Genomic DNA, 112,477 nt, shown 5'->3' on the forward strand with positions numbered 1-112,477 from the left:
CCCGACCCGTGATCATCGCCAGCAGCAAGCCTTTTCCGAACAGGCGGTAACCGGCAATCGCCACAAGATGCAGCATCACGAACGCGATAATCCCCTCAGCGGCCACCGCATGAATTTGCTCAGCCTGGCGGACCGCACTGCGACCGAACATCCCTACCCCGTCTATCAGTTCACTGTTCATCAAGCCGGTGACCGATTGCACCAGCAATAAGGCAATCATGGCAACAACCATCAGCCCGCCCAGCGGATTGTGACCGACAAACGGCGTCCCCTGCCCTTTGAGGTAGGCCAGGATCGGACCAATGGGGCGGACAAAATTGGCAAAACGCGATGTCTCGCTCCCGGCCAATCCCCAACCCACACGCCAGATCAGCAGCAGTAAGATCATTAAACCCAATATCTGATGAACCAGTGACGAACCCCCGCCGTTGAGCCCGGTTCCCAGTAATCCGGCCACCAACAGTGCCTGGAGCCAGTGATAGATCCGAGTCGGTAGGTCCCATACTTTTATCATTGCAACACTCCCAAATACAACAATTGCATTTGCAACATTAGCAGTTGCGATTTATATTGTCACCACTTTCATCACCAACAGGACATGAATCATGAAACGGAACCTATGCATCGGATTAATCACCTTAACCCTCAGCAGTCTGGCAATCGCCGACCACCCGGCCGTGGAGCAGCGTCAGGCCCTGTTCGAACAAATCGATGAAGAAACCGAGATGCTGGAAGCATTCGTCGACGAGGAAAACTGGCCAGCCACGGCGGTTTTAGCCCAAAAACTGGAGCAGTACGTCGCGACATTGCAGACCCAATTTCCACCCGCATCAAAAGGTGAAGGCCGAAGCGACGACGACGTGTGGGAACAGTGGGGAGAGTTCTCAGGCAAGCTCACTCAATTAGAAACGAGTTATCAGACCGTTCACCGTGCGGCATCGTCCGGCAACCTGACGCTACTCGCCGAAGCACTCGAAGCAGCCACCTCCTCATGCCGAAGCTGTCACATGTCCTATCGCTCTCTCTGGTAAGGAGATTGACTCATGAAAAAAGCCATTCGTTATCTTCACCGCACAGCGGGAGTTGCTGCTTTCCTGATGATCCTGACTTTTTTCACCAGCACACTGGTGGTGGAACTTTGGGGGGATCAGGCCGGGATCTTGGCCGTAAAAAACGCGATCGCCATGGGGGTTTGGGTATTAGTTCCATTGATGATCGCTGCGGGTGGCACTGGCTTCAAAATGGTCCCCAACGCCCGCAAAGGGCCGTTGGGAAACAAGAAAAAGCGCATGCATTTCATTGCCTTAAACGGCTTGCTTGTCTTGCTGCCGTCGGCGCTGTATCTGGACTATCAGGCCGGGGCCGGCCGCTTTGAGACTCAGTTCTACCTCATCCAGGGCACCGAACTGATTGCAGGATTGATCAACCTCACCCTGATGGGACTCAATATCAGAGACGGGATCCGCCTGACCCGAGCCCATAATGCCTCATCAAACCTTCAGGCGGGCTAGACGCATATTTTCCTGCTGTTGCAACAATGATCCCACCGTGCCACCTCCCTGCGCATCGTGCACTGGCTTTACCAGCTATGTGCCGAGCCGGGGAGCACCCCAACGGGTGAATCACTGTTCTATCAGTACATCAATGCAATATAACCATGCCCTCCCATATACAAGCCGACGGCACTAATTAATACACCAGACAGGTAAGGCGCTCGGCGTGCAAGATCATTGAGACCCCGCCATTTGCTGGTTGCCTGTTGCACCCCGACGGCAGCGACCACCCCGACAGCCACTAAAGTGAGCGCTAAACCAATACTGAACGACACCACCAAGGTTGCGCCCAGGGTCATCGCCTTCAATTGAAGACAAATCAATAACACCGTGACAGCAGCAGGACACGGGATCAGGCCACCGGTTAACCCAAAGAGCAGGATTTGCCCGTTAGTCACATCGCGATTCCCAAAACGTTTTTGGATATCTAAAGCATGCGATCGCTCGTGAGCATCCTGATACTCTGGGTTTACAGCCCGGTCATGGTCATGGTCATGGTCATGAAAGTGAACCGCAAAATCATGAGTATGATCATGATGGCCAATCACCAAGGTCACAGAGAGGTTTTCCGTGTTTTCAATACAGGAAGCAGTCTCCAGATAGCCATCTCGGGCAACAAAATGATACGTGTCCGATGGCTTACCCGAATGTTTTGCGATGGAGAGCTGAACTTCATCGGCTTTCAATGGCTTGCCATTGATCATTTTCAGCTGAAAGCGATGGTGCAAACCCTCTTTAACAATGGAAAGGGACAGGTGTCCATGTCCGGTGTCCACAACTTGCGTTGTCCAGTCATGCGCATGACCGTTAGCTCGATGCCATGCACGTTCACCATGCCACGTTCTCCAGAACATCCAGATCCCTGTCGCCAGGATAATCACCCCAGAGATAAGCTGCATCCAGGGCTCTACCGCTTGGGCGGTAAACTTCTGACTGACATACATGCCGCCCACCGCGATCAACCAAACGATGGCTGTATGGGAAAGTGTCGCCGCTAAACCGAGCATCACCGCCTGCCTGACGGTCCCTTTTACCGCAACAATGAACGCAGCCATCATGGTTTTGGAATGCCCAGGCTCTAAACCGTGCAAAGCCCCTAACAGAATAGCGCTCGGGATGAAAAACCAACCATTTCCCTGCTGTAGTAATGCTACGAAGTCCATTGCCCGCCCTCTTTTTTGTGATTTGTTAAGTGCAAACTATACTCCCCCCCAGTACCTAATACTACCCCCCAGTATCAATACAATGATACATTATCGGCTAGAATCCGTGTTTTCATTACGCAGAGAGATGTCATGTCTCATACCACCCGAGATCAAAAGAAACTCAAGGCTCGTGTCAGCAAAATACAGGGACAGGTGAATGGTCTTAAAAAAATGCTGGAAGTAGAGCATGAGTGCCAGGATGTACTTCAACAAATTGCGGCCATTCGCGGTGCCGTGAATGGGCTCATGCGAGAAGTGATTAAAGGCCATTTGATTGAGCATATTGTGCTCGAAGAAGATCTCGAGAAGCGCGAGGCCGATCTGGACGTGGTGCTCAAAGTTCTGGATTCCTACATCAAATAAATGATCAGCGGCTGCAAGTCCTGAACGCAGCACTGCAACAAGCATGATCCGGGCACAAAGCGATTGCCTGGCCCGGACCGTCCTCAAGCGAGATACGCTACTTCTAACCTACCTGCTACCAGTCACAGCATTGATCCGAATCCCACCTGTGCCAATAAGCCCATAACATGAAAAATTGCTTGTCGCCGACTAAGCTCTCCCTAGGGATCCTCAGGTTATGTGGCTTCGTGTTCTCCCTGAAACGGATCCTACTTTCTACAACATTTCGAAGTAGGCCGATGTGTTATGTGCCACCTGATACTGTTCCTTCCCTTTCTCGCACTGCCGATATTCTGGTGGACGTCATTATCGTTCGCCATCCCGCTTTATGGCTTTATTGTGCTCATTTCTCTGGCCATTTACTGGCTGGCATATCGGGCAATGCACTTACCGGTCCAAACAGGCGCCGAAGCCCTGTATCACCAGGTCGGTAAAGTGATCGGCTGGAAAGACGGCTTTTATCAAATCTCTCTCAACCATGAGTCCTGGAACGCCCTTTCAGATGAAACGCTGCAACCGGGAGAGCGGGTTGAGGTGAGCTCAGTGCACGGGGTTACGCTCAACGTCAAACGTATCTCGGATTGAGTCGCTCATCACCCGTGAGACGGACAGTGTCATCCTTCAGATCAGGAATCGCTGGATATGCCAAGACGATTGACCAAGCAGCAGTTCGGGTGGTTATTGACGACCATCGCTTTAGGTGGCTGTGATGTTTCTTTCAATCACATGTACACCGCGGTCGATAAAAATCGCACCTACCCGACCAATGGCGAGCAAATATATTTCACCGGCAGGAGCCTGTCCGGCAGCCCGATTACTTATCAAGGCGGTCATATGCATGCCCGGATGCATCTCGCCGCTTGTGCGGACTGCCATGGTGTGCAGCAGGAAGGCGGCCAGCGCATGTATCCGATTTTTTGGCTGACGGCGCCCCCGCTTACCCGCGAAGCCTTATTCAGCGCTCACGAGGATGAACACGAGGAGAAAAATGAACATGGTGATCATCAAGCTTATACCCGAGTCAGCCTGAAAAAAGCGATCACTGCGGGGGTCGACCCGTCCGGAGAGCCATTGGATTCAGCGATGCCCCGTTGGCAAATGAGCGAATCGGACCTCGAAGATCTGGTTGATTACCTGGCCGCCGGGACTTTGGATGCAACAGAGCATGCACGGGGGAAATAGCTGTGACTGGTACCGGAAATTCTCATGAACATCCGATAACACAATCATTCATCATCGATGGTGCAAGCTGCGCCAGTTGTGTTCGTACGATTGAACAAGCTTTATTGGCAGTAGATGGTGTAGATGAAGCATCGATGAATTTAGCGCAACGCACCGTGACGGTGACGGGCATAGCTTCACCCGAGGTGTTAATCAAAGCTGTCGAACAAGCGGGATATCACGCCAGTCGGTGCGATGAAACGAGCGATGAGACGGCGCTTGATGAGAAAGAGAAAGCCGATAAGGCTTACTATCAGCGCCTGATGCGTGAAATGACCATCGCCTTATCGCTGGGTATTCCGTTGATGCTTTATAGCATCGCTATCGGGGAGATGAGCGTCACCACCACAGCGGAGCGCATCGTCTGGTTTATTGTTGGCGTACTGACCTTCGCTGTCTTGTATTTCTCGGGCCGGCATTTCTTCGTCGGGGCTTGGCAGTCATTGCTCAATCATAGCGCCAATATGGATACACTCATCGCACTCGGGACCGGGACGGCGTGGCTTTATTCCATGGTGGTGGTGTTTTTCCCGGCTCTCGTTCCGGCCATGGCACGCCATGTCTATTTTGAAGCCTCGGCTATGATCATTGGTCTGATTAATCTGGGCCTGGCCCTGGAAGTCAAAGCACGGGGCCGAACCTCAGAAGCCATTCAGCGATTAATCGGCTTACAGGCCAGAACGGCCCGGGTGATCCGGGACGGTAAAGAAGTCGATATTGCAATTGACCAAGTGCTATCCGGGGATCGCGTCCGGGTTCGGCCCGGTGAAAAAATTCCAGTCGATGGGGAGGTGACGGAAGGCCATACCGCGATTGACGAATCCATGCTGACCGGTGAACCCATGCCGGTTGAAAAGCACCGTGGCGATGAAGTGGTGGCCGGGACGTTGAACAAAAGCGGATCCATCGTTTTTGAAGCCACCCGAGTGGGTAAAGAGACCGCGCTGGCCCGGATTATCAGCATGGTGAAACGGGCGCAAAACTCAAAGCCACCGATTGGCCGCCTCGCTGACGTGATTTCCGCTTACTTTGTCCCCGTGGTGATGATCATTGCGATTCTCAGCGCCCTGATGTGGCTGAACTTTGGCCCCGCCCCGACAGTCGCGTTTGCAATGGTCTCAGCAACGTCGGTATTAATTATTGCCTGCCCTTGTGCGCTGGGGTTAGCAACGCCTATGTCAGTCATGGTGGGTGTCGGTAAGGCTGCCGAAGCCGGGGTCCTGATCCGAAATGGTGAAGCATTGCAGGCATCATCGAAAATTACCACCATGATCCTCGATAAAACCGGCACGATCACCTTGGGGGCCCCGCAAGTGACCCGCATCCACCGGGTGGGAGCCACCGACGATAACGAAGTCTTACAGCTGGCAGCCGGCCTGGAGGCCGGCTCAGAGCATCCACTGGCCCTGGCCATTGTTGAGTCTGCCAAAAAGCAGGCGGTGGTGCTTGAGCAAGCCGACAAGTTTCAGGCGATAGCCGGGCATGGCGTTGAAGGTATCGTGCGTGGACACGCCCTATTGCTGGGGAATGAGAAGTTGATGCGGGATCAATCGATTGAAATCGAACCCCATATCGACATCGCACAGGCGATGGCCGAAGAAGCGCAGACACCGATGTACCTAGCCGTGGATGGTCAGCTGGCTGCGATCATTGCCGTCGCAGATCCTATCAAAGACGATGCCATCAGCGCGATTCAGCGATTACAAAAGCAGGGGATTCGTGTGGTCATGCTCACGGGAGATAACCGTGCGACAGCCAAAGCTGTCGCGGACAAGGTGGGGATCCGGGAATTTTTTGCTGAAGTCCTGCCCGAGGACAAATCAGATAAGGTCGCGGAGCTGCAAAGCAAAGGAGAAATAGTCGGTATGACCGGTGACGGCATCAACGATGCCCCAGCTTTAGCTCTGGCCAATGTCGGCTTTGCGATTGGTACGGGCACCGATGTCGCCATTGAAAGTGCCGATATTACTTTGATGCGAGGCTCCTTACACGGACTGGCGGATGCCATCGCCGTGAGCAAAGCGACGTTACGCAACATCAAGCAAAACCTCTTTGGAGCGTTTATCTACAACCTGGCCGGTGTGCCGTTTGCTGCCGGACTGTTTTATCCGTTGTTCGGGGTCCTGTTAAGCCCCGTGATCGCCGGGGCTGCCATGGCATTTTCATCGCTGACGGTGGTCAGCAATGCCAACCGGTTACGGCTATTCAAAGCGCAAGAGCATTAAAGAGGGGCTTATGATCATCATCAACCTGCTGGGGCTGCTGCTCATCGGCTTCATTGTCTGGTGGTTCTGGTTGTATCAACCACAAGAAGTGACAGCTGACGAAGGCGTGATCACGATCATCGTTGAAAACGGCACCTATCAGCCCTCACGCATTCGCTTACAGGCAGGTGAGCCCGCAACATTACGCTTTCTCCGCAAAGATGCATCGCCCTGCGCTGCCATGGTGGTCTTTGCTGATTTTGACATCAGCGAAGAATTACCAATCAATCAAGCCAAAGATGTCTACATTCCCCCAAAAGAGCCAGGTGAATATCACTTCACCTGCCAGATGCAAATGTATCGCGGGACATTAGTGGTCACGGCCCAGAATCAGCAGTGACTACACAAGCTTACGGCATGGCGGCTGATCTCTGAATCAAGCCGTCAACCCCATATCTCACGCTCCCAAGTCACCCAACCAACGGTGCAGACGTGCCAAACCTGAGTCACATACAAAACGAATTAACCACTATCCTTGTAAGGGATTATCACCCGTTGGCAGATCCGATAAACATCCGGTATCTGCCATAGGGCGCTGAACCGAGCTCAACCTGACACACATCCATTGATTGCTGAAAATAAAAGGAGGCTAAGGATGAGAACGCACATCATGATCGTCCCACTGGTGGCGCTACTGAGTTCAATGGCTACCCATGACGCCGCCGCCCAGCAAGGCATGACCTGGCATGGCAGCGGTGGTTGGGGGCATCACTCTCCTTACGGGATGATGTATGACAACCAGACCCTGGAGGAAATCAGCGGCGAAGTAGTGTCCGTGGATAAGATCCCAATGATGCATCAGATGCATGAAGGCGCTCACCTGGTCGTCAAAACCAATCAGGAAACCATTTCCGTACATCTGGGGCCGGCGTGGTACCTTGAAAGACAGGATGTGAACATCATGCCCGGCGATAAAGTGAGCATTAAAGGGTCCCGGATCACCTTTGACGATGCGCCGGCACTGATTGCCTCCGAAATTCGCAAGGGAAACAAGGTCTTAGTGCTCCGGGATGCCGACGGTTATCCGGTCTGGAGCGGCTGGAGAAAACAGCAGTAAAACATCACCGGGAACGCGGGGGGACGGTTGCCAGAAGAGTCCAGACCCATTTGCACACTGCGAAGCGCACCCCGGTGGGGGCACATCTCGCATGGCACCGACGGCCCATCCCGCGATTTCGGGCTTGAGACAGCAGAATTTGCGCTCAGTCAACCAACCATGATTTAGACTGGCAGTGACATTGAGCGACACTATAATTTGAATATTTATTCTCATCACACGGAAGGGAAAGGGACCATGTTCGCCAAACGCCGCGCCTATATCCTCGCCAACAAAACACATCCGAAAGCACAGGTTACCGTCAATCCCACCGGAACCCTTCACATCGATGTCAAAGATGAGAAGAAAGCACTGGATGGCGATTTTGAAGATTTATCCTTTCAAAAAGATGGCAAAATCACCATCCTGTTTTGCCAGAAACACGGCCAACAGAAACAGCACTGCTGGCGCGTAGAGCTCTCGGGTGAAGATGCGAAAGACCTCGTCCGGCTGATTCATGAAGCCGAGGATGAATTTGAGATCCTGATGCGCGATCTGTGATCCGGTGAAACCGAGGGCAAACATCTACATCATTTGCATAAAAAGACAATCACACATCCAGATGGCTTTGCCGCAACAGCACAGCGAACAGATATCCAACGCAGGAGCGGCGAGTGAAACCATCGACACTCATCAAACCGATATCAACTTGCTTGATAGCGCATCCACCATCGGTTTGTTGTTACGTGACAATGATCTCCGTCTCTCATTGCAACAGCGTTCCTGAGTCAGTCCACCCCACTGAACGACCAGTTCCCCCTATCTTTGTTCAACAAGCAACGATACACGACACGGGTTTATGCTTAAAAACAATCAGGGCGTGATCACCACGTATTCACCGGATTCGGGAGGCACCATCGTGTCCATTATCGCGACATTGCAACCGCTGATACTCCTGTTTGTCAGCTCTTTGATCCTCATGATGGGACATGGGCTGAGTGGTATTTTGCTGCCGGTTCGGCTCGCAACCGACAATATCAGCCTGCCGGTCTCCGGTTTTATCCTGTCCATGTACTCCTTCGGATTCCTGCTCGGAGCCAATATTGCCAAGCGTATCCTAAACCAGATCGGCCAGGTCCGGACGTTTGCCATGTGCGGTAGCCTGACAGCCACTGCGATTCTGCTGATGGGATTGCGTGATGACATCTTCATCTGGGCATCCATGCGTGGCCTGATGGGGTTCTGCATTGCCTGCGCCTGCGTCACCCTCGACTCCTGGTTCGGCAGTGTCTCAAACGAGCAAAACCGGGGACGGATTCTGGGGATCAACCAGTTAGTTATCTTGACAGCGCTCACCCTGGGCCAGTTTGCCCTGCTCATCGCGCCGCCAAGCGGAAGCACCCTGTTTGTCCTGTGCGGCATCCTGTTTAGTTTATCAATTACCCCGTTGGTCTTTGTTTCTCATTACGAGCCGAGTATCGAGCAGACGCCCCTGCTCCCGCTGCGACAACTGTTTGCCCTGTCTCCTCAGGGCGTCGTCACCGGCTTTCTATGCGGCATGCTCTATTCGGCCATGGTCAACTTACTGCCCCTGTATGCGGGCAGTGAACACATCACCGGGCTCAGGCTGTCCTTGTTCATGGGTGCCGCGATGGTGGGCGGCATTGTGCTTCAACTGCCCATCGGCTACTTGTCTGACCGCTTCGAGCGCAAAAAAGTCATTCTGGGCTGCTGTCTGCTCCTGTCCCTGACCACCCTGGCTTTGCCGGCCACCGTCGCGGCAGGGCTTTTTGATGCTGCGTTGCTCTGTAGTGCCATCACCATGGGGATCATCGCCTGCTTGTACCCGCTCAGTATCTCAGAAGCCTTCGACCAGGCCCGGCAAGAGCAGCTGGTTCCGGTACTGGCCGGCTTGCTCAGTGTGTATGCCACCGGCGCGATGATCGCGCCCTATAGCGCGACCGTCGTGATGCAGCACCAGGGAGAAGTGGCGGTATTCGGGTTCATGCTGGCCGTCGAACTACTGCTGATTGCCTTTACCCTGTACCGCATGAAGGTCGCAGCCCCCATCACGGTGGAAGCACAGGAAACCTTTGTGATGCATAACCCCAACACCATCCATGAAGAGCTGGATCCGCGAACGGCATACCGGGAAACATCCGAAGACTTCGAACAAGCCATGAATGAACTCGAGCGACTGGCCGCCGAACATCCGAATAATGCGATTGCCTTTATCCGCGCGATGTCGGCCGCCCGGCCGGACTGGGCGGCTACGCTGACTGAAAAAGCCGCTCAGTTCCCGGAAGTCGATACTGTGCTGCTGTTTCGGGCGCTGACGATGCTCAACTCAGAGCTGGCGGTTGATATTGCCAACCGCCTGGCCCAGGGGACTCCGGAACAGGTTGAAGCGCTGGTCACCTGGTTACTCGACAAGGAGCCGGAAAACGCCTTAACCCTGCTGGCCAACATTGCCTTCGTCGCGCAAGCACAGCAGGCCAGTGTTGTGGACACCCTGGCCCAAACCAACCCGGAACAAATACAGGCGTTTAGCCAGGAATATGTCGACGCCATGGCTGAAAATGTCGCCAGTCTGCGAGCCCCGGACCGGGAGAAAATCAATATTGAACACTGCGTGACCGGGCTGCTGGATTCGGTAACCGCCGCTGCGCCCGAGCAGCTCAAACAGGTCGAAGCAATCGTCGATGAGCATATGAGCGAATTAGAAGAAGAAAAAGAACCGCCGGAGCACCCACCGAACACCGATGAATCCTTGCAAAAGTAATGGTTGGGTATGAAGAACTGGGATCTGGGCGAAGAGGTAAATCACCGCTGGTTGCAGAGCGATACCGCAAGGCGCATGACGATCGTCATGAGGAATACCTGAGTCTAAGAGACGTCGCCGAAGTGACCGGCGACAGCCGAACGCAGGTGTGCCGGATATTGGCGAAGGGGGGGTGAGATGAGGGTTCCCCCTTTCTTCATCGCCGTTCTGCATGTTGACGCTTCAGATATTTCTCAAACTCGACTGCCCAGAGTACCAGCGAAGACAAGGCCAGGCAGATCAGCAGATCAAACAAAGGTAACGGCTGGGTATGGAAGATTGGGTTCAGGGCGGGGAAATAAATCACCGCCAGTTGCAAGGCCAGGCCCAGCAGGACGGCGCCCAACATTGGCTTGTTGCTGGTGATGCCGATGGTGAACAGGGAATCTGTTTCGGCACGTACAGCAAGGGAGTGAAACAGTTGAGAGATGGTCAGTACGGTAAAGACCACGGTCTGCCAGTAATCTCGATGATTGTGGATGGCCCAGGCCTGAGAGGCGAGCGAGAGTGCACCGACAAACAGCCCGACCCAGATGATATGCTGCCACATGCCGTGGGCAAAAATATTCTCATTCGGGGGGCGCGGCGGGCGTAGCATGATGCCACGCTCAGCCGGCTCGGCGGTAAATGCCAGCCCTGGTAAACCATCGGTGACCAGGTTAATCCACAGAATATGGATGGGTAGGAGCGGGATCGGCAGGCCGAAAAAAGGCGCCAGAAACAAGGTCCAGATTTCCCCGGAGTTCGAACTCATGGTGTCTTTCACGAACTTGCGGATATTATCAAAGATACGGCGCCCGGCCCGTACTGCCCGGACAATTGTGGCAAAGTTGTCATCCAGCAGCACAATATCCGCTGCTTCTCGCGCCACATCGGTCCCTTTCTTCCCCATCGCGACCCCAATCCCGGCACGCTTCAGGGCCGGGGCATCGTTGACACCGTCGCCGGTCATCGCCACAAACTCACCATGTGCTTGCAGGGCTTTAACAATGCGTAGCTTTTGCGCCGGACTGACCCGGGCGTAAACCCTGTACTCGGTGATCCGGGCGGCAAAGGTGGGTTCATCCATCGCGGCGAGTATTTCTCCGGTCATAATGCTGCCCTGGTGATCGATAAATCCAAGTCGTCTGGCAATGGCTGCGGCGGTTCCCGGATGATCGCCGGTGATCATGACCGGTGTGATCCCCGCGGTTCGACACTCGGCGACGGCCTGAGCGGCTTCCGGGCGCGGCGGATCAATCAGGGCAACCAGACCGACAAAGGTGAGCTGTTGCTCCAGTTCTGCATTGAGCTCGGGTGGCGGGCGCTGAAACATCCGGCAGGCCAAGGCCAGTACCCGGTATCCCTGCCGGGCAAGATCATCTGCTGCGGTGAGGATTGCCTGGGTATCACAAGGGGTGGTGCCAGAATCTCCCAGCGCATCCCGGCACCGGGGCAGGAGGATCTCCGGCGCGCCTTTGGTAAAGGCGATTGCGCCGTCGTCATGGCTGTGAAGCGTGGTCATTCGCTTGCGATCGCTGTCAAACGGGAGCACGCCGATGCGGGGAAAATCAGCGCTCAGAGACGCCTTGTCAAACCCGGCGGCCTGAGCGGCATCGAACAGGGCCAACTCAGTCGGCTCGCCGATCGGTTGGGTGCCATTGAACTCAACGTCGTTACTCAGGGCCAGACCTTGCCCGAGTGTCCGCCAGGGCTGCATTTCCGCAGACAAGCACTGGCGCTGCTCCCCTGCGGCAACGAAGTGCTCTGCATGCATTCGGTTTTCGGTCAGGGTGCCGGTTTTATCACTGCAGATGTAGGTTACCGATCCCAGGGTTTCGACCGAAGGCAGATTACGGGCCAGTGCATGGTGGCGGATCAGATTACGCGCGCCCAGTGCGAGGGCGATGGTGACCACAGCCGGTAATGCCTCGGGAATGGCGGCGACAGCCAGGCTGACGGCGGTCAGAAACATCAGTAACAGCGGCTGCCCCTGCAACAGACCGGCCGCAAAAACAATGACACAGATAACCAGTACCGCCAGGGCCAGATACCGGCCGAAACGGGTTAAGCGAACTTGTAGCGGCGTCTGGGCGCGAGTCTCACTGCCCAGCAGATCAGCGATCTGGCCGATCTCGGTTGCCAGGCCTGTGGCAATCACCACGCCCTGCCCCTGGCCGCGGGTGATCAGCGCGCCTTTGAAAACACAGTTGCTGCGATCGCCCGGCGAGAGTTCCGCTTCACCAAGGGCCTCGGATTGTTTCTCGACGGGCTGGGACTCACCGGTCAGCGCAGACTCGTCCGCCTGGAGTTGCGTCGTGGTGAGCAGGCGCAGGTCGGCTGGTACCCGGTTGCCGGCTTCCAGCTGAACAATGTCTCCCGGCACCAATGTGGTTGCCGGGAGAAGCTGGCGGCGACCGTCGCGCAGCGCCAGAGCCTCCGGCGCAGACATTTGTTTGAGCGCGGCCAGGGCGCGCTCGGCCCGGAATTCCTGCATGGTGCCAATCACAGCGTTAAACAGCACGATCACCAGAATGGCGAGGGTGTCTCGCGGCTCACCGATCAGACCAGAGACCAGTGCCGCTGCCAACAGGACGCCGATCATGAAGTCGGCAAATTGGGCCAGAAACATCCCCCAGAGTGAGCGCCGGCGCGCTTCCGGCAACGCATTGGGGCCATGGGTTGCCAGTCGTTGCCGGGCTTCGGCCGAACTCAACCCTTGGGATGTCGTCGAGAGTTGCTTCAGGGCCTCGTTGGCGGTCAGGGTATGCCAGCAGGGGTCACCCATCTCCCCCTCCGACAAACCAGAAAATCAACCCGGCGGTCGCCACGGCGAGCAGCAGCGTCTGGATCCCACTGCGCAACCAGGACACGCCGGCAATATGCCCCAGGTAGACTCCGAGCAGAAAAACAAGGAGCAGTGCGATCCCGGCTGCGCTGGTCAGCGGCGGCAGGGGAAGGGGCAAGCCAGCATCTGCCAACCAGAGCGGGAACAGGATCAGCAGGGACATCAGGACGGGAGCGGCACCGTTGACCAGGGCCGTGAACAGGGGCACCCAGCGTGCGGCGCGGCCGTGGGCACTGTCAGACAGATCGGCGATCATGGCTCCCTCAAGTTGTTTGAGCGCACGTTTGCGCTCCGCAGACTCACTCACGTAGGCACTGCTAATCCCACTCATTCCGAGGGCGATGGCCGCGCCCAGACAAACACCGATCACCACTGAGAGCTGGGTGGGCGGGCTGACCATAAACCCGATGAGCAACCCGAGCATCGTCAGGGCGCCATCAAAGCCGTTGACCACAAAATAGCGCCGCAAAATGTCCTGGGAGTGGGTAATACGCAGCAGAAAGACAGGATGGAACCACATCGCTAAGGTGTATCGGCCAGAATTGTGTTAGTGCGCAGCATTACCACCCTCCACTTCAACTTCATCGATACTATGCAGGGCACCGCCCATCCGTGAAATCGCCTCCTCAACCGCGGTAAAATCAATCGCATCTGCGAAGACTTCCAGCCGAATGGTTTGGGTTTCTTCATCCACTTCGTTGACTTTGAGGTTCACGCGATAATCGGCCCCAATGTCCGCAACCGCCTGTGCCAGCTCCAGACTATTCGGGGTGTGCGGTTTCAGGACATCCAGTAGCAAGCGCTTCACACAAGCCATCCACTCCGCCTCCAAGTTGCACCGCCGCTGACGGCAGCAGTTGATATTTCAGGGAAAACTTCCAGAAGTATAGCGTTTGAATCTAAACAAGGGAGATCGTTGTCGATGACTTGAGGAGGCCGACGCCGGTGAAGCCGTGTCCCTCTCTTGCATGGTTGTACTACACTGGAATTTACATTCGCGATATCGTTCAAGGCCTCAGGAGTACCGCGTGCAACAAAAGTACCCAGCCCTGACGGAGGCGCAGCTTTACCATGTCTGCGACCTCGGACTGCTGAATTTTGAGACCACCGATGAACTGGCCCCGTTGGCTGTACCGCTGGGACAGGACCGGGCGATGGAAGCCCTGAATTTCGGGCTCGACATGCCTCATGCCGGATACAATATTTTTGTCACCGGCTCAACCGGTCTGGGCAAGCATACCCTCATCGACCGGCTGCTACTGCGGCGCTCTAGGGATTATCCGCCGACTGATGACTGGTGTTATGTCAATAACTTTGCTCACCCGCAGCAACCGGTCGCGCTACAGCTCCGTGCAGGAGACGGACGACGGCTGCGACAGGGCGTGCAACAACTGGTGGAGTATCTGGTGCAGGCGATCCCGGAAACGCTGCAGAGTGATGAACTTCAGGCCCGAACACAAGCGATCCAGGCGGACTACACCGAACGTTGTCGCCGGGCTTTTGCGACGGCTGAATCCCATGCGCAGGCGCGTCATATTATCCTGAAGAAAACACCGACCGGTTACACCTTGCTGCCTGAACGAGACGAAAAAGTCTTAAGCCAAGAGGCATTTCGTCAGCTGCCTGAGGCACAGCGAGATCAGATTGAATCCGATCTCAGTGCACTGCGCGAGGAGCTAAAGCAGATCAGCCGGGACATGCCACTCTGGCACCACCAAAGCCAACAGGCCATCAAAGAATTACAGCGCGATACCGTCGCCAACACCATCAGCCAACTGTTTCTGGAGCTGGAGCAAAAGTTCGGCGCGTACCAGCCGGTAATTGATTATCTTCAGAGCCTCAAGCAAGACCTAATCGACAATATTGACCGTTTTCAACAAATTCTGAGCAGCCTGGCGGAAGAGCATAACAGTGAGCAAGTGGCGGAGTATTTCACGGAATATCAAGTGAACTTGCTGGTTGATAACAGTGATGTTGAAGGGCTACCGGTGATTTACGAAGATAACCCGACGGTGTCGAACCTGGTCGGTCGGGTGGAACACCTCAGCCATGCCGGCACCCTGTATACCAATTTTATGTTGATTAAACCCGGTGCGCTGCATCGTGCCAATGGTGGCTATCTGGTGCTGGATGCGGCCCGTTTGGTTGACCGTCCCTTGCTGTGGGATTCGCTCAAGCGCGCACTGCGCTCCGGCCAAATCCGGATCCAATCCCTGGAACAAATGCTGAGCCTGGCCACCACCACCACAATCGAGCCGCAGGTGGTTCCGCTGGATTTGAAAGTGGTGCTTTGCGGTAACCGGCTGCTGTACTACCTGCTCAAACATTATGACCCGGAATTCAGCTTACTGTTTAAGGTTCAGGCCGATTTTGCAGAGGAGCTGCCCCGGGATGAAGCTTCGACACATCTTTATGCCCGACTGATTAAGACAGTGCAGTGCCGGGAAAAGTTGCTTCCTTTGTCGCGGGAAGCGGTTGCCCGGGTGATCGAATACAGTAGCCGAATGATGGCCGATCGGGAGAAGCTGTCCCTGCATATGAATTCGCTGATGGATTTGTTGCGGGATACGAATTACTGGTCGAGACAGGGTGAAGAGAAAGTGATCACCGCGGAGGCGGTCGAAGCCGCGGTGGATGCGCAGCGCCGTCGGGTAAGCTATCTCAAAGATCGCCATCAGGAAAGTGTATTACGGGGGATCCGAAAAATTGATACCGAAGGATTCGTGGTGGGCCAGATCAACGCACTATCGGTTGTGGCCGTTGGCGATCACCCCTTTGGGTTGCCCTCACGGATCACCGCGACCATTCGTCTGGGCGACGGGAAGATCCTCGACATTGAGCGGGAAGTCGACCTGGGCGGCTCGATTCATTCCAAAGGGGTAATGATCCTGAGTGGGTTCCTGGGTGAGCGCTATGGACAGAGCCAGCCGTTGTCACTGAATGCCTCGCTGGCCTTTGAGCAATCCTATGGCGGGGTTGAGGGAGACAGCGCTTCCGCCGCCGAGTTATGTACCTTGTTATCGGCCATTGGTCAAATCCCGCTTAAACAATCGTTGGCCATCACCGGAGCTATTAATCAGCATGGTCTGATTGAGGCGGTTGGCGGCGTCAATGAGAAAATCGAAGGCTTTTTCGAGATCTGCCAGGCGCGGGGGCTCAAGGGCGAGCATGGCGTGATCATTCCCTCGGCAAATATTCCTCACCTGATGTTACGGGCAGATGTCCGCAGGGCTGTCCGGGAGCACCAGTTCCATATATGGGCGATCGACCATGTTGATCAGGCGTTGGCGCTACTCACGAATTTACCCATCGGGGAACCGGTCAACGGAAAGTACCCGGCCATGAGCGTCAACGGTATGGTAGATAAGCGGCTGCGTGAGCTGACTCAACTGCGCCAGCAGTTCAACGCTCACAGTACCGGGAACGACGATCGCCACCGATGAGTGCGTGGTGACGAAAACCGTACGGTAACTGAATGAAAGTGCGGTGTAGTACACAGGGGCGGCGTATAAAAAAGGCGGATAATGCAATCCGCCTTGGCATGAACGAGAGGTAACTACCTTACCTCAATCCGGCTCGTTTCAGGTTGTGAAGGCTCCACTTTCGGAACCTCGATCTTCAAAACACCATCGGTGAAAGATGCGCTGATATCCTCTTGCTTGACGTTTTCACCAAGGTAGAAGCTGCGCATAAACTTACCTTCATACCTTTCTTTGCGGATCACTTTGCCTTCTTCTTTTTCTTCTTTGCTTTCCGAACGGCTGGCCTCAATCGAAAGACGGCCGCCAGTGAGCTGCAGTGAGATATCTTCTTTTTTCACCCCAGGCAGATCGGCACTAATTTGATAACCGGTGTCTGTTTCAACGACATCGATTCGCGGAGATAACGATTCCATATCCGTGCGACGAAGTGACGGAAATAAAGTGTTATCAAACATACGACCGAAATCAAACAAAGAATCCCAGTGATCTCGTGGTACTAAACCTTTCATTTTTCCCTCCCGATGACTATAGAGACAGTGCCCAGTAAGTGTAGCTAGTTCCGGACAAAGATTGAGGACAGGGAATAAAAATTCCCTGAAAGTCTCGACACTGATACGCCCAGGAAAATAGTTCAACAATAACAGCATGATAGCGGCCATTTAACCTGACCTTCCTCAACCTTCCCTATCACAACAAAACACACAGAAACGCCCGTCACGGGAGAACAGGAAACAAACCGCAAAAGGCCCGGAAAACCGGGCTTTTTTCATCGAGATGCTATGTGTTCGTCACAGCTTTCAGCCGAGCGGCTGACTCCGCCAGGTGCCTGACCAGTGTCTCTCCGATCACCTCGGATGAACGTCAGTGTTCTGGCTGGGATAACCGCTGATGGATCTGATAGGCTGCCAGCACAGTGGCGGTCTGCACGTCATGCCCGGCAATGAAATCTTCGCCGTAGATCGTTTCATCCGGGTACTCGGTGATAATTTGCAGCGGCACATCGCACTGGGTAACGGCGGAAATCAGGCACGGAAAATCATTGATGATTTGAAACCCGGTTTCTCCGGCGTGTTGCTGATACAGCGCCGTCTGCGCCCGATTCAGCGCCAGCACATCCGACAGATGGCCCAGCGCGAGTGTCAGCTCGTGAATAAAACGTTCGGCATACTCCGCCCATTCCGGGGTGTCCCGGTGGCGGACGATTAAGAAAAAGCCTTTTGGGATGGTCCACATTTCAAAACCGGCCGGGACATACCCGGACAGGGGCCGCGTCCACTCATGCGACGGGTAACCGTGCAGGTTCAGGTGTAACCCGGCACCACTGTGCTCTACGGCCCGATGCCGAATGGTCTTTTCGTACAACGCCTCCCCGGTGCGGTATTCGAGATCATCCCCCAGCGCCGTATAGCGGGCAGCATGGTGCATGTGATGCGGATTATCCTGGATCAGCATCTGATGCAGCGCATAGCCATCGGGATTCTCCAGCGGCGAAATCACGAAATGCGCCTCTGCTTGCTGCGCCAACACTGTCGCCGCGCGCAAAGCGCCCACCACCCCGGTGGTTTCGTTGGCATGCTGACCACCGCTGATCATCACCGCCTTGTCCGCACCCGGATGATACTTCGCCCGTACTGTCCGGCCGGAGTAGGCGCTGACTTCAATGATCTGTCCCGGAATGTCCGCCAGGGCTTGACCAACCAGTGCCACCGGCAGGGGTGCGCCGACCGTATCCAACGCCAGCGTCGGCGCGTCATATTCGGCGTCCCGTATCAGCCCCTCACTATGGTGCCCCAACCGGATTTCAATGGCGTAATCCGGCCCTTCCGCGGCATCGATCAACGGAATAATTTGTCCGGGCTGACTGTTCCGGGCGTTCAGATCTTTGCCTTCGCGAAACTTAAACCACTCCTGGACCGAAAAATACAGATCCTCATGCAGCGCTTCTTTCAGGCTGATCACTTCATGCCCGTAGCCAATCGGCTCATCATAAACCGGCGCGGCCACATGGATCTTCAATTGCTCGAAATACGGGCCCTGCGCCAGCCAGTCATGACGCTGGATCTGCGTCATCACCGAGGCAAACGCCTTTTCATAGTCGGTGGTAAAACGCTCATCGTGGACCCGATTCCCCGCGCGATCATCAACCCGCAACCAGCCCGTCGGCGACAAGTAAGTCGTCTCGCAAGCGGAAACATGAACATGGTTAGGCGCAAACACCGAAAAGCGACGTACCTCGCCCGACACCCAATGCGCGGTCACGGTGTAATGGTCCTGCTCTCCGTCACCCGGGGTAAACGTCAGGTTATCGCAGCGGATCAGCGCCGCCAGCGGGTACGCTTCCAGCAGGAACCGCTTGGGATCGGCGTGCTCGCGAACCGGATAGGTGATCTCGATCGCTTCCAGCGAATCGGCCGATTCACTTGGCACTATCGGCTCAAGCAACCCGTCTTGCGGCACATCTTCGAGGAAAAAATGCAGCAGCGGCTTATAGGCGCTGTGGATCCGGGCCTGAACCCCCATCGCCCGCAGCGACGCTTCTGCCGCCTGACGGGAAGCGCGATCACTGAACACCCAGGCCTCGACCGTGCAGCCGTGATACCGGGTATCCCCCAGTTGCTCGACCAGGGCCACCAGCGAGGAGGCAATCGTCGTGGTAAAAATCTGACTCATCGTGATGTTCTCCCGGTCGGATCCAGGCTATCGCGGAGCCAATCCCCGAGCAGATTCAGCCCCAGCACCGTGAGCAGAATCGCCAGTCCCGGGAACACACTGACCCACCACGCCGTCTGGATATAGGTCCGGCCATCGGCCAGCATCCCGCCCCAGCTCGGAGTCAGCGGATCGACGCCCAGCCCCAGAAACGTCAGGCTACTTTCGAGCAGAATGTTGTTCGCTACATTGAGCGTCATCAGCACAATCACCGGGCCGATCAGGTTCGGCAACAGATGACGGAACAGGATACTGAAATGGCTGACCCCAATCGCTTTGGCGGACTGGATGAACTCCCGATCCCGCAGGGACAGCACCGAGCCGCGCACCAGGCGGGCATATTGCACCCATTGCGAGACAATCAGCAAAATGATCATGTTGGTCAGGCCGCCGCCGACAATGGCAATGAAGGTGATCGCCAGCAGAATAAACGGCATCGCCAGTTGGATGTCCGCGCAGCGCATCACGATGGCATCCCAGATCCCGCGATAGTAACCGGACACTAACCCCATGATGACGCCGAAGATCACCGCCCCCAGCACCGACAAAAAGCCGACCTGAAGCGAGACCGTACCCCCGGCCACAACGCGGGCCAGCACATCCCGGCCCAGCGGATCGGTGCCGAAGAAATGCCCGGCATCGGTGAAGGGCGCAATCAGCCGGGCCGATAAGTTAATCTGGCTCGCGGCATCCTGAAAAATCACATCCGACAGCAGCACCAGTAAAATAATGCCGCCCGTCAGCGTGGCGCCGAGGATAAACTCCAGGTTTTTCAGCCCGGCAAATCGTGTAGAAGAAATTGCAGTAGACATCGGCCTTACTCCGTTCTGATGCGTGGATCAATGAGGCCGTAAGCAATATCGACCAGAAGGTTTACCCCGACGATGAGCATCGACAGCACGGTGATCACCGCCTGCAACACCGGGTAATCCCGCGACCCGACCGCTTCAAAGGCCAGCGTGCCGAGCCCCGGCCAGTTGAAGACTTTTTCAATCACCACAATCCCGCCGAGCAGGCCGCCAAATTGCAGGCCGAAATAGGTGATCAGCGGGATCGCGCAGTTGCGCAGCGCATGCTTGTAGAGCACCGCCGTTTCACTGACGCCCTTGGCGCGGGCCACCATGATGTACTGAGATTGCAGGGTTTCCAGCATCGCGGTTCTGACCAGCCGCACATTGGTGGCGGTGAGAATAATCGCCATGGTCAGCGACGGCATCACAAAGCTGGCGAAGCCGTCCATGCCGCTCGGCGGCAGCCATTGCAGGGTGATGGAAAACACCAGCACCATCATCAGCGCCAGCCAGAAGTTGGGGAATGACAAGCCAATCAGCGAGCAGATCCGGATCAGCTGATCGGCCCATTTGCCGCGCGCCGTCGCGGCTTTGATCCCGAGCGGGATCGAAATCGCAATCGACACCAGCATCACCGAGATCGCCAGCATAAAGGTGGCCGGCAGAGACATTTCGATGAGCTGAGACACCGGAGTCCCCCCCATAAAGCTGTTGCCGAAATCGCCGACAAACAGCCCGGTGATAAACTCACCATACTGGGTCAGAAACGGTTTATTGAGCCCCAGCGCTTCGCGGATCAGTACCAGATCGGCTTCGGTAACACTGCCTGCGCCCTGCGTCAGCATCAGCGCCGGATCGCCCGTCATTCGGATCGCGTAGGCGACCACCAGGGTGATCGCAAACAGCACAAACACCGCCTGCAACAAGCGTTTTAAAATAAAGTTAGTCATGAGAATTCCTTGAAACGGCAATCCGTGCCCTTCACTCCTGAAGGGCACGTAGTCCTGCTTAGTCGACGGTGACGTCCGTAAAGCGCAAGCGGCTGTCCGGCACCGGCGTAAAGTTTTTCACCCGGTTCGACACGCCGTAAATGGCGTTAAGGCTGTATAGCGGCATTTCCAGCGCACGATTGGCGGTATAGCGGGCAATCGACTGCAGAATGGCTTCCCGTTGCTCGGGATCCAGCAGGGTACGCTGCGATTCAAGCTGCTGATCGAGATCAGGATCGCTGTCATACGGATTCCACTTCTCGCCGGTGTGATACATAAAGTACGCCGTGTTGTCGTAATCTAAGGTCCAACCGCCCCAGGACTGCTGGAACATCGCCCCGGTTTTCCCCGCCGGGATAATATCGTTCAGCAGCACATTGGTTTCGTACGGCTTGATGGTGGCATTCAGCCCGATGATTTGCAGGTAGCTGGCCACCGCCTGCGTCACTTCGTTAAAGGTGGCGTCGTTGCCGCGAATATCAATCTGCACCTTGGTGCCGGGTTTCACCCCTGCCTGTTTCAGCAGCTGCATGGCTTTAGACGGATCGTACGGCAGCGGCTGCATCGCCGGATCGTTACCGAACGAGATCGAGCTCTGGAAACTGGCGATCTGCTCGGCCTGACCGCCCAGGATCGAGTCGATAATCGCCTTGCGATCCACGCCGTAAATCATCGCCTTACGCACTCGCTCATCTTGGGTGATCCCGCTTTCTGAGTTAAAGCGCAGCGCGTATACGGTCGGGCTTGGTGTGGCCACGACCGACAGTTTCGGGTTGGCCTCAATGGTCGGGATCATCGCAATCGGAATGGTTGGCGGGATCACCAGATCCACTCGTCCGGCCTGCAACTCAGCGACTGCGGTCGACGGCTCGGAAATAAAGCGGTAGTTCAGCTCCGAGATGTTCGGCGCGCTGCCCCAGTGATTGCCGTAGGCTTTCAGTTCAATGCCGACTTTCGGCTCATAGTTCACAAACTGAAACGGCCCGGTGCCGACAGGATGGGTGTTGAAATACTGCTCGCCTTTCTCGGCAATATATTTCGGTGGCACAATCATCGCGCCGTAGCCCGCCAGCTTGGTCAGCAGCACCGGATCAGGTTTGTTGAGGAAGAAGTCCACCGTGTAGTCATCGACGATGTCCACGCGCTCAATCGCGGTATAGTTCGAGCGTTGCGGGCCTTTTTTCCCTTCCTCGCCCAACAGGCGATCAAAGGTAAACTTTACCGCGTTGGCGTTAAACGCTTCGCCATTATGGAAAGTCACGTTCTGACGCAGCGTAAAGCGGATCCGCCGCCCGTCATCGAGCAGCTCCCAGTTGGTCGCCAGACCCGGCTGGAGTTTCAGATCCGGACCGCGATAGGTCAGACCGTCATAAATATTGGTGGCGACCGAGGCCCAGTTGACCAAAAAAGTGTCCACCGGGTCCCAGCTGCCCGGGTCCTGCGGCGACGCGACGGTCAGCGTTCCGCCCGCCATCGCCAGGGATGAAAAGGTCAGTCCGGCCGTGAGCGACAGGGTCTTAAGCCAGCGTTGAGGGTTGTGCTTCATCATTGAAATATTCTCCGTCAAAGGTAGGTTGGAGTGCCCCTTCCTGTGGGGCTTGCGCGACAAAGTGGCCGGGGGCGACTTCGAGATACGCCAGGGTGCTCGGCTCATCGCCGACTGCCCGAATCGGGCTGGGAATGTCTCCGGTCAAACGAACGCTGGTGCGGACATGGTTCGGGTCCGCCACGGGCACCGCACTCAGCAAGCGTTGGGTATACGGGTGTTGCGGCGTCTCCAGAACTTGTCGGCGCGAGCCGATTTCTGCGATTTGTCCCAGATAGAGCACCGCGACCCGGTGACTCATTTTTTCGACCACCGCCATATCGTGGCTGATAAACAGGTACGCAATGCCGTACTCCGCCTGCAGCGCCATAAACAGGTTAATGATTTGCGCCTGAATGGAGACATCGAGCGCAGACAGTGCTTCATCGGCAATGATTAATTTCGGGTTCGAGGCCAGGGCCCGGGCGATACAGATCCGCTGGCGCTGGCCGCCGGAAAACTCATGGGGATAGCGCGAGGCGTGTTCCGGACTCAGCCCGACCCGTTCCAGCAGCTCGGCCACCCGCCGACGAATGTTCTGCTCGCCCTGGATCAGGCGGTGGGTTTTGATCGGCTCGGCAATGGAGAAGCCGATGGTTTTTCTCGGATCCAGCGAGGCATACGGATCCTGAAAGATATACTGGATTTCCTGTTTCAACCGGCGCTGCTCGGCCTTACTGCGCGCCATTAACGGCTGACCTTCAAAGCTGATGGTGCCGCTGGTTGCCGCCTGCAATCGCTGAATGGTGCGGCCGATGGTGGATTTGCCGGAACCGGACTCCCCGACCAACGCCAGGGTTTCACCAGGGTAGATGTCAAAGTTCACCTGCTCGACCGCATGAATGCGGTGGGTGACCCGGCCCCAGAAGCCTTTGCGGGCATCAAAACGGGTCACCAGATCACGAACACTGAGCAGCGGCGGCTGGTTGTAATCGGCGGTGTCCTGCACCTGCTCTTCGCCCACCAAGGTCGGCATCCCGCCTTCCATCACCGTGACCGGGAAACGCTTGGGCAAAGGCTCGCCCGCCATGCTCCCGAGGCGAGGCACCGACGCCAGCAGCGCCTGGGTATACGGGTGCTGCGGCCGGGCGAAGATGTCCTGCACCGTGCCCTGCTCCACTTTCTTGCCTTGCCACATCACCACCACATCATCGGCAATTTCAGCCACCACGCCCATGTCGTGAGTGATGAAAATCACTGCCATATTCAGCTCTTTTTGCAAATCCGCCATAATCGCCAGGATCTGCGCCTGAATGGTCACATCGAGCGCAGTCGTCGGCTCATCGGCGATCAGGATTTTCGGTTTACATGCCAGCGCCATCGCAATCATCACCCGCTGGCGCATGCCGCCCGAGAGCTGATGCGGATAGCGACCGAGCATCTCCCTGGCATCCGGCAAGCGCACCATTTCAAGTAAGTGCTGACTTTCAGCCATCGCTTCGGATTTGGAGAGATTTTCATGCAGTAGCAAAGCTTCACAAAGCTGATCGCCGATAGTGAACACCGGGTTGAGCGAGGTCATCGGCTCCTGGAAAATCATCGCGATCTCTTTGCCCCGCACCTGCCGCATCTGGGGCTGGGTCAGCGTCAACAAATCGACCGGTTGCGCTGACCCGCGATACTGGATCCGACCGGAAACATACCGGGCGCCGCTCATATCGGCCAGCCGCATGATCGACTGCGACGTCACCGATTTCCCGGAGCCGGATTCACCGACAATCGCCAGGGTCCGGCCGGGCACGACGGAAAAGCTCAGGTTCTCAATCACCTGATTTGGGCCAAAAGCCACCGATAAGTTTTCGACGGAAAGAATTTGAGATGTAGACGGATCGGTCACGTGTTCATCCTTGTGCTGACAGTACATTGGGCTGCAAGTTGGCTCCTTCACACCTCCATGCATGACAGGAAACCACGACTGAAACTCAGGGAACGATGTCTCCTGAGCATTGTGTAACTAAGTCCATCATGTAAACTAAATGTAATACCATCCACTTATATTCAGGCATGGTCGATAAACAAATGTTATGGATGAACATTTGGGATGGATAAGCACTTGTTGTGAATAAACACTTGTTACGGCCAAGCACTTGTTATGGACAACCCATGAAATTTCGACAGATTGAAGCCTTCCGCTACATCATGTTACGCGGGACCACCGCCGCCGCCGCTGTGGAAATGCATGTCACCCAACCCGCGGTCAGCCGACTCATCAGTGATCTGGAACACTCGCTCGGTTTCTTGCTGTTTGAACGGCGCAAGGGACGCCTGCACCCGACCCACGAAGCAGCCGAGTTTTTTCGCTCGGTGGAGGAGAGCTTTTTAGGGCTGGAAAAGCTGCAATCGGTAGCGGCCCATATCCGGACCCGGGCACCCAAAGAGCTCAAAATTGCCAGCACCTCGGCCATTGCCAGTACCCTGCTCCCGCTGGCGCTCAGCGAGCACAAGAAGTATTTTCCAAACGAGCGGATCGTGGTGCACACCGACGGCATGGCGGAAATCGTCATGAAGCTGCAAACCAACTCGGTCGATCTGGCCGTGGGGCTGCAACTGCCGCAGTTAAGCGGCATTGAGCAGGAATTTATCGGCAATGCGCGTTTTGTTTTCGCCGCCCGGCATGACCACCCGCTGACCCGAAAAAGCGTCATCACGGCCGAAGATCTGGTCGGTGAGTCGGTGCTCACTGTCCTCGATTCCAACCCGACCTACTGGAGCAAACTGGGCCAGGCGCTGGAGCCGGTTGAAGCCGAAGTCAGCAAGCAGCTGTTTATCGACACCTCGCACACCGGCTATTCAATGATCGCCGCCGGGCTGGCCGTTGGTGTTCTGGAGCCGTTCGCCGCCCGGGTATGGGCCGCCAACGGTGTGGTCACCCGTCCGTTTGAACCGGCGATTTACTACCCCTACAACCTCGCCTACCCGACCAACACCCGGCATCATAAATCGCTCCACAGCTTTACCGAGTCGATCAAAAACGCCGCCAAATCCATGCCGGAAATTTTTGAAGCGCAGCTTCAGGGCTGAAGTGTTTGCACCGGCTCAACCGTCACATCCCCAGCGTTTGCGCAAAGCCGGCGCTGTGATGGAAACCATGTACCTTGATACGCCGCCATTCGCCCTCAAGCGCCACGATTCTCGCCAAATGTGCCTAAGCCTTGTGCCTTAAGGCATATTTCGATCCAAGAACATCCACGATGATGAAAAGTTAGTCCTTCCCAGCATATTTGTATGCACACTCACCGTTGTTTCATTCAATTGAGCTGATCCAGATTGCAAATCCTTATTTTGTACATTGTGAATAAGCCATCAACGCCTAAAGTGAAATCGGTTTCACTTTTGCAACTGGATGGCGGTTTTATGTTTGATCTCAGTATCATCTCGCAATATTTCGGGTCCTTTACCGACGGGTTTATCATCACCGCAACGGTCAGCTCCCTGGCGATTCTCGGCAGCTTTGGGGTCGGCCTGGCCGTCATGTTTGCCTGTGTCAGCCGCCATCCGTGGCAGAGCCGACTCGGCAACGGATACATCAACTGTTTCCGCAATATTCCGTTTATCGTTCAGGTCTTTTTCATTTTCTACGGCTTGCCTGAACTCGGTATTTTCATCGACCCCTACACCACCGGCGTAATTGCCCTGTCACTCGCCGTCGGGGCCTACTGCGCCGATGTACTGCGGGCCAGTGTGCTGCAGGTAGATAAAGACGTGATTGAAGCCGCCCAGTCGTTTGGCCTCAAGCGCCGGGTGATCTACCAGAAAGTGATCTTACCCATCGCGCTGCGCAACGCCATTCGCCCGCTGGGGTCGATTTTTATCAACCTGATCCTGACGACTTCCATTCTCTCGACGGTCACGCTGAATGAACTCACCGGCACCGCCAAGATCATTGCCGCAGAAACCTTCCGGCCCTTTGAAGTGTATTTCTTGCTACTGCTGTTTTACTGCGTGCTGACCTACATCCTGTCGCTGGCCATTTCACGCCTGCACGCCCGTTTGAACAAACAATTTGTCCTGGAGGATTAACCGTGTCGAATAACGCATTCGTACCTTACGACTTCATCGTCTTGCTCAGCGGCATCGGCGTGTCCCTGCAGGTGTTTCTGATCTCCAGCCTGATCGGCGCAGTGCTGGGAACGCTGCTCGCGCTCACCCGCCATTATCAGGTGCCTGGGCTGGGACATGCCGCGACCTTTACCAGCGAGTTTCTGAAAAACTCCCCGGTGTTGGTGCAGCTGTTCTTGATCTACTTCGGCCTGCCCATTTTGCTGGGGGTCGATATGACCGCGACGGAAGCAGCGGTGATCACCCTGTCCGGCAATACCGCGGCCTTCATCTCCGTCATTGTGGTTTCCGCCCTGGCCTCCATCGACAAGGGGCAAGTGGAAGCGGCGCGCTCATTCGGCCTGAGCGAGTGGAAAGTCCTCACCAAGATCATTACCCCGCAAGCCTTGCTGGTGGCGATTGCACCTTTGGTCGGGCTGGCGGTGAACCAGCTTCAGGTCACCTCGCTCATCTCGGTGATTGGCGTCATGGACATCACCAAAGTCGGGCAGATCCTGAATCAGCGCACCTGGCAGCCGTTTATCGTCTGGCCGGTGATCGGCGCGACCTATTTCATGTTGTCCTGGCTGCTCGCCAAGCTCGGCCGGACGTTAGAAACCCACCTCAAGAAGCATCAGGACTGGGCCAGCCTGTAAGGATTGATCATGATTCAGATAGACAATGTCGAAAAGCGTTTCGGAAACGCCACCATTCTCAACGGGGTTTCGCTCCACATCCGCCGGGGCGATGTGGTTTCGATCCTCGGTGCCAGCGGCTCCGGGAAGTCCACCCTGATTCGCTGTATCAACGGCTTGGAAAAGCTCAATGGCGGCGACATCAGGGTCGGCGGGCTCACCGTCACCAACGCCAATGAACTGGCGGAAATCCGAAAAAACGTCGCAACGGTCTTCCAGCACTTCAACCTGTATCCGCATTTGAAAGTCATCGACAACATTACCCTGGCCCCGGTGGAAGTGCTCGGGATCCCCAAAGCCCAGGCCCGGCAGAAAGCGCAGGAACTGCTGGATTTGGTCGGGCTGGCCGACAAACAGGATGCCTACCCGGACCAGCTCTCCGGCGGCCAGAAACAACGGGTCGGCATTTGCCGGGCGCTGGCGATGGATCCGTCGTGCTTGCTGCTCGACGAAGTCACCAGTGCCCTGGACCCGGAAATGACCTCGGAAGTATTGGATGTGCTGGCCGATCTGGCGAGCAATACCGGCACCACCCTGATTTTCGTCACCCACGAAATCGCCTTCGCGCGCAAGATTTCCAACCGGATCGTCTTTCTGGACGAAGGCCGGGTGCGCGTCGACATGGACAAAGATCAGTTCTTCTCCGAGCAGGGCGGCAAACAGGATCCCCGCATTAAACGATTCTTAGACAAAATGGATAGCAAATAATGATTGTTCTTTCGAATTCAGAAGCTTGGCCGGGCATTGAGGAAACCGCCGACATGCTGGACCACGGCGAGAACGGCCTGGACGCCATTCTCTGCGGTATTGAACGGGTCGAGGCCGAGCCGAAAGTCCGCAGCGTCGGCTACGGCGGCTGGCCGAACCTCCTCGGCGAGATGGAGTTTGACGGGGCGGTGATGGACGGGGACACCCTGCGTACCGGTGCCGTCGGCGCGGTCAAAAACCATTTCCATGTCACCCGCGTCGCCCGCAAAGTGATGGAAGAGCTCAACCACGAGATCTTGGTCGGCGAAGGCGCAACCCGCTTTGCTGACGAAATGGGATTTCAGTGCAGCAACCCGCTGATGGAAAACTCCAAAGAAGTCTGGTTCAAAAAGCTGCAGGAGATCACCGGCGAGTCAAACCCGGACATGTCGAAGCGACCGCTGGCCAAGCTCAATACCTTGATCACTGATCCGGAAAAAGTGCGCGATACCACCGTGTTTCTCACCAAAGATCGCAACCAGAGTATTTATACCGCCACCAGCACCTCCGGCTGGGCCTGGAAGTATCCCGGCCGCCTGGGCGACTCCCCGATTGTCGGGGCGGGGTTCTACGCCGACAGCCGGTTCGGGGCCGCCGCCTGTACCCACACCGGCGAAATGACCATTCGGGCCAACACGTCCCACGCCATCGTCATGGCCATGAAACTCGGCTATTCCCTGCATCAGGCGGTGGATATGGCCATCGAAGATTTGAAATCACTGCGCGGGGGATTTCTCGCCGGCGTGGTGATTCATGCTATCGACAAAGACGACAACTACCGCGTGGTCAATGTCGGTTGTGAGGGAGACATCAAGTACTGGGTTTACACATCAGCCATGGAAAAGCCGCAGCAGTTCATCGCGGAAAAATGTTAACGAGGGAGCAAGGCAATGAAACTAAAAACGTTAATGGCAACATTACTGAGCGGCGTGATTGCGCTGAGCTCAACCGCCGCGCTGGCGGGCAAGATGGAAGAGATCCGCGAGCGCGGGTTTATCAAAATCGGCGTCTCGCTCGGCGGCGAGCCTATCGGATTTCGTGATACCAAGAACCAACCGGCAGGCTACGACGTGGATCTGGCCTACCGCCTGGCCGAAAAACTGGGGGTTGAGCCCCGCTTTACCGATGTTCACGGCGACGCGCGGGTGTCCATGCTATTCTCGGACCAGCTTGATGCCGTGATCGGCAACATGTCGGCCACACTGACCCGGGCAAAATCCGTCAACTTCACGCTCCCGTACGCCCGTGCCGGTCTGCGGGTGGTGTATCAGAAAGATCAGAAGATCCAATCCCTTGCCGATCTGGACGGGAAGAAAGTTGTCGTCGGCCGGGGCTCCACCGGGGAAGCCTTCCTGAAACGGGCAGTACCGGGTGCCAAGCTGGTGTATACCGATAACTTCGCGCCGGACGGGATTTTGCTGCTGCGCCAGGGACGGGTCGATGCAGGGATTGAAGACAGCTCGCTGATTGATTACCTCGCCACCCAAAACCAGCGGCTGGCGACGCTGCCGGGACTACACTCCAATGATCCGATTGCCATCGGGATCCGCAAAGGCGACCCGGAGTTTTTGCGTTGGATGGATATGTTCGTCTCTGATTACATCAACTCCGGCGATTACGAGAAGTCTTACCATAAATGGTGGGGTGATGATGCCAATCCACCAGCGCTGATTGGCGTCTGGTAAACTCGACATCAGCGATTGAAACGGCCCTTTCGTCTCGACAGCGTCTCTGTTCCGACACATGTACGACACTGAGGCGAAAGGGCGCTCATCATCACCCAACAGCAGTGAAAAACAAATGCATCACATAAACGTAGAAGTCTGCGTCGATAACATCGAATCACTTCAAACCGCGATCGCCGCAGGCGCAGATCGAATCGAGCTGTGCAGCGCCCTCTCACTCGGCGGCCTCACGCCCACGCCCGGGCTGACCCGGTATGCGGTTCAGCATGCGCCGATCCCGGTGTATGCCATGATCCGCCCCCGCAGCGGCGACTTCCTGTTTTCGCCCGACGAAGTGGCGATGATAAGCGATGAAATTGCGTATTTCCGGGACGCCGGTGTGGATGGCATCGTCATCGGCGCCCTGACCGCCGACCGGCAAGTCGACCAGCACACCGTCAGGCAATGGGTTGCCCAGGCAGCCGGACTGGGGATCACCTTTCACCGCGCATTTGACCTGGTCGCAGACCCGGCCATCGCCCTGGCGCAGGTGATCGATCTCGGTTGCGAGCGCATTCTGACCTCGGGACTGCAAGCCAGCGCCGAGCAGGGGGCTTTGTGTATTCGGGAGCTGATCAAACAGGCAGGCAACCGGCTCTCCATCATGCCGGGATGTGGGGTCAACCGGGACAATGCAAAGCAAATTATTGATATCACCGGTGCCACTGAGATACATTTATCAGGTAAAAAACAAAGACCTAGCAAAATGAACCGGCCTGCTGACGCCGCCGTCATGGGCAACAATTCGGCGAATGATAACTTTATCGATGTCACGGACGCTCAGATCATTCATCATGTAGTGAAACAGCTCAATGACCAGTAAACCTTCTCTTCCGACCTTGGATGATGTGGCAGCATTGGCCGGTGTCTCGAAAGCCGTCGCGTCCCGGGCGCTGTCCGGAAAGAACCGCCCGATCTCGGCGGATAAAAAACAGCGGGTGCTAGATGCCGCCGAAGCCTTAGGCTATGTCGCGAACCCGTTCGCCCAGAGCCTGAGCAACACGTCGACCGGCCTGATTGCCATTGTCGTCAACCATATTGCCGACATCAGTGACCTGACCCTGTTTGACTCGCTGATCCAGGCCATTCAGGCCCTCGGCAAACAAACCCTGTTTATCCGTCTGCGATCGCAGCAGGATATTGCCGAAATCAAGCGCAATCCCTTTGTCCACCGCGTCGACGCGGCGCTGATTTTCTCCGACCTCATCGAACCCGACGAAGCCCCCAACCTGTTCTATACCAATCAGGTCATCATGCTGAACGGCAGGAAAGACGAGCAAGGCCTGTCGGTGACCATCAACGAATCGCTTGGCATTGAACAGGCCATTGCCGAGGCGCAGCGCAAACAGATCCGCCAGGCCATCTTGCTGTGCGGCCGTGAAACATCTCAGGTCGAGTTGCAGCGGGTGGAAAGTTACCGCCAGGCCATGCACCAGCACGGGATCACGCTCGTCCAGCTCGGCTACTGTGATTACGCCTATGAAACGGCGCTGGACTATTTACAGTCCCACCCGATCGCGCAAACCGACGGACTCGGCGTCTTCTGCACCTCTGATTCCATGGCGATGGCGGCAATGGATTTCTTCCGCGCCACCAGCCCGGCGATGATCGATCGACAAGCAATCTTCGGGTTTGATAACACACCGTTTTCCCAGCTGGGCAGCTACCGGTTCTCCACCATCGGCTATTGTAAAGACGAGTTTGTCAGCGCCATTATCCGGTTGCTGAGCGAGGACAACCTCAACACAGCGCCACAGAAGCACCTGATCGTCGCGACCCGGTTTTACGCCCGTTGACAGACACAGCTCCCCCTCACGACGCACTGACCCAAATGTCGGTCAGTGCGTCTTTTCTACTGGCAGACGGCGAATATCAGGTGCTTTTCATGCCTACTTCTATGTCACATGTCCGCTATCCCATCCGAACCTGATGCCATTTTATGATCACTCGACGCAGTCGCCGGGGCGGCAATGAGAACAATCAGAAGCGCCCCCATTGCTGTTGCCGTGGCTGCGATAAAAAAGATCTGTGAGAGCTCGGCCAACGTCAGGACGAAAGCGCCGATCACTGCACCCAGACCAATCGAGAGATTAAAGATCGCCACGTAAATCGCTGAGGCTGGCAAAGCATCCACACCCGCTTCTTTGAGAATCCAGGTCTGGAAGCTCACCATCACAACGGCGATTGCCCCACCCCACAGGATCAGCATCAGTGTCGTCCCCGAAAGCCCAAGCATATTTGCCGACGAGGACAACAGCCACAGCGCGCCCGAAGCGACAGAAAGCGAGATCATGAGTACCTGTTTGAGCCTGCGATCGATGAGGCCGCCGGTCACAACGTTCGCGGCCAGCCCTGCACCACCAAACGCGAGGAGCAACGGCGCAATGAATGAAGGCTTGATCGCGCTTTGTGCATGTAGGTAAGGCTCGATATAGGTGAACGCCATGAAATGCGCGGTGATCGCCAGCACCGCCGCAGCGAAAATGCGCAAGAAACGTGGGTTCGACAACACCCGGCCCATATCAGAAAAAACGACACTTTGGCTCCCGGGCAGCTTCGGCAGCGTCATGCCGCAGATGAGTGCCACCGCGAAAGACAAAGCGGAGACCGCGGCAAAGGCAGTACGCCACCCTTCGTCAGTACCGATCAGACTCGCCAGCGGCACCCCCAGCACACTGGCAGCCGAAACGCCTCCGAAGATAATCGACGTCGCCAGGCCAACCCGGTGAGGCGGGACTAACTGGGTACTCACAATACCGATAGAGACCCAAAAAGCACCGTGGGAAAGCGCGCCAATCACCCGTGCGCCCATCAACCCAGGAAAAGACTCGGCCATCGCGGCAGCACCACTGGACACCGCCAAGATCAGCATCAGGGCGATCAACAGCGGTCGTCGCGGCACCCGAGACAACACCATCGCCGAGAACAACGCAGCAGCAGCCGCGATCCAGGCATAGAGTGTCACGATCAGCCCGGCTTGTGAGGTGGATATCCCGAGATCATGACCGATGCCGGAAAGCAACCCAATCGGTGCCAGTTCAGAGGTCACAATGGTGAAGCTGCCAATGCCGAGTGCCGTCACGGCAACCCAGTTCCGCCAGGTCGTCTTTTGAGTAGCCATCTCAGATGCCGGTTGCCCCGCATGGCTTGCGGAAAACTCGCCGCTCATGCATTCACCCCCTTCATGCCTTCCGGGGTATAGCGCTCCCCCATCACCGGCAGGCGTTCGGTCGCGGTTTCAAGCTGGCGCTGCTCCGCGGCACTGAGCATCACTTGTGCCGCCGCTGCATTTTCATCGATATAGCGCAGTTTCTTGGTCCCCGGGATCGGCACAATATCGGGCCCCTTGGACAACAGCCAGGCCAGCGACAGCTGCGCCGGGGTGCAGCCCTTCTCTACTGCCATGCCGGCAATCACGTCCGCGATCCGGCGGTTGCTGTCCATGGCCTCTTCGGCAAAGCGCGGCAGATGCGCACGGAAATCCCCTTCCTCGAACGCCGCCGTGTCCTGGAACCGGCCGGTCAGGAATCCGCGGCCGAGCGGAGAATAGGGCACGAATCCCACCCCGAGCTCGCGGCACGTCGGCAAAATGTCCTGCTCCACATCCCGGGTCCAGAGCGAATATTCGGTCTGGAGCGCGGTGATCGGATGAACCGCATGCGCCCTGCGCAAAGTGTCGGCACTGACCTCGCACAAACCGATGTGCGCGATCTTCCCTTCTTTGACCAGAGCCGACAGCCCGTCGATTGTCTCTTCGATCGGCTCTTCGGGATTGATGCGATGCACGTAATACAAATCAATCTGCTCCGCACCAAGCCGTTTCAACGATGCCTCACAGGACCGGCGCGCATATGCCGCACTATTGTTCAGACTGCGCCGATACTCACCGGGGCGGCGCACAATGCCGAACTTAGTCGCGATCCGAACCGGTTGCTGTTGTTGCGCCAGAAAGCGCCCCAGCAGTTCCTCGTTGTGATGCGGTCCGTACATGTCTGCCGTATCAAAAAAGTCGATCCCAAGCTCGACGGCACGCGCGAGAACCCGCAGCGATTCGCGATCTTCCCGCGGGCCGTAAAACTCACTCATGCCCATGCAGCCCAGGCCAATGGCCGAAACCGATAAATTGGTGCCCAGCGTACGCTTTTCCATCTTCGTTCTCCTTGTCGTTCTTCTTACCGTTTTTCTTGAATCGTGAAGTAACATCGTGGCACCATCCGGGAATGAAAAAAATGAACGATTTAGGTAACCCGATTTCCAATTTTGAAAAACAGATGCCGCGAACCTGGGTCTGGGACGACACCCGCGCGTTTCTTGCCGTCGCCCGCCACGGCACGCTGAGCGGCGCGGCCTCCGAGCTCAACCTCGGTATTGCCACCCTGTCCCGACGCATCGAGCGACTGGAAGCGGCGTTCAACCTGCCGCTGTTCGTGCGCCAGCAGTCAGGCTATCAGTTGACGGAGGAAGGCGCGGGGTTGCTTGAGAAAGCGGAAGCATTGGAAGCGGCCGCCGCGGCATTCACCTCCGGGGTCGCCACCTACGCGCAAATGACGGGGAAAGTACGGCTGGCCACTGCCGAGAACCTGGCAACGGAGCTCATCCTCCCGGCCCTGCCTGAGTTCCACCAACAGTATCCCGGCATTACGATTGAACTGGTGACGGATATCGCGACAGTCAGCCTGCATCGACGCGATGCCGATCTGGCGCTGCGGATGGTGAAACCGGAACGGGGCAACGTCACCCTCCGCCGTTTGGGCTCGCTGGGCTACGGGCTGTACGGCCACCCGAGCTATCTGACGCAGCGCAACATCCATCCCGATTCAGGCAACTTTGATCAGGACGCCTTCATTACCTGGAGCGAAATGCAGTCCCACCTGCCTGCCGCACAATGGGTCGAGCGCGTCCTGCAAGGGCGTGAGCCGGTGCTGACCACCACCTCAGTCGCAACGCAGGTCGCCGCAGCCCAAGCCGGGCTCGGACTGGCGGTGTTACCCCACTTCCTTGCCGTGAAGGCCGGGTTGGTGTGTGTGGCATCAGATCTCGGGGTCGATCAGCCGATTTATCTGGCCATCCAGTCGGATCTGGCGCAGTCGCGCCGCACGCGGGCGGTGGCTGACTTTCTGGTCGATCTGGTCAGCCGCAACCGCGTGCAACTCAGCGGTGAATAATAGATAACACCCAGCAGCTCACCGGTGTTTTATTTTCCCCCGAGCACCGGCGAGCGAAACGCATCGGGTTTGAGGGTGAGCACGGAGCAGGTAAGTTTATCAAGCATGGACTCTGCGGTATTACCCATCAAAAAACCGGCGATCCCGGTCCGGGACAGCGAGCCCATAATCACCATGTCGATCGCCTGCTCCGTCACAAAGCGCGGGATCACCACTTTGGCTTCCCCTTCAAGCAGTTGCATTTGCTGTTTTACCGGCGAATGGGTATGCGGTGCCAGTAGCGATTTCATCCGTTCGGCACGGTCGGTGCGCATGTCTCTCGCGATTAAATCGACATCCAGCTCGCGGTAACTCCCCCACTTGCGGAAAAACCCCTCAAGCTCCATGCGCCAGGCATGCACCAGAATCAACTCCGCCCCGGTCAGGGCGCAAACCTCTAAAGCCAATGACAATATTTTCTCATTGAAGGAAGACTGCTCCGGAGAGGACACATCGACCGCCACGGCAATCCGGCGGATCGAGGCATCACGCATGCTACTGGACCAAATCGGCAGCACCGATTTTCGCATTAAATGACGGGTGGTACTCCCCCGCTGGCAGGCTTGCGTTTTATCCTGGCGATGCGTATCAATGACGATCATGCTGGCCTCAAATTCATCAGCCGCCTTGATGATTTCAATGAACGGGATCCCCAACCGGACAAACGCCGAGAACTGGATATTCGGGTATTTGCCTTTCAAAACCTGGACGTTCTTTTCCAGGGCCTGATGCGATGATTTCGTCGCCTCATCCAAAAGGCCTAAAGCCGTGCAGGAGTACTTGGCTATTTCTTTCAGCTCATCAAGCTTTTCAATAACCGTGACCAAAGTGACCTTGGCCGACAGGGTATCGGCAATTTTCAACACTTCCTGGAAGGCATCCCCCAGCGGTTGATCAGGGGCAACAGGAAGCAGCAGGTGACGAAAGCTCATAAAAAACCTCCAAGGGTGTGGCATCAGCCGGGCACGTTGCCGCAGTGACTCAGCGAAACTGATAAAAATGGTCGCTTCAAAAGCATAGACAAGTATGAAAGAGAGGGGGACTACGCATACGCAGGTATCCTATTCTTGAATACGGGACCCGACAAAATCAAAGGGGGGAATGTGACTCAACTGAAGTCGACTACGCAAGCCGTGATCCTCAATTCCGGTGATGTTCACGATACGCTCCGGGAGAGAGGCCGGATCCACGGAGACGGGTGTGAAGGAGCTGGAAAATGGCAATCTATGAGAGCCCGCTGTTAACGGATCTTTACCAGCTGACAATGGTTCAGAGCTATCTCGATCATGGGATGGCTGAGAAGGCGGTCTTCGAATTTTTCGTACGCAAGCTGCCGCCCAAACGCAACTTTTTAGTGGCCGCGGGGTTAGAACAGTTACTGGATTTTCTGACACAGGCGCGCTTTCGCGATGATGAGCTGGAGTATTTAGCCTGCTGTGGTTATTTCCGACGTAATCTGATTGATTACCTCAGTAAATTTCGGTTTACCGGGCAAGTTGATGCCATACCGGAAGGAACCTTGTTTTTTGCCAATGAACCGGTGGTTCGGATCACTGCATCGTTGCCGGAAGCGCAGTTGATCGAGACACGGCTCATTAATCTGTTGCAGTTCCCCATCCTGGTCGCCACCAAAGCTGCCCGTTGTCGGCTTGCCGCGGCCGACAAGCGATTGATCGATTTTGGCCTGCGTCGCGCCCATGGCGCAGAGGCCGGGATGCTGGCTGCGCGGGCCAGCTATCTTGCCGGCTTTGACGGCACGTCAAATGTCCTTGCCGGTCAACAATATGGTATTCCGATTTATGGCACGATGGCGCATGCCTATATTCAGGCCCATGACTCGGAAGCCGAAGCATTTCAAAACTTTGCCGTCAGCCAGCCGGATAATCTGGTGTTACTCATCGACACCTACGATTGTCACCACGGTGCCGAACGGGTGATTGAACTGGCGGAGCAGTTAAAACCCGAAGGGAAATCGATCAAGGCGGTACGGATCGACAGCGGCGTTCTGGGGGAGGAAGCCGTCAAGGTCAGGGCGCTGCTTGACCGCTCACGACATCCGGAAATCGGGATCATTGTCAGCAGCAGTGTCGATGAGTATTTGATCGAACAGTTACGCCGGCAACAGGCCCCGGTTGATGGGTATGGCATTGGGACCAGTCTGACGACCTCAGAAGATGCCCCTTTCCTGAACTGTGCCTATAAGCTCCAGGAATACGCGGGCATCGCACGACGTAAACGCTCCCAAGGCAAAGCGACCTGGCCTGGCTGCAAGCAGGTTTATCGCCATCTGAAAGACAATGGGCAACTGGACTATGATCAGCTTTGCTTAGCCACAGAAATATCGGAGCAAGGACAGCCCTTGCTACAGCCGGTCATACGGAACGGGAAACGGCTTGCCGCACCAGAACCGCTCGAGATTTTACGTCAGCGGGTGAAACAGCAGTTATCTATAATGACGCCGGCATTGGCGGATCTGTCAAAACCGGCCAACTTCGAGCTGAACATTTCGCCTGCCCTGCAACGGCTGACGCGCAACACCGACCAACGGTTTCATGGCTAAGGGGGCGGCTCACATTGAGTCCATTGACAAAGAAACTCGCCCAAAATCGAACGGCAGGATGCGCTTAGCCATGGTTTTGTTGTGACATCAACAACAAGGTGCTCACCTCCTCGTCACTGACCTGATCAAAGTCGCGGTACCAACAACTGATGGCATAAAACGGCTCGGGCGTGGCCAGGCACACCAGCCGATCAGCCTCCTGGCGCAGCAGATCAGCGGTATCGACAGGCGCAACCGGTACTGCAACCAGGATCATTTTGGGTTGCTGCTGCCGGGCAGCGGCGATGGCGACCCGCATGGTCGCGCCGGTGGCCACCCCGTCATCAACCAGGATCAGGCAGCGGTCATGCAGTTCAGGCAGCGGTTTATCCCCCCGGTATGCCCGCAGGCGCCGCGCCAGCTCATGCCTTTCTTGTTGCTCCACCAGGTCTATGGCCGCATCCGGGATCGACAGGCTGTGAATCAGCTCCTGATTCAGCAGTCTGAAACCGCCAATGGCGATAGCGCCCATGGCCAGTTCTGCGTGGCCCGGCACCCCCAGCTTGCGGACCAGCATCAGATCCAGCGGTGCCCGGAGGACTTGGGCAATCTCATAAGCCACAGGCACCCCACCCCTGGGCAGGGCCAGGACCAGCGGGTCACTGCACTCCGGCAAAGATTGCAGGGCTGTGGCCAGGGCCAGGCCAGCTCGCCGTCTGTCTTTCATCGGTAACTGCATCATTCACTCCAGGAAGCACGAAGGCACCGGGCTCACCTCGGCTCAATGACATGGTTCTTTCAATGTAGAAGCAAAACGACGGGAAGAAAAATGGGAAACTTTCTCAGCAGCAGCTTTCCTGTCAGCAGACAGACAGCTTGCAGCCCTGCCCCGCCTCCAACACATTTGGGCGCACCAGGTTGGGCCGATAAACCGTGACGCCCTTCAGTCCCAGCTGAAAAGCCTGCCGGTAGATATCCCGGAACCGGGCAAAGGGCAGATCGGCTCGGACATTGATGGTCTTGGCAATTGCATTGTCCACCAGGGGCTGCAGGCAGGCCTGCATTTCAAGATGGGCCCTCGGCGGCAGGTCACCGGCCGCCACCATCGTCGCGGGCAACGCTTGTCCGGGCTTGAAGTGGCGCCACAAACGCACGCCGTATGGCTCCAGCCAGAGGCTCTCCTTTTGACCGGCGAAACTGATATGGCGCCAGTACCCCGGGCTGAACATGGGCTCAATGCCACTGCAGACATTGTTGGCCAGCAGACTGATGCTGCCGGCAGGTGCTATGGCCAGCAAGTGACTGTTACGGATGCCCTGTCGCCCGATGGCTTGTTGCAGGGCAGCCGGTAACGAGCGGATATAAGCACTCTGTAAATAGGCTTTTTTGTCGAAACCGGGAAAACAGCCCTTTTCACCGGCAAGATCGACAGAAGCAGCGTAGGCAGCGTCGCGTATCCGGGTCATCAGCTCGGTTGCAAACTGCCTGGCCTCAGGGCTGTCGTATGCCATGCCCAACATCTGCAGGCAGTCGGCCAGGCCGGTAATGCCCAACCCGAGCCGTCGGCTCTGCAAGGCACAGCAGCGCTGTTGGCGCAGGGGAAAGTGGGAGATTTCCAGCACATTATCTAGCATGCGGACCGCCGTGGTGCAGATCGGTTCCAACCGTTGCCACTGAAAGGCGCTCGCCTCGCTGAAGGGCCGGGACACCAGCCGGCTCAGGTTGATGGACCCCAGGTCGCAGGCGCCGAAAGGGGGAAGCGGTACTTCACCGCAAGGATTCGTGGTGGTCAGGTGCTCGCAGTAGGCCAGGTTATTGGCCCTGTTGATGCTGTCCACAAACAGGACCCCGGGCTCTCCGCCTTCATAGGCCGACTGCAAGATCAGCTCCCACAGATCCCTGGCCCTGATTATCGGGCCTGTTGCTGTCCCGGACGGAAAACACAACGGCCAGTCCGTATCCTCGGCCACCGCCCGCATGAAGTCGTCGCTTATCTGCACAGAAAGATTGAAGTGGGTCAGCCTTGCCGCCTGGCGCTTGGCCCGGACAAAAGCTTCGATGTCCGGATGATCGCATCGAAGGCTCGCCAGCATCGCGCCGCGCCGGGAGCCCTCCGCCACCAGCGCAGCGCACAGTCCGTCCCAGACCTGCAACAAGGCGACCGGCCCCTGATGGAGCGGGCTGCTGCCGGCCGGTTGCAGACTGGAGAAATCCAGGCCAATGCCGCCCCCCTGTTGCAGGGTAATTGCCGATTGTCGCAGGGAGCGGCTGATCCCCGGCACCGAGTCCCGGATCGCCCCCATGACGAAGCAGTTGAGCAAAGTAATGCGATGATTCTCGACGCCGGCCCCCGCCAGGATCCGCCCGGCCGGCAGAAAGCTCCAATCGGACAGGACTTGCAGGAACTGCCTGCGCCAATGGGCTTGTTGTTTTTCAGGCCCGGCCAGAGCACTGGCCACCCGCTGCCAGCTTTGTTCGATGGTCGTTTCCCTGATCGGGTCGTTGAACAATCGATACTTGGATTCCCAGACCCTGATGGAAATCGGCGATAACTGGTCAGGATCAAACGCGTCTATAGTCATGGCACTGTGGCAGCATCTGGATGAACGGCCGGTTCAACCGGCATAGCAATCTCCACCAATCATTGCCCAAGATCCGCCATGTCGCCAGCAAGGAAGTGGCCGCTATGGCCGGCTACAGCCGACGCAGCTATGCCAGATGTGCGCAAGGGTCAGAATCGGGGAAGCATGGGAATCCCCCCAAAGCCACTGAATATGGGACACCACTGAGAGGCTTGCATCCGAATCGGATTATTTTGCAGACTTGATTATCAGGGCTGTCGTCACACCCCAGACCCAATTAAAAAATATCACAAACATTGGCGTGAAGAGTCCGAGCTCCATACCGGCAATGCCCTTATGCGCCTTAAACGGGAAGACAACAAACAACTGAACGGCAGTGGGAAACAAACTTAAAATTGCCCCCTTCACAAGCAACTTTGATTGCATCAGCGGCAAAACGAATAAAAGTCCCCAAATCCCTCCCCAGACAAGTCTGGGATATAGCCATGCCGGCGTTAACGTCGGTGCGATGGACACACCCAAAGAGGCCGTGATCCCCAATTGGCCGAACAACCAAACGGTCACGCTGTTGACCAATGCCCCCACACAACCTGCTGCGAAAAAAAATAATAGTTTGTTCACCGTCTTTCTCCCCTCACGATTGCCTGGCCAACAGAGCATTTATAGCACTGGATTCATCTCTTGCGCTTCGCATCCTGCCGAATTGCTTTTCATTAAAACGCTCGTTGGTATCTCACCAATATAATTCAAAACGATGACAAAGCTGGTCTGTGACCTGCGGCAAAGAGACGCCGCCGATCACTCTTGCGCGCCTGAATCGACCGCTCGGCAATCAACCGCTCGCGGCAACTTCATCCACAGGAAAAAGACATTCACACCGTATCACAGGCAGATCGCGCTAGCTGGGAGGATAGCGCGGCAACAGGAACTCGCGACACATGAACCCCTTGGTATTAATGTCCTTTCTATGACAGCTGATCATGTATAAACAGCCTGATTAATTTACAATTGAGGATCAAACTATTCGGTGAGAGCATGAGCAAAATAGCAATGAAGCATCGGGCACTCTTTTCACAAGTTCTCTGTTACAGTCATACGGCATGTGTGGTAGCTGTATTGTTATCAATTCTCATTTTTTCTTCGTACCCGCTTGATATACCTTGGCTCTATCGACCCCTTACCGGCGGCGCAGCGACGCATCCGATGACGGCTTTTATTTTCCTGCTTCTGTCGGGCGCATGTGTTCTGCGAAAAAGAGCAACTCAGGCAGCATTCGTCCTGGTCAGTGTTGCTTGTGGCTTCTTGGCGATTCGCCTGCAACAACAAGTGACAGGAATCAACTTCATCGACCCGATTCTGAGTAATTTCAGCTTTTTTGACATCCCACTTCACGGAACATACCCCATCAAAATGGGGCTGAATACGTCGGCGATGCAACTCTGTAGCGCAATCGCAATTTTTGCACTGTTAAAGAAACGTCATTGGTACTTAGTACAGCTTTTTGCCATTATTGCGATTTTCCTGCCATTCGTTTCTGCTGTTGGTTACGCTTACGGTTCAGACTCATTTTACGGTCAGATGTCGCCTGTCACGACGATACTGGGCTGCTTTTTAACCGTTTCAATATTTGGTCTCACGGCGCATCGTGGTGCCCTGAAGGCGCTGTTGTTACCAACGGTGGGTGCCAAAATAGTGCGCATACAGTTAATTTGTGGCTTGCTATTTTGCCTTATCGGCGGCTTTATCACGACCAAGCTCCATGATGATGAAACCAACGGGTTTGCCATTTATGTGGTGGTGGTGTGTTCCTACCTTATTTTCACCATGCTTATCAGTAGTATTACCTATGAGCAGTTTGATAAGCGTCGACGTTTCCTTGAAAAGAAACTCCATCAATCAGCTGTGACAGACAACCTGACAGGGGTGTGCAACCGGACGAAGTTTGACCAAAAAATTTACGAAGTGTTTGAGCGACAAAACCGTCACAGCGAAGCCAATTGTTTATTAATATTAGATATTGATTTCTTTAAAAACTTCAATGATACATACGGGCACTTAACCGGCGATAAGGTGCTCAAGACCGTGGCTCGTGTTTTGAAGAACAACATTCGTTTATCTGACATGGTTTGTCGTTATGGTGGTGAGGAATTTACGATTCTGCTCCCTCAGACCGATATTGAGACTGCTGGTCAAATCGCGGAGAAGTTAAGGCAGTTGGTAAGCCAGCAAGATCTCAGTGATCTTTTAGGCCGTGGCTCCGAACAACAAATCACGATCTCAATCGGGTGCGCCAGTCTCACACAATCTGATACGGTCAAAGGGGTGATTAAGTTAGCGGATACAGCCTTGTATGAAGCCAAACGACTGGGTCGGAATCGAGTCTGTCTCGCTCGAGATAATGACGACATTGAATCATATAGAAACACGGTCGAACGCTCCCGAGAAAACGCAATATAGGCTCGTTGGCGATGTCTTGATGAATCGATGAGCCGTGACCCAATAATGAGTGACAGCACTTTCAGGATGATACCGAGGGACAAACGGCCGTTGCTGTCCCGCCTCAATCAGTGCACCTTTTCCATGAAATTTTCAGTTTCAGCAACTTGTCTTTCCCGCCAAAGCCCATACTCTCCACAATAAACGCGCCTTTTACGTCAATCGGATCACCATCTATTACAGCCGTTTTATGCCAGAACAAAACACAAACCAATAACTCGGAAAATGGGATGAGCAGACTCCGCTTATCATAGGACAGTTTGCACTGATAGCTTTGTCCATGAATGACCATATGGCTTGTAAAAAAGTCCATCTCGCACCCTAACTATCCAGTCATAATCAGCGCCGTAAAGCACACCACTCGAGCATATGACTTTTGATTGATATATCAGTGTTTACCCCTAAAGAATTAGGGGTTATCGGCTGATATACAACTTTTCTCTCGCGTTTTAAATATACCTAAATGCAATAAGATAGATCACATCGCTATGAACAACAGAGCTCCAAGCTCAAGCCACAGCAACGTCCGGACTCACAGTCATCGATGAGAAACCGCGGCTTGCGGACGGACATGATCGCAACCGAGCAGCCGCTACCTGTGCATTTTCCATGCTTAAGTTAAAGCTTATCTGGCGATGGGTGGCAGGCCATCAAGGCAGGCACGTGACAAAGCAACGCGCTATGAACGACGATCAGCCATCGCAAGCGAGTATGACTTGGGGTTGAAGTTTATACAGATCAGCGAAGTCAGGCAGATCAGCACCAGATGCATTATCCAACCATCAGTGTATTCCCCCGTCACTTGTACCCACAGCGAAAACAGAAAGGGAAACAGCGAAGCCAGCATAAAGCCGCCACCTTGCATCAGGGCGGTTAAGGCGTTGGCTTTGTGCACATGACTAAAATGCTCAAGCGCGATAATGATCGAGAGCGCGAAGGCACCGCCTAATCCAACCCCGCAGGCGCCGGCCCAAAGGTGAGGAAACGTCTCCGGCACATAAATGAAGCCGAAAAAGCCAAGCGCCAGCAACGCCAACATCAGCAGCATCCAGGGCCGTCGATCGTGCTGGGGCTTCATGCACATTGGCACAAACAAAGCAGACACGGCCTGGCAGGCAGCTAACGTCACGATCAACTGACTGCTTTTCTCTGTGCTCCACCCCATCAGTTGATAATAGGACGCCAGCCAGGTAACGAGTGATGCATATGCGCCATTCACCATCCCAAATGACGCCATCAGCTCCCAGGTTCTGCGCTTAGCCATCAACGGTAAAAACTGAACCTGTTCAGAGGCGCGGGCCGAACGTTTGGGCAAAAACAGCGCCGTTGCGATCCCCGCGACGAAACAGGGTAATGCCAACCAGGCCAATGCCTGCTGCCAGTCAAAATGTTGTGCTATCAATACCGGGATCGCATGCGCCCCGAGCGCTCCGCCCAACATGAGCGATGCTGAGTAACAGCCGACGACCCGTGCCGTATTGTGTTGAAAGGACTGCTTGATCAAGCCAGGCATGATCGATTGAATCAGTGCAACGGCTAAGCCGCTCACAAATGCCGACAGGAGTAAAATCGTGCCGTTTCCAGCCAACAACCGGAGCAGATTACCCAAAGCCAAGACCATTAATGCAACCAACAAGGCGTGCTGTTTTGCGATCAGCGCGGGACGAGAAGCAACCACAAGCGCACCAATGCCCATCAGGGCCATGGGTACCAGCGTCAACAGCGAGGCGGACTCATAGCTGATCCCGGTCCCGGCCACCACTTGTTCCATCACCGGTCCGACCGCGACTAAAAAAGGACGCAGGTTCAGGCCAATCAAAATGACCAACAGCAACACTTTGGCCTGCTCGCCCTCCAGTTTTGCCGCAATCTTCATGCGCGGTGATCTGCCGGTTTGGCCTGAGCTTGCAGACGGTTTACGGCCTGGGCGATGACTTGATGGTTTCGGACCACCACAGCAGAAAACGGCCGCTCCCCCTGAGCAACGTTTTCTTTCGCTAAAGTGAATGCCATTTTTAGAAAGTGAGTTTGATTTTCCAAGGGATTACACGCCTGATGCATCATGACTTCGGAACAGTACATTCTATGTTCTGGTATCGCCCGAAAAAAATTAAATTTCCCAATACTCATTATTCACAGTTCGAATACTGTTTCTCTTGTAAATAAAATGGCATTACTCTTAAGTTCAGAACTTTTTCCTGGTTACGAGCAAGCGCCGCTGCGGTGATCGATGCTTCTGAGCCGACGGTCCTGCTGGATTTGAAATGATGTTGATGAGAGTTTTATGATGTTTGAACCTCGGCTATTACGCGCATTTGTGATCCTTGCAGAAACCGGCAACTTCACCCTGGCCGCGGAGCAGCTCCACCTGTCGCAATCGACCGTCAGCCAACAAATCAACCGGTTGGAAGAAATGGTCGGCCAAGCCCTTGTTGATCGCACCCAGAGACCGATCCAGCTGACCAACGGCGGCGAAAAGCTGCTGAGCTATGCGCGTAAAATTTTGTCCTTACAACTTGAAGCACAGGCCCAGCTCTCTCACTCCGCCGGACGCTCCTCGCTCAAAATTGGCATCCCGGATGATATCGCCAGTGCCGAGATGATCGCGACCTTTGCGCAATTTGCCAAGCAACACCAGGAGCTCCGTCTCGATGTCACCACCGGGCTGAGCCAGGATCTGAGCCAGCGCTTTCGCCATGGCGAGTTCGACATTGTTGTAGTCAAAGAGCCTCAGCCCGCGAATGATCACTACTTAACCCTTTCCGAGCCGCTTTGTTGGTATCACGCCTCAAAACACGCCGATGACTGGGACGAACCGCTGCCCCTCATCACCTTTCCACCCGGCGGGCTATATCGCGATACCATGTTCGAAAGAGTCAACCAGGAAGGCAAACATTGGTACGTCGCCTTTTCCAGCGGCAGTCTCAATAATGTCTTGGCGGCGACGGAAGCCGGGCTGGGATTAACCCTGTTACCCGTGGGAGCGGTGATCGGCCGAGACGTCAAACCCTACCCCTCATTCGGCAATGAGCGCGCCATGGCGCTCTCCATGTACTGTGCTCAGCAAAGCCCAGTACTGCAAACACTGGCCGACATCATGGGCTCACAATTACGCCGTCGATACGACACCACGCAGCGGGCCTTAGATTTACCGATAGACAGTCGGGAGCATTAGCGATATCCCACCTCCAGTCCATAAGGATTGCTCTTATGAAATTGATCCATCCACAGCTGTTATTAACCTATATCGCAGTGTGTGAAACCGGCAGTTTTACGCGTGCTGCGGAGCGTATTCATAATTCACAATCGACCATTAGCCAGCAGATCAACCGGCTGGAATCGATTCTGGGCAGCACGCTACTCATACGAACATCGCAAAAAGTCGCCCTGACCGAGTACGGGGAGCTGGTACTGCGCTATGCACACCGAATTATCGATCTCAATAATTCCATGGTGGACAGCTTTAACGCCAAAAACGAGCAGGCGATCATCAAAATCGGGGTGCCCGATGATCTTGCTGTGGATGTGACCAAGGCGATCATGAAGTTTCAGCAGAACTACAATATCTTGTTTGAGTTCACTTCCGGGTTGAGCAATGACCTATACCAATCCTACCTGGCGGGGCAATACGACGTGATCCTGGTGAAGCAGCCCATTATGGGGAATGCCTATGCCTATCGCCGCGAGCCGTTACTCTGGCTCGACAGCGCCTCGTCCCCGACATTTCATCAATCCACCATTCCTTTGGTGTTATTTCCAACCGGGGCACTCTACCGGGACCACATCTTAAGTTCGATGGATGAGCTGGGGTACAGCACGAAAATCAACTATTGCAGCAGTAATCTTGCCGCCATTATGACCGCATCTTCCGTGGGTTTTGGGGTGACTCTGCTGCCGGAAAAATGTAAAACCGCAGATCATGTGGTGATAGAGGAGCTACAGTCTCTGGCGCCAGCACACGATTTCTACCTGGCCCTCTACATCAACGATGTTCACAATATGATCTTGAGTAAAATTGCCAATGAACTGGTCGCGTTGTTTCAGTTGCAAAACAACCGAACATTTCACCTGATCTGAACATGAAGGTTATTCAGGTTGCAGAGCCCATACTGGCCTTACTGCGCATACACTCCCCGCTCAGTACTGAGGTGCACTCGGTTTTTACTTCCGCGTGCAATCTGGCCAGCCCATATGGGCTGATTTCCGTACTCGCCCCGACCAAACGGATGAATCCAAGGGGCATTCTGATCGATGATCCGGCGTGGTTCCGCACGCTGCAACCGGGCGCGACGGTATCACTCTCGCTCTCCCCTGAGCCGACCATTGCACAATCAGCCCGCTCTCCGGGCCTGTCCATACACGGACCCGCAACAACGGTGTTTTCCCCCAAGCTGCCGGAGACCACCGCGATCCCCGCGGCGCTCATCTCCGAGCTGCCGCAGTACTTGGCCGAGCACCAGACGGCCATGGGGATCTACACGCTGCTCAACCACTGCGTGCCGCTGCAGCTATGTGCCAGCGACACCCCCTATTACTCGCCGATGATGGCAGATTTCTTTATGCCGAGGCTGCGCGCCTTGGTGCAGGCGCTGCATCAACAGCGCCGTCCGCTCGACCTGAGTGCAATCATCGGCTTCGGGGCCGGGTTAACCCCGTCTGCAGATGATCTGCTGGTGGGGTTGCTTTCCCTGCTCGACTTTATCAACCACCCCTATTTTTCAGTGATCGCCCAGGCGTGTCGGCTCAGTCTGGCGCAAACTACCGATGTCAGCGCGACGATGCTGTCACTGGCCACCGAACATCAGTACAACGAAGAGATAATTGCGTTGTATGCGGTGTTGAGTGAGCCCGATCAGTTGCCCGGAGCTTTGGACAACATGCTTGCGTACGGCCACTCTTCCGGGCATGACACCCTGTGTGGCATTTTTGTGGGGATCCACCTGTTTGCAGCGGCAGATAGTAGCGGCAGGTAAGCGACAGCTTGATTGAGCCTGAAGCCTGCATGATTTCAAAGGTAAAGTCGGGGAGGTGCTTGCAGCCGTGTGGGGGGATCGCCTTCGGCCGTTCAATTGGCGTAATGGCAGGCAGGCTCGTTTTGTTCGGTGTGGTGAAGGCGCCAGGGGAAGCCCCTGGCGCCGCGGCTCGCTCGTGGATCAGACATCGGCCTCGATATGATTCAGCCGCCGGAACTCCGCCCAGATCTCGGCGCAGTCCTCACGACCTTCCTCAATGTGGGTCATGTCCAGCGTCGAAGTGTCGGTGCCGTCGAGATAGTCGCGTAGGTGCTGATCCGAAAATCCGTGCGCTGCCGCATCTACATGGGTTGATGCGTAGTAGCAGGTTTTGATACCGGCCCACATCATCACGGAAACACACATCGGGCAAGGCTCGCACGTGGCATACATCACGCAATCAGAAAGGTCCAGGGTGTTGAGCTTCTGACAGGCTTCGCGCACCGCAACCATCTCAGCGTGGCCAGAGATATCGGTATCCTTGAGCACGGTGTTGCCCACGGCGCAAACGACTTCACCGTTTCGCACCAGTGTCGCGCCGAATGGTCCGCCAGTGCCTTCGCGCATCCCAGCCATCGTGGCATCACAGGCGAGGTGAAAGTAGTTTTCCATATTGTTCTTGTGGTTCATGATCTTCTCCGTTTGTTCAATGAGATTCGTCAGGTGTGATCAAGCTTTTTTACGGGCACCGACCAGAAGGTAGCCAATAAAACCAATCGTCAGGCCGCTGAAGAACGCCCAGCTATTGATGGTTGCCAGTACGGGGACATTTGGAAACACTTTCCCTACCATCGTGATGATGAAGCTGCCCACGAGTACACCCACTGCGCGTCGGTTGACACCACCCGGGTGACCGCCATCCGCGCCAGGCTCCGGGTAGATGGTATCGAGATCGAGTTTTTGACGGCGCTCAAAGTAATAACTCGCAAGCATAATACCGGCGATAGGACCGAACATAGAGCCGATGAAGCTGTAGAACAGGAATAACATGGTTGTGTTTTCAACGAATTTCCAGGGCAGGATCAGCGTGCCAACGACCGCTGCAACCAGACCACCGGTTTTCACATTAAATAATTGAGGAAACTGTGCGGTCAGCTGCAGGCCGGAGGGCAGCATATTCCCAAACACCACGAAAGCCGTCGCGCCGACGTTCATGGCGAGGATTAGCAGGATCACAATGAATGGGTTGTCGATAGCGTTGATTGCGTCGACGAAAATGGTTGGTTTGGTGACATCGACTGCACCGTCTGTGACAGCAGACAGTGACGCCATGAAGCTGATGGTCACAGCCGCAAACAGGACGTACGAGATCAGCATGCCAATAGGAAAACCTTTCGCCGGCGCTGATATCGTTTTTGCGTTGCGTGTGAAGTCACCGGTATTGACGATTGGCCCTGCCCAGTTCGACACCAGCATTGATACACAGGTGATAAAGCCGACGACAGTGACCTCGGTGCCTGGCGCTGGATGGTAACGCATGACTGCACCAATCCCTCCGGCATTGCCCACGGCAATGAACAGGCCGATAACCATCAATATCCAGACCACTGGCGAAGCCCAGGCAGAAAATTTGTCGATCAGTGACTGGCCTGCAATATACAGAATGACGGTGAGCGCGGTCATGACGGCATATGAAATCGCCGTTGGGATCGCAAGGCCAGCGATGGTTGCGCCGCCGCCGATCTCAGCAAAGCCAGGGAATAAACGAAGAAGCACGATATCCAGAGCCTGTGCAGATGCGATAGTGGTCAGGCCAAAGAACACAAAACCAGCGACCAGACCACGGATCATCGCCGGGAAAACGGCCCCCTTCATACCGAAGGTGTCGCGGATCTGCATTGCAAACGGAATGCCGTACTTTGCTGCAGCGCGACCATTATAGACATAGCCAGCAGAAACGATACACGCCGCAACAAGGATCGCAGCAACCACCTGCATCGCGTTAAGCCCCAGAGCGAAGAATCCAACGACGGTAAAGTAACTGAGAATATTGTGGATTGGCCCCATCCACACCGTGATATAGTTTTTAGTCCCCCAAGTACGCTCATCAGGTCCGAGAGGCAGCACCTCTTCTGCGTGGCCGCGGGCCGCAAGGCGCTCCCGGTCGTGGCGCGTAAAAGCGGACATGTTCGATACGTCCTTTTTATTTCCCAGGCTATTACTTATATCCATAGTGATGTCCTATTGCTCTTCAATCATGAAGTTGGGTGAGTGAACGAACTGATGAAAAATTAACAAAATGGCAGTCAAACCCTAAATGATGAAATTGAATAGCAGGTATTGAGATTGGTGATGCAGCAGAGAGATAGAACAACAAGTGAGAAACCTGATCACACCCCGGCAACAATAAAAAAACAAACCGGAAAATATTCGCCATGGTAGCGTGATCATCTTCACTTTTTAATGCTAGACATACCATCTGAATTATTGTGGTTGTTCATGATTATGGTCACAGTCACCGCTGCCATCCCATCGAACACCGGTACAGCGAAGGGAGGATTACGTTTGATGCGGCATTGAGTGAGCCGGGGCGTTTTATGAAGTGCCTGGAACAAGATGCTGGAGCAGGACCACGGCACCGGGCATAACACCCGGCGCGACATTGACGTTAGGGGACGCTGGTGTGTTGCAGCAGGAAAATCGCCCTCCCGAGAAGAAGGAGATCAAAGGGAAACAAGCGTGGTGAGCCGCCCGAAGCCGTCTCCGGGCGATAGGGTCGGCTATTTTTTGGCTGCGAGGTCTTTCACAACCACAGAGCCGGAGCCGACATTGTCGGAAAGCGCCTTTGCCGGATCAAAATAGACCACGGACCCAAGCTGTGAGCCCGCTTCTGCCATTGGGGTTTGTACCACTTGAATCACCAGGCCATCGGCAGGGCTGTGATACTCTTTGGCGATCTCACCAAAGGCGTCATACTGAACAAACATCAGATCACCTTTCTTGACCTGGTCTAAAACGTCCACCTTAGGCACGACAAACCCGCCTCGCTCTGCGGTCACGTCCAGCCAAACGTTCGTATCAACAATATCGGGATAACGCTTTGCCTCGCCGTCAACCACTTTGGCGAACTTCAACAGATTCATTGCGCCATCAAGTGCTTGGTTGATCCACTGCGGTTCGTACACTTCGCGTGAGCCGATCTCAAGCGTGAAGGCAGGAACACCAATGTGATTGTAGGCACCGGCGACGGAGGTACGACTTGAGCTGTTGATCGTCACATCAAGCGGGAAAAGGCGGGTCAGCTCTTTGACGGCCGGAATACTGAGATCGGAATACGCGGCTAACGGAAATGTGGTCGGGTTCGCCGTATGTAAATCCAACGCATAATCAGCATTGTCCTTTAACAAATGATTCCAGAGCGAATAGGAATATCTTTGACTGCTACTTTTCGTTGAAGATAATGCCACCTCCCGGTTTAGGTTGCTGTTCACTTTAACCGGGCCGGACGGGACATATTCCCGAACGTTCGCCACTAAGCCCGGAATATTATATTGGTGAACAATGGTCACCGTGCCTGACATTGTATCGGTGTTCAGCTGTTGCTTGATCAGATTGGCGGTTAAATATGGGTTCATTTCATTGGCATGAACACCGGCAACAAACATGACGTTTTTTCCGTCGTTTTTACCTTTCATCACCGTCACGGGAACGTAATAATATTGTCCCGTATTCATTTCATCACCGGCCCTGAAAAAAAGCTCCGTCACCGTGTTTTTTTTCAAATCAGACACATCAAGCTGAGTGATCACTTTTCGACCTTGAATAACATCACCATTGTAAATCGTTTCAGCCACGGCGTGATGAGAAATCGGGGCCAATAAAGACATTATCATTGCTAGTTTTTTCATAAAAAACCTTAAACGTAAGTTTGAATCACGCAAAAACAAACAGAAAACACTCAGGCACTCTTCCGCCTGTTGACGTTATTCTGTACTCATGAAATGACCGTTGTTTTTGCGATAGGTTATGGGTACAAGGAGATTCACAACGATTGCTAGTTGCGGCTCAGAAATATGAATGTCCCCTTACGATGAATAGAATGTCATCCCTTCACCCTGAGTGATCCGGGTTCCGGATTCACCGGCAATGACCGCTTCCAGCTCATCCAGGGCACCAATCGCCGCGTCACCCAGCCCTTGCGACACGAACTGGCAGACGGCATCGATTTTCGGCCCCATTGAGCCAGCCGGGAAGTGGTAATTGGCCAGCTCGCCAGGCGTCGTGCATTGAATTGCCTGCTGGTTTTCCTGGCCGTAGTTCAGGTAGACGGCCCCGTCGGTCAGAATAATGAACAGATCCGCGCGGATTTGCTCCGCGAGCAGTTCTGCCGTTAAATCCTTGTCGATCACGCACTCCACGCCCACTAAGATGCCGTTGTCACCCTTAAACACCGGAATACCGCCGCCGCCGCAGGCAATCACGGTATTGCCGCTCTCCAGCAGGTGCTCGATTTGCGTTGATTCAATAATATCGGTCGGCCGTGGCGATGACACCACGCGTCGGAAGTAGTCGCCATCTTTTTTGTAAATGGCGGAAGGGTTGTTGAGGCTCTGCTGCTTCACCTCTTCATCGCTGTAGACCGGGCCGACGAATTTCGTCGGGTCATCAAACGCCGGATCGTCAATATCCACGCAGGTTTGGGTCAGCATCGAGGTGATATTTAAGGTGCGATCGGCATTATACAGCTCTTGCTGCAACATATAGCCAATCATGCCGCACGTTTCGGCGCCCAGCACATCCATCGGATACGCGGTGACCGCCGGGTTGTTTTTCTGGTATTCACTATTTTGCTCAATCAGCAATCCGACCTGCGGTCCGTTACCATGAACAATAACGACCTGGTGCTCTTGCGCGATCGTCGCGATGGCTTTGGCTGCTTTTTTAATATTATTGCGTTGGTTCACTGCGGTTAATGGCTGGCCGCGCTCTAACAGCGCATTGCCGCCAAGGGCTAGTACAATTCTCATCTTTACCTCGATAAATTTGCGTTGATAGCGTGAGTGAAGACACTCACGCTCGGTTTAACCATCAATAGAAATGAACGTTTGAATTACTGAATGTTCTTCGCGAACGTCATTAAGGCTTTTTCAAAACACTCAATCGGCGGGTTGGTAATGCCGCAGCCGATCATGCCGACCCCCGGCTCTTTATGTGCAATCGCGGTATTGATGATCGGTAAAATACCGGTTTCCAGCACCTTGCGAATATCAATCCCGGACGAAACGCCTTTGAAGTTGAGCAAAGGGATCGTGACGTTCGGGTTGGTGGCCGTGGTGATCTCATCCATCTGAATGGAGTAATGGATCGCCTCGTCGACGGTTCCGCCGACCAGAGCCACAATGGCCGGGGCCGTGGCCATCGCAAAACCGCCAATACCGTAGGTTTCGGTGATCGCGCTGTCGCCGATATCCAGACCGGAATCTTCTGGCTTGAAACCGGCAAACAAAGGCCCGACAACTTTCTGGGCCGGCCCGGTAAACCAGGTAAAGCCGGGAACACCGCTGACCCGGATCCCGAACTCGACCCCGTTGCGCGCCATGGTGGTAACGACAGTACTGTTTTCCACGCCGTGGGCGGCATCGAGCGCACACTTACACATCGCCATCCAGGTCGGACCGGAGAAGTAATCACTGGAAGCAATGAATTCGAACACCTCTTTTTTCTGCTCGGTGGTGAAATCAGTTTCCAGGATCCGCGGTGTCAGGGCCTGTGCCAGCAACACCGTGCCCGCGTTGTTCCGGTTGTGGCATTCATCGCCCATGTGCAGGGCCTGTGCCAGCATCAGACGCAGATCGATCGGTTCGCCCTGCGCCATCGCCGCTTTGAGCATCGGCCCCAGCACGTCGCGCATCCACACCAGGCGCTCGACGACGCTCTCATCATTGGCACCCATGCGTAGGATCTTCGCCATCTGCTCACTGAGGTTGGTGTAAGCCACATTGCCGAAAGTCTGGTTTTTCACCACGTGCATGTACATGGATGCCGAGGTCACCCCGGCCATCGAACCAACGCAATCATGTTCGTGGCAGGGTGAGAAGGTGATTTCGCCCGAAGCGGCCAGCTTAAAGGCTTCATCGAGGTTGCTTGCCAGACCTTCAAAGATCAGCGCCCCCGTCACCGCACCGCGCATCGGCCCGTTCATGTCTTCCCAGCTGACCGGCGGACCGGCATGCAAAATGGTGGTTTTGGTCATCCCCGGCACAACGTCTATCGCGCGCTCATAACCGACCAGAACCGGGTGCGATTCGATAATCCGTCGTACCGCTTCCTGGTTCGCGGCGTCAATCTTGGCGGCAATCTCCGGCTGGGCCAGTTTATCCAGCGCCTCAATCACCTGCGTATTCCCGCCGGCAATGGGCTGCCAGTTGACCTGAGTCACCGGTGCTTGTTGGCGGCGAATGTCGTCTTTGAAAAATTCCAGACCGACGTTCACGACGTTGAGGCTTGAAAACAGTTGTGCAATCTTAGTCATCTCTTATTCTCCCTTGCTCACAAATCCGCGCGCCAGTAGCCCGGTGTTCTGGCTGCTGCTGGAGATGGTCACTCCGGCTTGCGCCAATTTCTCAACTTGCTCATTCATGTCCGGAGTATCTAAATCCGTCCCCAGGACATACCCTAAAATTTCCAGGTGCTGGCCGCGAGCGGCGGCTTTTTCCTTCGCCTCGATAATGGCGGGCAGGGTCACACCGACCGGATCCTCGTGTGAGCCGTAACCGATGACAAAGTCCATCACGATGACGCCGACTTCGGGATCTTCGGCTTCTTGCAACAAGCGTTCAATGCGCGACGACGGATCGATCATCGGGTGCGGGCGGCCATTGGTGAAATCATCATCACCAAAGTCGATGAAGGTGTGCGCCTGGCTGACATTGATATCGGCCAGGCGATGCTCCGGCTGCTTGGCGATATTGCTGTAGACGTCGGCGTAACACGCCCGCGCGAGCATCATGGCTTCTTCACACAGCGTCCCGCCGCAGAACAGGCCACGAATGTATTTTTGCTCCGGCGTCAGTTTTGCTTTGATTTCTTCAATCAGCGGCAGGTTTAATGCGCGCTTATTGATACTGTCTTCGTTCACCCCGGCCAGGAGCACGGCCTGTAGCGCCGCCTCTTTGGTTGTTTTGGCAAAGTGCGCCCCGGCGTCCCGCACCGGCGCCTCTTCACCGCCCAGCAGGCAAACCACCACGGGCTTGCTCATCCGCTTCACCTGCTCAAGCACTTTTACTTCCACGCTTTTTGCCGCAGGCTTAGAGACGATCAGCACCACTTCCGTGCTTGGATCCGCTTCCAGCGCGCGCAAGCCGTCCAGCATCATAATGCCGCCAACCGCTTCGCTAAGATCACGCCCACCAGTGCCGAGCAACTGCGTAATACCGCCGCCAAAGTCATGGATGCGCGCCGCGACTTCCTGGCTGCCGGTGCCCGAAGCGCCCACAATGCCGATGTTGCCGGCCCTCACCTTATTGGCGAAGCAGAGCCCGACCTGGTTAATGATCGCGGTCCCGCAGTCCGGTCCCATCATCAGCAGACCTTTTTCGTGGGCGAGCGTCTTGAGCGCAACTTCATCTTCAACCGACACATTGTCGCTGAACATCAGGACGTGCAGGTCATTGTTCAGGGCCGTCATGGCTTCGCGCTTAGCGAATTCACCCGGGACCGAGATGATGGCCAGGTTGGCATCCGGCTGTTGTTTCAGCGCACTTTTCAGCGTGGTGTATTTGGGTTCCTGGCTGCCGCCCAGGCCCACGGCAGCTTTGTCGCCACCTTTTAACAGCACTTCAACCTCGGCCAGCGTGTGCTCGCACATCTCATCACTTTCGGCTTTCACCACAATAAACAGATCACCGCTGTTTGCCGATTTCACTTCAGGCAAAAGCAGGCCGACATTATCTAACACCCCTTTATTCATATCGGTCGCCATGGCCACAAATGCCTGCTCCACGCCGGGCATTTCGTTGACTTTTGTCGACAACGCCATTAATGAAACCGAATCAAAATAAGTATTTTTTTTAACTATTAATTTAACGACCATATTAGCCTCTGTTCTATTCCAAATAAATTCAGGTCATCATGAACCGCACTTTGTCATGATGACCGAAAAGTGGAGAAGGTAAAATAAATTAAATAAGGTGAACTTAATTCACTATGACGATGCCTTCTGTAGCATCTCCGTTTTATATTCCGCCAAATCCGAGACCTCATTACAAACTTCAATCGCGTGCTGGAGCACAATTAAAGCCTGTTCATTTCGTCCCATAAGTTCCAGTGATTTTGCTTTATGTAAATAATAAAGCGCGTTGGTGTGATCATGCGTAATTGCATTTTCAATTGAGGAAACCGCCTCCTCATGCCGACCCAGTGAACGCAAGCTGTTCGCTTGGTGGAATGAATAATCGTAGCGATGAGGTTGCATGGTTAATAATTGCGTCATCACTGCCACAGCTTCCTCATGTCGCCCCAGCTCACGCAAATAGTTTGACTTGTGATAACGGACAAACGGCGATTGCGGGTTGGCTTGAATGCCGTGATCAAACTCAGCCAATGCCTGCTCGGTCTGCTTCGCCAGTCGGTAGCTGTTGGCAATATAGAGATAGAATTCCGCCGGATTCTCACTCACCGCCAACCCGCGACGATAAGCATCAATCGCCTCTTCATTACGCTGCAGCTCCATCAGTACATAGCCGCAGTAGTAGAAATACCCGGCTTCATCGGGAAAGTCATGCTGGTTGCGGCTCAGCACGCCCAGGGCTTCTTCATACGCAAAGTCATGAATGTGCTGCTTCACCAAGCGTAACGACTCGGAGTAGGCGTCCTGCACCGTTTGGCGATCATTGAACAGCGCCACGATGCGGTGCTGTTGTTGGGCGCGGGCATGCGCCAGCGCACTGACGCCGTCACGATCCTCAAGGTGATAATCCGCCCCGGCGGCAAGCAGGACTTCAATCACATCGCCGTATAGGTAACCGCCGTCACCCAAAATTACCGCTTCCAGCAACGCCGACCAGCCCAGTTTATTGGCATGGTTGACCGGGATCCCGGCATTGAGGCTCACCTGAACAGTACGCAAAAACCCTTTCTCGCTCGATGGCAGTAGCGGCGTGCCGCCAAAGCGGTTCACACTGGTGACATCCGCACCATGTTTCAGCGTCAGTGCCAGTAATTCATGGAACCCGTTTGCCCCAGCACATAAATAAGGCGTCAGCATATTCACGTCACGGGCATTTACATCTGCGCCATGCGAAAGTAATAGATCAGCCATCTTGACGTTATTATTTTGCACGGCAATCATGAGTGGCGTACTCTTATTTTGATCCAGGCTGTCAACGGCCTGATTTTGATTTAAATAGCACGCGACTTCTTCATATAAATCTGCTTTGACGAGCTCATGCAGTGATAATGATATATTGCTGTTCATAGGGTTTCCTTTACGCGGCTTTTGATTGGGTGTTTATATTGTTTAATTCGCCAGCAACTTCTTTTTCGTTGTAGTAATGTTTGATGCCAAATAATCCGGCCAGCATGAAATAGGCGTAAACGAACGTCATGGATTCCGGCTGTGCAAATCCGACGCTACTGGCGTGAATAAAACCGATCAGTGACAGGCCGGCAGCGACCAGGGCAGCAACAACAGCGCGCAGCGGCGTATTGTTAATGGCGAACACCACCATACAGCCCCACAGTAAGCTTGCCAGCGGTGCGCCGTTCCCGAGACCAACCATGCCTTCGTAATAGATACCTTTTGCGGCCAGGGCGTCGATGCCCACTTCATAAGCATTGGTGCCTGCTGTTGCCAGGGTATTTTTGAACATGGTCAGTGCCCAGTAGCCGACCCACGGGAACAGGCAGACGAATATCGCCGGAACTTCCATCTTCGGCGCTTCACGAACCACCTGATTGGCGGTGACGATACCGATATAGACCAGGATCGGCGCGATGGCAGCACCCGGGATCAGGCTGAGCAGCAGTGCTCCCAAGCCAAACAGAGAAACCAAGAACATGATCACGCCGTTAAACAGGGTATAGCCGATACTTGCGCCCATCTCTTTGTAGGCTGCATGACCCACGTACACGGTGACAGGGAACGGGTTGCCCATGAATGCACCAAGCATGGAGGAGAAGCCATTCACCGTCATAATCTTACGTGTTGGGTAGGCATCACCGGCGGCATCGGCACTTTCAATGTTCTCAAGGTCGAACACGTAGTTCGCCAGGCCCAAAGGTACGGCAGAGGCCAGGTACGGCAACGCGTGTGGAATACCTTCAATGAAATCATCAATATGTACATTCGGCGGGTTAAAGCCGGCATCCGACAGCGAGGCCACAATGGCTTCGGTTGACTGGAGCCCGAAAACCCATGCCAGCACGGTACCAGCAATGATCAGCAGCAGACCGGTCGGAATTTTAGGAAACAGAGGCTTGCTGCCGAACCAGTTGATGAAAATCAGGCCAAGTACGACAAAAGAGACGACTGGTGTTGTGAAAGCTTGCAACATCGGGTTCATCGCCAAGAGCGTCAACCCTAAGCCTGCCAGGCAGGAAAGCAGTACAGTACGCGGCACGATGCGACGAATCGCATCGCCGAAGAATGAGCCAACCAATAGGATCATCGCCTCGACAAAGCACCATACCAATGCGATCTGAATGACAAACTCGGCATTTTGGGTCATCTGATAGACCGGCATAATCACCAAGAAGGTTACCGTGAATATCGATGGTGCACTCGGGCCGGATGGCAGGGCCGTCACATCGTCACGGCCGGTTTCTTTTCTCAGCTTATAGGCAAACCAAGCATAAAAAACACTGGCACACATCACGGCAAGACCGAATGCAGGCGCCACTTGTCCCATGACAAATTCTTTGGGTAGACCAACAACGAAAAGCAGGAGCCCCATCATTGTTAGTAAGTTAGTTAAGTTATTGGTAAACAGGCCAAAAAAAGCGGCCCAATCCCCTTTTCGCCAAATATTACTGATATCCATAGTGGTGTCCTATTACTCTTGAAATAATTAAGTAGGGTGAGCTAACGAACCCATAAGAAATTAACAAAGTGGCTGTTAAACCCTAAATTATTAAATTGAATGGCGAGTATTTAGGTTAGTGATAACGCAGAAGGAACACACAACCAGGAAAACATATTGATACAATTTTATAAAAAGGTAAAAACATCCAAGAAAAGAACTCACACAGCTGCGTGATGAGCTTCACCTTTTCGTCAGCGATATACTGTTTATAGAATTGTGGTTATTCATGATTAGGGTCACAGTCATCAGCACGGCGGGCACTTAACCGGCGAGAAGGGGCTAAAGACTGTGGCGCGTATTTTGAAGAACAACATCCAGTCTTCTGACATGATCTGTCATTATGGTGGGTGGACGTTTGCGATTCTGCTCCCTCAGACAGATATTGAGACTGCCGGTCAGATCGCGGAGACGTTAAGACAATCAGATACGATCAAAGGGGTCATTAAATTTAGTTGACCACAGCAAAGGCAAACACGGCCCCATCCTGTTCAGGCTATTTTGTTGATGTCGTCAATGCTGAAATGGTTGAAACAAGGGGGCGCATCCTGTTGACCGGCTTGTTGCTCAATATTAAATTGAGCGTCGTAAGCCGCCTGAGCACACAACTCGCGACCGAAGTTCTCAAGCCGGATCAGTGCCCCACCCATCGCAAACCAACAACTGGATGACCAATGGAGCGTGATCTGAAGTCATCTCCAGGAGCCACAATAGCCCCACCGCAGTACCTGCTCACGCCAACAAGCCTCAGTCTGACTGAGGCTTGTGATTTTGGACCAGGCTGATGCGATTCGACACTCAACAGCATCTCAGAACCCCCGCACAGCCGGATGTTCCATTACCGGTCCGAGGGATTCCACCTGTCGGCCTTTCCTTTGCGCTGAATTTGTGCCTAAATCCACACCTGAATTTGATAATCATTTTCATTTAAGTGTATGTTCGGGTCATAACACGGAAAAGCAGGTAAGCCGCCCTGATCTGCTTTTTCACCACGAACTGAAGGCTGACACCTTATTGTTCAGGGCGCTTGCCGGGAATCCGATATGAAAAAACTGTCTTTATTACTGGTCACACTCTGCTGTCTTTTTTCCACTGTCCGTTACAGCTACGCCTTCCCTTTAACGGTTGAGCATGCTCAGGGGACCACCGTGATTACCCAGCTGCCCAAGCGGGTTGCGGTGTTTGATCTGGCTTCACTGGACACCATGGATGCCCTGGGGGTTTCTGCTGCGGGTGTACCGAATGCGAATGCGTTCTGGCCGGATTATCTCAAACGCTATTCGAACGAGCGTTATGCGAAGGTCGGGAGCCTGTTTGATCCGGACTTTGATGCGCTGAAAACACTCCAGCCCGATTTGATCATTGTATCCGGGCGCTCCAGAGCCGCCTATCCAGCGCTGAGCCAACTGGCACCGACGATTGATTTAAGCCTCGGCGATCAGCAATTTGTGCCGGGTATGCAGCGCAATATCTCGGTGCTGGGGGAGATTTTTGACAAACAAGACAAAGCGCAGGAACTGAATACAACACTGGACAAGGCCCTGGCATCGCTGAAAGGCCAGGCGCCGGGTACCGGCCTGGTACTGTTCACGATGAAAGAGCACATTATTGCCCATGCGCCCGGCGAACGTTTCGGGATGCTGTATGATCTCACGGGGCTGACACCTATCGTCAACCCGGCACCACCTTCGCCGCGTGCAAAGCCGGGCTCTGAAGCGGCGAAAGCGCAGCAAGAAGCCCGCAAACTACGTCTTACCACAGCTCTGGACAACAATCCTGACTGGTTGGTGGTCCTGGACCGCGGTGCAGCAACCGGCGGAGAGGGGATCGGCGCGCAGACACTGGCAGGGAATGCCCAAATCGCGAACTCAAAAGCCTGGCAGGCGAAGCATGTCTATTACCTCAACCCGCGGGATTGGTACCTGGCAACCGGTGGCTATCAGAGCGTCACCAAGGCGCTCAATGAACTGCAAGCACGCTTTGCCGACTAAATGTCTCGATTCCAGCCCTGACCTTCCGGTCGGGGCTTTTTAGTTCAAGAGCTTTCCTGCCCGACGCTCAACAGCTCAACTCAAAAGTAACTCAGCTCACAAACAACTCAGCTCACAAACAACTCAGCTAACAAACAGCCACACGCCCACGCCCATCATCAAACTCCCGGAAATCCGGTTGATCAGGCGGATGTTCTTGGCATGGCCCAGTATCCGTTTCAGTCCCTTACCGCCCGTGGCGTAAATGGTCATACAGATAAACTCAAACAGCAGGATAATCGCCACCAGCAGAGTGAGTTGCGAAGCCAGCGGCTGACTGCTGTCAATAAAAGGCGGCAGCAGCGACACCATGAATGCCCAGCCTTTGGGGTTTGCAATAGCAGTCACAAAGCCCTGCATCACCAAATCCCAATTCCGCCCTGCCTGAACTTCGGTATTGTCCTCACTGAGTGCCAGCTTGCCTTTCGACTGCCACATCGAAATTCCCAGGTAACACAAGTAGGCTGCCCCGACCGACTTGAGCAGGGTGAACAACCACGGATAATTCAGCATCACCGAGGCAATCCCCAACACCGCAGCAACCGCCACCAGACCGACACCGATCACTTCGCCGAGCATCATCCAGAGGGTGCGTCGATAGCCAATACTCATCCCCAGCGTCAGTGCCAGCGTCATGCACATTCCCGGCGTAATGGAGACAAAAAAGAAGGTAGGAATAAATAGACTTAACAACGCGAAATTCATCGTGACTTCCTTGTAAACGAAAAGAACAACTCCGACTCAATCCATCCGGCGACAATAACCAGGCCTTCGTGGTATTGAGTGAATAAACAGGGGTGAATACAGCATCTTGGCATAAAAAGCGTGTCAGAGGATAACGAAATATCGACGTTGCAGGAGACGAGGATGATTCAGGAAATGCAGCGTGTGGTTGATCGATGATTGATAGGCTGTTTCCCCGGGGGTGTCACAGGCTCATTCGCATCCGCTGAGCCCATGAGCGGTCAAAACAAAAGGATAGGAGTTCCCTATTGAATCGCGATAGAGATCGCGACTTCATCGGCACTGAGGTAGTGTTCAAAGTCTGTGGTATAGGCCCGGGTGTGCGCGCAATCATCAGCACGGAAGTAATCCCAAATAGTTCCCCACAAACTGATGACGGCCTGGGGCATTTCACCCTGGGCGGTAAATGTCAGGTACTTCCCGGACGCAATCTGCGTGCTCACCGCTCCATTCAGCGCATCAGCAGCCAAACCGTCTGAACAGGCCATCACATCATACGCACCCGTGTGGTCTGATTCGTAATGGGTGTAAACACCATATATATTCGAACCCGCCGTTAACTTGGGATAAGCCTGGGCGTAAAAAGTTTCCCAAAGCTGACCGATTTTGGCTGTCGACGGACTCATTTCATCGGCATTGGTTGTTCTGACTGAAAATCCGCTGACCTCAAAGCCATCGATATGCTGAAGTATCATCTTCTCTCCTTGTTGTAAGACCATGTCTTCCCGGACAAATTGCCTGAGCGGGCTTAAAATTCACACCGGAAACGAACTGTATATACATACAGCAATTAAGTCAAATTTCTCGCGGCCGGAAGCGATGCTCTCAAGGCGTGATATGACCCCATCAGTCACAAAAAACACTGTTACGACGTTCCCGTACCGCCACACGCATTGACTGTTCTCCGAACAAACCTTAACATGCATTTAAGATGAAACATTAAAACCACCGTAAGGAGATCCGCATGACATTCTCAGTGAAGAAGATTTTCAAAAAAGAAGACGCCCAACCCGAGCAAGCAACTGCTGAACACACCGCTGCCGATACAGTCCAGACTCAGAGCGCCGATGAGAGCAAGCAGAAGAAAGGAAAACATGGCGAGCCGGGATTCTGCTGCGGCTCGTGCTCCTGAGCCGAGTTTCGGATTAAGCGAATAATAAAAAACCCCGGACTGAGCGTCAGCCGGGGTTTGATGTATGGTGTCAGCGATGCGCCGGGTGGATTAGCTGTGCAGCATTTCCATCGACTGCTTGGCGATCACCCACTCTTCATTGGTCGGGATCACCATGGCAACCGGGGTGTTAGGCTGGGTGATGATGCCTTGGTTACCGAAGCGCGCGGCCGCATTCGCTTCTGCATCTTCGCGGTAGCCGAAGATCTTCAAGTTTTCCAGGATCTTGCTGCGAACCGGCAGGGAGTTTTCACCAATCCCCGCGGTGAAGATAATCGCATCCAGCTCATCCAGTGCCACCATGTAAGAGCCGATGTACTTGGCCACACGGTAACAGAAAATTTCGAACGCCAGGGTCGCGCCTTCGTGACCGTTTTCCATCGCTTCCACGATGCCGCGGCAGTCGCTGGTCAGTCCGGAAACGCCCAACAGGCCCGAATTCTTGTTCAGCTCAGTGAACACATCTTCCTGGCTCCAGCCTTTTTTCAGCAGGAACTCAATGATACTTGGGTCCAGGTCGCCACAGCGGGTGCCCATCATCAGACCGGCCAGCGGGGTGAAGCCCATGCTGGTATCGACACTCTTGCCGTTCTTCACGGCACAGACCGAGGCACCATTGCCCAGGTGAACCGAGATGAAGTTACTCTTCTCAACCGGCTTGTTCATCACCTTGGCCGCTTCACGGCTGACAAAGTAATGGCTGGTGCCGTGGAAACCGTAGCGGCGGATACCGTAGTCGTTGTACAGCTTGCGGGAGATAGCGCCGGTATAGGCTTTGGCTGGCATCGATTGGTGGAAGGCGGTATCGAATACAGCGTACTGAGACAGCGCCGGGAAGGCTTTCATGGTCGCGCGCATACCAATCACGTGGGCCGGGTTATGCAGCGGTGCCAAATCGCTCAGTTTCTCAATCTCTTCCAGAACCGTGTCATCCACCTTCACCGTTTGAGTAAACTTCTCGCCGCCATGGACGACGCGGTGACCAATGGCAACGATATCTTGCTTGATACCCAGCTCATCCAGCAGCGCGACAATGCGATCAACGGCCTGCTGATGGTGGTTGCCCGTCGCTTCCAGCTTCACTTCCTGCTTTTCGCCGTTAATTTTCCAGCTCACGTTTGCTTCAGGCAAACCGAAGCACTCACCCAAGCCACTGAGTGTCGCTTCACCGGTGACAGTGTCAATCAGTGCAAACTTCAGCGAAGAGCTACCAGAGTTGATTACCAGTACAAGAGAGTTGCTCATAGTTATCTCATCAGATTAGGTTGGCTCAGAACACCTCTGATCACAGCGATGTTCCATAACACATAGGTATAATGTCTGAGGCATGTGTGGAGCAGCATGACCTCATGCATTATGTATTTTGATTACATTATTCAATTTTTTTTGAATAACTCAACTTTTGCTTTTAAAAAAGTAAGAAAAATTTAGATTTTAATGCAAGAGATCAAGTTTTGAGCATCGGAAACGTTTACCCTTGGTCAAAATAGCGCCTGATCAGGGATATTTTTTCAATTTATTGATTCATCGATCAACAAATCGCGTATGCATTCCGATGATTACCCAGACAAATCCGAATGCATATTCAATAATTCAGGATAACCAAACCGATGATTATCAACCCCATCATTCAGGGCGTGATTGCCCGCTCCGCGCATCCGTCTGGCTGTGAGGAGGCCATCCGATGTCAAATCGCCTATTGCCGGGGAGCCCAACCGATCGGCCCCGGACCGAAGCGCGCGCTGATCCTCGGCGCCTCGTCCGGTTTTGGCCTGGCCACCCGGATCGCGCTGGCATTTGGCGGCACCGATACTGATACCCTCGGCGTCTCATTCGAACGGGGCCCGTCTGACAAAGGGGTCGGTAGTGCCGGATGGTACAACAACATCTATTTCCGTCAGGCCGCCGAACAGGCCGGGCTCAAGGCCCCAAACCTGGTGGGCGATGCGTTTTCCCCGGCAACACGCCAACAAGTGATCGACCTCATCCGCAGCGACTTTGGCGGCAACGTCGATCTCATCGTCTATAGCCTGGCCAGTGGGGTTCGCCCCAACCCGGACACCGGCGACTTCTGGCGCTCAAGCATCAAGCCGATCGGCAAGCCTTATCAGGGAGCAACCCTGGATCTGGAACACCAGATCTTAACGCAAACCACCCTGCCTGCGGCCTCCGAGCAGGAGATCCATGACACTGTCAAAGTGATGGGCGGGGAAGACTGGGCAAGCTGGATTGACACCCTGGCCCAGGCCGATGTGCTGGCACCCGGTTGTAAAACGCTGGCCTATTCCTATATCGGCCCGTCGCATACCTATCCGATTTATCACCACGGCACGCTGGGGAAGGCTAAGGAAGATCTGCATCAGACCGCCGATCAGCTCCACCAGCAGCTGGCATCCATCGGCGGTGAAGCTTATGTGGCGGTTTGCAAAGCGCTGATCACCAAAGCCAGTGTGTTTATTCCCGGCCTGTCGCCCTATCTGCTGGCACTGTTTCAGGTGATGAAGGCCAAAGGCTTGCATGAAGGCTGTATCGAACAGATGCAACGCCTGCTCAGCCAGCGCCTTTATCCGGCGAACGGAGCAGTCGTGACAGACCAGCAGCGGCTGATCCGGGTCGACGATTGGGAGTTAAGCAATGATGTGCAACAGGAAGTCAGCCGTTTACTGGCGCAAATGACACCGGAAAATTTCCGCGAATACGGGGATGTTGACGGCTATCTGACTGATTTCCTTCACCTGAACGGCTTCGGCTTTGAAAATATCGACTATACCCAGCCGATCAACCCAAATGCGCTGTATCGCCTGAAACCTTAGGGCAGCCAGAAACCACCGTCAGCCCCGCCGGTCACAGCAACTCGCTGTGACTGACGGGAATTTACGAAGACTAACGGGGAAATTGGCAATAGCGTTCAAACAGTCCTTCGACGTTAGCACTGCACATCAAATCCATATGAGCCTGCAGGGTTTTCAGCGGCCAGTCCCACCACTTCATTTCCAGCAGCATCGCAATTTGCTCGTCAGTGAAACGTTTCTTCACGGTTTGCCCCGGATTTCCCACCACCACCGCGTACGGTGCGACATCTTTGGTGACCACGGCCCGGGCGCCAATCACCGCGCCGTCACCAATGGTGACACCCGGCATAATCACACACTCGGTGCCAATCCAGACATCATTGCCGATGATGGTATCCCCGGCGCGTTCGAACCCGGATTTCACTTTATTGCCGAACTTGCTCACATCAAACGGAAACGAAGAGATCCAGTCGTGCCGGTGACCCTGGTTGCCGGCCAGCATAAAAGTCGCCCCCGAAGCGATGGAGCAAAACTTGCCGATCTCCAATTTATCCACTTCCCCGAAGATCCCGGATTCCCACACCGCCCGGCTGGAATGATCCCCCAGCAAATACCGGACGCAGTGATCCTCGAAATGTTTATCGTGATAATACCCGGAGTAATACGTATGCTCGCCGACGGAAATATTCGGATTTTTGAGATGTTCACGCACTTCATAGCCGCCCAGCCATGAAGGGAAGATGGATGATGACATAGGCCACCCCTTTTATTATCTGACTATCCTTAACCACTGCGCACGGCCAGCCCGGTATGGCTGGCCGACGGTTCCCGAGGTTCGCTACTGCGCGGCTGGGTTCCTCCCGCGACGCTTCGCCTGTGGTTCCCTGTTTCTGACAACTTACCCAACAACGCTTGCCGCGGCAAGCCACCGCTGTAATCCGCGCCGCGAAGGCCTTGCGGATCCGACACAGCCTCCTGAACACCACGTATGCCAGACAATTTTTCATTGAATTGTGCAGGCTGAGGGAGAACTCTCAGAAAGCGCAAAAATTCCACCTTAAGTACGATAAAGATAGCAAAACCTTCATACGCCGGTTGTAGAACCTGAATTGAGGTATTAACAATGAGATATCTGTGACAATAGCCTATTCGGACGGCCATGATGAACGAATCCGATGATCGCCAGACAGCACAATCTGACATTCGCTGCATCATTTTTGATTGCGACGGCACCCTGGTCGACAGCGAAACCCTGTGTAACCAGGCGTTAGTCAATGTGTTTAACCGCTTTGGAGCCCAGTTGAGCCTGGAGGAATGCCTGCGCCACTTTCAGGGCGGCAAGCTTACCGACATTCTCACCGAAACCCGGGTCCGGGCCGGGATCCGGGTTTCGGTCGATACACTGGAGCCCCTCTACCGGGCAGAGTGCCGACGCCTGTTTGAGCAAGGGCTATCCCCGATCCCCGGCGTGCCGGAGCTGCTGGCAACCCTGGACGCCCGGGGCTGTGAAATGTGTATTGCCTCCAATGCGCCGGTCAGCAAAATTGAGCACACCCTCAGCCTGACCAGGCTGCTGCCCTACTTTGACGGGAAACTGTTCAGCGGCTTTGAAGCCAGCAGTTGGAAGCCGGAGCCGGACATCCTGCACTTTGCAGCCATGCACATGGGCATGACGCTGGCGGAATGCGTGTTTGTCGATGATACCCCGAAAGGGGTTCAGGCGGGGATCAGTGCCGGGATCCGCACGTTCCATTTCGCTGCCAATCCCTACAGCCGCGCCATCGTTCACCCGCAGGTCACGACCCTGACGGCGATGCCGCAGCTGCTGGATTATTTATCACTCCCCGCAGGCTGATCGGTGACGGCTCAACCTGCCCGAGAAGGATCCACCCGAGTCGGCTGCGGCTGAGTTTCTGTGGTGAATTTATCCCAGGAGGTCGCCCAGCCCTGCTCACGATACTCGTTGGCCGCGGTTACATTGACCTCCGCAGTTTCAGCTTCAGCCACCGCAGCCTCAGCCACCGCAGCCTCAGCCACCTCGGGCTGAACCGGGTTTGGGCTTAGACTCTTGCCCGGGCTCTCAGTGAGCGTCACCTCGCCGTCGCGGCTGGCAATGGCTTCGGCCTGATCCGGGTCCCCGGCCAATTCACCGGCAGACAACGACACCAATACCTGCTCATCCGGCCGGTATCGCTGCCGATCGTAGACTTTATCCAGAACCGAGATCACCGCATGACGCGCCACCGGCTGATCTTTCAATTTTCGATACACCGAGTTGGCGACACTCTGCGCCGATAAAATCGCATCGATCGCGATCGAATGCGCTGCCTGATCCCGCTCCGTCCGCGCTTGCGGGTGGCCGAAAGCATGGGCGATGGAGTACCAGACATAAGCAATGGCCGCATCGGTGGCTTCACCGCCCAGGTGCATCTTGGCAGCCAGGAACTGGCCTTCCGCACTCCCGGTTTCCGCAGCCCTTTCCAGCCAGTAGATGGCCCGCCGTCGATCCTTCGCCACCCCAATCCCGGCCTGATAGCAGTAAGCAACCTTGATACAGCCTTTGACACTCTCGTTCAGAGCTGCCCGGGCACGCCAGCCAAACGCCAGCAACGGCATTTTATCCGGATTGCTCTCGGCGACATACCAGTCGCCCAGAAACAGTTGCGCCTCGACATGCTCCTGCTCGGCAGCTTGCGTCATGTGCTCAATTGCAGCGGTAATATCCTGCTCGGTCCCATAGCCCTGATATTGGTAGGAGCCGAGTAAAAACAGGGCCTCCGGCTCCTGTTGCCTGGCCCGGACCACCTGTTCCCAATAACGGGACTTCGCTTCCCCGTCCGAATCGGACGAGTCCAGCCGGTGCAGGCGCGCCAGGGCATTCTGGGCAATCTCATTTCCCAGCTCAGCCGCCTTGCGGTACCAGAAAATCGCCTTAGCGATACTGACCATTTCATATTCTTTGGCCAACGACAGCTGGCTGGCGATATGACCGGTATTGGCTTTGAAGATCTTTTCTTCACGTTCAGCGATCTTGGCCTTTTCCAGAACCCGTTGGTAATTCTCATCTTTCAGGACTCGCGTCTGCTGCTTGCGACGCTGACGATTCATCACCGCAAAGTAATGCACCACCACCGCAACCAGTGCACCGCCGGCCAGGCTTAAACCGATAACCAGGTTCGACATAACCCCTCATAGAAACAATATTGGTCCTGTTATATAGCGGCAGGATACCGGAAAACTGCAACAAAATCGTAAAAATCGTCGGGATACGACTACATCTTCGGCATTTGTCCCGAAATCAATACGGCTCTGACAGCAAGCTCAGGACTAACTCCGTGATTCAGTGCTACTTTTTATGTATGCCGTTCCGCCTCCCCATGCCGACCGCAAGCGCGTGAATCCCGCCTGCCCGGCCCCGTTCGGAGTGGAACAGACATCTAAAGGAGCCGCCATGTTTCTTGATTACTTCGCGTTAGGGGTCTTAATTTTTGTCGCTGTCGTCTTGTTCTACGGCATTATTGCGCTCCATGACATTCCCTATGAAATTGCCAAGAGCCGCAATCACCCCCATCAGGATGCCATTCATTACGCCGGTTGGGTCAGCTTATTTACCCTGCATGTCCTGTGGCCGTTTCTCTGGATTTGGGCCACGCTGTGGCGCGAAGATCGCGGCTGGGGATTTACCCAGATCCAGAACGAGCAGCATGAGCTGCACCATGAAGTCCTGAAGCTGAGCGAACAGATTGAAAAACTCAGTGAGAAAGTCACCCAACTGGAGCAGTCGCGCACCGGCCAGGCTGCCGGGGTAAATACAAGCGTGAAGACTGACCCCCAGGTAACCAATTCCGCAACAGCCAACCCTGCACCAGCCAATCCCGGCACAACTCCCGGAGGGCAAGACTAATGGATCTCTTGCTGATTCTGACCTACACCGCTTTTTGCGTGGCCGTGTTTAAAATTTTCAAGATCCCCCTGAACAAGTGGACCGTTCCGACGGCGGTACTAGGCGGGATCATTCTCATCGGCAGCCTGATCTTGCTGATGAACTACAACCACCCGCATACCAACTTCGGCGGACAGTTTTTCGTCTCCACCCCGATTGTTCCCGGGGTCAGAGGGAAGGTGATCGAGGTTCCCGTCACCCCCAACCAGCCGCTGAAAAAAGGGGACATCCTGTTTAAGATCGACCCGACCCCGTTTGCCGCCGAGGTCCAACTGCAAGAAGCCGCGCTGGCAGAAGCCAAGCAGGCGGTCCTCGGGCTGGAAGCCGCCTATAAATCATCGCTGGCGACGACTGCCAAAGCTCAAGCCGAACGCGACCGGACCTTGCAACAGTTCCGCCGCTACGAAAAAGGCTTCAAACGCGGGGCGTTTACCCGGGCTGATGTCGACAACCGGCGTCAGTTTTATCTCAGTGCCGAAGCTGCGCTGGAAGCCGCTCAGGCCGAAGAGCGCCGGGCCAAACTGGCCTTTGAATCCGAAGTGATGGGGGAAAATACCATGGTTGCCAAAATCCGGGCCCAGCTGACCCAGGCACAATTCAACCTCAGCCAGACCGTCGTCGAGGCTCCCACGGACGGCTATGTCACTCAGGTAACCCTGCGCCCGGGGATGATGGCAGTGCCGGTCCCGCTGCGCCCGGTGATGACCTTTATTCATCAGGAAGAGCAATTCTATGTCGGGGCATTTCGCCAGAATTCATTGATGCGCCTGCGGCCGGGGTTTAAAGCGGACTTTGTTTTCCGTGCCTTGCCCGGAAAAACCTTTGCCGGTGAGGTGGTCGAGGTGCTGCCGGCGATTGGTGAAGGTCAAGTCCAGGCGGCCGGGGCACTCTACAGCAGTGTCCTGCTGCAAAACCAGGGTCGCCCGCTGGTGAAACTGAAAATCAACGACGACCTGAGCGAATATCATCTGCCACAGGGGACCAGCGTCGAAATCGCCGTGTACTCGGACAGTTTCGAGCATGTCTCGGTGATGCGCAAAGTGTTGATCCGGATGAAGAGCTGGCAGAACTATCTCTACCTTGATCATTGATCCGGTGAAAGCCGAGAGAGCCACCATCAAAAAAGCCAGCCGCGTTGCCGCGGCTGGCTTTTTTATCAATCCCCGTTAAGACGATCAATCAGACTGATTTAATCGAACTCAACCAGGTTTTTCTCGTAGGTGTCGAACTGCGCAACCACTTCACGTGAAGCACCACCGGTCGCCTTGCTGATCGCGATAATCGCAACCGTTGCAAAAATAAAGCCCGGGACGATTTCGTACAGGTCGAACAGACCGCCGCTCAGTTGCTTCCAAACCACCACGGTCAGCGCACCCACCACGATACCCGCCAGGGCACCATTACGGTTCATGTCTTTCCAGTACAGGCTCAGCAGCAGCGCCGGACCAAAGGCAGCACCGAAGCCGGCCCAGGCGTAAGACACCAGACCCAGCACCGTGCTGTCCGGGTTCATCGCCAGCAACAGGGCAACCACCGACAGAACAATGACCGCCACGCGGCCAACCAGAACAATCTCTTCCGTCGACGCTTGCGGACGGAACACTTGCTTGTAGAAGTCTTCAGCCAGGGCAGAAGAAGAAACCAGCAGCTGAGAATCGGCAGTACTCATGATCGCCGCCAGAATCGCTGCCAGCAGGATACCGGCAACCACAGGATGGAACATGGCGTTCACCAGCAGCATGAAGATACGTTCGCCGTCGTCCAGTGAGCCCGCGAGCTGGTTATCCACATACAGGATACCCACCAGGCCGACCAGGATGGCACCCGCCATCGACAGCGCGGTCCATGTCACCGCGATACGACGCGCGGTAACGATATCCCGGTTTGAACGGGTAGCATTGAAACGCGCCAGGATGTGTGGCTGGCCGAAGTAGCCCAGGCCCCAGGCCGCCAGCGAAATGATCGCAATCGCAGAAAGCGGCTCACCCTTCACATCGTGAAACAGGGTCATCAGCTCCGGGTTCTTCGCTGCCAGTGCCGCGCTCAGGTCGCCCACACCGCCTTCCATCGCTGCAATCGGTACGATCATCAGCGCTGCGGCCATCAGCAGGCCCTGAACCAGGTCCGTCCAGGATACCGCCAGGAAGCCACCGAACAGGGTGTAAGACACCACGCAGACCGTCCCCACAATGACCGCGATGGTGTAATCCAGGCCAAAGACGGTTTCAAACAGCTTACCGCCGGCAACCAAACCCGAACTGGTGTAGAAAAGGAAGAACAGCAGAATGAAAAATGCCGAAATGGTCTGAATCAGTTTCGAATTGTCGTGGAAACGACGGGACAGATATTCAGGAAGTGTGATCGAGTTATCTGCGGTGATGGTGTAGGTCCGCAGGCGCTTGGCACAGATCAGCCAGTTCAGCCAGGTGCCCAGCATCAGACCGCCCGCCAGCCACAGCGACTCCATCCCCGCCGCGTAAGCATAACCCGGCAGACCCAGCAGCAGCCAACCACTCATGTCGGAGGCACCGGCAGAAATGGCCGCAGGCCATGGCCCCAGAGAGCGGCCACCCAGGAAATAGTCCGATGAATCAGACGTCCGCTTGTATGCATAGTAGCCAATCGCCATCATCGCGATCAGGTAAACGATGAACGTTCCTGTAATAGCAAAGCTATTTTCTATCATTTTTGAGTTCCCTCACTTTGAGCCCCTGTCCATAGCAGGGGCTTTGTTTATGGCGCTGAATAATTCAGCCATGTTGTAACGGCGCCGATCAGCCGGGTTCCATCCGACAGCTCGCCGCCTTACTACAACGCTCGTTAATGTTCTTCACCGCTCCCCAGCTCCAGCAGCGTGGCGTTCCCGCCGACCGCTGTCACATTGATGGTTCGTGTCCGTTCGGTCACGAAACGCAGTGAGTAAGTCGGGCTGCCAATCACCGGCAGCGACTCGCAATCTGTTTCACAGATCAGCTGAGCCAGCAAGCCGTCACGGGCAGCCAGTTGGCGCGCGAGCGCCTGAGATGTTGACAGTGTCCCGGCATAAGCCACTCCGGCTACAGACGGGTGGCTGACCAAAGCAGTCAGGTCAGCACTCTCAACTGCGGTGATCACACCGCCGACACAGCCACAGTGTTCCAGCTGTGCCACCAACTCACCTGCCGACACCACACTATTCGACGGCAGGCAAACGAAAACCGTATTCCCGGTCACCAGTGCTGCGGCAATCTGACCGACCACAGCCACCAGCGGTGTCTCGGCGTCCGCCGTGACCACAAAGCTACCGCGACCGGCGCAGTACAGCTCGTTGCTTTCCCCGGTCGGCCCCGGCATCAGCAGGGTTTCGGCCACATGCTCGGCCGCATTGCGACACTGAAAGGCCACCATCGCCCGAGCTTCCGGCGCCAGCGTTTCCGTCCAGCGCTCCAGAATTTGTGTCCGTGCTTCATAGCCCAGTCCGTTCCAGCCTTCCCAGGCCGCTGAGCTGTTCTCAATCAGGGTTTGAATCTGTGTCATCATTTATTCCTTCTCAACTCAACAACCATCAAGCGTTAAACACATCTTGGGTGAAACGGTACAGATAGTGGGGACCACCGGCTTTCGGACCGGTCCCGGACAGGCCCTGGCCGCCGAACGGCTGCACGCCGACCACGGCACCGACCTGATCGCGGTTCACATAGCAGTTCCCCACCCGGGCACGGCGCTCAATGTGGCCATAGGTGCGCTCGTTGCGGCTATGAACCCCCATCGTCAGACCGAATCCGGTGTTGTTGATTTGATCGATCACCTGATCAAGCTCGTTGGCCTTGAAGCGAACGATGTGAAGGATCGGACCAAAGTTTTCATTTTTCAGTACATCAATGCCGCTGATTTCAAACGCCGTCGGCGCTACGAAATCACCATGCTGGCAAACCTCACCCAGTTTCGCCTGCGAGATGAGCTTAGCCTGGTTCTTCAGTGACTCGATGTGCGTCAGCAGCTTCTGACGGGCCCCCTTGTCAATCACCGGGCCGACATCCGTACTGTGCAGCTCCGGACGACCGACCGACAGCTCCGCCATCGCCCCTTTGATCAGGTCGATAATGCGATCGGCAATATCCGCCTGAACATACAGCACCCGCAGAGCAGAACAGCGCTGACCCGCCGACGCAAAGGCCGAACGAACCACATCGCGAACCACCTGCTCCGGCAACGCCGTACTGTCGACAATCATTGCATTCTGGCCACCAGTCTCGGCCACCAGAACCGCAGGCTCACAGTCGCGGGCAGCCAACGTGCGGTTGATCCGCTGCGCGGTTTCAGTGGAGCCGGTAAAGGCCACCCCGGCAATGCGCGGATCCGACGTCAGTGGCGTCCCCACCACAGCCCCGGTGCCCGGTACAAACTGAATCGCCCCGGCCGGCAAGCCGGCTTCCAGCATCAGCTCAATCCCGCGATGGGCAATCAGCGAGGTCTGCTCTGCCGGTTTCGCGACCACGGTGTTCCCCGCCGCCAGCGCCGCAGTGACCTGACCCAGGAAGATCGCCAATGGGAAGTTCCATGGGCTGATACAAACGAATACGCCACGGCCCTGATAGCTCAGCAACTTCGAAGTGCCGTCAAAACAGGTCACTTCCTTCGCGTCGGCAAATTCGGTCGCCGCCTGATGGGCGTAGAAACGACAGAAGTCGACCGCTTCACGAATTTCATCAATGCTGTCCTGGATCGTCTTCCCGGCTTCGCGATGGCACAGGGCCACCAGCTCTGGAGTATTGCTTTCCAGCAAGTCCGCCAGGCGCTGCAGATATTCCGCACGCTCTGTGGCCGGACGCGCCGACCAGGCCGGATAGGCATCCGCGGCCGCTGAAATTGCTGCATCAACCTGCTCTGCGTTGGCAAAGCCGACAGTCCCCACCGACTCACGACGATCGTATGGTGCGGTCACCGCCTGCGCATCACCGGCAAGGTGCTCCCCGTTGATGATCGGGCCGGCCGTCCACTGGTGGTCGTTGAAGCCCTTCACCGCGGCGCTAAATGGCTGCCACTGCGATTCAATATCAATGTTGATCCCGGCTGAGTTTTTACGCGTGTCGCCGAAAATGGCCGGCGGCAGCGGGATCAGGTGGTTGTGCAGCGTCGCCCGCGAGCGCAGCTGATCAACCGGATGCTGGATCAGCGTTTCCACCGGACAGTCGGCATCCACCAGACGGTGAACAAACGAGCTGTTGGCCCCGTTTTCCAGCAGGCGGCGAACCAGGTACGGCAGCAGATCTTTGTGGCTGCCGACCGGTGCGTAAATCCGCACGTTCACCTTGTGCATTTCCATCACATGGTTGTACAGGGCATCGCCCATCCCATGCAGACGCTGGAATTCAAAATTACGGCTGTTCCCGGCCATCGTCACAATCGCCGAAACGGTGTGGGCGTTATGGCTGGCAAACTGCGGGTAAATCAGGCCACGCAGGTGCTCTGACAGCAGGAAGCGGGCACAGGCCAGGTATGAACAGTCGGTCCCTTCTTTACGGGTGAAGACCGGGTAACCTTCATAACCGCTTTGCTGACACATTTTCAGCTCACTGTCCCAGTACGCCCCTTTCACCAAACGCAGCGGGATCACATCGCCTTGCTCTTTACTCAGTGCCGCCAACCAGGCCAGGACCGGCAGTGCTCGCTTCGAGTAGGCCTGAACCACCAGTCCGAACCGACCCCAGCCACGCACTTCATCAGAGCGGTACAGCTTTTCAAACAGTTTCAGCGACAGCTCCAGACGATCCGCTTCCTCGGCATCAATGGTGATCCCGACATTCAGTTCACGGGCACGCTTGAGCAGCGCCAGGACGGAGTCGTACATTTCGCCCATCACCCGCGCTTCGTTCGAGACGTCGTAACGCGGATGCAGCGCCGACAGCTTGATCGACACCGTCGGATCCGGTGAACGGGTGTTGCTGCCTTTCTGACTGCCGTAGCTATCACGACCGACCGCTTCGATCGCCATGATGTAATCTTTAAAATACTTCTGGGCATCCTGCGCGGTCAGCGCCGCTTCACCCAGCATATCGAACGAGTAAGTAAAGCCCTGATCGCGCTTTTCCTTCCCGTTTTTCATTGCTTCGCCGATACTGCGGCCCAGCACGAACTGGTGCCCCATGATCTTCATGGCCTGGTTCATCGCCTGGCGGATCACCGGCTCAGACATTTTATTCACCAGACGGTTGATCACATGGCTTGGCGTCCCGTCTTCCTTGGCATCCATGGTGACCACTTTACCGGTCAACATCAGGCCCCAGGTGGAGGCATTCACAAACAGCTTGTCGGAATTTTTCAGGTGCGACTTCCAGTCCGCCACACTGAGCTTATCGCGGATCAGCGCATCAGCCGTGGCCGCATCCGGGATCCGCATCAGGGCTTCTGCCAGGCACATCAGCAAAATCCCTTCTTTGGTATCCAGGCTGTATTCCAGCAGCAACGCATCGATCATCTGGATGGCATTCTGATCGGCACGAACACGCTCAATCAGTGTCGTCGCCTCATCAGCCGTCGCCTGACGCTCTTGCGCCGTTGGCTCTGCCATCGGCAAGAGTTGATTCAGCCACTGAGACTCATCAACAGAATAGAGCGGGGAAATCAGTTGCCAGATTTCATCCAATGGTCGCTCAATAAAAGATGGCTGAAGTACATCTGCCGCATTGAACATAATCATTCCCTCAATTAAGAACCTGATTGAAGACCAGCGTAAGCCATGTCAAAGGGGATCGAGTCACCCATAAATGTTACACCAGTGTTAGGATTGAGGTGGATTGTATTTTTCCGCAGCACTCGCCGTCTTGCTGGATTCTCCGATAGTTTTTAGAAAAACTCCGTTTTTTAACAGAAATTGACACAAAACCACAGCAAAAATTTCAGTTTCATATCGCGGATTGCAATATTTGCATGACACTCACGGGCTATTCTTCCGCCCAAAACCAACCCATGTCGATCTCATTTCCGGAACGCTGATCAAGGGGTGATCCGAACAAACTGACCACACGCCGCGCCACGTTTGTATCGGGATAAATCAATAGAAACTCAGGAAAGATGAATAAAAAAGGCCCGGTACGTTCGTCACCGGGCCTTGATAATTCAATTAGTTAGCGTTTTCAGCCGTGCTCTTTGCGGTAGCGTGCCGGCGGCTTGCCATAAAGGCGGGTAAACGCCTGGGTAAAACTACTCTGGCTGGCAAATCCCGAAGTCTGGGCCACTTGCGCCATGCCCAACGGGGTTTCCTCAATCAGTTGTTTGGCCATCTCCAGCCGTTTTTTCAACACGTACTGGTGGGGGGTCACCCCTGTCTGTTCTTTGAACAAATGGTGAAACTGGCTCTCGCCGAGGAACACCAGTCCGGCCAGTTGTGTTACAGAGATTTTGCGCGTCAGATGCTGAAGTATGTACTGATCGATAATATCCATGTTCAGCCGCTGCAGTGTACGCTCCCCGTGCAGAGGCTTAAAATGACGCTGCAATACGCACATCAGGGTATCGGTACACGCCTTACTCAGCAGCAGATCATCAGGATGCGCAGCCATTTCCGCCGTCAGGGCCTGGATCAACTTCTGCGCCTGGGTATCGAGGTGAAAATAAGACGATTGCTCAAACAACCGGGTCATCCGATCCCCGGCGTAACTCGGATGCAATTGATCGGCCGGAATATTGAGCACCAGAATTTCATTCCGGCCAATGCCGGAAAACGCATGTTCTGAGTCTGCAGTCACCAGACAGCCCTGGCCCGGGCATACCAGATTGCCGTATCCTTCAATATCAAACTCGGTTTGCCCGGACAGCCCAATCACCACCTGGTTGTAACCATGGTTATGGTGTTCCATCTGCTCCGGCAATTTGATCAATTCTGAAGGCTTAAACACGCTCGGATCATGCTTGTCATTCATCGCGCATCGCACTCAATGAGATTAATGTTTCCATCATTAACGAAGCATACCATAACTCGGTCGTTCGCCACCTACGGGTTGTAATGCGTGTGATTATCATTGCTGACAAACACACCACTCTGGACAGATTTTCTCCCACAGGGACACGCTGTCACCATAGATCAGCGCTATCATTGCAGATCGACTCCCCACACCAAAGCGCTTAAATCCCCAAGGGCAGATCAATGATCAGGCGAAACTGGAACAATGATCAAGCTGGCTTTCATTACGGTGAGTGTCATTTCAACTCCTTCCCGGTGCGATTCAGTACAGAATTCCCCTCACTTTCCGGGGTTTAGTCTGCCCACTGCCACAGGATAACGCCGAAGGCTGTCACCACACAGTTGGATCAACATATTCAATATCAATAACTTATAAAAATGATCACTTGATCATCGTTCCGTAAATCAAGACTGAGGGACAGCGGTCTTGTTGATCACCGGATGGAAAAACACGACAAGCCACCTTGATCATTTTTCCGAAAATCAGATCCAAACCCGATCATTCTTGATCATCGTTCCAATTGAAATGACATTCACCGTTATTTGGCCGCACTTGATCATCGTTCCGTCGAAAGATACCGTATTTCAATGATTTGTGATACAAATTGATAAAATGCTAAGGAAACAGATCATGGATGAATTTCTGACCCAGCTTGACTACTCGTTCTCGGTGACCGGGCCGATCTTTATTATGCTTGGGCTTGGGGTGTTCTTACGCCGACAAGGACTGATTGAGGAAAAGTTTGTCGAGTCAGGCTCCCGGCTGGTATTTACCGTCACCTTGCCGGCCCTGCTGTTTCTCAGCGTGGTGGGCGCCGATCTGCAACAAATCGGCAATGCCGGCCTACTCGGCTTCGCCATTGTCGCCAACATTCTGGTTTACCTGCTGTTCGAACTAATCGCCCCCTGGCTGATCAAAGATAAACAGGAAATCGGCGTGGTGGTCCAGGGGGCTTTCCGGGCCAACACCGGGATCATCGGACTGGCCTACGTCAGCAATGCTTTCGGTGAAACCGGGCTGGTGGTCGGCTCTTTATATGTCGCGGTGGTCACCGTGCTCTATAACATCCTGGCCGTGATCACTTTAACCCGGGCCAACGGCCAGCAAGGGCTCAGCCTGAGTGGCCTGTGTCGCTCGATCCTCAAGAACCCGCTGATCCTCAGTATCTGCGCAGCCCTGCCATTCTCCCTGCTTCAGATTGAACTGCCGGCGGTTCTGGTGCAATCGGGCCGTTACTTTGCGGATATGACCCTGCCGCTGGCGCTGCTGTGCACCGGTGCCAGTCTGGATCTGAACCAACTGCGCCAGGACTCGGCCCACGCCAACTATGCCACCTGCGGCCGCTTGATCATCGCTCCGGTGTTGATCACCTTAGCCGGCGGTCTGATCGGGTTTCGCGGCATGGAACTGGGGATCATTTTTCTGATGAGCGCCGCCCCCACCGCGGCAGCCAGCTATGTTATGGCCCGGTCGATGGGAGCCAATGCCCGGCTGGCAGCCAATGTGATTGCCTTGACCACGCTGGGCTCTCTGCTGACCTGTAGCCTGGGGATCACCGCCCTGAGCAGCGCCGGAATGTTGCACTGAGTCAAGTTCTCCCGAAAAACACTTAAAAGCACTTGATAATCATTCTCATTGGCATCTAAGATGAAGAATACCAAAGATTATCTGTCTTCTGCTTTCGGGAGCCCCTATGGCATCGCATCAAAAAGTCTTTCACCAGCAGTGGCAATCGCACCGGTGGCGATTGGCGAACAAACGACTCATTCTGCCGGTTTGCCTGCTTGCCTTACTGCTGACTCCCAGTACCACCGAACTGACCGTCGGCGTTCTCGCCGATGCGTTCTGGCAAGTGGCCAGCTATGTCGCAGCAACTCTGGCGCTATATCATGTGATCAGCCATCGATTGGCCCGAAAAAGCAAACTGACCCATCTGCTTGAAGGCCAGTCCCACTACCAGGTGCTGTTTGCATCTTTTATGGGGGCCTTGCCCGGATGCGGGGGCGCAATTGTGGTGATCACCCAGTTTGTCAGCGGCAAGCTCAGCTTCGGCGCCGTGGTTGCAGTGCTGACGGCGACCATGGGCGATGCCGCATTTCTGCTCCTTGCCGCGCAGCCCGGAACCGGCCTGGCCATTGTCGGCGTCGGTTTTGTCGTCGGTCTGATTTCCGGCCTCGTGGTCGATCGGATCCACGGCGCTGATTTTATGCGCCCGGCACAGCCCCAAGGCACAACATCTGGAGCCTGCCGGCCTACCGAACTGTCGCCGGGCTCCGCGCTCAAACTGCAAGGGCTGTTCTGGAAATGGGCGCTGCTCCCGGCTTCGATCATCGCCGTCATGGGATCCCTCCAGCTCGATATCGATCAGATTTTCCACCTTGGCAGTGGCACCATCAGCACCATCAGCATCATCGGTGCCGGTGCCGCCTTCGTTGCCATGCTCCTGTGGGCGACCAGTCGGGAAGTCACGGACTACCAGTCCGCCGTATCCGAAGATCCCAAGCCCACCGCCAACAGCCTGTTTCAACGGGTCGCCCAGGACACTAACTTCGTCACCAGCTGGGTGATTGGTGCTTTCCTGCTATTTGAGCTGACGCTTCATTGGACCGGCCTGGATCCGACGGTCTTGTTCTCCCAATGGCACATCCTGCTACCGCTGATGGGCGTGATGATTGGTCTGTTGCCTGGCTGCGGCCCACAAATTTTGGTCACCAGTTTATATCTCACCGGCGCAGTGCCACTGTCAGCGCAGCTAGGCAACGCCATCAGCAATGACGGCGACGCCCTGTTTCCGGCAATTGCGCTGGCCCCGAAAGCGGCCCTGATGGCCACCACTTACTCAACCCTTCCAGCCCTGGTGGTCGCCTACGGTTATTTTGCGTGGTTTGAATGGGCGTGAGTTCGAACCTTTTGCCAGATGCCCCGGGCTCAAACCAGCGGCTTCACCGCCCGATTTGGCGAGCCGGACAAGGGATAGTTCATGCGGCGAAAATGCATCGTTAATCAAAAATGGAGCTTTTGCTCCATTTTTTATTTTCACAATAGAATCAATATGATGCATAATTTCTTGCGGCATATGACGACGTGTTTAATCGTTCTTATTTCAGATAAACCAGCCTATGTCAATAGGTGATTTCCCCCCTTATCTCGCCAGCCCCAATTCGCTATATTTCACCTCGTAGACAGGGAGCTCACTACACAGTTCACTGTCTGCAGTATCCAATTGGATACATGCCAATTGAGTTTTCTTTGATATACACCCTCATATCAAAGATATGAACTAAATTGGATACCTCTTCTACACGTCGTACAGGATTGTGCTCTTCGGAGTCAAACTCTTGTCTTTGCCGGTCATTTTGGACCGGCTTTTTTTTGCCTTTCTCTGGATTTGTGTCCAACTATCCGGCATTGAGATATTGTAAGATTTTTCCTTTCTATTACACTTTGTCCAGTCCGTGAATCTATCCGCTATTGACCAGGCACTGCACCGTGAAAGAAAAAGTCGATCCCTCCCTTATCCACCTCTTTGATCAACTTCCCGGTTGCTGGGGATGTAAAGATAAAGACTCTGTATTTGTCTACGCCAACGAAGAATATGGAAATATCATCGGTGTTGACCATCATTTGGATTGTATCGGCCGCACTGATTTTGATATGCCAAGCCCAACGGTCGAATGCGCGGATTCTTTTCGAGAGCAGGATCATTTGGTGATGAATACCGGAAATCGGATGCGAATTTTAGATATTCACCCTTATTCCGACGGTAGCTGGCGTGCACATTTATTCACGAAGACGCCCTGGAAAAATCAGGACAATGAAACCGTCGGCACCATTTTCTCCGGAGTGGAGCTCAAAGACACCGCGATCTTGGAAGTCGGTCATTGGATATGCCGGGCAGCGGGCCTCAGTACCAAAGTGCAGGCCTCGTTCAATCTGGATTTAACCAGCCAGCCAATCGCCTTAAATACCCGTGAGTCTGAAGTGCTGTTTCTGCTGCTGTATGGCAAGAAGCCGCAATATATTGCCAAGGTCCTGAATGTCTCCGTCAAAACCGTGGAAAATTATGTGCTACGGCTGCGGGAAAAATTTAACGCGAATTCAAAAAATGAATTAATCGACCTTGCGTTGGATCTGGGGTACGGATCTAATATTCCGGAAAGTATGCTCAAGCGGCAACTCTCGGTTATTTTGAAAGAATAATCTTTGTTTGATTATTTTCTTCTCAGAATCTTTTTTATTTCCGATACGGCATATCAACTTTATGGATAAAAATGACTTGCCCTGAAATAAATCACAGCCGAAATCAATTCACTTTTTGCTCATGATTCAATGAATTTGGAATAACATAGATTAAACCCGGTGTCATTTTACCGACGCAGGCGAGTTATCTTGCTCAGCTCTTCTGTAGGTCATGACAGCAACGCATGCATGATGAACAGCCGTGTATGAAATTAAAGACAATGATTGATGATGTATATAAAAATACCGGCAGAGATACGCCGAGACTATCTATGGGGAAAAGTTGTCTTCACCTATAAAAAGTGCAGCATTGCGCTGCACGAAGATAAACGTCGAATTAAGGCGCAAGGCGTTCGATATCCCACTGCTCGCCGTCCCGGGTAAACAAAAACCGATCATGCAGCCGGTTGGCACCGCCCTGCCAGAATTCAATGCTGTTCACTTTCACCCGGTATCCGCCCCAAAATGTCGGGACTGGAACCTCCCCTTTCGCGAACTTCTGTTTCAGCTCCATAAACTTACTCTCCAGCGCCTGACGCGCTGAAATTCGGCTGCTCTGTTTGCTGGCCCAGGCCGCAATCTGGCTCTCTTTCGGCCGGGAGGAGAAATACTTCATGACTTCCATCGCTGACAGTTTCTCGGCTTCACCCGTGATGTGCACCTGTCGCTCAATCGGATGCCATGGAAAGTGCAGGCTGATCCGCGGATTCTCGCCCAGTTGTGACGCTTTCCGGCTCCCCAGGTTGGTATAAAAGACAAATCCATCCTGATCGAAATGCTTCAACAACACGATCCGCTGATAAGGCTGCCCCTGCGGATCCACCGTTGCCACTGTCATCGCTGTCGGATCACTCAATTGTGCATCCACTGCTTGCTGCAGCCACTTGCTGAACAAACTTAATGGCTCTTCGGGTAAATCATGACGCCGTAAGCCGCCACGAGTATACTCACGTCGAATATCAGACAGTTCCATTGTTAACTCCGCGTTAGGTTATGCTGGGGAAATTGTGCGCCCTACGTGGCGGAAAAACAAGTTCCGATAGCAGAATGGTCGGTTTTTCAGCTGTTTAACAACTCTTTTCCCGGAGACTTACAGCTCTGCTAGCCAGCTCGTATTTTCAGGCACAAAAATCTGCTATACAAGCCGGCTCACCCCAGCCGGATGATGATCGTGAAAAAATTCAAATCACTCGTGTGGATGGCAGGCGTCGGACTGTTCCTGTGCGCCGGGATCGGCTATCTGACATACCATCAGGTCGCCCGACATACCACGGAGAAACTGACCCTCAATGTCAATCAACTGGGGCAAAAACTCGACGCCCAGTTGATGCGCTACAGTAAACTGCCGGAAGTCCTGGCCCGGGACCCTCGCCTGCTCCGCCCCTTACTGCAAGATATGGCAATAGAGCCTCCTTCCGCACCCAGCGCCCAGCAATACCAGGCAACCAGTGAGCTACTGGAGCAGTGGGGCACCATTCTCGGGGCCGATACGATTTACTTACTGAACCAGTCCGGCACCACGCTCGCAGCCAGCAACTGGCAGCAGGCGGACAGTTTTGTCGGCCACAACTACGGCTATCGACCTTATTTTCGCGATGCCATCGAAGGCGGCAAAGGGCAGTTTTTCGCGCTGGGCGTGCGCTCGAACAAGCGTGGCTACTATTTCTCATCGCCGGTGTCTCATGGGAAGCAAATCATCGGGGTACTGACGATCAAAGTGGATTTGTCACTGATTGAAGATATCTGGCAATACGAAGATCTGGAATATGTCATTGCCGATCCGTTCGGCGTGATTTTTTACAGCTCAGAGCCCAGCTGGCTGTATCGCGCCTTGGTGCCGCTGACCGCACAGCAGAAAAGCCAGATTTTCGCCTCCCGCCAGTACGGCAACGCGCCGCTGGCACCGCTGACGGCCCACCGGGAGTTAGCAGCCTTTCAGCAAAACAGCATCAGCCAGATGACCCTGCCGGCCCAGGATCACCGGGCTTCTTTCGTGGTTGCCAGCCGCGACATGGCCCAGGCCGGCATGACAATTTACGGTTTCAGCCCGATCACCGTGGCCTACCGTTATGTTTTCCAGGCCATCATGATGTTTGCCCTGGTTTATACCCTGCTGTGCCTGGCCGTGATTTCCTGGTGGCAGACCCGCAAGGCGCAACGGGCACTGGCGCAATTGAACGATCGCCTGGAACAACTGGTGATCAAACGAACCAATAACTTACTCGAGAGCAACCAGCGGCTGCGCGAAACGGTCAAACAATATGAACACAGCCAGGCCGAGCTGAAGCAAACCCAGAGCGAGTTGGTCCAGGCTGCCAAACTCGCTACTTTGGGGGAGTTATCGGCCAGTATTAATCATGAGATCAACCAGCCCCTGGCCGCTATGCGCACGTATACGGAAAACTCACGCAAGCTGCTGGCGAAAGAGCGTTATGATGCGGTCGCCAGCAATTTAGATGAAATCCTTCACCTCAACCAAAGCGTTGCCGAGATCATCGCCCGGTTCAAAGTCTTTGCCCGCAAAGCCCGTGGCAGTGACAACCGAACTGTTGCCGCCGACGCCATTCGGGCGGCCACCACCCTGCTCCACAATCAGCTAATCAAAGCGGGAATTATCCTGCGAGTCGGCGAGCTTTCCCCGGACATTCAGGTCAACGCCGATGCGGTTCAGTTCGAACAGGTACTGGTCAATCTGCTCCACAATGCTATTCAGGCCCTGGCCGACGCCCATCAACCGCAAATCGGTATCCGGCTCCAGGCCGATGACGAGTACGTGGAAGTGCGGATCTGGGACAATGGCCCCGGCATGGATGAGGCGCAGAAGCAACAGATTTTCACCCCGTTTTTTACCACCAAACATGACGGGCTCGGATTGGGTCTGACGATTTCCCGCCGAATCATTGATTCCTTTTCCGGGACGCTCACCGTCACCGATCACCCCGAAGGCGGCGCTGAGTTTGTGATCACCCTGCCCCGCAGTACCAAGGACACCGCATGAAGCCACAAGTAATTTTTATTGATGATGAAAAGTCGATCCGCGACGCGCTGGGCCAAACCCTCGAGCTCGAAGATTATGACGTCCAGCTCTTTTCTGGTGCCAAACCGGCCCTCGAGGTGTTGGATAACCAATATCCGGGGGTGATAATTTCCGACATTAATATGCCGGGGATGAACGGGCTGGCGTTTCTCGAACGCGTACTGGCGATCGATCCGGAGCTGTCGGTGATTCTGCTGACTGGCCACGGTGACATCTCCATGGCGGTTGAAGCCATGCGCCTCGGTGCCTACGATTTCCTGGAAAAACCGTTTTCGACCGATCACTTACTCGACGTGGTCAAGCGCGCCGCCGATAAGCGTGAACTCGTGCTGGAGAACCGGGAGCTGCGCCGTGAGCTTGAAGCGCAGAGCGGCCCGGGCCAGCGGATCCTCGGCAATACGCCGCAAATCAAGCAACTGCGCCGGATCCTGTCCCATATCAAAGATACCCGGACGGATGTGATGATCCAGGGTGAAACCGGCACGGGCAAAGAGCTCGTCGCACGTTTTTTACATGAGCACAGCGCCCGCCAACATCAACCCTTTGTACCAATGAACTGTGGCGCCATCCCGGAAGCCATGATGGACAGCGAGCTGTTCGGCAGCGACCCCGCCATGCTAACCGGCGGACAAAAAAAGCGAACCGGCAAAATCATCCACGCCAACGGCGGCACCCTGTTTCTTGACGAAATCGAGTCCATGCCGATGGCGTTGCAGGCCAAGCTGCTCCGGGCCCTGGAAACGAATCACATTGAGGCGTCCGACACCCAGCCCGCCGTACCCCTGGATCTTCGTATTGTCGCGGCGACCAAATCCGACCTCCAGCAGCTCAGCGATCGGGGACGGTTTCTGCCGGATCTCTACTACCGGCTCAACGCAGTCAGCATCAACCTGCCGCCCCTGCGCGAGCGCCAGGAGGATATCCCGATCCTGTTTCAAAACTTTATCCGCACCACCGCCACCCGCTACGGGACAGAGCCGCCGCAAATCAGCCTGACCCAGCTGCAAACCCTGATGGCGCACGACTGGCCGGGCAATATCCGTGAGCTTCGCAATCTTGCCGAGCGCATGGTGCTGATGGGAGATGCATCGCGCCTGAACGAAAGCAACCCGTTCGATGACGACCCGCAACCCGCGACTCTGGCTGAGCGCATCAACCAATTCGAATACACCTTACTGACCGACGCGCTGAAACGCCATCATGGCCGTTTAAAAGAAGTGCAGTCAGAGCTCGGACTGGCACGCAAAACTCTGTACGACAAAATGAAAAAACATAATATTGATAAAGACGACTTTAAACTCTCCCAGTAATGCCAAAACTTTCTGGGGAAAGTGGTTCGTTCACAGATAGCCTGCAGTCAAGCCTTTCCGTCGTCAGCGCGGGTGATTCGGCTCAGGTAACATGATCTGCGCAAGATGCAGATGACAAGATACAGATGGCAGGAAGACAGGCATTCTGCCGTCACCAGATAAACCTCGGGTCTGTGCTCTCTAACGCACCGACCTGTACTTCCCAACCAATCTTGTCCCGGCTCAGCTCTTTCAACTGAAAGCTTCTCGGGCATGCAGTAATTATTTGAGTCATCTTCCGAAACTGTTCACAAGCTTGCATCTTTCACCGCCATAGCACAGCAACTTTGTTAAATTTGATTATCCATTTCTGTCAAGCGATCGCGGCCGGTCATCGTACCCACCCGTGATTTCGTGTTGATAAATCTTATCGACGCAGTGACTCATATTCATCAACAACTCGGCCCCGAATGGTAAGAACACGCCAGAGACTGAATCCGAGCGCTGCATGAGTGTGCCCTATGACATTACAAAAACAATTATTTCGCCGTCTGGTTGCCTTGGTGGTGGTCCTGCTGCTGGCCTTCGCAGCACAGTTTGTCTATAGCCAGTATCAACAACTGCTTCAACAGCAAACATCGCGATTAAACCAAAATCTCCAGCTGGCGACGCAAGTCCTGGCCGTCGAGGTCGTCCAGCCGGAAACTCATGTGCTGAAACAACGCCTGACTGAGCTGACCCACGCTTCGGGCTGGCACACCGCTCAGTTGGAAGTGCTGGCGCACGACCTCACGGTTTCGTTCAACCCGCATGCTCCTGAACCGGTCGTACCGAGCTGGGTGCCGTTGTTGAATTTATTCTCCGGACAAACCCAAACCCGCTTGCTCACCCATGAGGGCACCATTATCGCCAGACTGACCGTTTCTACTGATCCGCAGGCGTTCTATCAGCAATGGGGGCAAACCCTGTTGACCACCTCGGTGACGCTGGGTGTTCTGTTGGCCCTGACACTCATAGGGCTTCATTGGATACTCAGCCAGCCATTAAAACCACTGCGCAGTCTGGCGGCACGGGCTGATGCTCTGCTGCGAAACCAGTTTGGCGCCCCCCTCGCCCTGCCCGCGGCCAGTGATTTACAGGTTTTGGTCAAGGCCATCAATCATGTCACGGTGCAACTGGAGAAGAATTTCAAGACTCAAGCCAGAGAAGCGATGCAGCTACGCGAGCAAGTTTATCGGGATCAGGTCTCCGGCATGGGAAACCGCAGCTTTTTTATCAGTCAGCTCAACTCCTGGCTGACAAACTCTGCCCAAGGCGGGCTTGCTTTGATGAAAACCCCGCTGATTGAAGTGTGTTATCGTGAACAGGGCTATACCGCGGGCGATGAGCTGGTTCGCGATATTGCCGATGGATTGAATCAGTCGATCACCTATAGCGATCTCACCTTGGCCCGGCTTTCTTACGATGAGTTTGCCTTGCTGGCACCAGATATCAGCCGGGAAAAACTGTTCGAAATTGGGCAGCTCATGCTCTCTGTCGTCACCCAGCTGCAACCCCGGGTCGGGAGTCGGCAGGCCACTCCTGCCCACGTCGGTCTGATCCTGAATCATCAAACGTCTAATGCCAGCACCTTGCTGACCCAACTCGATAATGCCCTGAGCCAGGCTGCACTGTCGCCGCAACAACCCATCGCCTTTATGTCCGATCCCGACAGCCAGACAGCAATGGGTAAACAACAATGGAAAGCCCTGTTGATCGAGGCGATCGACAACGACTTATTCAGCTACCGCTTCCAACCGGTGATCGCCGGCCAAAATGAGGTTTATCATCATGAAGTATTCAGTGCGATCACCAAGCATGGTCAATCCTATTCGGCCAGCCAGTTTCTCGGGGCCATTGAAGATCTCGGCGTCGGCAGTTTATTCGACCGCCACGTTCTGGCCCAGTTGGTCAACCGACTCAATGCAGATGCGCAGCTCGGTCCCCTGGCCGTCAACCTGACCAGCACCAGCACTCGTGATCCGGCATTTATACATTGGCTTAACCAGTTGCTCGACAGAAACCAGGCTTTGGCAGGCCGACTTTATTTTGAAATTCCGGAAGCCTGTTTTATTCACCATCCCGACGCCACGAGCTTGTTATGTGCGGCCATTCGTTTCTACCAGTTTGGTTTTGGCGTCGATCATTACGGTCGCCATTTCAAATCACTCGACTACCTGACGGATTTTCGCCCGAACTATGTCAAAATTGATTTTGCTTATACCCACCAACTCAATGACCCGACCAAGTCTCAGTTGCTTTCTTCCATTTCACGGACTGCGCATAGCTTAGATATCATGACCATTGCTACGCGTGTCGAAACTGAAACGCAGCTCGAACGGTTATCAGAATTATTTGTGAGTGGTTTTCAGGGGTTTATTACCGAGGGCCATCTTCCGCGGCCACGCTTACAGCCCTTAGTTGCGCATCGGTAAAATCGGACCAGGTCATTTACACTGTAAATTGTTCATCAGCCACCAAACCGTCCCATCGACATAAAAGTTTTGAGGGCTCAAGAAGGTGCATTTACAGTGTAAATGTTCAGGCATGGTAAGGAGAACGCTGTAAGCTCCGTTCTGAATAGTGGACAACAGTAGGACCATGCTCTTCCGTCACCGTCATCATTTCCTTCTCAATTTGACAACGGATATGCGCATAGAAATGCCCTACGGCGGTAATTTGAACCCCCTCAAGGGTTTCATGATAACGCTGGCGTAGCGTCTGATAGCGCTGTTTCAAATCGTCCAGGTTTTGCTGATGAGATAATGAGGCCACTTTCAATTTTTCAATCAGTGCCGGCGGGCGTTTATCTGCCGTCACTTTGAGTAACTTAAACTTCGCCTGTTTCAGTTTTAGTCCGTTACGCTGTTCGCTTTCAATTTGCTGGTGCAACTCGCCGAGACGCTCACGCCACTCAACATATTGGCTGAATGCGACAATCTCAGTGGGAACCCCGGCCGCTGCGCCAATATTCACCGCGATGACCCCCTGGCCCGCATCAATCAGGCCGCCACTCAACGTTCCTTGCCGCCGGGTCTGATCCATGACCGAAACTAAGCCCGAAGTCTGGACCCGGCAATGCAACATATGCAAGGTGCAAGACACCCCTTCGGTCGCGGTGATATCAACATACTGGGCAAATTTACTGACGATCTTCCCCCCGGCCTGAAGACGGCAAGGCAGTGCTTTGCCGTCCTGCTGACGACCAATGATCCCTTGTGTCACCAGAATATCACCGCCGGCCTCCAGAATTGCCAACTCAACAAACCCACTGACGGTAATGTTCCCCGTCGCGGAGACTTTCATTCCCGGTTTGATATCCCCATTAATCACCACACTGCCATCAAACTGAATATGCCCGGTTGAAACATCGACACCGGTTAAGGTCAACGCATCGTCAACCTGCATCCCGCAACTCTTGCGCAGTGGGATCCCGGATTTTACGGCCAGTAACAGGCTCTCATCTGTGGTATCGATTTCGGTTCCTTCACCGACATCAAAGTCGAGCGCCTGGCCCGGCGTTGCGGAAATCATCTTACCAAGCACATTAAAACCATCTTTTCCCGGCGTGGGCGGATGGCGCTTCATCAAGGCCTGACCGGCCTCAACGGTGATCAAGGCACCCAAATCCAGCATATCCACTTTGCCGTCCTCGGTCGCCTGCGGACACAGGATCCGTTGGCTGGCATCCGCGACCAGGGGCTCAAACCGGGCATCAGAGCCATGACACGGCTCCCGGCCGAATGCCACCGCCATGGTCAGCTTTTCCCCCGGGGCCAGTTGCTGGGATTGGGCCAGAAGCTCCTGCAGCACAGCCTTGCTGATCCCTTTGACGATGTGGTTTTCCTGTAGCGCGGTGATCAACTGCTGGCCGGTAAGCAACGCCCCGCCATAAGCCCCCGTGACCGTCACCGACGCGGTCATAAAATCCGGTTCGGTCTTGACCAGTAATCCGGTGTCCCGCCGCTCAGCAATCACAATCTGGCGAATTTCAACGGCGACATCAGTATCGCCATCTTCTGCCGTCGCAGCCGCATTTAACTGGACCAGCGCTTCAGCGAGCGCGGGCTCAAACACAAAAAAGTGTTCTGCGCCCAACTCAACCATCTGGGCAGAGATCAGCTCCCGCGTGAGCGGCGCCTCATGCCGACGCTGACCAGAATTTGCAATCAATGAGAGCGAACAACCATCTTGTGATAATTGAAGAACGGGCACGAATCACCTCTGACACCAATCCATAAGTATCCGGAAATTATTCAAATAGAACATGACATCATCACACTACCACTCATCCTACCTCTGCCACAATGTAGCGGATCACGCCTTCGTCACACTTCTATTTGCAACTTTATTGATAAGAGAAATAACAAGGAGTCTATTGCACTATTAGAGCAGAAAAGGCGCTGCCGGGCAGGTGCCAAAGCCACTCTTTTCTGTGCAAAACATAGATTTTCGAGTGAGATTTGACCCAGCCGGCCACGTGTGACCTAAAATCTTATCCGCTGGGTGATTTCTCGGGAGGGCTATGAAATATATCGGAAACTGAGCGCGGCTCTCAGCATCGTGGTTCACGTCAGTCATTACAACGCGCATAAATACAGCGTGATATCACCGGGTGCTTTAAAGCCTGCAACGTGGCAACCGAAACGATGTATCAACCCCGATCAGACGGGTGTGCCCCGGTTGCCGGGGCACTGCGGGCTAGTCCAGATCAATCACCAGGCGCATCAGCTGCTCATCCGTCAGCCAGTGATTCAAATGAAATTGATACTGGCAACCGCGGCCTTCGGCATCACCGCGCTCAACCGGGGTCAGGTATCCCGCCAGGGGTGGCATGCCTTGCAGCCCGAGTTCATACACCGCGGTCATATCCATTGGCATACTTGCACGCAGGTAGAGACTGCGCTTGCTCAACCGCGCCACACAAACCCGGGATCCGATACCAAACCGTTGGTCATCGTCAAGCACAGAGTGGTGATACAGGCGCGCAGCGAGCCCCGCCTTGCCCGGTGAATAAAAGATATCCGGCTGCACAGGATGAAATACAGGCAGCGTCAGCTTTTCCAAGGCCCGGCTATGAACTTTGACAAAACTCATCTCGTTTCCCCCATATTCCTGTGGCCATACTCAGCATGAACAAATTTAACCGCAAAAAAGTCTTCTCTCTCTACACTAACTTTAGTCCATTTTTCTGGTCGCAAGGTCTAATCTTGGATATTTCACGAGAACGAATCCCCGTCAAAATAAAACGATGTTTTATTTTGACGGGGTTTCTCTGCTGTAATTCGTGAAATGCTTGTTTGTAACTGATGAATTTACACTGTAAACCAGAACGGAAGGCTGTCGCTCAACTGAAATTTACAGTGTAAAGTGATGAAGAAAAACTATGACAGCGTCTGAGCCACCAGTTGACGCAGCGCCACATCAGCCTGCTTCTTCCCGGCATATCCGAATCCTTTCACCACTTGCTCCCAAGACTGGCGTTGCAGGATTTTTGCCGCAGCCATCAACAGTCGCGGCTCAACCACTGTCGCCTGAACTAACTGGGCAGCCAACCAGCGCTCCAGTGCGGCGACAATCAAATCATAGCCCAAACCACCCTGGGCAAAGACATGTAATTGGTGGGTATGAGCAGCCGACAAGCCGGGTAACCGAAGCGGATATAATGAAGATAAGTTCCGGTATAGCTGACAAAACAAAGCCGTATCCAAGGTGCGAAATTGCTCAACACGCTGGGCATTAAAATTGTCGGCAAAGATATCGCTTGCACATGCACACCATGCCTGCGCATCGCCACTGAGCGGTAACACCATCAACACCGAATGTGCGCCGCTGGCAGCATCTTTACTGATCCCCAAGCGAATGGGTTGATACCCGGCCTGCTGCCAAAAGCTCAGTAACTCCGGAACTAAACCAAAACTGGTTCCCAGGTAATCCAAGGATTGGTTTTGCCCCCATGCCTGGCAGTAAGCCAACAAGCCACTGCCAATCCCCTGGTGCTGACAATCGGGATGGACGGCAATTCGCATAATGCGCGCACATCGCTGTTGTGCCCCGGCGGCAAGCCCCAAATGCGCCGCCACCGACTGCGCCAGTAAATGCCCCCGCGGCCGACGCTGTCCGAGCACAACTTGCTGCGCTAACGTCGTACTAAATCCACCTTCCGAAGCCAGCAACACACATCCCAGCAGTTGCTGATCCGCCTCTGCCACAATCACCTGAACATCCGGATCGTCCAGAATCTGCGTTAAGTCAGATGGCGATGTCTGATAATGCGCGTTGACCAGCAAGCCAAAGAGCGCCGACAAGTACGACTCGTGGTTCAAGAGCTCAGCAGCAGACACCGCGCGATACTGAACCTGCGCTTTCAGCGGAAGGGTGAACTGCGGATACTCGGCATCAAGTAACAGGGCCTTGAACATCCAGGACTCTAGCGGATCGCCAGCAGCCCAGCGAATTGGTGTGCTCAATCTCATCGCCCGCCATTGCGGCGCGACTGTGTCGAGCTGCTGGCGAAATTTAATCGCAAAACCGCGACCAGTGCCTTCATAGCCATGGACCGTGCTGGCAAATGCGATACGACGAAAACGGTTTAAGAAGGACTGCAGCAATGGCGCAGGAATGGCGGCCGCTTCATCAACGATCAGAAAATCCACCGCTTGCGTTTCATCAAGCAAAGCATCTGGCGCAATAAATTCGAGCGTGCTCTGCTGGAAGCATAGCTGTTTCTGTGGCTGCTCTGCCTCATCCAATCCCGCGGCTGCATGACGGAATAACGTTTCGGCGCAGGCAAAAGACGGCGCTGTAACCACAATCCGCAGCGAACGCTCTCGCATCAGACTGGCGGCAGCAATGCCTAGCGCCGCCGATTTTCCGCGGCCGCGATCGGCTGTCAGTACCAAAGGACGTTTACGATGGCCAAACACCACCCTGCGGATAGCATGAACGGCGTCGGTTTGCTCTGCCGTCAGACAACCAAATTCCGGGTCCTGATAAATTGGCGCGGGCAACAGGCCGGCCGGCAACGGCGGTAACGGCTGACCCTGTTTCAAACGAATCACATCCGGCGCTGTCAGTAGCGTCAACAAGCGTTGTCGAGAGGGCTGTGCCGACTCGAATTCTCCGTCAGGCGGCAAGAGCAACACCAGCAACCCGCCCCCGACCACGGTGCCGGACAACGCGCCAAGTGCATCCGCATTGATCGTCTCATGGCCATTAAAGATTAAACAGTCGCATTCTTGCCCCAACCATTGCCGGGCCTTTTTCTGTACCAAGGCTTGCATGTTTTCAGGCGCCTGCTCCCCGGCCCACAGCACCCGGGGAAACGACTGTGCCAAACGGCGTGCCTGCTGCTCACACCATGCCCATTCCCCCTGAACTGTCACCAGGTATCGGATATTGGCCTGTTTGGCGCGCTCGATCAGGACCCGCTGATATTCGATAAGATCTAACATGCTCGTACTCAAAGGTGATATTCAGGCCAGATCATAGCATGGATAAATTGTCGAACTGTAGACTCCTCAAGGCACAATCAATAGCGGAATGATTGACGCCATGATGAGCAGAATGTGCAGACATAAAAAAGCCACGCCGGGCACTGCTGCCGGGCGTGGCTGGTTCACACTGGTGGCTGTTATTTCAAATAATCGGCCAGATACGCCAGAATTTCCTCACTCTGACGCTCAGTCAACTTTTTCAGTTTCAGTTGCAGCTTATCCCCATCCCGGGTGTAGCTCACTTTGCCTTTCACCAACTCCTGAGCCTTCGGCTTCTCCGGCTCCACTTTCGGTTGAAGCGTCTCACTGAAGTTTTCCAGCTGGGTGGTAACCTCACGGGTGATCCGGGTGATGCCCTGAGCATCGATCGTCTTCCACAAAGCCTGGCCGCCGTTATTGACCTGGCTCACCAGCTGATCACGCTGCGCTTCATCCAGACCGAAATACAAACGGTGCAGTTTGACAATCGTCGGACGCCCCAGTTCACCCACACTCGGATAGGCCATCAGCAGTTCCATCGGCAGGCTCGCAGCCTTCAGCGCACCACTCACCAGCGCCTCACTACACTGGCAATACTTGGCCAGCTCTTTCTGATCGGCCACTTTGCCGGTGCTGAGCAACAATTGCATCTCTTTGCCGCGCTCGTAAAGCGACAGCGGTTTATGGGCGTTGGCAACGTCAGACAGGAATTTGGCATGCTCGCCATTGATCCCCTTCGCGACATAAATCAGAAAATCCCGCTCAGCCAGAATACAGGACATCCGACGCCGGCTACCGTCCAGCACTTCAATACGACCATCGTCAAGCCATCGGCCGACTGCCGGATATTGCTGACCACGCTCTTTGAGGGTATTTAAAATATCTGCCAGCGCATGTTCATTCAAAAATGCCTGTTCACGGGCATTTTCCGCAAAGACCTGGGTCTTGGCGGCTACTTCGGCGGCATTGATTTTAACCAGTTCAAACGCGACCGTTTGCTCGCCGGCAACAGCCAGTTCAATCACCGCCGCCTTGTCGCGGGCCGCCGTTTGCGCCTCCGCCGGGGTCGTGGCCCGGCGTTTATCGGCCTTACCGAACAGACGCGCATTGAGATCTGTGGTTTTAATTGCCATCTGCTAAATTACTCCTGATTCAAATTCGCCCAATGGCTGTGCATCACCCGCTCCAGCTCCAGTCCGACCCGTTGGATCGCTTCCTGAGCCGTTGATAGGGTCTTTTTACCACCTTCAAATTCGGCAGCAGTCAAATCAAACACGGTACTGTAAGTGTCTGCGCAAGTTTCAAACGCCCGGCTCCGCGGCACCGTCGCCATCATCACCTGCTCCCGCATCAGATAATTCATTTCCGTCAGGACTGAAACCTGCTTCTTGTTATCATCTTCAAACATGGTCGGCATCAGACGGATAAACTCCAATCCGTGCCAATTGTCCGGAAACATCTCATAAACAGTCGGCAAATGCTGGAAGAAGTTCACCGTCGATGCCCAGTCCAGCCGCTTCGCGGCACAAGGAATTAACAGCGCATTCGAGGCGTACATCGCATTCCACACCAATGGGTCGATATGCGGACCGGTATCAATCATGATCACATCGAATTCATCGGCAATCGGATCAATCACCCGCTCTTTCAACAAGCGAACAATATCCAGATCCTGATTTACCGCCAAGTCCTGCCAGGCATCGGCGTTAAACATCGCATCTTCCGGGAAAGCTGCAATGGTTTTCAGGTTCGGATACTGGGTCGGCATCACCACGTTTTCCATCAGGAAGGTTTTATCCATCTCCTGGCCTTCTGGCACATTCCCCAGCATCACGTCAACTGCGGAATAAATGGTTTCCTGATCACCAATGCTGATCTGCGGGTTCAGGAACAGACGCAGCGAACCCTGGGGATCGAGGTCAATCAGACAGATTCGGTAGCGCTTATCCAGATCCAGGGCCAGGCAAGCCGCTAGGTGGACAGCGGTCATCGACTTGCCGGTGCCGCCTTTCTGGTTTTGCACATTCACAATCCACGGCTTGCGGCCTGCGCCTTCACGTTCGTGGAATGCCGGCTTCTTTGCCGCAGTCATCAACTGGTGTGCTTCTTCCAGAGTAATGGAATAATGGTTGGCATTGTTTTTGGTAAACTGATGGCCCGCGGCTTCCATACGTGCGATCGCATCATCAAGCTTACGTCGCGTCAGTCCCGAGCGCGTTTCCATCAGCGCTTTGGACATCGGTGGGAAAAGCTCTTCACGACGCTCTTCCAACACGATTTCGATCCTATCCGCCTGAACCTGCTTCGTCTGCTCCGCAATATGGAGCAAGTTTTGAATCGTCTGTTCCCTATTCATTGGTGTTATTCGCCATTATGAGTATTTTGCGTTATTGTACAGCAATATACACCACATACAATAAAAAGCTGAACAACCTTGTGTGATGTTAGTCTCAAGTAAAAATCAGTTTTTAAAGCAAAAAACCGCGCTGTTTTCGACACGAACGTAAACTTCAAACACGATAAAAGAGACAGCGAACACTCTCAGATTTCAACAGTTACAGCGTCACTATTTTACAATGTAAATTGTGATCCTCAAGGATCCGTACCGGAAGCGTATATTTCATGGGCCAAATTACGGCGTGTGTTATTTCGATTTTCCGCCTAAATTTCGGTTCAGTTTCTGCTCAACTTGAGAAAATAGCAAAAAAGATGGTGAAATCGAAAAATTTCATTACTATCAAGGCGATCAGGCTGAAATCTTGCCAACAGCGGCTGCATCAGACCGAGTAAAAGCTGCGATAAAACCACGAACGTCAACCCGGCCACCGCATCGCACCTTAAGCAATACAATCTCCCCCCTTGATCAATCTTCCGTCATTTCAGCCGGATCCAGCGAAATCCCGAAACAATGATCAAGGTCGAAAAACGCTGTTTATTGAACTGACATCGGACCGATCGACTTGAGCCTAGATCGGAAAAATGATCAAGCCAACGATCATCTTTTCTGGGACCGCTTCAGGGCATTACGGAAGCATGGAAAACATCAGCTAAATTACGGTGAATGCAGGCTGGAACTGGGAAAAACGTCAGTAAGGCCCGGAAATCGCTCGCCCCAGGCCCTTGAAAACCGGATCGTGAAATAGAATTGAAATGCAGTGCGCGACACTTGATCATTTTTCCGGATTCACGTAGCTTGTTCTCCGCCCTGTAATCCAGCCGGATAGATGCAAACTGCTCGGTCAATTACGGTCGGTGTCGATTCAACTGTGCTGATAAGACCACCAAAGCGATAGCTTTTTAGTCGCACAGCATTGCAATGACCTTAACTTGATCATTGTTCCAGGGCAAAATCGGCTAAAAATAGCCGCAAAGAACCTCATGGAAAGGGCAGGGGAACCATGGCGTGGGATAACCCTGTGGATAACCTGTAATCAGACCATGATCATCGTTGCTGGTCGCTAATGATCATTGATTCAAGGATCCGATGATCATCGTTGCTGCCGTGGTTTGATCATGGTTTCCGGGGTGTGTTGATCAACGTTCCGGACCGTCATTGATCATCTTTCCGATCAGACTGAATTGAAACACTATATATTTCATGAAGTTATAATGAAATTTCTGCCCGGATCATAAGATCAGTTCATCATAAAGATCATCAAAAACAAAAAGATCAGTATTTAACTGATTCAATAAAAAGAACTTTCTTTCTTGGTTTATTTCTATTAATCTTTCCGGAAAGATGATGAATCTACGGCTATTGAGAGATGAACGCGCCTGATCACCCAAACACAAAACATTCTGAAAAGATCCTGATCCCTGCTCCACGATCCCACAAAGACGGCCATCTCTTTGCGATCCCTGATGCGCTGGTTGACTGGTTACCGCAGTACCAACACTTCAAGGGCGTCACCAAAAGCATCATCGAATTATTGAACCTGATTTCCCTGCGCGGCCTGTCCTGTCAAGATGGCATGGTCTCGACGACTGAGCTAGTTGAAGCGACAGAAGGGCAATTAACCCGTGCTGCGGTCCAGCAACGTTTGCGGGCGGCGGTCAATATCGGCCTGTTTACTCAGCAACCAGTTCGCTTTGAAGAAGGTCTGGCCGGGAAAACCATGCTGCACCACTTCATCAATCCGGCATCCTTGATCGCTCAGCTCGGCGTCGGTAGCCTGAACTCGGAGCAGAGCAAGGTCAAAGAGAAACAGAAGCGCTCCAAAGCCCTGGCCCAAAACCAGGTCAACCGCCGCCTGTTAACCGAATATGGTCTGGGCACGCCACCAGCCATGCCGGATGAGGCGGATCAGATCGTTGTGTCTCCTACCAGCTGGGCCGGGATCATTGACCAGGCCCTGGCACCGCCGCGGACCAAGAAAAGTTACCAAAAGTCGATGGTGGCGATCAGCGGCACCAAGGCGATTATTGAAACCCGATCTGCCAAGTCGATCATGACGGTCGATGATCTGATGACCCTGTTTGCCCTGTTTACCCTGACCGTGCAGTACCATGATCACCATCTGCCGGATTATGAGTTGCAGTCCCGGCAGATGGGCAATAAAACCCCGATTTATATCACGGATATTCTGGCCCTGCGCGGCAAGAAAGACAGTGGCCCGGCCCGGGACTCCATCCGCGAAAGTATTGATCGGATTGAATTTACTGATTTCCAGCTCCATGAGCTGACCGGCCGCTGGCTGAGCGAGAACATGCCGGAAGGGTTCAAGAGTGATCGGTTCCGCTTCCTGGCCCGGACGATCACGGCTTCTGAAGAAGCCCCGCAGGAAGGGGAAGACGGCGAGATCCGGATCAAGCCGAACCTCTACATCCTGGTTTGGGAACCGTCGTTTTTCGACGAGCTGCTGACCCGGGATTATTTCTTCCTGTTCCCGCCGGAAATTCTGCGCCAACATACGCTGGTGTTCCAGCTGTATTCGTTTTTCCGGAGCCGGATGTCACGCCGGGCCAATGATTCGATGCTGCTGAGCGAGCTGAACCAGAAGCTGGCGCGCAACATCGAATGGCGGCGTTTTTCTACGGATTTGATCCGTGAGCTGCGCAAGCTTGCGGAAGGTAAGATCACCGACCATGTGTTTGCGGTCAACCTGTGGGGTTACCATCTGACGATCAGCCCCGAGGATCAGGACAAGCGTTACTGCGATTACCGGATCGACATCCGCTGTGATGCCGACGAGGTGATCCGCTTCTCTCGTGCCAAAACCACCAACGAAGGCAAGCGGACCATGGCACCGACCATGCCGAACCCGCTGCGCAATGAAATTTTGCCCAAGCAGGAGCTTGATCAGCTTTCCGAGATCATCGACGGTGAGTTTGAGCCGATCCAGCGCAAGGAAGGTCGCACCAAGGGTCGCCTGGGGCGTCGGGTGAAGCTGAGAAAACATCTGGTGGAGATCAATGCCGACGAGTTGACGATCATCTTGTCCAAATATACCTCCTCAGAAGCCCTCCAGCGCAGTATCACGGCGTTATCGGCCATGACAGGGCACTCCGCTGCCTCTATCTCAGAAGAGTGTCATGGGCTTCTGGAGAAGCTGGACTGGCTGCGCGTCGGGGATGAGGTGCTCCCATACGAAACGCTGAGCCAGACGATTGAGCTCTATAACACCCAGCAGGATGAGCGCCATTTGTCGATCGAGCGGCTGATTTCCGGCCTGGCAGTGCGGCGCAAGGTGTGTAAGCTGATCCACCAGGGGCATATGAATGAGCAGGTGATGACGGCGCTGGATGACATGGCGCGCGGGATATAAGCGTAAAACCGTGATCTTGTGTCCAGTCAGGCACGGCTGACCGCATCCGGACAGAGTTCTGACATCCCCCTGACATGACGACAACGAAATCCGGCATACTTGTCCGTGATATAACCTTTGTCCCTTTCGAAATGCGATGAAAGACCTGAAATGGTTGTCGGAGTCATTCATCAGCCACCCTTCGAAAAGCATATATGAGTTTTGGCGAGTCCTCTGCGGCTCGCTTTTTTTTTGCCTGTTTTTCCGCGGACCTTCCTGAATTTGCGGCAGCATCGCTGCGCCTTCTCCTGCCTATACTTAAATCAATCAATTCTGATCTTCGCTGCTGAACGGATCCACTGAGACGGCGGAGACACCATTGCTTTTCTTTTGACGATGCTGTGGCGCAGGTATCAGGCAGGGACCATGAAATCGACCTTGATCATTGGCGTGATTGCCCTGGCCGCTCTGGCGGTCGGGGTGTGGTACAAAGAGCGGGGCGGCACTCAGGGGGCGGTCTATTCCGCCTCGGTGCCCAGTGTGGTGGTGGCGACCGTGCAACGGGAGGCGGTGCGGCGTGAAGTCGAAGCACTCGGGACGGTGAAATCGCGTGAGTCCGTGGTGTTGTCGGCCAAAGTGACTGAAAAAGTCGACCAGGTCCATTTCAGCGACGGTCAGCAAGTCCACCGGGGAGAGCTGCTGGTTACCCTGCGCTCGGGAGAGCAGCAGGCCAAGGTCCGGGCGGCCGAAGCCAATCTCAAGGAGCAGGAGCGGGAGTACCGGCGGATTGAAGGGCTGGTGCGGCGCAACACCATAGCCCGCTCCGAACTGGATCGGTTGCAAACCGATATCGAAGTCGCCCGGGCGGTGCTGGCGCAGAATCAGGCCGAGCTGGATGCCCGCTATATCCACGCCCCGTTTGCCGGACTGCTGGGGTTTCGTCAGATCAGCCCCGGCGCGCTGGTAACGCCGGGAACCGTCCTGACCACCTTGGACGATTTGGCGATTGTGAAGCTCGATTTTGCGGTGTCTGAGCAGTTTATCGGCCAGCTGCGGCTGGGCTCGGCGATAGAAGGTCAGGTTGCAGCCTTCCCCGAGCAGCGTTTTGCCGGCCGGGTGACCGGGATCGACAGCCGGGTCAACCCGCTGACCCGGGCAATCGTGGTGCGGGCGGAAATTGCCAACCCGCAATTGCTGCTGCGCCCCGGAATGCTGATGACGCTGCAGCTGATTGTGGATCAGCACGCCGGGCTGGTGGTGCCGGAAGAAGCGCTGATTGCGCGCCAGCAGGATCAATTCCTGTTTGTCGTCACGCCCGACAAGGTCGTTGAGCAGCGCCGGGTTGAAGTAGGCTATCGCAGCCGCGGCAGTGCCGAAATTACCAGCGGAATTGCCGAGGGCGAGCAAATTATTACCCGGGGCATTGAGCGGGTCCGGCCGGGACAAACCGTGGAGACGCGGGTTGCGGAGCGGTTCAGCTTCCGGGAGGTCAGCGGATGATTCTGACAGATCTCTCGGTCAAGCGGCCGGTGCTGGGCTCGGTGATCAGCCTGCTGCTGATCACCTTCGGTCTGGTGGCCTACCAGATGCTGCCGTTGCGGGAATATCCCAATATCGATCCGCCGGTGGTCACCGTGTCGACCAATTACCGGGGCGCATCGGCGGCGATCGTTGAGAGCCGGATCACCCAGGTGGTCGAAGATCAGGTCTCCGGCCTTGCTGGGATCCGCAATATCAGCTCCCAAAGCAGCGACGGGCGATCCACCGTCACTCTGGAATTCGGCATCGGCCGGGATATTGATGCCGCCGCCAATGACGTCCGGGACAGGATCGCCGGGTTGATCAATACCCTGCCCGATGAAGCGGATCCGCCGGAGGTCGAAAAGGCCGCGGGCAGCTCGGAAGTGATCATGTGGCTGAACCTGGTGTCCGATCGGCTTAATACCCTGGAGCTGACGGACTATGCCCAGCGGTATCTGGTGGATCGTTTTTCGGTGATCGACGGGGTGGCCAATATCCGCATCGGGGGCGGGAAGAACTATGCCCTGCGGATCTGGATCGACCGGCAGAAACTGGCGGCACGCGGGCTGACGGTCGCCGATGTGGAAGCGGCCCTGCGCTCGGACAATGTAGAGCTGCCGGGCGGCTCGCTGGAATCGCAGCAACGTCAGTTCTCCATCCGCACCCAGCGCAGTTTTATCGCCCCGGAAGATTTCGCCCGGCTGGTGGTTGGTGCCGGTACGGACGGATATCTGATCCGACTCGGGGATGTGGCCCGGGTGGCGCTGGCGGCTGAAGAAGAGCGGATCACGTTTCGCGGCAACACCCAGGATATGATTGGTATCGGCATTACCCGCCAGTCGACGGCCAACACCCTGGCAGTCGCCAATGCGGCCAATGCCCTGGTGGATCAGCTCAACCCGACCTTACCGGAGGGCATGGAGATCAAGCGCTCCTATGACTCGTCGGTCTTCATTCAGGCCTCGATTGACGAGGTCTATAAAACCCTGTCGATTGCCCTGTGTCTGGTGGTTCTGGTGATTTACCTGTTCCTTGGCAGTGTCCGGGCGATGCTGATCCCGGCGCTGACGCTGCCGGTGTCGCTGATCGGCAGTTTTATCGTGCTGTTTGCCCTGGGTTATACCATCAATCTACTGACCCTGCTGGCGCTGTTGCTGGCTATTGGCATCGTGGTGGATGATGCCATCGTGATGCTGGAGAATATCCATCGCCGGATCGAGCTGGGGGAGCCGCCGCTCAAGGCGGCGTTTCTCGGCGCGCGCCAGGTCAGTTTTGCCATTATTGCCACCACCGTGGTGTTGGTCTCGGTATTCCTGCCGATCGGGTTTCTCCAGGGGGATTTGGGCAAACTGTTCCGGGAATTTTCGGTGGCAATGAGCGCGGCGGTGATCCTGTCTTCGCTGGTGGCGCTGACCCTTAGCCCGATGATGGGCTCCAAGCTGATGCGTCAGGTGAGCCAGGAGCCCTGGCTGGTCACTGTGATGAGTGGCTTGCTGGCTCGGGTCACGGCGGCTTACCGCCGGGCGCTGGTGCAGTGGATCCAGCGCCCGGCCTGGGTGGCCGGGATCATCGTGGTGGCGTTGGCCGGAAGTGCCCTGCTGGCCAGCCGGATCCCCTCAGAGTTTGCCCCCCGGGAAGATCGGGGCGCGATGTTTATCATCATCAATGGTCCGCAGGGGGCCAGCTTTGAGTTTATGCAGCCCTACATGAGTGAGATTGAGCACCGCCTGATGCCGCTGGTCGAGGCTGGAGAGATCAAGCGCCTGCTGGTTCGGGCACCGCGGGGCTGGGGCCGGCTGGAGGATTTTTCCAACGGCTTTGCGATTGTGGTGCTGGAAGACTGGGCGCAGCGTCGCAGCGCCGGGGCGATCACCCGGGACATCCAGCAGCGGCTCTCAGATCTGGCCGGAGTGCGGGCCTTTGCTGTCATGCGCCAGCCATTCGGGCGCGGGGTTGGGAAGCCCTTGCAGTTTGTGCTGGGGGGCGGTAGCTATGCGGAGCTGGCCCGGTGGCGGGATATTTTACTGGAAGAAGCGGCGAAAAATCCCGGCCTGACCGGGCTGGATCATGACTATAAAGAGACCAAGCCGCAGTTTCGGGTGGCGATTGACCGGGATCGGGCCGGCGATCTCGGGGTGTCGTTACGGGATATCGGCCAGACGCTGGAATCGATGCTCGGCTCGCGGCTGGTGACCACGTACCAATGGCGCGGTGAGGAATATGATGTGGTGGTGGAAGGTCAGCGGGAGCGGCAAAATACCGCGGCGGATCTGAGTAACCTGTATGTTCGCTCCGCGCGAACCGGTGAGTTGATCCCGTTGTCGAGCCTGATCACCGTGACCGAATTTGCCGATGCGCCGCAGCTCAATCGTTATAACCGGGTCCGGGCGATCACCATTGAAGCCAACCTGGCCGATGGCTATACCCTGGGGGAAGGGCTGGCGTACCTCAATGAGTTGACCCGGCAACTGTTGCCGCCGGATGCTGTGGTCAATTATAAGGGCCCGTCCCAGGATTATCAGGATGCCAGTACCTCAGTGTTGTTTGTGTTCGTGCTGGCGCTGGTGGTGGTGTATCTGGTCCTGGCCGCCCAGTTTGAAAGCTATATCCACCCTTTCGTGATCATGCTGACCGTCCCGCTGGCCACCTTCGGCGCCCTGCTCGGGCTCTATTTCACCGATCAGACCCTCAATATCTATTCGCAGATTGGGATCATCATGCTGGTCGGGCTGGCGGCCAAAAACGGGATCCTGATTGTCGAGTTTGCCAACCAGTTGCGGGATCAGGGGGAGACCTTTGAGCAGGCGATTATCGATGCGGCGGTTGCTCGGCTGCGCCCGATCCTGATGACTGCGGTGACCACTGCGGCGGGTGCGGTGCCGCTGATCCTGGCCACCGGCGCCGGGGCGGAAACCCGGCTGGTGATCGGGATTGTCGTGTTGGTCGGGATTTCGGTGGCGACCGTGTTTACCCTGCTGGTGATCCCGGTAGTCTACAGCCAACTGGCGCGCCGGACCCATAGCCCTGAATTTGTCGCCCGTCAGTTGGCGCAGCAGTTGGCCCGGGACGAGACGCCGGAGTCCTGAGCGGCTGGTGCTGGGTTGGGAGCGATTCTTGTCTGGTGTCGGGCGAGATGGATGGGCTGTTTCATGGGAAGGCGCTGAGAGCAGGTGTTCAGGTGTGACTGCTCGGAGTCACCGGGGCCGGTTCAGGCGGCCTGCGAACCGGCAAAGTGATACGGGGAGTTCCAGCAGCGGCAGGCCGGCGTTGTGGACAGCGTGGCTTGTGGGATTGCCTGTGCTGTTTTCGCGGCCGGGATTGTCTGTACACTGCCCGGCACGTTGGCGGGGCTATGGCCGAGCAGGATATCGATGCAGTAGTTGAATTCGCTGAACCCCATCGGGCGTTGTTGCTTCTCGGGCGCCGGATTGTCATTCGATCGTGTCAAAGTTTGCATTTTGCTCTCTACAGCCTTACATCGCACTCCGTGCTGGATGTGGGCATTGTGGCGGGCAAATATGACAATCTGATGGCGGAAAGATGAGAGATTTATCACAGCGAGCCAATTTTTATCGATGAAATCCAATGGTTTAGCGAGCTGAGCATTGATCAGGCCGATCCCGTCCCGGCGATCTGCTTGCGGTATTCGGCTTCGGTGGCGTAGTCCTGCGGCGCTGCCCGGTCGAGAAAGACGATGCCGTCGAGATGATCCAGCTCATGCTGGAAAATCCGGGCGACAAAATCGGTCAGCCGGGTCTGGACGGCTTCGCCCGCGAGGGTGGTATAGCTGACGTCGATGTCCCGGTGTCGGCTGACCCGGGCCCGCATGCCGGGAATACTCAAACAACCCTCCCAGTCTTTGACCATGGCATCGCCGGCCCATACCAGCTGCGGATTGAGCATCAGCGTCGGGGGCATCGACGGTGCGTTGGGATAGCGCGGGTTGGGGTTGGAGGCGACAATAAACGCCCGGACCGACGCGCCGATTTGCGGCGCGGCGATCCCGACCCCCTGATGTTCGCGCATGATCTGCTCCAGGGTTCGAAACAGGGCGGTATGCTCCTTGAACTGGGCCGGGGTAAGCGGTGCTGCAAGCTGGCGCAGCAGCGGGTTGCCGAGCTGGAGGATCTCGGGGAGGCAGGTGACAGACATGACAGATTCCTTCTCAATCGTGTCCCGGGTGTACAGCGACGTTATACGTAGCGATGGTGTACGGTGGCGATGGTGTACGGTGGCGATGATGGACGGTAGCAATCGTATACGGTGGCCAATGGCGCCGGGCGACCGTCATTCGCTCGCTCGCACCAAGCATACCGAGGTTTTACAGTGGGTCGCAATATAGTTGCCGTGATTGGCAAACAGATAATCGCTGACGTTGGGAATATGGGTGGCCATGATCACCAGATCGGCGTCCAGCTCGTCGATGGTGTCGAGCAGCTTGCGGTTCAGATCGGCGGCCGGGTCGACGCTGAAGACCGGATGGCTCTCGGCTTCAAATCCATAGTGGCGGCTTTGATCCCGGGTGAAGTAGGCCAGTTTGGCCTTGAACTCCTTCGGGTTGTGGGCAATTTCAGTCGGCGCAGCGAGTGAGACGCCGACGAAGATCACTTTGGCATCGTAAGCTTTGGCCAGATGGCCGACCATCTCCAGTGAGGGGCCGAGGTGCGCTTCATGCCTGAGATCGACCGGTACCATAATCGTGTTGAACATAACTTCCCCCGGAATATCGATGGGTGGATGTGCCACTTAGGGCTCTCCTGCAAGTGTAATGGATCCAGTCTGCGCCGCTGTGCCATTTGCGGACAGTATCCCTCTCGCTTCTTGAACCTGTTCGGCGTGTTATCACACTGCCATTCCATGAAGTGACTCGTAAATTGTCTGTTTTGTCATCATCTTGTCTGCCAGCTCGACCCAATTCCATGAATAATGTGGTCAAACAATAGACAAGGAGCGGATATGAAGAAGTTGGTCTTTGGGGCGCTGGCAGGCAGTCTGATGATTGCGCCGGCCATGGCCCAGCCCCCGGTGGTGGCCGGGTATTTTGCGGACTGGCAATACGAGAATGCTGACCGTCCCTATACGGTGGCAGATATTCCGGCGGACAAGCTGACCCATGTGATTTATGCCTTCCTCAGCATGTGCGGCCCGCATGAAGGGGCGAGCGAGAAAGTCCGTCAGCAGGTGGCCGAGGCATGTGAAGGGAAAGCGCCGTTCAGCGCCGTGGTGGTTGATCGTAAAGCTGCACTGGAAGTTGAATTCGGTGCTGTTGAGACCGATGTGCCCTACAAGGGACATTTTGCCCAGTTGTCTGCATTGAAACAGCAGTACCCATCGCTGAAGATCCTGCCGTCTTTCGGAGGCTGGACGATGTCGGAGCCGTTTCATGCAATGGCGAAAGATCCCCGGCATATCGAGCATTTTGCCAAAACGGCGGTGGCCTTGATCGCCCAGTATGACTTTTTCGACGGGATTGATCTGGATTGGGAATATCCGGGCGGGGGTGGTTTGACGACTTCGCCCTGGGATCCGAACACCAAGCTGAGCGATGCCGAGAAAGCGGCAGAGCGTGAGGCGTTTTCCTATCTGATCAAGCAGCTCCGGATTGAGCTCAACAAGCTGGCGGCGAAGACGGATCGTGCGTATGAACTCTCATCTGCCATCGGGGTCGGACCGAAAGCGGCGCAGATCGACTGGCGTTCGGTTGCCCCTTACATGGATAACATGTTCGCCATGACCTATGACTTCCTCGGCGGCTGGGGGCCGCAAACCGGGCACCTGACCAACCTGCATGTCACGGAGCGAAGCTGGTGGGGCATGGGTGCGGATGCTTACATTGACCAGATGATTACCCTGGGCGTACCGGCGGAGAAACTGGTGCTTGGCGCTGCTTACTACGGCCGTGGCTGGGAAGGCACCCAAGGCTTTGACGGCAAATTGCCGACCGCCAATTTGTCTTCAGAAAAAGGGGCCAGCTTTGGCACCGACAGTGCAGAGCCGGGTTATTTCATGTATTGGGATCTGAAACGGAACTATACCGCCGACCAGGGGTATCAGTACGGTTACGATCAGGCTGCGCAAGCACCGTTCCTGTGGCATCCGCAGAAGCAGGTGTTTATCTCGTTTGACGATAAACGCTCAGTGCAGGCCAAAACCGAATGGGCGAAACAGAAAGGGTTAGCCGGGGTCTTCACCTGGGAGCTGTCGGGGGATGTCGACGGCGAGCTGACCGAGGTGATTTATCAGACCCTACAGCGTTAATTCGGATGATGGAGCACCCGGAGGAACAGAACCGGGTGTTACGCCATCAGCTCGACAGATGGATCAACCGGAGCCTGTGAAGCGGTAAACCACTTGAAAATATGAGTTCAGAAAGACCCGGCGTGCCCGGGTCTTTGTTGTTCTGCGGTTTGGGGGAGGGATTAGACGTGGTGATGGGGGTTACTCGCTACTGAGCAGGCTTTGCCGACTATGGAGCCCCGGCAGCGCATAGGGGGCGCAAAATTCTTTGTCATTGGCGGCCTGGTCGCATTTGATCGGCTGTTTCAGATCGGCCCAGTGCACCAGCTCCAGCCGACCCTGCGGGTATTCGACCAGCGCGGTACAGCTTTCGACCCAGTCGCCGTCATTGCAGTAGAGCACGCCGTTGATGGTGCGCAGCTCCGGCTGGTGGAGGTGGCCGCAAATAATACCGTCCAGCCCCAGTTTTGCGGCTTCTTTGGCAGCGGCCTCTTCGTAATGTTCAATCGCCTTACGGGCGTTCCCGACCCGGTTTTTGACGTAGTACGCCAGTGACCAGTAGGGCAGGCGGAAGCATTTTCTGATCCGGTTGATGGCCCGGTTGAGGCGCAGCAATTGGTAGTAGGAGGCATCGCCGATGGTCTTGAGCAGGTTGCTGCACATCACGGCGTGGTCAAACTCATCGCCGTGAGTGACGAGAAACTGTTTGCCGGACGCGGTGGTGTGGACTTGGCGGGACTGAATTTCCACATTGAGCAGGATGGAGCCGATCACATCCCGGAGCTGGTGGTCGTGGTTGCCGGGAATATAAACCACCCGGGTCTCGCCCCCGGCAATTTCAATCAGCTTTCTCAGCACATCCTGGTGTGATTGTGGCCAGTGAAAAGAGCGGTTCATTGCCCAGATATCAATAATATCGCCCACCAGATACAGGGTATCGCAGCGGGTATTGCTCAGCAGGTCCAATAAATATTCCGCTTTACAGTCGCGAAACCCTAAATGAATGTCTGACAGCCAGATTGTGTTGTAGTGCATAGCATCTCCTCACCAGCGTGACCGTGTCCGATCAACTGCCTTCAGTTGCAGTGTGGATTTTAGAGATGGCAGCGCCGTGACAGGGCAGAGAAGCTTTGATGACAGGGCCGTTCGGCCGGTCTGGATGCCTAGGGCTGCACAAACAATCAGATAAAAGGCGCGATAAAAACGCGGCCGCGAGCGATCTCCGCACGCGGCCCACAGAATAGCAGAAGCGTTTTGCTGCGGCTTATTCGCCCAGATAGCGCTTGCGTTTGGCGGGCTTCATTTGGGTCAGATCAGCCATAAACAGACCGTCAATACAGTTGCCGAAATCAGGATCGACACTGAAGGTGATGAGCTGGAATCCGCCTTCCTCGAACAGCGAGGCGTACTGTTTGAACAGCACCGGCACCTTGCAGCCTTGTGCGGTGAAGGTGTGTTGCAGCAGCTCGAACCCGGCCTGACGATCCAGCCCGGCGAATTGGGCATCCAGCTGCTGCTCGGTATCGGGATCCAATGTGAAAGGGCGTTTGGCTTCGGCCAGCTGCGCGTCACCGCTATAGTAACGGGTGTAGTAATACACCAGCATGGCTTGCAGGGCGGGTGGGAACGCGTTACTCATGGTCACCGGGCCAATCAGGTAGCGAACATCCGGGTGATGACGCAGGTAGGCGCCGATCCCCTGCCACAGATAATCCAGGCTGGCTTTGCCCCAGTAGCTCGGGCTGACGAAACTGCGGCCCAGCTCGACGGTGGTCGGCAGGTAGGGGGTGACGGCGTCGGTATAGTTGAACAGCTCGTCGGTGTAGAGTCCCTGGCGGCCGTATTGGCGGAGGATCTCGCAGCCGCGCCCCAAACGGTAGGCCCCGGCGATCTCAAGCCGATTATCATCCCACAGGATCAGGTGCCGGTAATAGCGGTCGTATTTATCCAGATCCCGCTTCGACCCGGTGCCTTCGCCGACTTTACGGAACGTCAGCTCGCGCAAACGGCCGACCTCCCGCATGACCACCGGTGCCTGGTCAAAGTCACACAACTGGATCCGGTGGTTGTCCCGGGTTTCTCCCAGCAGTTGCGAGGCTTTTAGTTCGAGCCGGATTTCCTGGCGATCTTCCGGATGGGCGACGGTCTTTTCCGTGACAAACGCCCGTTTCCGGAACGGCTTACGGGCTTTGCCCAGGTTGTAGAGGTGTTTTTTCAGGCGCTTGATCAGGGCTTTATCTGCCACCTGATCGGAGTGCAATTCGCTGGCGGGGATCACCTCGCCGATGCGAAACAGCAGAGTACCGTTGCGCTGCTTGAACATCTCGCCGGCCAGCATGGCGGTGGAAAGCGGTTTGGCCAGCAGGGAAGCGCTGTAGAACAGGGCCGAGTTCTTGCCGTTGATATGGATCGGCAACACCGGTGACTGTGTTTTGCGGGCAAAATTCAGGAACCCGCCGCGCCACTTGCCGTCTTTGATCCCGGTCGGGCTGGTTCGCGAGACCTCTCCGGCCGGAAAGATGATCACGGCCTCGTCATGGTTCAGGGCGGCGATCACTTCCTTGTAACTGCGGCGGAAACTGGTGCTGGTCAGGTTATCGAGCGGAATGAACAGCCCCTCCAGTTGCGAGAAGTTCATCAGCAAATCATTGGCGACGATGCGGACGTCGCGGCGCACTTCACTGATCAGCTTGAGCAGCGCCAGGCCATCGAGTGAGCCCAGCGGGTGGTTGGCAATAATCACCACCCGGCCCTGGGCCGGAATATTCTCTTTATCGCGGCTGGATGCGGCGTAGCTGAAGTTGAAGTAATCAAATACGGCATCGATAAAATCGATCCCCAGTGTCTCTTGATGCTGATCGAGGAAACGATTGATTTCGGATTCGTTGACCAGCTTGCGCAGCAGGCTGAGCGTCGGTTTGCGGATCAGATTGGGCTTTTGGGAAAAAGATGGAAACTTTTCATTTACCGCACGTTCGATATTGATCATCGTGATTAAGCTCGTTATCAGTGTCTCTTGCTCAATCTAAGCGCCGATTGTGACATTTGAATAACAGCCTCCGCAGCGGTTGTGAGGCTGGTGGCGGGAATGTTGAATCGTCAGAATTCGGCGAATGGTGGCGTTGATTTCGGCGCTGCGTGGCTGATTTGATGGTTATTTTACCGGTTTGGCTCCCATGAAAGAGCATGTCGCTTTACACTGTAAACAGCACTGTGATGCAGGCGCTATTTCATTTACTCACAAGGAAAGACGATGCCATCGATTGAATTTACCAATCAGGAAAAAGCGTTGCTGGTCCAGAAGTTGCAGCGCTATTTTGACAACGAGCTGGATCAGGAACTGGGACAGTTTGATGCTGAGTTTTTGCTGGATTTCATTGCCAAAGAGATGGGCGTCTATTTCTACAATCGTGGCCTGTATGACGCCCAGGCCGTCTTGGATCATAAGTTCGATGAGCTGAAGGATGCCATTGAACAGATTGAGCAACCGACGACATTGGTTCGTTAGGTTATATTTTTCGTCAACCGGAAACACGGCAAGGAAGCGAATCATGGGAAAACTGACCGAACACTTATCTCCCCGCCAAATCAGCTTTATTGAGCAGCAACATTTGTTTTTTGTCGCCACGGCTGCGGCAGAAGGGACGGTGAACCTCTCGCCCAAGGGGATGGATTCATTTCGGATCCTGAACGAGAAGCAGGTGATTTGGCTCAATGTCACCGGCAGCGGTAATGAAACCGCGGCCCATGTTCAACAAAACCCGCGGATGACGGTGATGTTCTGTGCCTTTCACGGCGCGCCGGAAATTCTCCGCTTGTATGGCCAAGCCACTGCGATCCACCGCGCCGATTCGGCCTGGCAGAGCTACATCGGTTTATTTCCCGAGTTGCCGGGCACCCGCCAGCTGTTTTTACTGGATATCGACCAAGTGCAATCATCGTGCGGGATGTCGGTGCCGTTGTTTGACTATGTCGGGGAGCGGGATAGCTTGATCGCCTGGGCGGAAAAGAAAGGCCCGGCGGGTGTTGAAGCCTACTGGGCGCAACGCAATCAGATCAGCCTGGACGGATTTGAGAGCCATATACTGGAAAAATCCGGTACCGCGGCAAAATCTAGCTCGGACTAGCTGATTTTTGCCCGCTATTTCCTGCCACTTTGCTGGAAGTGTCGCCGAAGCCAGTCAGGGTGGCGAAAATATAAACGCTTGAACTTTTCAGGGGTTTACAGCTGCCCCGGCCTTGCGTATTATACGCCGCACTTACGGAGAGATGGCTGAGTGGTTGAAAGCACCGGTCTTGAAAACCGGCATACGTTTATAGCGTATCTAGGGTTCAAATCCCTATCTCTCCGCCACATTTAAAAAAACCGCTGAACTTTCAGCGGTTTTTTTATACCTGAAATTTGTGATCTTGAGATAGGGTGCGAATCCTGGACCGGGTTCAGCCGAGCGAAGCGAGACAACGTTGCTAGCCGAAGGCGCTTTAAAGCAATGTAAATCCGCTCACACCCGAAGCGCTCCGCCACATTTGAAACCTCAGCCACTGTGCTGGGGTTTTTTGCGTTTTGGGCCAATATGCCTGAAACTGGGTTTGAACATCTACCCACCCAAAGCATCCCACGCCATTTTCGTGATCTGTCGATTTGAGCAGCACAGCGCATAAATGAGTCATCCAAGTAAATTTGTATTTACTCAGTGATAAAAAATACGGTCAATTATCCAACCATTACCCGGTATTAACGAGACAGCATTTGCTTGCATTGCACAACATAACCCAAAGCTATCTATCTGATAATAAAAGGTTTCACTGTCACCTCTGAGTGCATATGCGGTTTCGTTAAATAGCAATGCTTACTTTGTCCGGGTGCATTGAAGATTCACTTATGTGATTTGGTGATTTAACTCATTGAAAGTGATGGTTTTTTTTGGCTATAGTATGTGAAGTGACCTGCATGCCAGTTGCGTGAAAGTAAGCATGCAGCATAATACTCTGTTAAATGGCTACTGGTGACGGTGTGAGTGTAGATAAAGCTATTTTTAATGGCTTCGATTGCGAAGAGTACTTAGAAAAGTACTCAATGGGTTTTTATCACGATGCCAGCTATCTACAGTTAGTTCTGCCCATCGAAGATGTAAAGCTAAACCTCGATTACGAGCATCTTGTAATAGGGTTCCCTGGAACAGATGGAATAGAGTTTTGTTATCGAAAAGGCTTTGTTGACCAAATCGGCGTGAACTTTTCTTGCAGTCAGTGATCTGATCTTGTGACGTTTACTGACAGGCCACCCTCATGGGAAAAAGCACTTACCGAACAGATAACTGGAAAGAGTACAA

92 protein-coding genes, 1 tRNA gene and 1 pseudogene (1 of these 94 only partly in view) are annotated in these 112,477 nt (G+C 54.8%); 46 read left to right on the top strand and 48 right to left on the bottom strand.

The window, feature by feature from the left end; all coding sequences use genetic code 11:
* Nucleotides 1-514, bottom strand: the 5' portion of a protein-coding gene (locus VV869_RS06150; protein ID WP_337734094.1) for a cytochrome b/b6 domain-containing protein. It extends 107 nt beyond the left edge of the window; only the first 514 of its 621 coding nucleotides appear in the window; the start codon lies at nucleotides 512-514; its stop codon lies off the left edge, out of view.
* A gap of 91 nt (nucleotides 515-605) precedes the next feature.
* Between VV869_RS06150 and VV869_RS06155 the strand changes: the two genes are divergently transcribed.
* Both VV869_RS06155 and VV869_RS06160 read left to right on the top strand, forming a co-directional pair.
* Nucleotides 606-1,031: a c-type cytochrome gene (locus VV869_RS06155; RefSeq protein WP_337734095.1), complete on the top strand. Its 426-nt coding sequence runs from the start codon at nucleotides 606-608 to the stop codon at nucleotides 1,029-1,031.
* A 12-nt stretch (nucleotides 1,032-1,043) separates the two neighbouring features.
* Nucleotides 1,044-1,511 (top strand): hypothetical protein, encoded by a 468-nt coding sequence (locus VV869_RS06160; protein WP_337734096.1) that lies wholly within the window; start codon nucleotides 1,044-1,046, stop codon nucleotides 1,509-1,511.
* Nucleotides 1,512-1,633: 122 nt separating this feature from the next.
* On the opposite strand, the gene VV869_RS06165 is transcribed toward VV869_RS06160, so the two are convergent.
* A complete protein-coding gene (locus tag VV869_RS06165; protein WP_337734097.1) occupies nucleotides 1,634-2,716 on the bottom strand; it encodes a nickel/cobalt efflux transporter in 1,083 nt (360 codons plus the stop codon).
* A gap of 132 nt (nucleotides 2,717-2,848) precedes the next feature.
* Here VV869_RS06165 and rcnR point away from each other — a divergent pair, with 132 nt between their 5' ends.
* The 8 genes from rcnR (at nucleotide 2,849) to VV869_RS06205 (ending at nucleotide 10,463) form a co-directional block, all read left to right on the top strand.
* Nucleotides 2,849-3,121 carry a Ni(II)/Co(II)-binding transcriptional repressor RcnR gene (gene rcnR, locus VV869_RS06170; RefSeq protein WP_337734098.1) on the top strand — a complete coding sequence of 91 codons (273 nt, stop codon included), beginning with the start codon at nucleotides 2,849-2,851 and terminating at the stop codon, nucleotides 3,119-3,121.
* A gap of 285 nt (nucleotides 3,122-3,406) precedes the next feature.
* Complete coding sequence (locus VV869_RS06175) at nucleotides 3,407-3,745, top strand: NfeD family protein (RefSeq protein ID WP_337734099.1); 339 nt, start codon at nucleotides 3,407-3,409, stop codon at nucleotides 3,743-3,745.
* A gap of 57 nt (nucleotides 3,746-3,802) precedes the next feature.
* Nucleotides 3,803-4,342, top strand: a complete 540-nt coding sequence (locus VV869_RS06180; RefSeq protein ID WP_337734101.1) for a c-type cytochrome — start codon at nucleotides 3,803-3,805, stop codon at nucleotides 4,340-4,342.
* Between the two features lie 2 nt (nucleotides 4,343-4,344).
* On the top strand, nucleotides 4,345-6,606 hold the full coding sequence (locus tag VV869_RS06185) for a heavy metal translocating P-type ATPase (RefSeq protein WP_337734102.1): 2,262 nt from the start codon (nucleotides 4,345-4,347) through the stop codon (nucleotides 6,604-6,606).
* A 10-nt stretch (nucleotides 6,607-6,616) separates the two neighbouring features.
* Nucleotides 6,617-6,985: a cupredoxin domain-containing protein gene (locus tag VV869_RS06190; RefSeq protein ID WP_337734103.1), complete on the top strand. Its 369-nt coding sequence runs from the start codon at nucleotides 6,617-6,619 to the stop codon at nucleotides 6,983-6,985.
* Nucleotides 6,986-7,240: 255 nt separating this feature from the next.
* Nucleotides 7,241-7,702, top strand: a complete 462-nt coding sequence (locus tag VV869_RS06195; protein WP_337734104.1) for a hypothetical protein — start codon at nucleotides 7,241-7,243, stop codon at nucleotides 7,700-7,702.
* A gap of 237 nt (nucleotides 7,703-7,939) precedes the next feature.
* Complete coding sequence (locus VV869_RS06200; RefSeq protein WP_337734105.1) at nucleotides 7,940-8,242, top strand: hypothetical protein; 303 nt, start codon at nucleotides 7,940-7,942, stop codon at nucleotides 8,240-8,242.
* A gap of 298 nt (nucleotides 8,243-8,540) precedes the next feature.
* Nucleotides 8,541-10,463, top strand: coding sequence for an MFS transporter (locus VV869_RS06205; protein WP_337734106.1), 1,923 nt, complete (start codon nucleotides 8,541-8,543; stop codon nucleotides 10,461-10,463).
* 196 nt (nucleotides 10,464-10,659) lie between these two features.
* On the opposite strand, the gene VV869_RS06210 is transcribed toward VV869_RS06205, so the two are convergent.
* Genes VV869_RS06210 through VV869_RS06220 form a run of 3 tightly spaced genes read right to left on the bottom strand, consistent with a single transcriptional unit; the run spans nucleotide 10,660 to nucleotide 14,146 of the window.
* On the bottom strand, nucleotides 10,660-13,269 hold the full coding sequence (locus tag VV869_RS06210; protein ID WP_337734107.1) for a cation-translocating P-type ATPase: 2,610 nt from the start codon (nucleotides 13,267-13,269) through the stop codon (nucleotides 10,660-10,662).
* On the bottom strand, nucleotides 13,262-13,849 hold the full coding sequence (locus tag VV869_RS06215) for a hypothetical protein (RefSeq protein WP_337734108.1): 588 nt from the start codon (nucleotides 13,847-13,849) through the stop codon (nucleotides 13,262-13,264). Before VV869_RS06215 ends, VV869_RS06210 begins: the two co-directional genes overlap by 8 nt.
* 27 nt (nucleotides 13,850-13,876) lie before the next feature.
* The gene (locus VV869_RS06220) at nucleotides 13,877-14,146 is read right to left on the bottom strand and encodes a DUF211 domain-containing protein (RefSeq protein WP_337734109.1); all 270 of its coding nucleotides are present in this window, start codon (nucleotides 14,144-14,146) and stop codon (nucleotides 13,877-13,879) included.
* A 211-nt stretch (nucleotides 14,147-14,357) separates the two neighbouring features.
* On the opposite strand from VV869_RS06220, the gene VV869_RS06225 reads away from it, so the two are divergent.
* Entirely contained in the window at nucleotides 14,358-16,772 is a 2,415-nt protein-coding gene (locus VV869_RS06225; RefSeq protein ID WP_337734110.1) for a Lon protease family protein, read from the top strand.
* A gap of 113 nt (nucleotides 16,773-16,885) precedes the next feature.
* On the opposite strand, the gene VV869_RS06230 is transcribed toward VV869_RS06225, so the two are convergent.
* From VV869_RS06230 to VV869_RS06255, 6 genes are all read right to left on the bottom strand, one after another.
* Nucleotides 16,886-17,320, bottom strand: a complete 435-nt coding sequence (locus VV869_RS06230; protein WP_337734111.1) for an Hsp20/alpha crystallin family protein — start codon at nucleotides 17,318-17,320, stop codon at nucleotides 16,886-16,888.
* Between the two features lie 352 nt (nucleotides 17,321-17,672).
* Nucleotides 17,673-19,481 carry a M14 family zinc carboxypeptidase gene (locus tag VV869_RS06235; RefSeq protein WP_337734112.1) on the bottom strand — a complete coding sequence of 603 codons (1,809 nt, stop codon included), beginning with the start codon at nucleotides 19,479-19,481 and terminating at the stop codon, nucleotides 17,673-17,675.
* Nucleotides 19,478-20,332 carry an ABC transporter permease gene (locus VV869_RS06240; RefSeq protein WP_337734113.1) on the bottom strand — a complete coding sequence of 285 codons (855 nt, stop codon included), beginning with the start codon at nucleotides 20,330-20,332 and terminating at the stop codon, nucleotides 19,478-19,480. Before VV869_RS06240 ends, VV869_RS06235 begins: the two co-directional genes overlap by 4 nt.
* A gap of 5 nt (nucleotides 20,333-20,337) precedes the next feature.
* Nucleotides 20,338-21,261, bottom strand: a complete 924-nt coding sequence (locus tag VV869_RS06245) for an ABC transporter permease (RefSeq protein WP_337734114.1) — start codon at nucleotides 21,259-21,261, stop codon at nucleotides 20,338-20,340.
* Between the two features lie 58 nt (nucleotides 21,262-21,319).
* Complete coding sequence (locus VV869_RS06250; protein ID WP_337734115.1) at nucleotides 21,320-22,849, bottom strand: ABC transporter substrate-binding protein; 1,530 nt, start codon at nucleotides 22,847-22,849, stop codon at nucleotides 21,320-21,322.
* Nucleotides 22,818-24,722 carry an ABC transporter ATP-binding protein gene (locus tag VV869_RS06255; RefSeq protein ID WP_337734116.1) on the bottom strand — a complete coding sequence of 635 codons (1,905 nt, stop codon included), beginning with the start codon at nucleotides 24,720-24,722 and terminating at the stop codon, nucleotides 22,818-22,820. Before VV869_RS06255 ends, VV869_RS06250 begins: the two co-directional genes overlap by 32 nt.
* A gap of 266 nt (nucleotides 24,723-24,988) precedes the next feature.
* Between VV869_RS06255 and VV869_RS06260 the strand changes: the two genes are divergently transcribed.
* From VV869_RS06260 to VV869_RS06295, 8 genes are all read left to right on the top strand, one after another.
* Nucleotides 24,989-25,906 carry a LysR family transcriptional regulator gene (locus tag VV869_RS06260; protein ID WP_337734117.1) on the top strand — a complete coding sequence of 306 codons (918 nt, stop codon included), beginning with the start codon at nucleotides 24,989-24,991 and terminating at the stop codon, nucleotides 25,904-25,906.
* Nucleotides 25,907-26,239: 333 nt separating this feature from the next.
* Nucleotides 26,240-26,905: an amino acid ABC transporter permease gene (locus tag VV869_RS06265; protein ID WP_337734118.1), complete on the top strand. Its 666-nt coding sequence runs from the start codon at nucleotides 26,240-26,242 to the stop codon at nucleotides 26,903-26,905.
* Between the two features lie 2 nt (nucleotides 26,906-26,907).
* Nucleotides 26,908-27,579: an amino acid ABC transporter permease gene (locus tag VV869_RS06270; protein ID WP_337734119.1), complete on the top strand. Its 672-nt coding sequence runs from the start codon at nucleotides 26,908-26,910 to the stop codon at nucleotides 27,577-27,579.
* Nucleotides 27,580-27,588: 9 nt separating this feature from the next.
* Entirely contained in the window at nucleotides 27,589-28,326 is a 738-nt protein-coding gene (locus VV869_RS06275; RefSeq protein WP_337734120.1) for an amino acid ABC transporter ATP-binding protein, read from the top strand.
* On the top strand, nucleotides 28,326-29,240 hold the full coding sequence (locus tag VV869_RS06280; RefSeq protein ID WP_337734121.1) for a N(4)-(beta-N-acetylglucosaminyl)-L-asparaginase: 915 nt from the start codon (nucleotides 28,326-28,328) through the stop codon (nucleotides 29,238-29,240). The genes VV869_RS06275 and VV869_RS06280 overlap by 1 nt, the downstream gene beginning before the upstream one ends.
* 15 nt (nucleotides 29,241-29,255) lie before the next feature.
* A complete protein-coding gene (locus VV869_RS06285) occupies nucleotides 29,256-30,050 on the top strand; it encodes a transporter substrate-binding domain-containing protein (RefSeq protein WP_337734122.1) in 795 nt (264 codons plus the stop codon).
* 115 nt (nucleotides 30,051-30,165) lie between these two features.
* The gene (locus VV869_RS06290; RefSeq protein WP_337734123.1) at nucleotides 30,166-30,912 is read left to right on the top strand and encodes a copper homeostasis protein CutC; all 747 of its coding nucleotides are present in this window, start codon (nucleotides 30,166-30,168) and stop codon (nucleotides 30,910-30,912) included.
* Nucleotides 30,902-31,885, top strand: a complete 984-nt coding sequence (locus tag VV869_RS06295; RefSeq protein WP_337734124.1) for a LacI family DNA-binding transcriptional regulator — start codon at nucleotides 30,902-30,904, stop codon at nucleotides 31,883-31,885. The genes VV869_RS06290 and VV869_RS06295 overlap by 11 nt, the downstream gene beginning before the upstream one ends.
* Before the next feature lie 104 nt (nucleotides 31,886-31,989).
* Here VV869_RS06295 and VV869_RS06300 read toward each other — a convergent pair whose 3' ends face one another.
* Together VV869_RS06300 and VV869_RS06305 are read right to left on the bottom strand one after the other, a co-directional pair.
* Nucleotides 31,990-33,210 (bottom strand): MFS transporter, encoded by a 1,221-nt coding sequence (locus VV869_RS06300; protein ID WP_337734125.1) that lies wholly within the window; start codon nucleotides 33,208-33,210, stop codon nucleotides 31,990-31,992.
* A 44-nt stretch (nucleotides 33,211-33,254) separates the two neighbouring features.
* Complete coding sequence (locus VV869_RS06305; protein WP_337734126.1) at nucleotides 33,255-34,238, bottom strand: aldo/keto reductase; 984 nt, start codon at nucleotides 34,236-34,238, stop codon at nucleotides 33,255-33,257.
* An 80-nt stretch (nucleotides 34,239-34,318) separates the two neighbouring features.
* On the opposite strand from VV869_RS06305, the gene VV869_RS06310 reads away from it, so the two are divergent.
* Complete coding sequence (locus VV869_RS06310) at nucleotides 34,319-35,254, top strand: LysR family transcriptional regulator (protein ID WP_337734127.1); 936 nt, start codon at nucleotides 34,319-34,321, stop codon at nucleotides 35,252-35,254.
* A gap of 29 nt (nucleotides 35,255-35,283) precedes the next feature.
* Here the strand turns inward: VV869_RS06310 and VV869_RS06315 are convergent, their stop codons facing one another.
* Nucleotides 35,284-36,225 carry a universal stress protein gene (locus VV869_RS06315; RefSeq protein ID WP_337734128.1) on the bottom strand — a complete coding sequence of 314 codons (942 nt, stop codon included), beginning with the start codon at nucleotides 36,223-36,225 and terminating at the stop codon, nucleotides 35,284-35,286.
* 284 nt (nucleotides 36,226-36,509) lie between these two features.
* On the opposite strand from VV869_RS06315, the gene VV869_RS06320 reads away from it, so the two are divergent.
* Nucleotides 36,510-37,853: a nicotinate phosphoribosyltransferase gene (locus tag VV869_RS06320; protein ID WP_337734129.1), complete on the top strand. Its 1,344-nt coding sequence runs from the start codon at nucleotides 36,510-36,512 to the stop codon at nucleotides 37,851-37,853.
* 64 nt (nucleotides 37,854-37,917) lie between these two features.
* On the opposite strand, the gene VV869_RS06325 is transcribed toward VV869_RS06320, so the two are convergent.
* The 3 genes from VV869_RS06325 to VV869_RS06335 form a co-directional block, all read right to left on the bottom strand.
* The gene (locus VV869_RS06325) at nucleotides 37,918-38,559 is read right to left on the bottom strand and encodes a phosphoribosyltransferase (RefSeq protein ID WP_337734130.1); all 642 of its coding nucleotides are present in this window, start codon (nucleotides 38,557-38,559) and stop codon (nucleotides 37,918-37,920) included.
* A gap of 133 nt (nucleotides 38,560-38,692) precedes the next feature.
* Entirely contained in the window at nucleotides 38,693-40,414 is a 1,722-nt protein-coding gene (locus tag VV869_RS06330) for an adenosylcobalamin-dependent ribonucleoside-diphosphate reductase (protein WP_337734131.1), read from the bottom strand.
* Nucleotides 40,415-40,642: 228 nt separating this feature from the next.
* Nucleotides 40,643-41,035: a hypothetical protein gene (locus tag VV869_RS06335; protein WP_337734132.1), complete on the bottom strand. Its 393-nt coding sequence runs from the start codon at nucleotides 41,033-41,035 to the stop codon at nucleotides 40,643-40,645.
* A gap of 414 nt (nucleotides 41,036-41,449) precedes the next feature.
* Between VV869_RS06335 and VV869_RS06340 the strand changes: the two genes are divergently transcribed.
* Nucleotides 41,450-42,871, top strand: coding sequence for a GGDEF domain-containing protein (locus tag VV869_RS06340; protein ID WP_337734133.1), 1,422 nt, complete (start codon nucleotides 41,450-41,452; stop codon nucleotides 42,869-42,871).
* A gap of 103 nt (nucleotides 42,872-42,974) precedes the next feature.
* Here VV869_RS06340 and VV869_RS06345 read toward each other — a convergent pair whose 3' ends face one another.
* The 3 genes from VV869_RS06345 to VV869_RS06355 form a co-directional block, all read right to left on the bottom strand.
* Nucleotides 42,975-43,223: a hypothetical protein gene (locus VV869_RS06345; protein ID WP_337734134.1), complete on the bottom strand. Its 249-nt coding sequence runs from the start codon at nucleotides 43,221-43,223 to the stop codon at nucleotides 42,975-42,977.
* Nucleotides 43,224-43,589: 366 nt separating this feature from the next.
* On the bottom strand, nucleotides 43,590-44,786 hold the full coding sequence (locus VV869_RS06350) for a cyanate transporter (protein ID WP_337734135.1): 1,197 nt from the start codon (nucleotides 44,784-44,786) through the stop codon (nucleotides 43,590-43,592).
* Nucleotides 44,783-45,040: a hypothetical protein gene (locus VV869_RS06355; protein ID WP_337734136.1), complete on the bottom strand. Its 258-nt coding sequence runs from the start codon at nucleotides 45,038-45,040 to the stop codon at nucleotides 44,783-44,785. Before VV869_RS06355 ends, VV869_RS06350 begins: the two co-directional genes overlap by 4 nt.
* A gap of 154 nt (nucleotides 45,041-45,194) precedes the next feature.
* Between VV869_RS06355 and VV869_RS06360 the strand changes: the two genes are divergently transcribed.
* From VV869_RS06360 to VV869_RS06370, 3 genes are read left to right on the top strand one after another with little or no spacing between them, the layout of a single operon-like run.
* Complete coding sequence (locus VV869_RS06360) at nucleotides 45,195-46,085, top strand: LysR family transcriptional regulator (RefSeq protein WP_337734137.1); 891 nt, start codon at nucleotides 45,195-45,197, stop codon at nucleotides 46,083-46,085.
* Nucleotides 46,086-46,120: 35 nt separating this feature from the next.
* The gene (locus VV869_RS06365) at nucleotides 46,121-46,987 is read left to right on the top strand and encodes a LysR family transcriptional regulator (protein WP_337734138.1); all 867 of its coding nucleotides are present in this window, start codon (nucleotides 46,121-46,123) and stop codon (nucleotides 46,985-46,987) included.
* A gap of 2 nt (nucleotides 46,988-46,989) precedes the next feature.
* Nucleotides 46,990-47,883 (top strand): oxamate carbamoyltransferase subunit AllH family protein, encoded by an 894-nt coding sequence (locus VV869_RS06370; protein ID WP_337734139.1) that lies wholly within the window; start codon nucleotides 46,990-46,992, stop codon nucleotides 47,881-47,883.
* Between the two features lie 180 nt (nucleotides 47,884-48,063).
* Here VV869_RS06370 and VV869_RS06375 read toward each other — a convergent pair whose 3' ends face one another.
* The 8 genes from VV869_RS06375 to VV869_RS06410 all read right to left on the bottom strand — a co-directional run bounded on the left by VV869_RS06375 (nucleotide 48,064) and on the right by VV869_RS06410 (nucleotide 58,769).
* Nucleotides 48,064-48,552: a nucleoside deaminase gene (locus tag VV869_RS06375; RefSeq protein WP_337734140.1), complete on the bottom strand. Its 489-nt coding sequence runs from the start codon at nucleotides 48,550-48,552 to the stop codon at nucleotides 48,064-48,066.
* A gap of 39 nt (nucleotides 48,553-48,591) precedes the next feature.
* On the bottom strand, nucleotides 48,592-50,094 hold the full coding sequence (locus VV869_RS06380; protein WP_337734141.1) for a cytosine permease: 1,503 nt from the start codon (nucleotides 50,092-50,094) through the stop codon (nucleotides 48,592-48,594).
* A 548-nt stretch (nucleotides 50,095-50,642) separates the two neighbouring features.
* Nucleotides 50,643-51,770 carry a succinylglutamate desuccinylase/aspartoacylase family protein gene (locus VV869_RS06385; RefSeq protein WP_337734142.1) on the bottom strand — a complete coding sequence of 376 codons (1,128 nt, stop codon included), beginning with the start codon at nucleotides 51,768-51,770 and terminating at the stop codon, nucleotides 50,643-50,645.
* Nucleotides 51,771-51,947: 177 nt separating this feature from the next.
* Nucleotides 51,948-52,889, bottom strand: a complete 942-nt coding sequence (locus tag VV869_RS06390; protein ID WP_337734143.1) for a carbamate kinase — start codon at nucleotides 52,887-52,889, stop codon at nucleotides 51,948-51,950.
* Between the two features lie 83 nt (nucleotides 52,890-52,972).
* Entirely contained in the window at nucleotides 52,973-54,394 is a 1,422-nt protein-coding gene (locus VV869_RS06395) for a DUF1116 domain-containing protein (RefSeq protein WP_337734144.1), read from the bottom strand.
* Between the two features lie 3 nt (nucleotides 54,395-54,397).
* Nucleotides 54,398-55,954: an acyl-CoA synthetase FdrA gene (fdrA, locus tag VV869_RS06400; protein ID WP_337734145.1), complete on the bottom strand. Its 1,557-nt coding sequence runs from the start codon at nucleotides 55,952-55,954 to the stop codon at nucleotides 54,398-54,400.
* 111 nt (nucleotides 55,955-56,065) lie between these two features.
* Complete coding sequence (locus tag VV869_RS06405) at nucleotides 56,066-57,337, bottom strand: ankyrin repeat domain-containing protein (RefSeq protein ID WP_337734146.1); 1,272 nt, start codon at nucleotides 57,335-57,337, stop codon at nucleotides 56,066-56,068.
* 10 nt (nucleotides 57,338-57,347) lie between these two features.
* Complete coding sequence (locus tag VV869_RS06410; protein WP_337734147.1) at nucleotides 57,348-58,769, bottom strand: xanthine permease; 1,422 nt, start codon at nucleotides 58,767-58,769, stop codon at nucleotides 57,348-57,350.
* Between the two features lie 438 nt (nucleotides 58,770-59,207).
* On the opposite strand from VV869_RS06410, the pseudogene VV869_RS24430 reads away from it, so the two are divergent.
* Both VV869_RS24430 and VV869_RS06415 read left to right on the top strand, forming a co-directional pair.
* Nucleotides 59,208-59,399 (top strand): annotated as a pseudogene (locus VV869_RS24430) (diguanylate cyclase); the annotation flags it as partial.
* A 584-nt stretch (nucleotides 59,400-59,983) separates the two neighbouring features.
* On the top strand, nucleotides 59,984-60,931 hold the full coding sequence (locus VV869_RS06415; RefSeq protein ID WP_337734148.1) for a siderophore ABC transporter substrate-binding protein: 948 nt from the start codon (nucleotides 59,984-59,986) through the stop codon (nucleotides 60,929-60,931).
* Nucleotides 60,932-61,054: 123 nt separating this feature from the next.
* On the opposite strand, the gene VV869_RS06420 is transcribed toward VV869_RS06415, so the two are convergent.
* Both VV869_RS06420 and VV869_RS06425 read right to left on the bottom strand, forming a co-directional pair.
* Nucleotides 61,055-61,675 carry a LysE family translocator gene (locus VV869_RS06420; RefSeq protein WP_337734149.1) on the bottom strand — a complete coding sequence of 207 codons (621 nt, stop codon included), beginning with the start codon at nucleotides 61,673-61,675 and terminating at the stop codon, nucleotides 61,055-61,057.
* Nucleotides 61,676-61,959: 284 nt separating this feature from the next.
* The gene (locus VV869_RS06425; protein ID WP_337734150.1) at nucleotides 61,960-62,409 is read right to left on the bottom strand and encodes a GyrI-like domain-containing protein; all 450 of its coding nucleotides are present in this window, start codon (nucleotides 62,407-62,409) and stop codon (nucleotides 61,960-61,962) included.
* A gap of 269 nt (nucleotides 62,410-62,678) precedes the next feature.
* Here VV869_RS06425 and VV869_RS06430 point away from each other — a divergent pair, with 269 nt between their 5' ends.
* The gene (locus VV869_RS06430) at nucleotides 62,679-62,846 is read left to right on the top strand and encodes a CCGSCS motif protein (protein ID WP_337734151.1); all 168 of its coding nucleotides are present in this window, start codon (nucleotides 62,679-62,681) and stop codon (nucleotides 62,844-62,846) included.
* 90 nt (nucleotides 62,847-62,936) lie between these two features.
* Here VV869_RS06430 and VV869_RS06435 read toward each other — a convergent pair whose 3' ends face one another.
* Nucleotides 62,937-64,130 carry an acetate/propionate family kinase gene (locus VV869_RS06435; protein WP_337734152.1) on the bottom strand — a complete coding sequence of 398 codons (1,194 nt, stop codon included), beginning with the start codon at nucleotides 64,128-64,130 and terminating at the stop codon, nucleotides 62,937-62,939.
* A gap of 365 nt (nucleotides 64,131-64,495) precedes the next feature.
* On the opposite strand from VV869_RS06435, the gene fabV reads away from it, so the two are divergent.
* Entirely contained in the window at nucleotides 64,496-65,698 is a 1,203-nt protein-coding gene (fabV, locus tag VV869_RS06440) for an enoyl-ACP reductase FabV (protein ID WP_337734153.1), read from the top strand.
* 70 nt (nucleotides 65,699-65,768) lie between these two features.
* Here the strand turns inward: fabV and VV869_RS06445 are convergent, their stop codons facing one another.
* Nucleotides 65,769-66,431, bottom strand: coding sequence for a CatB-related O-acetyltransferase (locus VV869_RS06445; RefSeq protein WP_337734154.1), 663 nt, complete (start codon nucleotides 66,429-66,431; stop codon nucleotides 65,769-65,771).
* A 405-nt stretch (nucleotides 66,432-66,836) separates the two neighbouring features.
* On the opposite strand from VV869_RS06445, the gene yieH reads away from it, so the two are divergent.
* Nucleotides 66,837-67,532, top strand: coding sequence for a 6-phosphogluconate phosphatase (gene yieH, locus VV869_RS06450; RefSeq protein WP_337734155.1), 696 nt, complete (start codon nucleotides 66,837-66,839; stop codon nucleotides 67,530-67,532).
* Nucleotides 67,533-67,543: 11 nt separating this feature from the next.
* Here yieH and VV869_RS06455 read toward each other — a convergent pair whose 3' ends face one another.
* Nucleotides 67,544-68,860 (bottom strand): tetratricopeptide repeat protein, encoded by a 1,317-nt coding sequence (locus VV869_RS06455; RefSeq protein WP_337734156.1) that lies wholly within the window; start codon nucleotides 68,858-68,860, stop codon nucleotides 67,544-67,546.
* 268 nt (nucleotides 68,861-69,128) lie between these two features.
* Here VV869_RS06455 and VV869_RS06460 point away from each other — a divergent pair, with 268 nt between their 5' ends.
* Nucleotides 69,129-69,581, top strand: coding sequence for a DUF3302 domain-containing protein (locus tag VV869_RS06460; protein ID WP_337734157.1), 453 nt, complete (start codon nucleotides 69,129-69,131; stop codon nucleotides 69,579-69,581).
* Nucleotides 69,581-70,711, top strand: a complete 1,131-nt coding sequence (locus VV869_RS06465; RefSeq protein ID WP_337734158.1) for an HlyD family secretion protein — start codon at nucleotides 69,581-69,583, stop codon at nucleotides 70,709-70,711. The genes VV869_RS06460 and VV869_RS06465 overlap by 1 nt, the downstream gene beginning before the upstream one ends.
* A 98-nt stretch (nucleotides 70,712-70,809) precedes the next feature.
* On the opposite strand, the gene putP is transcribed toward VV869_RS06465, so the two are convergent.
* From putP to VV869_RS06485, 4 genes are all read right to left on the bottom strand, one after another.
* Nucleotides 70,810-72,306, bottom strand: coding sequence for a sodium/proline symporter PutP (putP, locus tag VV869_RS06470; RefSeq protein ID WP_337734159.1), 1,497 nt, complete (start codon nucleotides 72,304-72,306; stop codon nucleotides 70,810-70,812).
* A gap of 134 nt (nucleotides 72,307-72,440) precedes the next feature.
* Complete coding sequence (locus VV869_RS06475; RefSeq protein WP_337734160.1) at nucleotides 72,441-73,139, bottom strand: aldehyde dehydrogenase family protein; 699 nt, start codon at nucleotides 73,137-73,139, stop codon at nucleotides 72,441-72,443.
* A 25-nt stretch (nucleotides 73,140-73,164) separates the two neighbouring features.
* A complete protein-coding gene (gene putA / locus VV869_RS06480) occupies nucleotides 73,165-76,293 on the bottom strand; it encodes a bifunctional proline dehydrogenase/L-glutamate gamma-semialdehyde dehydrogenase PutA (protein WP_337734161.1) in 3,129 nt (1,042 codons plus the stop codon).
* Nucleotides 76,294-76,735: 442 nt separating this feature from the next.
* Entirely contained in the window at nucleotides 76,736-77,521 is a 786-nt protein-coding gene (locus VV869_RS06485; protein WP_337734163.1) for an AraC family transcriptional regulator, read from the bottom strand.
* 672 nt (nucleotides 77,522-78,193) lie between these two features.
* Here VV869_RS06485 and VV869_RS06490 point away from each other — a divergent pair.
* From VV869_RS06490 to VV869_RS06500, 3 genes are all read left to right on the top strand, one after another.
* Nucleotides 78,194-79,150 (top strand): AEC family transporter, encoded by a 957-nt coding sequence (locus VV869_RS06490; protein WP_337734165.1) that lies wholly within the window; start codon nucleotides 78,194-78,196, stop codon nucleotides 79,148-79,150.
* Nucleotides 79,151-79,256: 106 nt separating this feature from the next.
* Nucleotides 79,257-80,462 carry a putative manganese transporter gene (locus VV869_RS06495; protein ID WP_337734166.1) on the top strand — a complete coding sequence of 402 codons (1,206 nt, stop codon included), beginning with the start codon at nucleotides 79,257-79,259 and terminating at the stop codon, nucleotides 80,460-80,462.
* Nucleotides 80,463-81,052: 590 nt separating this feature from the next.
* On the top strand, nucleotides 81,053-81,763 hold the full coding sequence (locus tag VV869_RS06500) for a helix-turn-helix transcriptional regulator (RefSeq protein ID WP_337734167.1): 711 nt from the start codon (nucleotides 81,053-81,055) through the stop codon (nucleotides 81,761-81,763).
* Nucleotides 81,764-82,139: 376 nt separating this feature from the next.
* Here VV869_RS06500 and pdxH read toward each other — a convergent pair whose 3' ends face one another.
* On the bottom strand, nucleotides 82,140-82,775 hold the full coding sequence (gene pdxH / locus VV869_RS06505) for a pyridoxamine 5'-phosphate oxidase (protein ID WP_337734168.1): 636 nt from the start codon (nucleotides 82,773-82,775) through the stop codon (nucleotides 82,140-82,142).
* A gap of 192 nt (nucleotides 82,776-82,967) precedes the next feature.
* Between pdxH and VV869_RS06510 the strand changes: the two genes are divergently transcribed.
* From VV869_RS06510 to VV869_RS06520, 3 genes are all read left to right on the top strand, one after another.
* Nucleotides 82,968-84,800 (top strand): sensor histidine kinase, encoded by a 1,833-nt coding sequence (locus VV869_RS06510; protein WP_337734196.1) that lies wholly within the window; start codon nucleotides 82,968-82,970, stop codon nucleotides 84,798-84,800.
* Entirely contained in the window at nucleotides 84,797-86,149 is a 1,353-nt protein-coding gene (locus VV869_RS06515; RefSeq protein ID WP_337734169.1) for a sigma-54-dependent transcriptional regulator, read from the top strand. Before VV869_RS06510 ends, VV869_RS06515 begins: the two co-directional genes overlap by 4 nt.
* A gap of 500 nt (nucleotides 86,150-86,649) precedes the next feature.
* Nucleotides 86,650-88,602 (top strand): EAL domain-containing protein, encoded by a 1,953-nt coding sequence (locus VV869_RS06520; protein WP_337734170.1) that lies wholly within the window; start codon nucleotides 86,650-86,652, stop codon nucleotides 88,600-88,602.
* A gap of 106 nt (nucleotides 88,603-88,708) precedes the next feature.
* Here VV869_RS06520 and VV869_RS06525 read toward each other — a convergent pair whose 3' ends face one another.
* The 5 genes from VV869_RS06525 to VV869_RS06545 all read right to left on the bottom strand — a co-directional run bounded on the left by VV869_RS06525 (nucleotide 88,709) and on the right by VV869_RS06545 (nucleotide 95,998).
* Nucleotides 88,709-90,340, bottom strand: coding sequence for a FapA family protein (locus tag VV869_RS06525; protein ID WP_337734171.1), 1,632 nt, complete (start codon nucleotides 90,338-90,340; stop codon nucleotides 88,709-88,711).
* A gap of 528 nt (nucleotides 90,341-90,868) precedes the next feature.
* Nucleotides 90,869-91,264 carry a hypothetical protein gene (locus tag VV869_RS06530; RefSeq protein WP_337734172.1) on the bottom strand — a complete coding sequence of 132 codons (396 nt, stop codon included), beginning with the start codon at nucleotides 91,262-91,264 and terminating at the stop codon, nucleotides 90,869-90,871.
* Nucleotides 91,265-91,551: 287 nt separating this feature from the next.
* Nucleotides 91,552-93,621 (bottom strand): tRNA(Met) cytidine acetyltransferase TmcA, encoded by a 2,070-nt coding sequence (locus VV869_RS06535; RefSeq protein WP_337734173.1) that lies wholly within the window; start codon nucleotides 93,619-93,621, stop codon nucleotides 91,552-91,554.
* Between the two features lie 179 nt (nucleotides 93,622-93,800).
* Entirely contained in the window at nucleotides 93,801-94,775 is a 975-nt protein-coding gene (locus VV869_RS06540; RefSeq protein WP_337734174.1) for a ParB/RepB/Spo0J family partition protein, read from the bottom strand.
* An 8-nt stretch (nucleotides 94,776-94,783) separates the two neighbouring features.
* Nucleotides 94,784-95,998, bottom strand: a complete 1,215-nt coding sequence (locus tag VV869_RS06545) for an AAA family ATPase (RefSeq protein ID WP_337734175.1) — start codon at nucleotides 95,996-95,998, stop codon at nucleotides 94,784-94,786.
* Nucleotides 95,999-97,406: 1,408 nt separating this feature from the next.
* Between VV869_RS06545 and VV869_RS06550 the strand changes: the two genes are divergently transcribed.
* The 3 genes from VV869_RS06550 to VV869_RS06560 all read left to right on the top strand — a co-directional run bounded on the left by VV869_RS06550 (nucleotide 97,407) and on the right by VV869_RS06560 (nucleotide 103,993).
* Nucleotides 97,407-99,407, top strand: a complete 2,001-nt coding sequence (locus tag VV869_RS06550; protein WP_337734176.1) for a replication initiator protein RctB domain-containing protein — start codon at nucleotides 97,407-97,409, stop codon at nucleotides 99,405-99,407.
* Nucleotides 99,408-99,812: 405 nt separating this feature from the next.
* Nucleotides 99,813-100,886 (top strand): efflux RND transporter periplasmic adaptor subunit, encoded by a 1,074-nt coding sequence (locus VV869_RS06555; protein ID WP_337734177.1) that lies wholly within the window; start codon nucleotides 99,813-99,815, stop codon nucleotides 100,884-100,886.
* The gene (locus VV869_RS06560; protein WP_337734178.1) at nucleotides 100,883-103,993 is read left to right on the top strand and encodes an efflux RND transporter permease subunit; all 3,111 of its coding nucleotides are present in this window, start codon (nucleotides 100,883-100,885) and stop codon (nucleotides 103,991-103,993) included. Before VV869_RS06555 ends, VV869_RS06560 begins: the two co-directional genes overlap by 4 nt.
* A 122-nt stretch (nucleotides 103,994-104,115) precedes the next feature.
* Here VV869_RS06560 and VV869_RS06565 read toward each other — a convergent pair whose 3' ends face one another.
* The 3 genes from VV869_RS06565 to VV869_RS06575 form a co-directional block, all read right to left on the bottom strand.
* Nucleotides 104,116-104,364, bottom strand: coding sequence for a hypothetical protein (locus tag VV869_RS06565; RefSeq protein ID WP_337734179.1), 249 nt, complete (start codon nucleotides 104,362-104,364; stop codon nucleotides 104,116-104,118).
* Nucleotides 104,365-104,516: 152 nt separating this feature from the next.
* Nucleotides 104,517-105,059 carry a peptide deformylase gene (gene def, locus VV869_RS06570; protein WP_337734180.1) on the bottom strand — a complete coding sequence of 181 codons (543 nt, stop codon included), beginning with the start codon at nucleotides 105,057-105,059 and terminating at the stop codon, nucleotides 104,517-104,519.
* 135 nt (nucleotides 105,060-105,194) lie between these two features.
* On the bottom strand, nucleotides 105,195-105,653 hold the full coding sequence (locus VV869_RS06575; protein WP_337734181.1) for a universal stress protein: 459 nt from the start codon (nucleotides 105,651-105,653) through the stop codon (nucleotides 105,195-105,197).
* Nucleotides 105,654-105,863: 210 nt separating this feature from the next.
* Between VV869_RS06575 and VV869_RS06580 the strand changes: the two genes are divergently transcribed.
* The gene (locus tag VV869_RS06580) at nucleotides 105,864-107,165 is read left to right on the top strand and encodes a glycoside hydrolase family 18 protein (protein ID WP_337734182.1); all 1,302 of its coding nucleotides are present in this window, start codon (nucleotides 105,864-105,866) and stop codon (nucleotides 107,163-107,165) included.
* Nucleotides 107,166-107,345: 180 nt separating this feature from the next.
* Here the strand turns inward: VV869_RS06580 and VV869_RS06585 are convergent, their stop codons facing one another.
* Nucleotides 107,346-108,179 (bottom strand): UDP-2,3-diacylglucosamine diphosphatase, encoded by an 834-nt coding sequence (locus tag VV869_RS06585; RefSeq protein ID WP_337734183.1) that lies wholly within the window; start codon nucleotides 108,177-108,179, stop codon nucleotides 107,346-107,348.
* Nucleotides 108,180-108,408: 229 nt separating this feature from the next.
* Nucleotides 108,409-110,133, bottom strand: coding sequence for a lysophospholipid acyltransferase family protein (locus VV869_RS06590; protein WP_337734184.1), 1,725 nt, complete (start codon nucleotides 110,131-110,133; stop codon nucleotides 108,409-108,411).
* A 264-nt stretch (nucleotides 110,134-110,397) separates the two neighbouring features.
* Here VV869_RS06590 and VV869_RS06595 point away from each other — a divergent pair, with 264 nt between their 5' ends.
* The 4 genes from VV869_RS06595 (at nucleotide 110,398) to VV869_RS06610 (ending at nucleotide 112,398) form a co-directional block, all read left to right on the top strand.
* Nucleotides 110,398-110,652: a DUF2164 domain-containing protein gene (locus VV869_RS06595; protein WP_337734185.1), complete on the top strand. Its 255-nt coding sequence runs from the start codon at nucleotides 110,398-110,400 to the stop codon at nucleotides 110,650-110,652.
* A gap of 43 nt (nucleotides 110,653-110,695) precedes the next feature.
* Nucleotides 110,696-111,271 (top strand): pyridoxamine 5'-phosphate oxidase family protein, encoded by a 576-nt coding sequence (locus tag VV869_RS06600; RefSeq protein ID WP_337734186.1) that lies wholly within the window; start codon nucleotides 110,696-110,698, stop codon nucleotides 111,269-111,271.
* A gap of 136 nt (nucleotides 111,272-111,407) precedes the next feature.
* A tRNA-Ser gene (locus tag VV869_RS06605) sits at nucleotides 111,408-111,498 on the top strand.
* Between the two features lie 660 nt (nucleotides 111,499-112,158).
* On the top strand, nucleotides 112,159-112,398 hold the full coding sequence (locus VV869_RS06610) for a hypothetical protein (protein WP_337734187.1): 240 nt from the start codon (nucleotides 112,159-112,161) through the stop codon (nucleotides 112,396-112,398).
* The last annotated feature ends 79 nt before the right edge of the window (nucleotides 112,399-112,477 follow it).

Source organism: Photobacterium sp. MCCC 1A19761 (genome assembly GCF_037389125.1).
Classification (GTDB): Bacteria; Pseudomonadota; Gammaproteobacteria; order Enterobacterales; family Vibrionaceae; genus Photobacterium.

Bases quoted from the DNA above. Each gene is read 5' to 3' on its own strand.
- VV869_RS06195 (WP_337734104.1), top strand. From the start codon at position 7,241: ATGAGAACGCACATCATGATCGTCCCACTGGTGGCGCTACTGAGTTCA.
- VV869_RS06425 (WP_337734150.1), bottom strand. From the start codon at position 62,409: ATGATACTTCAGCATATCGATGGCTTTGAGGTCAGCGGATTTTCAGTC.
- VV869_RS06380 (WP_337734141.1), bottom strand. From the start codon at position 50,094: ATGGATATAAGTAATAGCCTGGGAAATAAAAAGGACGTATCGAACATG.
- VV869_RS06365 (WP_337734138.1), top strand. From the start codon at position 46,121: ATGAAATTGATCCATCCACAGCTGTTATTAACCTATATCGCAGTGTGT.
- VV869_RS06210 (WP_337734107.1), bottom strand. From the start codon at position 13,269: ATGGGTGACCCCTGCTGGCATACCCTGACCGCCAACGAGGCCCTGAAG.
- VV869_RS06200 (WP_337734105.1), top strand. From the start codon at position 7,940: ATGTTCGCCAAACGCCGCGCCTATATCCTCGCCAACAAAACACATCCG.
- VV869_RS06565 (WP_337734179.1), bottom strand. From the start codon at position 104,364: ATGCAAACTTTGACACGATCGAATGACAATCCGGCGCCCGAGAAGCAA.
- VV869_RS06165 (WP_337734097.1), bottom strand. From the start codon at position 2,716: ATGGACTTCGTAGCATTACTACAGCAGGGAAATGGTTGGTTTTTCATC.
- VV869_RS06580 (WP_337734182.1), top strand. From the start codon at position 105,864: ATGAAGAAGTTGGTCTTTGGGGCGCTGGCAGGCAGTCTGATGATTGCG.
- VV869_RS06295 (WP_337734124.1), top strand. From the start codon at position 30,902: ATGACCAGTAAACCTTCTCTTCCGACCTTGGATGATGTGGCAGCATTG.
- VV869_RS06535 (WP_337734173.1), bottom strand. From the start codon at position 93,621: ATGTTAGATCTTATCGAATATCAGCGGGTCCTGATCGAGCGCGCCAAA.
- VV869_RS06455 (WP_337734156.1), bottom strand. From the start codon at position 68,860: ATGTCGAACCTGGTTATCGGTTTAAGCCTGGCCGGCGGTGCACTGGTT.
- VV869_RS06245 (WP_337734114.1), bottom strand. From the start codon at position 21,261: ATGACTAACTTTATTTTAAAACGCTTGTTGCAGGCGGTGTTTGTGCTG.
- VV869_RS06540 (WP_337734174.1), bottom strand. From the start codon at position 94,775: ATGGCAATTAAAACCACAGATCTCAATGCGCGTCTGTTCGGTAAGGCC.
- VV869_RS06520 (WP_337734170.1), top strand. From the start codon at position 86,650: ATGACATTACAAAAACAATTATTTCGCCGTCTGGTTGCCTTGGTGGTG.
- VV869_RS06430 (WP_337734151.1), top strand. From the start codon at position 62,679: ATGACATTCTCAGTGAAGAAGATTTTCAAAAAAGAAGACGCCCAACCC.
- VV869_RS06310 (WP_337734127.1), top strand. From the start codon at position 34,319: ATGAACGATTTAGGTAACCCGATTTCCAATTTTGAAAAACAGATGCCG.
- VV869_RS06330 (WP_337734131.1), bottom strand. From the start codon at position 40,414: ATGACTATAGACGCGTTTGATCCTGACCAGTTATCGCCGATTTCCATC.
- VV869_RS06290 (WP_337734123.1), top strand. From the start codon at position 30,166: ATGCATCACATAAACGTAGAAGTCTGCGTCGATAACATCGAATCACTT.
- VV869_RS06285 (WP_337734122.1), top strand. From the start codon at position 29,256: ATGAAACTAAAAACGTTAATGGCAACATTACTGAGCGGCGTGATTGCG.
- VV869_RS06325 (WP_337734130.1), bottom strand. From the start codon at position 38,559: ATGAAAGACAGACGGCGAGCTGGCCTGGCCCTGGCCACAGCCCTGCAA.
- VV869_RS06405 (WP_337734146.1), bottom strand. From the start codon at position 57,337: ATGAACAGCAATATATCATTATCACTGCATGAGCTCGTCAAAGCAGAT.
- VV869_RS06250 (WP_337734115.1), bottom strand. From the start codon at position 22,849: ATGATGAAGCACAACCCTCAACGCTGGCTTAAGACCCTGTCGCTCACG.
- VV869_RS06495 (WP_337734166.1), top strand. From the start codon at position 79,257: ATGGCATCGCATCAAAAAGTCTTTCACCAGCAGTGGCAATCGCACCGG.
- VV869_RS06385 (WP_337734142.1), bottom strand. From the start codon at position 51,770: ATGAAAAAACTAGCAATGATAATGTCTTTATTGGCCCCGATTTCTCAT.
- VV869_RS06350 (WP_337734135.1), bottom strand. From the start codon at position 44,786: ATGAAGATTGCGGCAAAACTGGAGGGCGAGCAGGCCAAAGTGTTGCTG.
- VV869_RS06355 (WP_337734136.1), bottom strand. From the start codon at position 45,040: ATGAGTATTGGGAAATTTAATTTTTTTCGGGCGATACCAGAACATAGA.
- VV869_RS06220 (WP_337734109.1), bottom strand. From the start codon at position 14,146: ATGGCTTGTGTGAAGCGCTTGCTACTGGATGTCCTGAAACCGCACACC.
- VV869_RS06280 (WP_337734121.1), top strand. From the start codon at position 28,326: ATGATTGTTCTTTCGAATTCAGAAGCTTGGCCGGGCATTGAGGAAACC.
- VV869_RS06595 (WP_337734185.1), top strand. From the start codon at position 110,398: ATGCCATCGATTGAATTTACCAATCAGGAAAAAGCGTTGCTGGTCCAG.
- VV869_RS06345 (WP_337734134.1), bottom strand. From the start codon at position 43,223: ATGGACTTTTTTACAAGCCATATGGTCATTCATGGACAAAGCTATCAG.
- VV869_RS06205 (WP_337734106.1), top strand. From the start codon at position 8,541: ATGCTTAAAAACAATCAGGGCGTGATCACCACGTATTCACCGGATTCG.
- putP (WP_337734159.1), bottom strand. From the start codon at position 72,306: ATGATAGAAAATAGCTTTGCTATTACAGGAACGTTCATCGTTTACCTG.
- VV869_RS06550 (WP_337734176.1), top strand. From the start codon at position 97,407: ATGAACGCGCCTGATCACCCAAACACAAAACATTCTGAAAAGATCCTG.
- VV869_RS06320 (WP_337734129.1), top strand. From the start codon at position 36,510: ATGGCAATCTATGAGAGCCCGCTGTTAACGGATCTTTACCAGCTGACA.
- VV869_RS06560 (WP_337734178.1), top strand. From the start codon at position 100,883: ATGATTCTGACAGATCTCTCGGTCAAGCGGCCGGTGCTGGGCTCGGTG.
- VV869_RS06475 (WP_337734160.1), bottom strand. From the start codon at position 73,139: ATGATGACACAGATTCAAACCCTGATTGAGAACAGCTCAGCGGCCTGG.
- VV869_RS06300 (WP_337734125.1), bottom strand. From the start codon at position 33,210: ATGGCTACTCAAAAGACGACCTGGCGGAACTGGGTTGCCGTGACGGCA.
- VV869_RS06395 (WP_337734144.1), bottom strand. From the start codon at position 54,394: ATGACTAAGATTGCACAACTGTTTTCAAGCCTCAACGTCGTGAACGTC.
- VV869_RS06375 (WP_337734140.1), bottom strand. From the start codon at position 48,552: ATGAACCACAAGAACAATATGGAAAACTACTTTCACCTCGCCTGTGAT.
- VV869_RS06435 (WP_337734152.1), bottom strand. From the start codon at position 64,130: ATGAGCAACTCTCTTGTACTGGTAATCAACTCTGGTAGCTCTTCGCTG.
- VV869_RS06465 (WP_337734158.1), top strand. From the start codon at position 69,581: ATGGATCTCTTGCTGATTCTGACCTACACCGCTTTTTGCGTGGCCGTG.
- VV869_RS06160 (WP_337734096.1), top strand. From the start codon at position 1,044: ATGAAAAAAGCCATTCGTTATCTTCACCGCACAGCGGGAGTTGCTGCT.
- VV869_RS06315 (WP_337734128.1), bottom strand. From the start codon at position 36,225: ATGAGCTTTCGTCACCTGCTGCTTCCTGTTGCCCCTGATCAACCGCTG.
- VV869_RS06360 (WP_337734137.1), top strand. From the start codon at position 45,195: ATGATGTTTGAACCTCGGCTATTACGCGCATTTGTGATCCTTGCAGAA.
- pdxH (WP_337734168.1), bottom strand. From the start codon at position 82,775: ATGGAACTGTCTGATATTCGACGTGAGTATACTCGTGGCGGCTTACGG.
- VV869_RS06410 (WP_337734147.1), bottom strand. From the start codon at position 58,769: ATGGGACAAGTGGCGCCTGCATTCGGTCTTGCCGTGATGTGTGCCAGT.
- VV869_RS06340 (WP_337734133.1), top strand. From the start codon at position 41,450: ATGAGCAAAATAGCAATGAAGCATCGGGCACTCTTTTCACAAGTTCTC.
- VV869_RS06585 (WP_337734183.1), bottom strand. From the start codon at position 108,179: ATGCACTACAACACAATCTGGCTGTCAGACATTCATTTAGGGTTTCGC.
- def (WP_337734180.1), bottom strand. From the start codon at position 105,059: ATGTCTGTCACCTGCCTCCCCGAGATCCTCCAGCTCGGCAACCCGCTG.
- VV869_RS06275 (WP_337734120.1), top strand. From the start codon at position 27,589: ATGATTCAGATAGACAATGTCGAAAAGCGTTTCGGAAACGCCACCATT.
- VV869_RS06175 (WP_337734099.1), top strand. From the start codon at position 3,407: ATGTGCCACCTGATACTGTTCCTTCCCTTTCTCGCACTGCCGATATTC.
- VV869_RS06240 (WP_337734113.1), bottom strand. From the start codon at position 20,332: ATGTCTACTGCAATTTCTTCTACACGATTTGCCGGGCTGAAAAACCTG.
- VV869_RS06180 (WP_337734101.1), top strand. From the start codon at position 3,803: ATGCCAAGACGATTGACCAAGCAGCAGTTCGGGTGGTTATTGACGACC.
- VV869_RS06445 (WP_337734154.1), bottom strand. From the start codon at position 66,431: ATGTCATCATCCATCTTCCCTTCATGGCTGGGCGGCTATGAAGTGCGT.
- putA (WP_337734161.1), bottom strand. From the start codon at position 76,293: ATGTTCAATGCGGCAGATGTACTTCAGCCATCTTTTATTGAGCGACCA.
- VV869_RS06530 (WP_337734172.1), bottom strand. From the start codon at position 91,264: ATGAGTTTTGTCAAAGTTCATAGCCGGGCCTTGGAAAAGCTGACGCTG.
- VV869_RS06590 (WP_337734184.1), bottom strand. From the start codon at position 110,133: ATGATCAATATCGAACGTGCGGTAAATGAAAAGTTTCCATCTTTTTCC.
- VV869_RS06600 (WP_337734186.1), top strand. From the start codon at position 110,696: ATGGGAAAACTGACCGAACACTTATCTCCCCGCCAAATCAGCTTTATT.
- VV869_RS06230 (WP_337734111.1), bottom strand. From the start codon at position 17,320: ATGAAAGGTTTAGTACCACGAGATCACTGGGATTCTTTGTTTGATTTC.
- VV869_RS06420 (WP_337734149.1), bottom strand. From the start codon at position 61,675: ATGAATTTCGCGTTGTTAAGTCTATTTATTCCTACCTTCTTTTTTGTC.
- VV869_RS06305 (WP_337734126.1), bottom strand. From the start codon at position 34,238: ATGGAAAAGCGTACGCTGGGCACCAATTTATCGGTTTCGGCCATTGGC.
- VV869_RS06460 (WP_337734157.1), top strand. From the start codon at position 69,129: ATGTTTCTTGATTACTTCGCGTTAGGGGTCTTAATTTTTGTCGCTGTC.
- VV869_RS06390 (WP_337734143.1), bottom strand. From the start codon at position 52,889: ATGAGAATTGTACTAGCCCTTGGCGGCAATGCGCTGTTAGAGCGCGGC.
- fdrA (WP_337734145.1), bottom strand. From the start codon at position 55,954: ATGGTCGTTAAATTAATAGTTAAAAAAAATACTTATTTTGATTCGGTT.
- VV869_RS06490 (WP_337734165.1), top strand. From the start codon at position 78,194: ATGGATGAATTTCTGACCCAGCTTGACTACTCGTTCTCGGTGACCGGG.
- VV869_RS06215 (WP_337734108.1), bottom strand. From the start codon at position 13,849: ATGTGGTTCCATCCTGTCTTTCTGCTGCGTATTACCCACTCCCAGGAC.
- VV869_RS06415 (WP_337734148.1), top strand. From the start codon at position 59,984: ATGAAAAAACTGTCTTTATTACTGGTCACACTCTGCTGTCTTTTTTCC.
- rcnR (WP_337734098.1), top strand. From the start codon at position 2,849: ATGTCTCATACCACCCGAGATCAAAAGAAACTCAAGGCTCGTGTCAGC.
- fabV (WP_337734153.1), top strand. From the start codon at position 64,496: ATGATTATCAACCCCATCATTCAGGGCGTGATTGCCCGCTCCGCGCAT.
- VV869_RS06155 (WP_337734095.1), top strand. From the start codon at position 606: ATGAAACGGAACCTATGCATCGGATTAATCACCTTAACCCTCAGCAGT.
- VV869_RS06555 (WP_337734177.1), top strand. From the start codon at position 99,813: ATGAAATCGACCTTGATCATTGGCGTGATTGCCCTGGCCGCTCTGGCG.
- VV869_RS06190 (WP_337734103.1), top strand. From the start codon at position 6,617: ATGATCATCATCAACCTGCTGGGGCTGCTGCTCATCGGCTTCATTGTC.
- VV869_RS06515 (WP_337734169.1), top strand. From the start codon at position 84,797: ATGAAGCCACAAGTAATTTTTATTGATGATGAAAAGTCGATCCGCGAC.
- yieH (WP_337734155.1), top strand. From the start codon at position 66,837: ATGATGAACGAATCCGATGATCGCCAGACAGCACAATCTGACATTCGC.
- VV869_RS06235 (WP_337734112.1), bottom strand. From the start codon at position 19,481: ATGAGTCAGATTTTTACCACGACGATTGCCTCCTCGCTGGTGGCCCTG.
- VV869_RS06545 (WP_337734175.1), bottom strand. From the start codon at position 95,998: ATGAATAGGGAACAGACGATTCAAAACTTGCTCCATATTGCGGAGCAG.
- VV869_RS06370 (WP_337734139.1), top strand. From the start codon at position 46,990: ATGAAGGTTATTCAGGTTGCAGAGCCCATACTGGCCTTACTGCGCATA.
- VV869_RS06510 (WP_337734196.1), top strand. From the start codon at position 82,968: ATGATCGTGAAAAAATTCAAATCACTCGTGTGGATGGCAGGCGTCGGA.
- VV869_RS06260 (WP_337734117.1), top strand. From the start codon at position 24,989: ATGAAATTTCGACAGATTGAAGCCTTCCGCTACATCATGTTACGCGGG.
- VV869_RS06265 (WP_337734118.1), top strand. From the start codon at position 26,240: ATGTTTGATCTCAGTATCATCTCGCAATATTTCGGGTCCTTTACCGAC.
- VV869_RS06485 (WP_337734163.1), bottom strand. From the start codon at position 77,521: ATGAATGACAAGCATGATCCGAGCGTGTTTAAGCCTTCAGAATTGATC.